Source organism: Marinovum sp. 2_MG-2023 (genome assembly GCF_030548265.1).
GTDB lineage: Bacteria > Pseudomonadota > Alphaproteobacteria > Rhodobacterales > Rhodobacteraceae > Marinovum.
In genome coordinates this window covers 111477-226345 of record NZ_JAUOSD010000001.1, presented here as the reverse complement: position 1 = coordinate 226345, position 114869 = coordinate 111477, and the positions used below count along the sequence as shown (strand labels likewise).

The 114869-nt window shown below is 60.2% G+C and carries 109 protein-coding genes and 1 tRNA gene (2 of these 110 cut by a window edge); 45 read left to right on the top strand and 65 right to left on the bottom strand.

The window, feature by feature from the left end; genetic code table 11:
* The 4 genes from Q4577_RS01135 to nhaA form a co-directional block, all read left to right on the top strand.
* Positions 1–335, top strand: partial view of a universal stress protein gene (locus Q4577_RS01135; RefSeq protein WP_244685931.1) — the 3' portion only. Its footprint begins 100 nt before the window's first position; 335 of the gene's 435 nt are visible here — the last part of the coding sequence; its start codon lies off the left edge, out of view; its stop codon occupies positions 333–335.
* A 24-nt stretch (positions 336–359) separates the two neighbouring features.
* The gene (locus Q4577_RS01130; protein WP_303467064.1) at positions 360–1904 is read left to right on the top strand and encodes a sodium:alanine symporter family protein; all 1545 of its coding nucleotides are present in this window, start codon (positions 360–362) and stop codon (positions 1902–1904) included.
* A 157-nt stretch (positions 1905–2061) separates the two neighbouring features.
* A complete protein-coding gene (locus tag Q4577_RS01125) occupies positions 2062–2304 on the top strand; it encodes a YdcH family protein (protein ID WP_303467067.1) in 243 nt (80 codons plus the stop codon).
* Positions 2305–2428: 124 nt separating this feature from the next.
* Positions 2429–3613, top strand: coding sequence for a Na+/H+ antiporter NhaA (gene nhaA / locus Q4577_RS01120; RefSeq protein WP_244685926.1), 1185 nt, complete (start codon positions 2429–2431; stop codon positions 3611–3613).
* Here nhaA and Q4577_RS01115 read toward each other — a convergent pair whose 3' ends face one another.
* On the bottom strand, positions 3614–5032 hold the full coding sequence (locus Q4577_RS01115; RefSeq protein ID WP_303467069.1) for a short-chain fatty acyl-CoA regulator family protein: 1419 nt from the start codon (positions 5030–5032) through the stop codon (positions 3614–3616).
* A gap of 94 nt (positions 5033–5126) precedes the next feature.
* Positions 5127–6344, bottom strand: coding sequence for a multidrug effflux MFS transporter (locus Q4577_RS01110; protein ID WP_303467071.1), 1218 nt, complete (start codon positions 6342–6344; stop codon positions 5127–5129).
* A gap of 245 nt (positions 6345–6589) precedes the next feature.
* On the opposite strand from Q4577_RS01110, the gene Q4577_RS01105 reads away from it, so the two are divergent.
* From Q4577_RS01105 to Q4577_RS01075, 7 genes are all read left to right on the top strand, one after another.
* Positions 6590–8122: an acyl-CoA carboxylase subunit beta gene (locus tag Q4577_RS01105; protein WP_303467073.1), complete on the top strand. Its 1533-nt coding sequence runs from the start codon at positions 6590–6592 to the stop codon at positions 8120–8122.
* Positions 8123–8168: 46 nt separating this feature from the next.
* Positions 8169–8525 carry a hypothetical protein gene (locus Q4577_RS01100; protein ID WP_303467075.1) on the top strand — a complete coding sequence of 119 codons (357 nt, stop codon included), beginning with the start codon at positions 8169–8171 and terminating at the stop codon, positions 8523–8525.
* Between the two features lie 95 nt (positions 8526–8620).
* Positions 8621–9010 carry a DUF6497 family protein gene (locus tag Q4577_RS01095; RefSeq protein WP_303467077.1) on the top strand — a complete coding sequence of 130 codons (390 nt, stop codon included), beginning with the start codon at positions 8621–8623 and terminating at the stop codon, positions 9008–9010.
* A 214-nt stretch (positions 9011–9224) separates the two neighbouring features.
* A complete protein-coding gene (locus Q4577_RS01090) occupies positions 9225–9368 on the top strand; it encodes a hypothetical protein (RefSeq protein ID WP_244685915.1) in 144 nt (47 codons plus the stop codon).
* A gap of 81 nt (positions 9369–9449) precedes the next feature.
* Positions 9450–9809 (top strand): hypothetical protein, encoded by a 360-nt coding sequence (locus Q4577_RS01085; protein WP_303467079.1) that lies wholly within the window; start codon positions 9450–9452, stop codon positions 9807–9809.
* Positions 9810–10422: 613 nt separating this feature from the next.
* Positions 10423–12468, top strand: a complete 2046-nt coding sequence (locus Q4577_RS01080) for an acetyl/propionyl/methylcrotonyl-CoA carboxylase subunit alpha (protein ID WP_303467081.1) — start codon at positions 10423–10425, stop codon at positions 12466–12468.
* A 7-nt stretch (positions 12469–12475) separates the two neighbouring features.
* Positions 12476–13324 (top strand): hypothetical protein, encoded by an 849-nt coding sequence (locus Q4577_RS01075; RefSeq protein ID WP_303467083.1) that lies wholly within the window; start codon positions 12476–12478, stop codon positions 13322–13324.
* A 187-nt stretch (positions 13325–13511) separates the two neighbouring features.
* Here the strand turns inward: Q4577_RS01075 and Q4577_RS01070 are convergent, their stop codons facing one another.
* Positions 13512–14039, bottom strand: coding sequence for a DUF4174 domain-containing protein (locus Q4577_RS01070; protein ID WP_303467086.1), 528 nt, complete (start codon positions 14037–14039; stop codon positions 13512–13514).
* Positions 14040–14183: 144 nt separating this feature from the next.
* Here Q4577_RS01070 and scpA point away from each other — a divergent pair, with 144 nt between their 5' ends.
* Positions 14184–16313: a methylmalonyl-CoA mutase gene (scpA, locus tag Q4577_RS01065; RefSeq protein WP_303467088.1), complete on the top strand. Its 2130-nt coding sequence runs from the start codon at positions 14184–14186 to the stop codon at positions 16311–16313.
* 129 nt (positions 16314–16442) lie between these two features.
* On the opposite strand, the gene Q4577_RS01060 is transcribed toward scpA, so the two are convergent.
* Both Q4577_RS01060 and Q4577_RS01055 read right to left on the bottom strand, forming a co-directional pair.
* Positions 16443–17018, bottom strand: a complete 576-nt coding sequence (locus tag Q4577_RS01060; RefSeq protein ID WP_336623638.1) for a thermonuclease family protein — start codon at positions 17016–17018, stop codon at positions 16443–16445.
* Positions 17019–17283: 265 nt separating this feature from the next.
* The gene (locus Q4577_RS01055; protein ID WP_244685898.1) at positions 17284–18327 is read right to left on the bottom strand and encodes an aldo/keto reductase; all 1044 of its coding nucleotides are present in this window, start codon (positions 18325–18327) and stop codon (positions 17284–17286) included.
* Between the two features lie 129 nt (positions 18328–18456).
* Here Q4577_RS01055 and Q4577_RS01050 point away from each other — a divergent pair, with 129 nt between their 5' ends.
* Positions 18457–19269 (top strand): ImuA family protein, encoded by an 813-nt coding sequence (locus Q4577_RS01050; protein WP_303467094.1) that lies wholly within the window; start codon positions 18457–18459, stop codon positions 19267–19269.
* Between the two features lie 242 nt (positions 19270–19511).
* Positions 19512–20771, top strand: a complete 1260-nt coding sequence (locus Q4577_RS01045) for a DUF1963 domain-containing protein (RefSeq protein WP_303467096.1) — start codon at positions 19512–19514, stop codon at positions 20769–20771.
* A gap of 38 nt (positions 20772–20809) precedes the next feature.
* On the opposite strand, the gene Q4577_RS01040 is transcribed toward Q4577_RS01045, so the two are convergent.
* The 8 genes from Q4577_RS01040 to Q4577_RS01005 all read right to left on the bottom strand — a co-directional run bounded on the left by Q4577_RS01040 (position 20810) and on the right by Q4577_RS01005 (position 28616).
* Positions 20810–22039 carry a mandelate racemase/muconate lactonizing enzyme family protein gene (locus Q4577_RS01040; RefSeq protein ID WP_303467098.1) on the bottom strand — a complete coding sequence of 410 codons (1230 nt, stop codon included), beginning with the start codon at positions 22037–22039 and terminating at the stop codon, positions 20810–20812.
* A 79-nt stretch (positions 22040–22118) separates the two neighbouring features.
* Positions 22119–23207 carry a zinc-binding dehydrogenase gene (locus Q4577_RS01035; RefSeq protein WP_303467100.1) on the bottom strand — a complete coding sequence of 363 codons (1089 nt, stop codon included), beginning with the start codon at positions 23205–23207 and terminating at the stop codon, positions 22119–22121.
* Between the two features lie 96 nt (positions 23208–23303).
* Entirely contained in the window at positions 23304–24011 is a 708-nt protein-coding gene (locus Q4577_RS01030) for an alpha/beta fold hydrolase (protein ID WP_303467101.1), read from the bottom strand.
* On the bottom strand, positions 24004–24792 hold the full coding sequence (pcaD, locus tag Q4577_RS01025; RefSeq protein ID WP_303467103.1) for a 3-oxoadipate enol-lactonase: 789 nt from the start codon (positions 24790–24792) through the stop codon (positions 24004–24006). Before pcaD ends, Q4577_RS01030 begins: the two co-directional genes overlap by 8 nt.
* A gap of 21 nt (positions 24793–24813) precedes the next feature.
* Positions 24814–26016, bottom strand: coding sequence for an endonuclease/exonuclease/phosphatase family protein (locus Q4577_RS01020; protein WP_303467106.1), 1203 nt, complete (start codon positions 26014–26016; stop codon positions 24814–24816).
* A 117-nt stretch (positions 26017–26133) separates the two neighbouring features.
* Positions 26134–27105 carry a threonine/serine dehydratase gene (locus Q4577_RS01015; RefSeq protein ID WP_303467109.1) on the bottom strand — a complete coding sequence of 324 codons (972 nt, stop codon included), beginning with the start codon at positions 27103–27105 and terminating at the stop codon, positions 26134–26136.
* Positions 27102–27929 (bottom strand): alpha/beta fold hydrolase, encoded by an 828-nt coding sequence (locus tag Q4577_RS01010; RefSeq protein ID WP_303467112.1) that lies wholly within the window; start codon positions 27927–27929, stop codon positions 27102–27104. Before Q4577_RS01010 ends, Q4577_RS01015 begins: the two co-directional genes overlap by 4 nt.
* Positions 27930–28616 carry a haloacid dehalogenase type II gene (locus Q4577_RS01005; protein ID WP_303467114.1) on the bottom strand — a complete coding sequence of 229 codons (687 nt, stop codon included), beginning with the start codon at positions 28614–28616 and terminating at the stop codon, positions 27930–27932.
* A 99-nt stretch (positions 28617–28715) separates the two neighbouring features.
* On the opposite strand from Q4577_RS01005, the gene Q4577_RS01000 reads away from it, so the two are divergent.
* Both Q4577_RS01000 and Q4577_RS00995 read left to right on the top strand, forming a co-directional pair.
* A complete protein-coding gene (locus Q4577_RS01000) occupies positions 28716–29162 on the top strand; it encodes a VOC family protein (RefSeq protein WP_303467117.1) in 447 nt (148 codons plus the stop codon).
* Between the two features lie 150 nt (positions 29163–29312).
* Positions 29313–29747, top strand: coding sequence for a peptidylprolyl isomerase (locus Q4577_RS00995; RefSeq protein ID WP_244685871.1), 435 nt, complete (start codon positions 29313–29315; stop codon positions 29745–29747).
* A 97-nt stretch (positions 29748–29844) separates the two neighbouring features.
* Here Q4577_RS00995 and metG read toward each other — a convergent pair whose 3' ends face one another.
* The 8 genes from metG to Q4577_RS00955 all read right to left on the bottom strand — a co-directional run bounded on the left by metG (position 29845) and on the right by Q4577_RS00955 (position 39112).
* Positions 29845–31563 (bottom strand): methionine--tRNA ligase, encoded by a 1719-nt coding sequence (gene metG, locus Q4577_RS00990; RefSeq protein ID WP_303467121.1) that lies wholly within the window; start codon positions 31561–31563, stop codon positions 29845–29847.
* Positions 31564–31695: 132 nt separating this feature from the next.
* Positions 31696–32928 (bottom strand): tryptophan synthase subunit beta, encoded by a 1233-nt coding sequence (trpB, locus tag Q4577_RS00985; protein ID WP_303467124.1) that lies wholly within the window; start codon positions 32926–32928, stop codon positions 31696–31698.
* 180 nt (positions 32929–33108) lie between these two features.
* Positions 33109–33546 carry a F0F1 ATP synthase subunit epsilon gene (locus tag Q4577_RS00980; protein WP_303467127.1) on the bottom strand — a complete coding sequence of 146 codons (438 nt, stop codon included), beginning with the start codon at positions 33544–33546 and terminating at the stop codon, positions 33109–33111.
* A gap of 72 nt (positions 33547–33618) precedes the next feature.
* Positions 33619–35043 (bottom strand): F0F1 ATP synthase subunit beta, encoded by a 1425-nt coding sequence (gene atpD, locus Q4577_RS00975; protein ID WP_303467129.1) that lies wholly within the window; start codon positions 35041–35043, stop codon positions 33619–33621.
* 17 nt (positions 35044–35060) lie between these two features.
* A complete protein-coding gene (locus Q4577_RS00970; RefSeq protein WP_244685867.1) occupies positions 35061–35942 on the bottom strand; it encodes a F0F1 ATP synthase subunit gamma in 882 nt (293 codons plus the stop codon).
* 12 nt (positions 35943–35954) lie between these two features.
* The gene (atpA, locus tag Q4577_RS00965; protein ID WP_303467131.1) at positions 35955–37493 is read right to left on the bottom strand and encodes a F0F1 ATP synthase subunit alpha; all 1539 of its coding nucleotides are present in this window, start codon (positions 37491–37493) and stop codon (positions 35955–35957) included.
* A complete protein-coding gene (locus Q4577_RS00960; protein ID WP_303467133.1) occupies positions 37494–38060 on the bottom strand; it encodes a F0F1 ATP synthase subunit delta in 567 nt (188 codons plus the stop codon). It abuts the gene before it with no gap.
* Between the two features lie 305 nt (positions 38061–38365).
* Positions 38366–39112, bottom strand: coding sequence for a methyltransferase domain-containing protein (locus Q4577_RS00955; RefSeq protein ID WP_303467136.1), 747 nt, complete (start codon positions 39110–39112; stop codon positions 38366–38368).
* A 63-nt stretch (positions 39113–39175) separates the two neighbouring features.
* Between Q4577_RS00955 and gloB the strand changes: the two genes are divergently transcribed.
* From gloB to Q4577_RS00940, 3 genes are all read left to right on the top strand, one after another.
* Positions 39176–39946 (top strand): hydroxyacylglutathione hydrolase, encoded by a 771-nt coding sequence (gene gloB / locus Q4577_RS00950; RefSeq protein ID WP_303467139.1) that lies wholly within the window; start codon positions 39176–39178, stop codon positions 39944–39946.
* Positions 39947–40121: 175 nt separating this feature from the next.
* Positions 40122–42452 (top strand): ATP-dependent Clp protease ATP-binding subunit ClpA, encoded by a 2331-nt coding sequence (gene clpA / locus Q4577_RS00945; RefSeq protein WP_303467142.1) that lies wholly within the window; start codon positions 40122–40124, stop codon positions 42450–42452.
* Positions 42449–43399, top strand: coding sequence for a M23 family metallopeptidase (locus Q4577_RS00940; RefSeq protein WP_303467146.1), 951 nt, complete (start codon positions 42449–42451; stop codon positions 43397–43399). Before clpA ends, Q4577_RS00940 begins: the two co-directional genes overlap by 4 nt.
* Before the next feature lie 64 nt (positions 43400–43463).
* On the opposite strand, the gene Q4577_RS00935 is transcribed toward Q4577_RS00940, so the two are convergent.
* The 5 genes from Q4577_RS00935 to Q4577_RS00915 form a co-directional block, all read right to left on the bottom strand.
* Complete coding sequence (locus Q4577_RS00935; protein ID WP_244685853.1) at positions 43464–44990, bottom strand: ATP-dependent RecD-like DNA helicase; 1527 nt, start codon at positions 44988–44990, stop codon at positions 43464–43466.
* Between the two features lie 61 nt (positions 44991–45051).
* The gene (locus tag Q4577_RS00930) at positions 45052–45684 is read right to left on the bottom strand and encodes an acyl-homoserine-lactone synthase (RefSeq protein WP_303467150.1); all 633 of its coding nucleotides are present in this window, start codon (positions 45682–45684) and stop codon (positions 45052–45054) included.
* A gap of 84 nt (positions 45685–45768) precedes the next feature.
* Positions 45769–46497: a LuxR family transcriptional regulator gene (locus Q4577_RS00925; RefSeq protein WP_303467152.1), complete on the bottom strand. Its 729-nt coding sequence runs from the start codon at positions 46495–46497 to the stop codon at positions 45769–45771.
* A gap of 410 nt (positions 46498–46907) precedes the next feature.
* Entirely contained in the window at positions 46908–48200 is a 1293-nt protein-coding gene (gene ccrA, locus Q4577_RS00920) for a crotonyl-CoA carboxylase/reductase (RefSeq protein ID WP_303467154.1), read from the bottom strand.
* A gap of 131 nt (positions 48201–48331) precedes the next feature.
* The gene (locus tag Q4577_RS00915; protein ID WP_244685847.1) at positions 48332–49705 is read right to left on the bottom strand and encodes a 1-acyl-sn-glycerol-3-phosphate acyltransferase; all 1374 of its coding nucleotides are present in this window, start codon (positions 49703–49705) and stop codon (positions 48332–48334) included.
* A gap of 136 nt (positions 49706–49841) precedes the next feature.
* On the opposite strand from Q4577_RS00915, the gene Q4577_RS00910 reads away from it, so the two are divergent.
* Positions 49842–51812 carry a protein meaA gene (locus Q4577_RS00910; protein ID WP_303467156.1) on the top strand — a complete coding sequence of 657 codons (1971 nt, stop codon included), beginning with the start codon at positions 49842–49844 and terminating at the stop codon, positions 51810–51812.
* Positions 51813–51826: 14 nt separating this feature from the next.
* On the opposite strand, the gene Q4577_RS00905 is transcribed toward Q4577_RS00910, so the two are convergent.
* On the bottom strand, positions 51827–53272 hold the full coding sequence (locus tag Q4577_RS00905) for a bifunctional diguanylate cyclase/phosphodiesterase (protein WP_303467158.1): 1446 nt from the start codon (positions 53270–53272) through the stop codon (positions 51827–51829).
* 160 nt (positions 53273–53432) lie between these two features.
* Between Q4577_RS00905 and deoD the strand changes: the two genes are divergently transcribed.
* Positions 53433–54140: a purine-nucleoside phosphorylase gene (gene deoD / locus Q4577_RS00900; protein WP_303467161.1), complete on the top strand. Its 708-nt coding sequence runs from the start codon at positions 53433–53435 to the stop codon at positions 54138–54140.
* Between the two features lie 69 nt (positions 54141–54209).
* On the opposite strand, the gene Q4577_RS00895 is transcribed toward deoD, so the two are convergent.
* The 14 genes from Q4577_RS00895 to Q4577_RS00830 all read right to left on the bottom strand — a co-directional run bounded on the left by Q4577_RS00895 (position 54210) and on the right by Q4577_RS00830 (position 63799).
* The gene (locus Q4577_RS00895) at positions 54210–55394 is read right to left on the bottom strand and encodes a type III PLP-dependent enzyme (RefSeq protein WP_303467164.1); all 1185 of its coding nucleotides are present in this window, start codon (positions 55392–55394) and stop codon (positions 54210–54212) included.
* Positions 55395–55542: 148 nt separating this feature from the next.
* Positions 55543–55815, bottom strand: a complete 273-nt coding sequence (locus Q4577_RS00890; protein WP_303467166.1) for a hypothetical protein — start codon at positions 55813–55815, stop codon at positions 55543–55545.
* The gene (locus tag Q4577_RS00885) at positions 55793–56119 is read right to left on the bottom strand and encodes a hypothetical protein (RefSeq protein ID WP_244685838.1); all 327 of its coding nucleotides are present in this window, start codon (positions 56117–56119) and stop codon (positions 55793–55795) included. The genes Q4577_RS00890 and Q4577_RS00885 overlap by 23 nt, the downstream gene beginning before the upstream one ends.
* A gap of 67 nt (positions 56120–56186) precedes the next feature.
* Positions 56187–56900: a ZIP family metal transporter gene (locus Q4577_RS00880; protein WP_303467169.1), complete on the bottom strand. Its 714-nt coding sequence runs from the start codon at positions 56898–56900 to the stop codon at positions 56187–56189.
* An 18-nt stretch (positions 56901–56918) separates the two neighbouring features.
* Entirely contained in the window at positions 56919–57698 is a 780-nt protein-coding gene (locus tag Q4577_RS00875) for a succinate dehydrogenase iron-sulfur subunit (protein ID WP_244685834.1), read from the bottom strand.
* Positions 57699–57708: 10 nt separating this feature from the next.
* Entirely contained in the window at positions 57709–58035 is a 327-nt protein-coding gene (locus Q4577_RS00870) for a hypothetical protein (RefSeq protein ID WP_303467173.1), read from the bottom strand.
* Positions 58036–58299 (bottom strand): hypothetical protein, encoded by a 264-nt coding sequence (locus tag Q4577_RS00865; RefSeq protein ID WP_303467175.1) that lies wholly within the window; start codon positions 58297–58299, stop codon positions 58036–58038. It lies immediately after the preceding gene.
* Positions 58299–60104, bottom strand: a complete 1806-nt coding sequence (gene sdhA, locus Q4577_RS00860; RefSeq protein ID WP_244685826.1) for a succinate dehydrogenase flavoprotein subunit — start codon at positions 60102–60104, stop codon at positions 58299–58301. Before sdhA ends, Q4577_RS00865 begins: the two co-directional genes overlap by 1 nt.
* A 16-nt stretch (positions 60105–60120) precedes the next feature.
* Positions 60121–60492: a succinate dehydrogenase, hydrophobic membrane anchor protein gene (sdhD, locus tag Q4577_RS00855; protein ID WP_244685824.1), complete on the bottom strand. Its 372-nt coding sequence runs from the start codon at positions 60490–60492 to the stop codon at positions 60121–60123.
* Positions 60493–60504: 12 nt separating this feature from the next.
* Positions 60505–60894 (bottom strand): succinate dehydrogenase, cytochrome b556 subunit, encoded by a 390-nt coding sequence (sdhC, locus tag Q4577_RS00850; RefSeq protein WP_244685822.1) that lies wholly within the window; start codon positions 60892–60894, stop codon positions 60505–60507.
* Between the two features lie 254 nt (positions 60895–61148).
* Entirely contained in the window at positions 61149–62180 is a 1032-nt protein-coding gene (locus Q4577_RS00845) for a MaoC family dehydratase (RefSeq protein WP_303467178.1), read from the bottom strand.
* Positions 62181–62384 (bottom strand): DUF1737 domain-containing protein, encoded by a 204-nt coding sequence (locus Q4577_RS00840; protein WP_244685817.1) that lies wholly within the window; start codon positions 62382–62384, stop codon positions 62181–62183.
* Positions 62385–62391: 7 nt separating this feature from the next.
* Positions 62392–62937: an NnrU family protein gene (locus Q4577_RS00835; RefSeq protein ID WP_303467181.1), complete on the bottom strand. Its 546-nt coding sequence runs from the start codon at positions 62935–62937 to the stop codon at positions 62392–62394.
* Between the two features lie 4 nt (positions 62938–62941).
* Positions 62942–63799, bottom strand: coding sequence for a CoA ester lyase (locus Q4577_RS00830; protein ID WP_303467184.1), 858 nt, complete (start codon positions 63797–63799; stop codon positions 62942–62944).
* Positions 63800–64200: 401 nt separating this feature from the next.
* Here Q4577_RS00830 and Q4577_RS00825 point away from each other — a divergent pair, with 401 nt between their 5' ends.
* Entirely contained in the window at positions 64201–64467 is a 267-nt protein-coding gene (locus Q4577_RS00825; protein ID WP_303467470.1) for a hypothetical protein, read from the top strand.
* A 78-nt stretch (positions 64468–64545) separates the two neighbouring features.
* Here Q4577_RS00825 and Q4577_RS00820 read toward each other — a convergent pair whose 3' ends face one another.
* The gene (locus Q4577_RS00820) at positions 64546–65301 is read right to left on the bottom strand and encodes a sulfite exporter TauE/SafE family protein (RefSeq protein WP_303467186.1); all 756 of its coding nucleotides are present in this window, start codon (positions 65299–65301) and stop codon (positions 64546–64548) included.
* Positions 65302–65461: 160 nt separating this feature from the next.
* On the opposite strand from Q4577_RS00820, the gene mdh reads away from it, so the two are divergent.
* The 7 genes from mdh (at position 65462) to lpdA (ending at position 75502) form a co-directional block, all read left to right on the top strand.
* Positions 65462–66424 (top strand): malate dehydrogenase, encoded by a 963-nt coding sequence (gene mdh, locus Q4577_RS00815; RefSeq protein ID WP_244685809.1) that lies wholly within the window; start codon positions 65462–65464, stop codon positions 66422–66424.
* Between the two features lie 349 nt (positions 66425–66773).
* Positions 66774–67967: an ADP-forming succinate--CoA ligase subunit beta gene (gene sucC, locus Q4577_RS00810; protein ID WP_303467192.1), complete on the top strand. Its 1194-nt coding sequence runs from the start codon at positions 66774–66776 to the stop codon at positions 67965–67967.
* A gap of 94 nt (positions 67968–68061) precedes the next feature.
* Positions 68062–68949, top strand: a complete 888-nt coding sequence (sucD, locus tag Q4577_RS00805; RefSeq protein ID WP_244685805.1) for a succinate--CoA ligase subunit alpha — start codon at positions 68062–68064, stop codon at positions 68947–68949.
* A gap of 99 nt (positions 68950–69048) precedes the next feature.
* Positions 69049–72018, top strand: coding sequence for a 2-oxoglutarate dehydrogenase E1 component (locus Q4577_RS00800; RefSeq protein ID WP_303467194.1), 2970 nt, complete (start codon positions 69049–69051; stop codon positions 72016–72018).
* Positions 72019–72021: 3 nt separating this feature from the next.
* Complete coding sequence (odhB, locus tag Q4577_RS00795; protein WP_303467197.1) at positions 72022–73530, top strand: 2-oxoglutarate dehydrogenase complex dihydrolipoyllysine-residue succinyltransferase; 1509 nt, start codon at positions 72022–72024, stop codon at positions 73528–73530.
* A 64-nt stretch (positions 73531–73594) separates the two neighbouring features.
* Complete coding sequence (locus tag Q4577_RS00790) at positions 73595–74005, top strand: MAPEG family protein (RefSeq protein WP_303467199.1); 411 nt, start codon at positions 73595–73597, stop codon at positions 74003–74005.
* 102 nt (positions 74006–74107) lie between these two features.
* Positions 74108–75502: a dihydrolipoyl dehydrogenase gene (gene lpdA / locus Q4577_RS00785; protein WP_303467201.1), complete on the top strand. Its 1395-nt coding sequence runs from the start codon at positions 74108–74110 to the stop codon at positions 75500–75502.
* 184 nt (positions 75503–75686) lie between these two features.
* Here the strand turns inward: lpdA and Q4577_RS00780 are convergent, their stop codons facing one another.
* From Q4577_RS00780 to Q4577_RS00770, 3 genes are read right to left on the bottom strand one after another with little or no spacing between them, the layout of a single operon-like run.
* On the bottom strand, positions 75687–76463 hold the full coding sequence (locus Q4577_RS00780) for a 1-acyl-sn-glycerol-3-phosphate acyltransferase (protein ID WP_303467202.1): 777 nt from the start codon (positions 76461–76463) through the stop codon (positions 75687–75689).
* A complete protein-coding gene (locus Q4577_RS00775; RefSeq protein ID WP_303467203.1) occupies positions 76463–77368 on the bottom strand; it encodes an ABC transporter permease in 906 nt (301 codons plus the stop codon). The genes Q4577_RS00780 and Q4577_RS00775 overlap by 1 nt, the downstream gene beginning before the upstream one ends.
* The gene (locus tag Q4577_RS00770) at positions 77365–78042 is read right to left on the bottom strand and encodes a cell division ATP-binding protein FtsE (RefSeq protein WP_244686348.1); all 678 of its coding nucleotides are present in this window, start codon (positions 78040–78042) and stop codon (positions 77365–77367) included. The genes Q4577_RS00775 and Q4577_RS00770 overlap by 4 nt, the downstream gene beginning before the upstream one ends.
* A 164-nt stretch (positions 78043–78206) precedes the next feature.
* Here Q4577_RS00770 and Q4577_RS00765 point away from each other — a divergent pair, with 164 nt between their 5' ends.
* Positions 78207–79208, top strand: a complete 1002-nt coding sequence (locus Q4577_RS00765; protein ID WP_303467204.1) for a zinc-ribbon domain-containing protein — start codon at positions 78207–78209, stop codon at positions 79206–79208.
* 197 nt (positions 79209–79405) lie between these two features.
* Here the strand turns inward: Q4577_RS00765 and Q4577_RS00760 are convergent, their stop codons facing one another.
* From Q4577_RS00760 to argH, 5 genes are all read right to left on the bottom strand, one after another.
* Positions 79406–82072 (bottom strand): TIGR02302 family protein, encoded by a 2667-nt coding sequence (locus Q4577_RS00760; RefSeq protein WP_303467473.1) that lies wholly within the window; start codon positions 82070–82072, stop codon positions 79406–79408.
* A gap of 40 nt (positions 82073–82112) precedes the next feature.
* A complete protein-coding gene (gene lysA, locus Q4577_RS00755; protein ID WP_244685786.1) occupies positions 82113–83378 on the bottom strand; it encodes a diaminopimelate decarboxylase in 1266 nt (421 codons plus the stop codon).
* 79 nt (positions 83379–83457) lie between these two features.
* Entirely contained in the window at positions 83458–83775 is a 318-nt protein-coding gene (locus Q4577_RS00750; RefSeq protein WP_244686346.1) for a DUF2834 domain-containing protein, read from the bottom strand.
* 12 nt (positions 83776–83787) lie between these two features.
* Entirely contained in the window at positions 83788–83940 is a 153-nt protein-coding gene (locus tag Q4577_RS00745) for an argininosuccinate lyase (protein ID WP_244685784.1), read from the bottom strand.
* The gene (gene argH / locus Q4577_RS00740; RefSeq protein WP_303467205.1) at positions 83937–85328 is read right to left on the bottom strand and encodes an argininosuccinate lyase; all 1392 of its coding nucleotides are present in this window, start codon (positions 85326–85328) and stop codon (positions 83937–83939) included. The genes Q4577_RS00745 and argH overlap by 4 nt, the downstream gene beginning before the upstream one ends.
* Here argH and Q4577_RS00735 point away from each other — a divergent pair.
* On the top strand, positions 85327–85899 hold the full coding sequence (locus tag Q4577_RS00735) for a TlpA disulfide reductase family protein (RefSeq protein ID WP_303467206.1): 573 nt from the start codon (positions 85327–85329) through the stop codon (positions 85897–85899). The genes argH and Q4577_RS00735 overlap by 2 nt on opposite strands.
* 251 nt (positions 85900–86150) lie before the next feature.
* Positions 86151–86492, top strand: coding sequence for an antifreeze protein (locus tag Q4577_RS00730; RefSeq protein ID WP_303467207.1), 342 nt, complete (start codon positions 86151–86153; stop codon positions 86490–86492).
* 101 nt (positions 86493–86593) lie between these two features.
* Here the strand turns inward: Q4577_RS00730 and Q4577_RS00725 are convergent, their stop codons facing one another.
* Positions 86594–87238: a hypothetical protein gene (locus tag Q4577_RS00725; RefSeq protein ID WP_303467208.1), complete on the bottom strand. Its 645-nt coding sequence runs from the start codon at positions 87236–87238 to the stop codon at positions 86594–86596.
* A gap of 362 nt (positions 87239–87600) precedes the next feature.
* On the opposite strand from Q4577_RS00725, the gene Q4577_RS00720 reads away from it, so the two are divergent.
* Positions 87601–91335 (top strand): caspase family protein, encoded by a 3735-nt coding sequence (locus Q4577_RS00720; protein ID WP_303467210.1) that lies wholly within the window; start codon positions 87601–87603, stop codon positions 91333–91335.
* A 233-nt stretch (positions 91336–91568) separates the two neighbouring features.
* Here Q4577_RS00720 and Q4577_RS00715 read toward each other — a convergent pair.
* The 4 genes from Q4577_RS00715 to Q4577_RS00700 form a co-directional block, all read right to left on the bottom strand.
* Positions 91569–91645, bottom strand: a tRNA-Arg gene (locus tag Q4577_RS00715).
* Positions 91646–91813: 168 nt separating this feature from the next.
* On the bottom strand, positions 91814–93193 hold the full coding sequence (locus Q4577_RS00710; protein WP_244685755.1) for a HAMP domain-containing sensor histidine kinase: 1380 nt from the start codon (positions 93191–93193) through the stop codon (positions 91814–91816).
* A gap of 28 nt (positions 93194–93221) precedes the next feature.
* The gene (locus Q4577_RS00705) at positions 93222–94640 is read right to left on the bottom strand and encodes an NAD(P)/FAD-dependent oxidoreductase (protein WP_303467212.1); all 1419 of its coding nucleotides are present in this window, start codon (positions 94638–94640) and stop codon (positions 93222–93224) included.
* 3 nt (positions 94641–94643) lie between these two features.
* Positions 94644–95384: a TVP38/TMEM64 family protein gene (locus tag Q4577_RS00700; protein WP_244685753.1), complete on the bottom strand. Its 741-nt coding sequence runs from the start codon at positions 95382–95384 to the stop codon at positions 94644–94646.
* A 320-nt stretch (positions 95385–95704) separates the two neighbouring features.
* On the opposite strand from Q4577_RS00700, the gene rpmH reads away from it, so the two are divergent.
* The 12 genes from rpmH (at position 95705) to Q4577_RS00640 (ending at position 105478) form a co-directional block, all read left to right on the top strand.
* Positions 95705–95839: a 50S ribosomal protein L34 gene (rpmH, locus tag Q4577_RS00695; protein ID WP_244685751.1), complete on the top strand. Its 135-nt coding sequence runs from the start codon at positions 95705–95707 to the stop codon at positions 95837–95839.
* A 20-nt stretch (positions 95840–95859) separates the two neighbouring features.
* A complete protein-coding gene (rnpA, locus tag Q4577_RS00690) occupies positions 95860–96276 on the top strand; it encodes a ribonuclease P protein component (RefSeq protein ID WP_303467476.1) in 417 nt (138 codons plus the stop codon).
* Positions 96273–96494, top strand: a complete 222-nt coding sequence (gene yidD / locus Q4577_RS00685; RefSeq protein WP_244685748.1) for a membrane protein insertion efficiency factor YidD — start codon at positions 96273–96275, stop codon at positions 96492–96494. Before rnpA ends, yidD begins: the two co-directional genes overlap by 4 nt.
* A gap of 76 nt (positions 96495–96570) precedes the next feature.
* The gene (gene ttcA / locus Q4577_RS00680; RefSeq protein ID WP_303467222.1) at positions 96571–97458 is read left to right on the top strand and encodes a tRNA 2-thiocytidine(32) synthetase TtcA; all 888 of its coding nucleotides are present in this window, start codon (positions 96571–96573) and stop codon (positions 97456–97458) included.
* Between the two features lie 64 nt (positions 97459–97522).
* Complete coding sequence (locus Q4577_RS00675; RefSeq protein ID WP_303467225.1) at positions 97523–99088, top strand: bifunctional diguanylate cyclase/phosphodiesterase; 1566 nt, start codon at positions 97523–97525, stop codon at positions 99086–99088.
* A gap of 96 nt (positions 99089–99184) precedes the next feature.
* Complete coding sequence (yidC, locus tag Q4577_RS00670; RefSeq protein WP_244685742.1) at positions 99185–101032, top strand: membrane protein insertase YidC; 1848 nt, start codon at positions 99185–99187, stop codon at positions 101030–101032.
* Positions 101029–101772, top strand: coding sequence for an MOSC domain-containing protein (locus Q4577_RS00665; protein WP_303467227.1), 744 nt, complete (start codon positions 101029–101031; stop codon positions 101770–101772). Before yidC ends, Q4577_RS00665 begins: the two co-directional genes overlap by 4 nt.
* On the top strand, positions 101772–102422 hold the full coding sequence (yihA, locus tag Q4577_RS00660) for a ribosome biogenesis GTP-binding protein YihA/YsxC (protein ID WP_303467228.1): 651 nt from the start codon (positions 101772–101774) through the stop codon (positions 102420–102422). Before Q4577_RS00665 ends, yihA begins: the two co-directional genes overlap by 1 nt.
* A gap of 226 nt (positions 102423–102648) precedes the next feature.
* Positions 102649–103521: an acetylglutamate kinase gene (gene argB, locus Q4577_RS00655; protein WP_244685736.1), complete on the top strand. Its 873-nt coding sequence runs from the start codon at positions 102649–102651 to the stop codon at positions 103519–103521.
* Between the two features lie 36 nt (positions 103522–103557).
* On the top strand, positions 103558–104352 hold the full coding sequence (locus Q4577_RS00650) for a sterol desaturase family protein (protein WP_303467479.1): 795 nt from the start codon (positions 103558–103560) through the stop codon (positions 104350–104352).
* 32 nt (positions 104353–104384) lie between these two features.
* Positions 104385–104990, top strand: coding sequence for a ferredoxin (locus Q4577_RS00645; RefSeq protein ID WP_303467482.1), 606 nt, complete (start codon positions 104385–104387; stop codon positions 104988–104990).
* Entirely contained in the window at positions 104987–105478 is a 492-nt protein-coding gene (locus Q4577_RS00640; protein ID WP_303467232.1) for a histidine phosphatase family protein, read from the top strand. The genes Q4577_RS00645 and Q4577_RS00640 overlap by 4 nt, the downstream gene beginning before the upstream one ends.
* 18 nt (positions 105479–105496) lie before the next feature.
* On the opposite strand, the gene Q4577_RS00635 is transcribed toward Q4577_RS00640, so the two are convergent.
* The 10 genes from Q4577_RS00635 to Q4577_RS00590 form a co-directional block, all read right to left on the bottom strand.
* Positions 105497–106270, bottom strand: coding sequence for an amino acid ABC transporter ATP-binding protein (locus tag Q4577_RS00635; RefSeq protein ID WP_280520447.1), 774 nt, complete (start codon positions 106268–106270; stop codon positions 105497–105499).
* A gap of 15 nt (positions 106271–106285) precedes the next feature.
* Positions 106286–107581, bottom strand: a complete 1296-nt coding sequence (locus Q4577_RS00630) for an amino acid ABC transporter permease (protein ID WP_303467237.1) — start codon at positions 107579–107581, stop codon at positions 106286–106288.
* A gap of 28 nt (positions 107582–107609) precedes the next feature.
* Entirely contained in the window at positions 107610–109187 is a 1578-nt protein-coding gene (locus Q4577_RS00625; protein WP_303467239.1) for an amino acid ABC transporter permease, read from the bottom strand.
* Positions 109188–109320: 133 nt separating this feature from the next.
* Positions 109321–110337, bottom strand: coding sequence for an amino acid ABC transporter substrate-binding protein (locus Q4577_RS00620; RefSeq protein WP_303467484.1), 1017 nt, complete (start codon positions 110335–110337; stop codon positions 109321–109323).
* Positions 110338–110529: 192 nt separating this feature from the next.
* Positions 110530–111243 carry an ATP12 family chaperone protein gene (locus Q4577_RS00615; RefSeq protein WP_303467240.1) on the bottom strand — a complete coding sequence of 238 codons (714 nt, stop codon included), beginning with the start codon at positions 111241–111243 and terminating at the stop codon, positions 110530–110532.
* Positions 111240–111911: an HAD-IA family hydrolase gene (locus Q4577_RS00610; protein ID WP_303467241.1), complete on the bottom strand. Its 672-nt coding sequence runs from the start codon at positions 111909–111911 to the stop codon at positions 111240–111242. The genes Q4577_RS00615 and Q4577_RS00610 overlap by 4 nt, the downstream gene beginning before the upstream one ends.
* The gene (locus Q4577_RS00605) at positions 111908–112954 is read right to left on the bottom strand and encodes an RluA family pseudouridine synthase (RefSeq protein ID WP_303467242.1); all 1047 of its coding nucleotides are present in this window, start codon (positions 112952–112954) and stop codon (positions 111908–111910) included. The genes Q4577_RS00610 and Q4577_RS00605 overlap by 4 nt, the downstream gene beginning before the upstream one ends.
* Positions 112951–113328, bottom strand: coding sequence for a fluoride efflux transporter CrcB (crcB, locus tag Q4577_RS00600; protein WP_303467244.1), 378 nt, complete (start codon positions 113326–113328; stop codon positions 112951–112953). The genes Q4577_RS00605 and crcB overlap by 4 nt, the downstream gene beginning before the upstream one ends.
* 51 nt (positions 113329–113379) lie before the next feature.
* On the bottom strand, positions 113380–114690 hold the full coding sequence (locus Q4577_RS00595; protein ID WP_303467247.1) for a replication-associated recombination protein A: 1311 nt from the start codon (positions 114688–114690) through the stop codon (positions 113380–113382).
* A 4-nt stretch (positions 114691–114694) separates the two neighbouring features.
* On the bottom strand, positions 114695–114869 hold the end of the coding sequence (locus tag Q4577_RS00590; RefSeq protein WP_303467249.1) for a trypsin-like peptidase domain-containing protein. 1211 nt of this gene lie beyond the right edge of the window; the window shows 175 of its 1386 coding nt (coding positions 1212–1386); its start codon lies beyond the right edge, outside the window — the gene reads right to left on this strand; its stop codon occupies positions 114695–114697.

Genomic DNA, 114869 nt, shown 5'->3' with positions numbered 1-114869 from the left:
TGATCGCCCATGTGCTGGAATGGTCGCCTTATTCCTTTCTGACTCCAACAGAGCTGGAAGAGCGTCACAAACGCCGGAACGAAGAATTGCAACGCGCCGATACCGCGCTGCTTACCCCCCTGGTCGCCACGCTGAAAGACAGCGGCGTCGAGGTCAAAACCATCCTGAAGTACGGCCATATTGCCGAAACATTGATCAAGATAGCCCAGGCCGAAGAAGCCTCGCATCTTGTGATCGGACGCACCGGCCATTCCGAGCTTGAGACACGTCTCTTTGGCTCTGTTGCCGGATCTCTGGCCCAGGCCGCACCGGCCCCGGTCACAATCGTTCCATAACAATAACCAACGACAGGGATCACCATGACATCCATTTCAAAAACCGCCGGTCTGGCGGTTGCGGGCACGCTGGTTTCAGCGGCCCCCGCGCTTGCGCAATCCATCGACGAGAAGGTCAACCAGATCTTCGCCAATTCGACCGGTTGGTTCGTCAGCTTCATTTTCAGCCCCTTTCCGGGCACTTCCTTCCCCTGGATCGTGATGTGGCTGGTCATCGCCGCGACGGTCTTTTCAATCTATTTCGGCTTTGTACAGTTCCGCACGTTCGGCCATGCAATCAAGCTGGTCAAAGGGGATTATTCCGATCCCGATGACGCGGGCGAGGTCAGCCACTTTCAGGCGCTGGCCACCGCGCTTTCGGGCACTGTTGGTTTGGGCAATATCGCCGGTGTGGCGGTTGCGGTCGGCATCGGCGGACCGGGCGCCACATTCTGGATGATCCTTGCGGGTCTTCTTGGCATGGCGTCGAAATTCACCGAATGTACCCTTGGCGTGAAATACCGCAATGAATACGCCGATGGCACCGTGTCCGGTGGCCCGATGTATTACATGACCAAAGGCTTCTCTGAACGCGGCCTTCCGGGGGGCAAGATCCTGGCGGTCATGTTCTCGATCTTCTGTATCCTTGGTGCATTTGGTGGCGGCAACATGTTCCAGGCAAACCAGGCACATGCGCAGATCACAAACGTCGTGGGGGACTTCCCCGGCTGGATCACCGGCGTTGTTTTTGCCGGTATCGTCTTTGCCGTGATCGTTGGTGGTTTGAAATCCATCGCTAGCGTGACGGAAAAGATCGTGCCGATCATGGGTGTGCTTTATGTCGCCACCGCTGTCGTCATCTTGCTGATGAACGCCAACATGATTGGCTGGGCCTTTGGCCAGATCTTCGCAGGTGCCTTTACCGGTCTCGGCGTGGCCGGCGGTATGGTTGGTGCGCTGATCCAGGGCTTCAAACGCGCGGCGTTTTCGAACGAAGCGGGTGTTGGCTCGGCGGCGATCGCCCACTCGGCGGTGCGGACCAAAGAACCAATCACCGAGGGTTTTGTGTCCTTGCTGGAACCCTTCATCGACACCGTGGTCATTTGCACCATGACCGCGCTGGTGATCATCATCACCCAGCAGCTTGTGATCGACGAGGCAACCGGCCTTTACATGCTGAACGAAGCTGGCACAGCCATTGCAACGGTTGACGGCAACTCTGGTGTGGCGCTGACCTCTGCGGCGTTCTCGTCGTCGTTTGGCTGGTTCAAATACATCCTGGCGATTGCCGTGATCCTGTTCGCCTTCTCGACCATGATCAGCTGGTCCTATTATGGCTTGAAAGCCTGGACCTACCTGTTTGGCGAAGGCAAAACCACCGAACTGGTGTTCAAGATCATCTTCTGCCTGTTCGTGGTGATTGGTGCCGCAGCCAGCCTTGGCCCGGTCATCGACTTCTCGGATGCGGCGATCTTTGCCATGGCTGTGGTCAACATCTTTGCGCTCTACTTCCTGATGCCAATCGTCAAGGGCGAGATGAACAGCTATATGAACCGACTGAAATCCGGTCAGATCAAGAAATACAATTGATCTGAACCGACCTTAAGAAATTGAGGGGGCCGGGCGTGTCATGCGCCCGGCCCTTTTGTTTTTGTCGGTGGTTTCTTCGCCAGTTTGATCCGGATCAAGGCAGGCCGCCATGCGCGCACCTAAGGCTGTTGTGCAAAGCAACCAAAGGAGTGTCCCAATGACACATACGCCGCATGAACTGGCCGAGGAATTCCCGGAACACGCCGACAAGCTGCACGCGCTGAAAACCGAAAACGCACATTTCGCCCGGTTGGCCGATGAATATCACAACATCAACCGCGCCGTGCACCGGGCCGAAACCAATATCGAACCGGTCGAGGAACTGGCCGAGGTCGCATTGCGCAAACAGCGCGCGGCCCTGAAAGACGAGATTTATGCCCTGATGACCAAGGCCGGATAGCCGCCACACTGCGGCAAACCGGCACAGGCAGACAGAAGCACGCCACCACGAGCCTGACAGCCATTGAAACCGCGTGCAGCAGCGACATATCCAACGGAAATCATAATCTTTTCCGGAGGTATCTATGCTGTTGCGCGCGCTTGACCGTTTTTTTGGCCATGAGGCATCGGGGGGCATCCTGTTGATGTTATCGGCGGTCGCCGCGTTGATCGTTGCGAATTCCGGGTTGGCCGGGGCCTATGATGCTTTCCTGAATGCAAAACTGTCGCTTACGGTGAACGGCGAAGGTCTGGAAAAACCTGCGATCCTTTGGATCAACGACGGGTTGATGGCCGTCTTCTTCTTTCTGATCGGCCTCGAGCTCAAGCGCGAGATGCTGGAAGGCAAGCTGAAGAACCCGCGCGACGTGATCCTGCCGGGTGCGGCGGCGATTGGCGGCATGGCATTGCCCGCGCTGGTGTTTGTGGCGCTGAACTGGAATTCGCCGCTTACTTTGGGGGGCTGGGCCATTCCGGCGGCCACCGACATCGCCTTTGCGCTTGGTATTCTGGCGCTGGTCGGCAGCCGCGCGCCTTCGTCGCTCAAGGTGTTCTTGCTGACATTGGCCATCCTTGATGACCTTGGGGCCATCATCATCATCGCCCTGTTTTATACTGCGGAATTGAAGGTTGATTACCTCTACCTTGCTTTGCTGCCGCTGGCGGGTCTGATCATGTTGAACCTGAAGGGCGCGCACCGCATTGCACCGGCGCTGCTTCTGGGCGCGATCATGTGGTATTTCGTGCTGAAATCCGGGGTTCACGCGACGCTGGCCGGGGTGATCACCGCCTTTTGTATCCCGCTCACGGACAAATGGGGCAAAAGCCCGCTGCATTCGCTGGAACATGGTCTGACGCCTTATGTGCTGTACATGATTGTGCCGATCTTTGCTTTCGCCAATGCCGGTGTCGTCCTGCAAGGGATGAGCTTTTCCGACCTGCTGGCGCCTCTGCCGCTTGGGGTTGCCCTGGGCTTGATCGTCGGCAAACAGGTGGGCGTCTTTGGCGTGACCTATGCGCTGGTGAAAACCGGTGTGGCGCGGATGCCACATGGCGCAAACTGGCTGCATATCTACGGTCTCAGCTGTCTGGCCGGGGTCGGCTTTACCATGTCGCTGTTCATCGGCTCGCTCAGTTTTGCGGATCCCGCCCTGATGAACGACGTGCGTCTCGGGGTTCTGTCCGGCTCGCTGGTATCTGGTGTGATTGGCTATGTGGCGCTGATTCTGGCCGCCGCCAACACCCCGGAAGAGGCGGCCGAAGCCGCCTGATCACTCGATCCCGTAGGGCAGCACATCGCGGCTGTCCTGCTGGATCTGCAACCTTTGTTCCAACGGCGGTATGGCGCGTTGATGGCAATTGGTGCGTTCACAGATCCGGCAGGAAATGCCGATCGGTTCAAACGCAATGTCCTGCGCCACATCAAGCCCGTCGGCATAGATCAATTGATCTGCGTGTTCGACCTCGCACCCCAATGCCATGGCATACCGGCGCAGCGGCGCGCCATAACGCCCGCCGCTTTTGGAAATGTCCCGCGCAATCGAGATATAGCGCACGCCATCCGGGGTTTCCGCCAACTGGCGCAAAAACCGCCCCGGCGTTTCAAAGGCACGATGCACATTCCACAGCGGACAGGCCCCACCGTAGCGGGCAAATTGCAGCCGCGTGGCGGAATGGCGTTTGGTGATCGTGCCGGCCTGATCCACCCGCACAAAAAAGAACGGCACCCCCTTGGCCCCCGGACGCTGAAGCGTTGAGAGCCGGTGCGCCACCTGTTCGATGGATGCGCCAAAGCGCGTCGCCAAACGTTCCAGGTCGTGGCGTGTCTCCTGTGCTGCGGCGAGAAACGGGCGATACGGCATCATCGCCGCGCCCGCGAAATAATTTGCCAGTCCCAGCAGGGCGATGTCACGCGCGGTTTCGGATTGGAACCGCGCCAGATCCAATGTGGCATTCAGCAGCTTGCCCTGTTGCAGCATCGCCAATTGAAACAGAAGCTGGAAATTCCGGGTCTCGGGCGTCGCCCGATCCGAAAGCGTGACGATCCCCGCCTCCCGGTCAAAATGGCGCAGCCGATCGGTATCGGCAATCCGAACCCTGATCCCCTGCCCCTTCAACCAGGCCTCTGCCGCGCCGGGCACATTTGCCTGACCATAGCTTTCTGCGGATGAGCTGGCGAAATGCTCTGCGGCCCGATCCACCGCATCAATGTAATTGTCGCAATAGTGGAAGAAATCCCGCACCTCCTCCCAAGGCGAGAGTTTCGGCCCGCCGCCCTCGTGCCCCAAAGCCGCATCAAGCGAGGCCAGCCGCTCGTGCGTTTGGCGATAGGCGCTGTGCAATTCCAGGAATGCGCGTGCCAAGGCCGGCGCGTTAGAGGCCGTCAGGCGCAGATCGGCCAGCGGTGGCGCGCCTGCATCGTCACGGTTGAACACCGGATCGGCCAGCGCCTCTCGCATGTCGGACACCAACCGCTCGGCGTCGCCGGAATTCAGCTCGGTGACATCGAAGCCGAATTCCTGTGCCAGCGCCAGAACCACCGTTGTGCTGACCGGACGGTTGTTGTTTTCCATCTGGTTCAGATAGGGCAGAGACACGCCCAATTTGGCCGCGAAATCCTTTTGCGTCAGCCCCAGACGTGTCCGGGTTTCGCGCAGCTTTGCGCCGGCGTAAAGTTTCTGGATCGCCATGGGGTGCCTTTGCGGGTTTGCTTTTACCCAAGACTAGATTTGCAAACCCGATTGAGCAAGCCACCGCGCGCCAAACACACCGCGCCCGTGCCGGTTACACCAGCCCCAGCCGCTTTTCGCGCCGGATGACATAGAGAATCGACGCCATGCCGCACAGACCGGTGATCAGCATGATCCAGAGCAGCGGCCAAGGTCCGGTGCCCGGCTTCAACAAGGCCCCGGCCAACGCCGAAAGCCCGGCCCCGCCGCCAATCATGATTGCCCCGCCCAGACCGCTTGCCGTGCCCGCCAGATGCGGACGCACCGAAAGCGTACCGGCGGTGGCATTGGGAATGGTCATCCCGTTGCCCAGCCCCACAAAGACCATGAACCCGAAAAAGCTGAGCGCGGAGCCAAGGCCAAGGGAGAATACAATAAGCGACATGACCACACCAATCGTGTTGATCATGCAGCCCCAAAGCACCATCCGGTTCACGCCGATCCGCGCCGAATACCGTCCCGACATGAAATTACCGGCAAAGTAACCCACCGCCGGCGCGCCAAACAACAGGCCCAGCATCGCCGGTTCGAGGTGGAACACCTCGGACCCGACAAACGGCGCCCCGCCGAGATAGGCAAAAAAGGCCCCTGACGACAGCGCCGACGCCAAAGCATACCCCCAGAACCGCGGCGAGCGGAACAATTCGGGGTAATCACCGAACTGCTGCCACAAGGTCTGGCCGGAGCGCATCTTGGTCTCTCCCAGATCGCGCCACGCCAGCCAGAGCGTCGCCAGACCGGTTGCAAACAACAGCCAGAACGACGCCTTCCATCCCCAGAATTCATCCAGAATCCCACCGATCATCGGCCCGATCATCGGCACAACCGCCATGCCCATGGTGACATACCCGATCATCGACGCCGCCTGATCCTGTGGCACCATATCGCGCACCACCGCACGGCTGAGCACCATCGCCACAACCACAACCGCCTGCGCCATCCGGCAAATCAAAAACACCGTCACATTTGGCGCAAAGATACAGCCCAGCGTCGCCACCACGAAAATCGACAGCCCGCCAAGGATGATCGGCCGCCGTCCGACCTTGTCCGACAGCGGACCAACGATCAGCTGCAAACCGGCATTCACCGCAAGATAAATCGCAACCGAAAGCTGCATCAAACGGTATTCGGTATCGAAATAGGCCGTCATCCCCGGCAGCGACGGCAGGAAAATGTTCATGGCAAGCGCCGCCATGCCCGCAAGCATGATCAGGGTCGCGATATGGGGCGGGGTCGTGCGATCGAGGAAACGCACATCTGGTTTTTCAATCATGGCAATTTCCTACGCGGCACAATTTACCCTGTCCATGCAGAGCGCCGGGAATTTGAGCAAATTTTGCCTGCTATGGCGCGCACATTAGATGTGCATGGGGTCATTGGACCATAGCACAGCGCCCACCCGATACACTTTGCAAATATTCTGGCTTTCACATGACCTGATTTGCAAATATTCCATGTTCTTCTTGTAACGTCGCTGCGCCGCAGTATTGTGACCCCGACAGCACAAGGGGCCATCGCATGAAAGATATTCTTCAGGAACTCGAAGATCGCCGCGCCAATGCCCGTCAGGGCGGCGGACAAAAACGCATCGACGCACAGCACGCCAAGGGCAAACTGACCGCGCGCGAGCGGATTGAGCTTTTGCTGGATGAAGACAGTTTCGAAGAATACGACACCTTTGTTGCCCACCGCTGCACCGACTTCGACATGCAGAACAACCAGCCCGCAGGCGACGGCGTTGTCACCGGCTGGGGCACGGTCAATGGCCGCATGATCTATGTCTTTTCCCAGGACTTCACGGTGCTTGGCGGGTCGGTCTCCGCGACCCATGCGCAAAAAATCTGCAAGATCATGGACATGGCGGTGCAAAACGGTGCGCCGGTCATTGGCCTGAACGATTCCGGCGGCGCCCGCATTCAAGAAGGCGTTGATGCGCTGGCCGGCTATGCCGAGATCTTTCAACGCAACGTGCTGGCCTCTGGCGTCGTGCCCCAGATCAGCGTCATCATGGGCCCCTGCGCCGGTGGCGCTGTCTATTCCCCGGCGATGACCGATTTCATCTTCATGGTGCGCGACAGCTCTTACATGTTTGTCACCGGCCCCGATGTGGTGAAAACCGTCACCAACGAACAGGTGACGGCAGAGGAACTGGGCGGGGCATCGACCCACACCAAGAAATCGTCGGTCGCCGATGGCGCATTTGAAAACGATGTCGAGGCCCTGGCCGAAGTTCGTCGGCTGATCGACTTTCTGCCGCTCAACAATCGTGAAAAACCCCCGGTGCGGCCATTCTTTGACGATGTGAACCGGCTGGATCACAGCCTGGATACGCTGGTGCCGGAAAACGCCAACACGCCGTATGACATGAAGGAATTGATCCTGAAGGTCGCGGACGAAGGCGATTTTTACGAGATCCAGGAAGATTACGCCAAGAACATCATCACCGGCTTTATCCGGCTTGAGGGCCAGACCGTGGGAGTCGTTGCCAACCAACCCATGGTTCTGGCCGGCTGTCTCGACATTGATTCGTCGCGCAAGGCCGCGCGATTCGTCCGATTCTGTGATGCCTTTGAAATTCCGATTCTGACGCTGGTGGATGTTCCGGGATTCCTGCCCGGCACGTCACAGGAATACGGCGGCGTCATCAAACACGGCGCGAAATTGCTGTTTGCCTATGGCGAGGCGACGGTGCCCAAGGTCACGCTGATCACCCGCAAGGCCTATGGCGGCGCCTATGACGTGATGTCGTCGAAACACCTGCGCGGTGATATGAACTATGCTTGGCCAACAGCGGAAATCGCGGTGATGGGCGCCAAGGGCGCGACAGAGATTCTGTATCGGTCGGAACTGGGCGACAAGGACAAGATCGCCAAGCGGACCGCAGACTACGAAGACCGTTTTGCCAATCCGTTTGTTGCCGCCGAACGCGGTTTCATCGACGAGGTCATCATGCCGCATTCGACCCGCAAGCGCATCAGTCGCGCCTTTGCCGGGCTGCGGAACAAGAAGCTGACCAACCCATGGAAAAAGCACGACAATATCCCGCTGTAATGCGGGGGTATTTTTCCGTCAAAAGCGCAAAGAAGGAAGCACACAGGTGAGCAAAGGTTGGCATATCACGCGGGACGCACAGGGTTTGACCCTGTCACGCCTGCCAACCGCACGGTTTGACCTGTCTGCCCAGGCCGCATTCCCGGCGTTGCGCATGTTGCCGCTGGCCCAGATGATCCGCCAGGATATGTGGCGCCTGCTGCAAAACCTGCGCGGTTTCGCCCCTGCGGTCCGGGTAGAGCGTAACGACAACGGGCTGTTGGTCACAGCGGGCGGTGCCGTCACCAGCCGCTTTCCCAAGGCCCGCACAGAGGCGCAATTGGACGGGTTGCTGCACGATTCCGCGCTGCGGGATCGCTGGCAGAGATCGGCCAGGTTGACGCAGCGGAAAGATGTGTTATGACCTTGACCCATGTCAAGAATTCTGCGGCGCGAGGGGGACCTGAACGCCGCGCAGCTCCACCGGGAGGAGACCGGAAACGGTGGTGGGGCTGCCACTTGACCCTTACGATACTGATGGCAACCACAGCGATGGCCCAGGGCGCAACCACCAGCCCCGTCGCGCTGAACGTGCCTTCGGGCCAGCCCGTCTATCTGCTGGAATTTCTGGATGAACCTGACGCCCCGAAACACATGTTCCGCGCCCGGTTTGTCGCCCCCGACCTCGATGCGGTGTCCAGTGATATAGAATCGGTTTTTGCCGATATGGAATTGCTGTGCAACACCGTCGCCCTGCCGGAAATCGGCGCCCGCGCCATCGCGCCCGACCGGATCATCGTCTCGATCAGCTCTGCGCCAATGGAATTGGGCACGATTGCCCCCGAGATAACCCAGTTTTTCGAGTCCTATTCGATTGCTGATGACACCTGCATCTGGGAGTTGTTTTGATGTCTCCACTATATCTTGGGCCTCGCGCCCAGGCCCGCACGGCGTTTGCGGCTTTCGCGCCACAGCGCTGTGAACAAGACGAAATACCGTATATTTCAATAGGCTTATCCGCTAAAGTTAAGGCGGGTTACACCCAAGTGGCCTTACCTTTGTATCGGGACGGGGCCGGGCATTGCGCCCGGAATCGTGCCGTTGTGACTGACAGGAGAAACCAATGTCCAAGAGCATCAAGCTCATCGCAGCATTTGGCCTTTTTGCCGCCGTCGCTGCATGCGCACAGCAACAGCAAGAAGAATATGTCGTTGTTGACCCTGAGCCGATTTCGATCGAGCCAGTGTACACCGGCAAATACAAATAAACCGACCCCGGGGCAGGCCTTTGGGCCTGCTCCGAATTCGCCCGTCCCCAACGGCCGCCCGATGTTGCGGGGGTGCGTGGCATGATCAAACATCGCGGATTTCCCGGTCGGCTTCCGGGCACAGATTTCCAATTCATCGTTCGCCGCCCCAACCCCAAGGGCGCAACACCCATTATCCGGCGCGAGCGGTTTCGCGACCGGCGTGCACCGGATCGGCGCGCCGACCAATGGTTCATGGCCGCGCTTTGGGAACATTTTGGCGACGAACCCTTTGAACGCGGCAACCTTGATGCCGGACGGCTGAGCTGGCTTTTTGGCCGCGAGGTCCTGGCCCATGATGATCCGTTTGATGCCCAAAGCTATGAGGCGCTGCTGATCATCGACGAAGCGGCGGCGCGGCGCGCCTTTCCCGAAGCGTTTGAAAACGGTGGGCCGCGGTGATGAGCGCGAACCTGCCTGTCCTGCCGCCAAACGCGCGGGCCATTGCCGATATAGCGCGCAATCGCCCGGCCCGCTTGGCAGGCGCGACGCGGCATCGCAATGTCACGGATATACGAGTGCGGCAGGTGGTTCAGTTCATGCCTGCAATTCACCGTTACCCTTTGACCTGCGGGCGGGTCTGCGTTTCCCCTTCGCGACCGCCCGCGTCTTTTTCCCGCGCCCCGCGTTCGACCGATGTTGCCGGCGTGTCGCCGCGTCACAGCGCCGGACACCTGCGCGAGTGTCGCCAATCGGCCTCACCCTGCAATTGTTCGAAACGGCATAGTGTTACCCAACGTCAATCCTGCGCTATGCTTCGATTTGTCAATCCTCGGTCAAAAGAGGCAAAGAGCGAGAGCAGCCAAACAGAATTGTTTGATCATGGTTTTGGTGGCCACACCGGTCGCCGTCCCGCAACATGGCAAGGCAGAGATGCCGTCGCGTTCGGGGCATTCGATGGTGGCACCGCTGACACGGTAGCTCCGTATTCTCTCACACACCTGAAACGGTTCCCGGTGCGCCCAGCGCGCTGGGGCCGCTTTGTCGTGCCTATCAAGACCCGGAAGGACAGCATATGTTCAACAAGATCCTGATCGCCAATCGGGGCGAAATCGCCTGTCGTGTCATCAAATCCGCCCGCAAGATGGGCATCAAGACAGTGGCGATCTATTCCGACGCCGACAAACATGCGCTGCACGTCAAAATGGCAGATGAGGCGATCCACATCGGCCCGCCGCCCGCCAATCAGTCGTATATCGTGATTGACAAGGTGATGGAGGCGATCAAGGCCTCGGGCGCCGAAGCGGTCCATCCCGGGTATGGTTTCCTGTCGGAAAACCCGAAGTTTGCCGAGGCGCTGGAGGCCGCCGGTGTCGCATTCATTGGCCCGCCGGTGGGCGCGATTGAATCGATGGGTGACAAGATCACCTCAAAGAAAATCGCCCAAGAGGCGAATGTCAGCACCGTTCCCGGTTACATGGGCCTGATCGAAGACGCCGAAGACGCGGTCAAGATTTCCAATCAGGTCGGCTATCCGGTGATGATCAAGGCATCGGCCGGCGGCGGTGGCAAGGGCATGCGCATCGCCTGGAACGACGACGAGGCGCGCGAAGGCTTTCAATCCTCCAAGAACGAAGCCGCCAACAGCTTTGGCGACGATCGGATCTTTATCGAAAAATTCGTGACGCAACCGCGCCACATTGAAATTCAGGTGCTGGCCGATGGCCATGGCAATGCGGTCTATCTAGGCGAACGGGAGTGTTCGATCCAGCGCCGCAACCAGAAAGTCATCGAAGAGGCGCCCTCGCCCTTCCTGGACGAAGCCACCCGCAAGGCGATGGGCGAGCAATCTGTCGCTCTGGCCAAGGCGGTGGGCTATGCCAGCGCGGGCACGGTGGAATTCATCGTCGATGGCGACAAGAATTTCTATTTCCTGGAAATGAACACCCGCTTGCAGGTGGAACATCCGGTGACCGAGCTGATCACCGGCGTTGATCTGGTGGAACAGATGATCCGGGTTGCGGCGGGCGAGCCGCTGTCGATCACGCAGGATGACGTGACGCTGACCGGCTGGGCGGTGGAAAGCCGCCTCTATGCCGAAGACCCCTATCGCAATTTCCTGCCGTCGATTGGCCGTTTGACCCGCTATCGCCCGCCGATCGAGGTCGCGGCCGGCCCGCTTCTGGCCAATGACAAATGGCAGGGGGATGCGCCCGAAGGTCCGGTTGCGGTGCGCAATGACACCGGCGTCTTTGAGGGCGGTGAAATCAGCATGTATTACGACCCGATGATCGCCAAGCTCTGTACCTGGGCACCGACACGGGCCGAAGCGATTGAAGCGATGCGCGTCGCGCTGGACAGTTTTGAGGTTGAGGGCATTGGCCACAACATCCCCTTCCTGTCTGCGGTGATGGATCATGAAAAATTCGCCTCGGGCAATATGACAACCGCTTTCATCGCCGAGGAATATCCCGATGGCTTTGCCGGGGTGGAACTGGACGACGCGGCCCTGCGCCGGATTGCGGCAACCTGTGCTGCGATGAACCGGGTGGCGGAAATCCGGCGCACGCGGGTGTCGGGCCGGTTGGACAATCACGAACGCCGCGTCGACAACAAGGCCTGTGTCACCTTGCAGGGCACCACGTACAACGTGGTGATCGACCCCGATCAGAACGGCGCTTCGGTGGCGTTTGAGGACGGCCCCAGCCTGCGGATCGAGGGCCATTGGACGCCCGGTGATACGCTGGCCGAAATGACGGTCGATGGCGCGCCGCTGGTGCTGAAGGTCGACAAGATCACCCATGGTTTCCGCATCCGCAGCCGCGGTGGCGATATGAAGGTGCATGTCCGTTCGCGCCGTCAGGCCGAATTGGCCGCGCTGATGCCGGAAAAGCTGCCGCCAGATACATCAAAGCTGCTGCTCTGCCCGATGCCGGGTCTGGTGGTGAAACTGGATGTCGAAGTCGGCCAAGAGGTGCAGGAAGGTCAGGCGCTCTGCACGATCGAGGCGATGAAGATGGAAAACATCCTGCGCGCCGAAAAAACCGCCGTGGTGTCCAAGATCAATGCCGGCGCCGGCGACAGCCTGGCGGTGGACGAAGTGATCATGGAGTTCGAATGATCCCGACATGGTGGCGCTGGGCTGGATAGCAACCTTTCTGGCGGTGTGGCTGGGCCTGAGCTTCGCCACCACCGGCGTTGTCCTGGCCGACCGCATGGCGGGGCTGGCGGCGGTCTTTCTGGCGCTGGTGGCGCTTTTGGCCGCCTATCGCCTGCGCAGGGAACGCGATCTTCTGCGGCTGTTGCGGCGCGGGTTGGTGGTGTTGCTGCCGGTGGTGCTGGCCATCCTGCTGCCGATGATCTGGGTGGTTTCGGAAACGGCGCTTGACGTGCGGCTGCGCCAGGCGATCCTGGCCGGCCTGATCATCGTGGCGGGGTGGATGACCACCTATGTGCTGCAAGAGGAACGCCGGGGCGGTGATCGGGCCGACCGGCGGCGCGATACGCTGACGGCGCTGCAAAGCGAGACCTATAATATCCTGAGCAAGATCGACAATCAGGCGATCCATGCCAATGCCAAGATCGTCCAACAGAAGATGGCCACCTCGGGCCTTGGGCCGAATGCCTATCTGCCGTTTTCGACCTCGGAAAGCCCGCCGATCGTGTTCAACGCGGTGTCGGACTCAATTTCGCTTTTGTCGCCGGCCACCATCCGCCCGGTCCTGCGATTTTACACGGAATACGAAGACCTGCGGTCCTTGATCGAGGATATGCGGGGCGAGGATTTTCGCAATCTGGCGCCAAGTCGGCGCATTGCGATTCATCAGGAGCTGACCCGGCGGCGCATTGTTACCCTGCGCTGGGGCATGGCAGCACAAATCGCCATAAACGTGGCGCTTGGGCTACCGGAAGAGAAGGCACGCGCCTTCAAGAGATCGGGATTCAATGAAAGCATTCAGCCGGAGGGCGACGAATGATTCGCCCAACGGAAAGGAAACGTTCAGAAATCGCCGCTGATCGGCGCTTCGGGGTCGCGTTTCGGCAGTTTGGGTTCATAAATCTTGCTCATGGCCCTTACTCCTTGTTGCATATGGATGCGGTCCACGGCTGTGGGCCTACCTTGTATATAGGGCAAAACCCTTGCCATTTCAATAAGCCCCGCCCCTACCGGCGATCGCGGATCTCTTGTTGGCGCAGGGGCATCTTGTCGATGGATCGGGTGACTTCGCGCACCGACCAAGGGAAGGGTTTGCGCAGATATACGCTGCCGTCCTTGCCGATCAACACCAGCATGAAACCACGCGGACGCAGTTTTTCGCGCAACGGGCTGAGCACAGTTGGATCAATATCGGTCAGCACAACGACATCGCGAATGGCCAGATCTTCCAGCCGTTCATTCAGCAGATCCATCTGTTGGGTGAACCGGGGATCGTTTGGCCCGTCGGCAAACACCACCAAGGGACGTTTGAGCCAGAGGTATTCATCCAACTCATGCAAACCGGCAGGTTGGATTACGCTGTCTTCCACCGCAACGCCCTCTTCGGTCCCTTGCGGGTCCTCTTCGGGGCCTTCGTCAACGGGGGCTGCGGTGACATCATCGGCCCGCTGGGCCACGGCCATTCCCTCCTGCGCAAAGGCAGGTGACAGGCCAAAGGCCAAAACAACGATCAGAACGCGGTACATCTGGGCCATGGGTCCTCCTTGTACCCAGCATATAGGTGCTGGTCAGGCAATTGCGACCGAGAATGGCGTGAACACCCGCCAAAGCAACCCAATTCGCAGGCGCGCGGCATGCGCCCCGCATCACACCCTGCCCCGAATATGAAAGGACACCCCATGACCCGTACCAAGGATGACTGGAAAGCGCTGGCCGAAAAGGAACTGCGCGGCCGCCCGCTGGAGGACCTGACCTGGAACACGCTTGAGGGCATTCCGGTCAGCCCGCTCTATACCGCCGAAGACACCGCAGACCTGCCGCATATGAACAGCCTGCCGGGGTTTGCGCCCTTCACGCGCGGACCAAAGGCCACGATGTATGCCGGTCGCCCCTGGACCATCCGGCAATATGCCGGCTTCTCGACAGCGGAAGAATCCAACGCTTTTTACCGCCGCAACCTGGCGGCCGGGCAACAGGGGGTTTCGGTGGCCTTCGATCTGGCCACCCACCGGGGATATGACAGCGACCACCCGCGTGTCGTGGGCGATGTCGGCAAGGCCGGCGTGGCCATCGATTCGGTTGAGGACATGAAGATCCTGTTCGACGGCATCCCGCTGGACAAGGTGTCGGTGTCGATGACAATGAACGGCGCGGTGATCCCGATCCTGGCCAGTTTCATTGTCGCGGGTGAGGAACAGGGCCACGACAAGGCACTGCTGGCGGGCACCATTCAGAACGACATTCTGAAGGAATTCATGGTCCGCAACACCTATATCTATCCGCCCGAACCGTCGATGCGCATCATCTCGGACATTATCGAATACACCTCTGAGGGCATGCCGAAATTCAACTCGATCTCGATCTCCGGCTATCACATGCAAGAGGCCGGGGCGAACCTGGTGCAAGAGTTGGCCTATACGCTGGCCGATGGCCGCGAATATGTGCGTGCCGCGATTGATGCGGGCATGGACGTCGACAAATTCGCAGGCCGGTTGTCGTTCTTCTTTGCCATCGGCATGAACTTCTTCATGGAGGCCGCGAAACTGCGCGCCGCGCGCCTGCTGTGGCACCGCATCATGACGGAGTTCGGCGCCAAGAATGACCGCTCGAAAATGCTGCGCACACACTGTCAGACCTCGGGTGTGTCACTGCAAGAGCAAGACCCCTACAACAACGTCATTCGCACCGCCTATGAGGCGATGTCAGCAGTGCTGGGCGGCACGCAATCGCTGCACACCAACGCGCTGGACGAAGCCATTGCCCTTCCCACCGATTTCTCGGCCCGGATCGCGCGCAATACACAGCTGATCTTACAGGAAGAGACAGGCGTGACCAACGTGGTCGATCCGCTGGCTGGATCGTATTACGTCGAAAGCCTGACAGCGGAACTGGCTGACAAGGCCTGGGCCTTGATTGAAGAGGTCGAGGAAATGGGCGGCATGACCAAAGCCGTAGCATCCGGTATGCCCAAGCTGCGGATCGAGGAAAGTGCCGCCACCCGTCAGGCGATGATCGACAAAGGCGACGAGGTGATCGTCGGCGTCAACAAATACCGCAAGGACAAAGAAGACCCGATCGACATTCTCGACGTCGACAACGTGGCGGTGCGCGAAAGTCAGATTGCGCGCCTGGAACGTATTCGCAGCGAACGGGATCAAGCGGGTTGTGATGCGGCGCTCGCAGAGCTTTCCCGACGCGCCAAAGAGGGCGGCAACCTGTTGGAAGCTGCGGTCGAGGCCGCGCGCGCACGTGCCAGCGTAGGAGAAATCAGCATGGCGATGGAAAAGGAATTCGGACGGCATCGCGCCGAGGTCAAAACGCTCGCGGGGGTCTATGGCGCGGCTTATGAAGGCGACGAAGGCTTTGCCGCGATCCAGAAATCGGTCGAGGATTTCGCCGAGGAAGAAGGCCGCCGCCCCCGCATGCTGGTGGTGAAAATGGGCCAGGACGGGCACGACCGCGGGGCCAAGGTGATTGCCACCGCATTTGCCGATATTGGCTTTGACGTCGACGTTGGCCCGCTGTTCCAGACCCCGGACGAAGCGGCCCAGGACGCCATCGACAACGATGTGCATGTGGTCGGAATTTCGTCGCAAGCGGCAGGTCACAAGACATTGGCGCCGCAATTGATCGCGGCGCTGAAGGCCAATGACGCGGGCGACATCATCGTGATCTGCGGCGGCGTGATCCCGCAGCAGGATTACGATTTCCTGAAATCGGCGGGGGTCAAGGCGATCTTTGGCCCCGGCACCAATATCCCCACCGCAGCCCAGGATATCCTGCGTCTGATCCGAGAGGCGCGCAGCTAAGGGAAAACCTCTGCCGGAGCGCTGACCGCAAGGTCAGGAGCCTCCGGCGGGCGTATTTTTGCAGAGAAGAAGATCAAGGCCGGATCAATATCCGCGAAGAAAGCCCGCAGCGGCTTGAAGAGCGGTGCCTCAGCGCCTTGCCCGCCGCCATCCGGCTTTGCGGGCGGCGGCCTCGGTACAGAACCAATGCTCCCCTTTTTTGGGGGAAATCCGTGTGTTGGCGTAAAATGCCTGCCCCGGCATATGATAGATCCGCGTGCCATCTGATGCGATATTGCCTTTGATCTGGCATCCTTTTGGGGCGATCTGGGGTTCTGGGCGGGCCGCGGCACGATGGGTATCGGGGCGGACCACAACCGAGGTCCAGAGCCCCCGCCCCGCCGCCAGGGCGCGACGTTCGTCAGAGGCGTAAAGCGTGGAATATTTCTTGTAGGCAAAGGCCAATCCGGCCCGGACCAGTGCACGCCCGACATCCTGGCCATCCAGGGTGCATATTGCGACCTGGCGACCATAGCGATCCACGGATTGGGGCACACAGTGCAGTGTCTTTCCATCCAACCAGACAGCCACCTGTCGGGTCACTTCGCGCCCGCAAGGCCAATCGCCATCAACCGGGTGGCGGCAGGTTTGATCCTTTTCCACCGCATCAATCCCGAACAGCCGAATACGACGGTCGGCGACATCCAAAGTGTCGCCATCAATCACCCGCGCGGTCCCGGAAACCTCAGCCGGGGCTGCCGCAACAGCGGTGGCCAGCCCGGCGCAAGCGCAGATCAGGGCAGCAGCGGCAGCTGGAACGAGTCGGGAACAAATTCTTAACATTTCGTTAATGTGTGACCGGCACCCCGGTCACACAAGCCGATTTGTTAAGAAAGGTTAATCAAACCCTGCTTGATTGTATCCGCGCCGCAACAGCACTCAGCTCCCCCCAGCAGCGCCCAGATGGCGCGATCGTCCGTTCGCGGCGGGATTAATAGGGCATCGGGTGGGCGCGATGCAGCGTATCAATCGCTGTCAGAAGCTCTTCGCTCAACTCAAGGTCAATTGCCCCCAACAGGTGGTCCAATTGCGCGAGGGTTGTGGCCCCAAAGATCGACGACGCCACAAAGGGGCGCTGTGCGCTCCAGGCCAGGGCCATATGCACCGGATCAAGGTCATAGTCCCGCGCCAGGGCAACATAGGCATCTGCCGCCGCCAACGACAATGGCCCCACCCGTCCGCCCATCTCGGCATTGATCGACATGCGCGATCCTTCGGGCACGGCGCCACCGCTGTATTTGCCGGTCAGATACCCACAGGCCAGCGGCGAATAGGGCAACAGGCCGACATTTTCATTCCAGCACATTTCCGCCAAATCGGTGTCCGCCAACCGGCACATCAAGGAATATTCGTTCTGCAGAGAGGCCACGCGCGGCCCGCCAACCCGTTTGGCGGCTTCGATCCATTGCGTGGTGCCCCAGGCCGTTTCGTTCGACAGACCAAAAGCGCGGATGCGGCCGCGTTCCATCTCTTTTTGCAGCGCCCCAAGACAGTCTTCCATGTCGTCCATGATCGCCGCGCGATCCTGTGATGTGGGATCGAATGTCCAGTTCTTGCGGAACATAAACGAACCGCGGTTGGGCCAGTGAAACTGATAAAGGTCAATGTAGTCGGTTTTCAGCCGCGCCAGCGCTTCGTCAATTTCACCAGAAATTGTCTTTGACGTAATTGGCGCCCCGTTGCGGACATGAGGCTGGCCTTCGCCGGAATGTTTGGTGGCCAAAATCATGTCACTGCGCCGCCCGGTGCGGGCAATCCAGTCCCCGATGATTTCCTCGGTCCGGCCCACGGTTTCGGCGCGGACCGGGTTGACCGGGTACATTTCGGCGGTGTCGACAAATGTGATCCCTGCGTCCAGCGCCCGATCAATCTGGGCATGGGCCACGTCGGGGGACGTCTGGGTGCCGAATGTCATTGTGCCGAGGCAATATTCCGACACGGTCATTCCCGTCTGGCCGAGTGGGTTCATCTTCATGGCATCCGCCTCCGTTTTTTCAATTTTGTGGACCCTAACGTGCGCTGGCAAAAGATAAACCCCGGAAATTTCCCCAGGCTTGCGCGCCGTCACGCTTGAGAACATTTAGCGAACATATATTATGTGGTCATGAGTCGCCATCACGCCCTTCTGACGCGCGCGCCGCACAAAAGCCGCCCGGCCCTTACGGTCATGGGGGACATATCGCTGGCGCAGATGCGGGTGCATGAAATCTGTGGGCTGGCCCGGCGCACCCTGGCGGTCTGGATCGCAGATGCGGTGCAACGCTCCGGTCCCGGCCCGGTGATCTGGGTTTCCCCCCCATGGGAACGTGATGATCTCTTTGCCACCGGTCTGGCACAGATCTGCGCACCGGAGCGGTTTTTGTTTGTCCGCCCGAAACGTGCCGAGGACATCCTGTGGACGCTGGAGGAAGTGCTGCGGTCGGGGGCGGTGCCGCTGGTGGTGGGTGATCTGCCGGGCTTTCCCAGCCTGACTCAGGTGCGGCGCATGCATCTGGCGGCCGAAGCCGGGGCAGAGGCATTGGGCGGCAAGCCGCTGGGGCTTCTGCTGACACCCGGACAATCGGGCGCAACATCCGAAAGCGCAGCGGGGGGCGTATCTGGCGGGGCACCGGGGGTGGAAACCCGCTGGTCGCTGACCCCGGCCCATACCCCCGAAACGCCCGGCTGGCGGTTGACCCGGCTGCGGGCCCGCACCGCACCGGTCCGCAGCTGGCGGGTACAACAAGGTGCAGACGGGCCAGAGCTGCTCTCTGTTTCCGCCCCCGACAGGCTCCCCCCTGACAAGATCCCCCCTGATACGCAGGCCCCTGACACGCAGGCCCCTGATACATGCGCGGGCTCTGCGCCGAGTTCTGTGTCGGCACCCCCGCCGGCCTTTGCGCCGACCGCGGCAAATGGCAGGTCAAACCGCCGCTGACCCACCGTTGGCAGGCGACCCTGCCCCGGTCACCCCACCGGGATCAACGTCTCAAGACGCACCCGACCGGTGATAGCGCTAAAAACACCGCCAAAGATGGCGGCACGCACCAGATCAAACACTTTGATCAAAACCCACGAAAATACATCCGACCTGCGCCGCAAACCGCCTGAATGCCGCGCTAATGCCGCATTTTCCACAAATTCGACTGATCAAACAAAAATCAACAAAAGGAGACGACGATGGCACAGCGCGCCCATGCCCCACAAGATGATGTAACCTGGCTGCACCCGGTCGCAACCGGCAGCACGCATCAACAAACGGCAACACCGGCGGGCTGGATCGGCGGACGTCCCACCCTGCCCGATGACCTCGACTGGCCGATGGCCGGCGGCATCCCGGCCGGTTTCCTCGCCCAGATCAACCTGTCCCGACTGCCCAAAGAAACATGGCGCGGATATGGCCCGCAAAGCGGCTGGTTGCGGGTATTTCTGACCCACGACGGCGCGCCGATCCTGATCCACAGCCCGGCGTTTGGCGACACCGCCACCCCGCCGCTGGACACCATATTGCGTTGGCAAAGCGCCGCGCAAGCTCCGCGCTGGGACTTGCAGATTGGCCCCATGCCACAGCCGCCGGTCACAATCGCCGCCCCGACGGGGTTCGACCTGGCCCATCCGGGCTGTCAGCCAATTGATCTGGCGACGGTGCGGTCGCTGATCGCGGCACTGCACCGGGTTCTGGACGAAAGCGACGCCTTTCTGACCAAGTTGCAGGACGACCAGAAAACCCCGGCGCCAGCGCCCGAACCCGAGCAACCCGGCGCAAATGGCATCTGGGGCAATATCCTGCGCGCCAAACCCAAGGTCGTGGCCACCGGCCAGCGCCGGATTGCCAACCCCGCCATCCTGCTCAGCGGTGCGGCCGATGTCGACACCGCCCGCGCGATCCTCGTCCGGCTGGAGCGCAAACTGGAACATGCGGGTGACCACCTCCCGCCTGAGGCGCTGGCCCTGATCTGTGCGGCGCTTGAACATGTGAAATTGCCGCTGTTCCAGACCGAAGCAGCCCCGGACCTCGCGCAGGAAGGTATGCCCGACACCCCGATCCGTATCTACCAGCGCAACGTGCCCGCCACCAAATCGGCATGGGCGCCACGCGGCACACCGCGCAGCCGCTGGGCCGAAGACTGGCAGCAGGAACTGGCGAACCTTGCCCGTGCTGCCGTCGCACAGGCCCCCGATATGATGCCACCGGCCGCCCGCGCGTTCTGGTCCGCGGATGTGGCGCAATTGGCCCATGGCGCAACCTGTTCAGCCGGGGCGCTTCATGCCACGACACAGGGCGAATTGGCGACATTGCTGCGCCTGCCGTCGAACCTGTTGACCGGTTGGGATTGGGGGGCAGAGGCATTGGATTTCTGCCTGCCGCTCGCCGCACTGGCCCAGGGTGATTTCACCAAGGGCCAGGTGCTGTGGCAGGATGACGTTGATCCGGCATAAGCTGCGCCGCGCATTGGCGACCACAGCAAGGCGCGCGGTCACCCCTTGACCGGCGCCCCGCCCGCGAAAGCATTGCCATTGACATAGTCACAGGGCGCCTCCTGCATCTCAAGATGCAGGCCATCCCCGTGATAGGGATGGGCCCGTGCAAGGGCTTCGTCCACCTCGATCCCCAGTCCCGGCGCGGTCGGCGGCGTGACAAATCCCGCCTCGACACCAAGACTGCCCCGGATCAGATCGCGGTGGAAATCGGTTTCGATGGTCTCGATCATCAACAGATTCGGGATGGTGGCCGCCAGATGGATATTGGCGGCCCATTCCACCGGCCCGGCATACAGATGCGGTGCGATCTGTGCATTGAAATGCTCGGCCATGGCCGCGATTTTGCGGGTTTCCCAAATCCCGCCCGACCGCCCCAATGCCGGTTGCAGAATGCTTGCGCCGCCCGATTGCAACACAGCCCCGAATTCCACCCGCGTTGTCAGCCGTTCCCCGGTGGCAATTGGAATGCGCAGCGCCTCGGCCAGCTTGCGAAACTCATGCAGATTGTCGGGCGGGATCGGCTCTTCGTACCACAGCGGTTGATAGGCTTCGATCGCCTGCCCCAACCGGATCGCGCCCGCGGTGGTGAATTGACCATGGGTACCGAACAACAAATCGGCCCGGTCCCCCACCGCATCGCGTACCATCTCGCAAAACGCCATCGACATGGAAATATCGCTGAGCGCCGGCATATGGCCGCCGCGCATGGTATAGGGTCCGGCGGGGTCGAATTTCACCGCCGTATAGCCGCGCGCCACCAGATCCGCCGCGCTTTCGGCGGCCATTTCCGGCGAGGTCCAGAAATCCGGCAGCGGATGATGCGGCAAGGGATAGAGATAGGAATAGGCCCGCAGCCGTTCATTCATCATCCCCCCCAAAAGCGCCCAGACAGGCCGGTCCCGCGCCTTGCCGACAATATCCCAACACGCGATCTCCAACCCGGAAAACGCCCCCATGACGGTCAGATCCGGGCGCTGGGTAAACCCGCTGGAAAAGGCGCGGCGAAACATCCGCTCGACGTTTTCCGGGCTGTCGCCGGCCATATGCCGGTCAAACACGTCATGGATCACCGCTGTCATCGCCACCGGCCCGACCGAGGTCGCATAACATTCGCCCCAACCGGTAATGCCGGTATCGGTGGTCAGCTTGACCAATATCCAATACCGCCCGCCCCAGCCCGGCGCCGGGGGGGCGGTGACGATGACTTCAAGATCGGCCAGTTTCATGCCAAACCCTCCTGATGGCGAAGAATGCCCGCAAGGGCATGAGGAGCCGCGTTCCGGCCCAGGTCAACAGGGCCGCGCGTCATGACCCAAACAGGATCACATTGCGCCGCGCCGCGCCAGTCCGGGTATCGGCAATCGCGTCGTTGATCTGGTCCAGACGATACCGCCCGGAAATCAGCTCATCCAGTTGCAACCGCCCCTGTGCATAAAGATCGGCCATCCAGGGAATATCGCGCGCAATCACCACATCCCCCATTTTCGACCCCACCATCGCGGTGCCCATATAGGCGCTGACCGAGGGTTCATATTGCGCCATGGCCCCGGTATGCGGCATGCCGATCATCACCATCCGCCCGCCCCAGCCAAGGTATCGCGGCGCGTCGTCATAGGCTGAAGTAAGCCCGACGGTCACGGCCACCACATCCGCACCGCGCCCGCCAAGGGCGGCTTTTGCGTCTTTCCAGGGATGCGCGCCGGTTGCCAGCACCCCATGTGTGGCACCAAAATCCCGCGCCATGTCCAGCTTTTGCGCGCTCATATCCACCGCCACGATCCGGCGTGCACCGGCAATCCGCGCGCCCTGAATGGCGTTCAGCCCGACGCCGCCGGTACCGATCACCACGACGTCCTCGCCTGCGCGCAACGCCCCGGCATTGACCACCGCACCAACGCCGGTGATCACGCCACAGGCCAAGAGCGCCGCGCTCTCGGCGGGCATTGTGGCGGGCAGCTTCACCACCTGAGCCTGATCCACCACAACCTGCTCGGCGAATGCACCGCAATTCATGGCGGCGGCAACCGGCGTGCCATCGACGTCAAACAGTTTCGGCTCTGCCTCTGCCTGGCTGTCACAGATCGTCTGCCGTCCCGCGCCGCAATTGGCGCAGGTGCCACAGGGTTTGATCAGCGTGACAACCACAAAATCCCCCAGATCCACGCTGGTCACACCCGCGCCCAGCGCCGTGACCCGGCCCGCCGCTTCATGCCCGTAGACAGCCGGAAGCGCCCCGCCCCAGCCGCCCTCGGCAAAGGTGATGTCGGAATGACAAATCGCCACCGCATCCAGCGTCACCGTGATTTCGCCCGCGCCGGGCGCGCGCAACATCAGATCCTCGATCTGCATCGCCGCGCCAAAGGTCCGCTGCACGGCTGCTTTGATCTTTTGCATGTCACCCTCCGGTTTTCAGCCAGACAAGCAAATGCGCCCCCATGTTACCAGCACCGAATTGCCACGCCGGTGCAAAGCGACGTTTGGTCAAGCAGATCAGGCGGAACAGAGCCGGTCAATCAAATCGGCCAATTGCCTTGGCGCTGAAATAAACGGCGAGTGCCCGGTATCAAGCGCATGCACATGCTGCGCGGGCCAGTCCGCCACCATCGCGGCCTGATGCTGCGGCGGAATCGTCTGGTCCTTGGTACAGCGGATATAATGGCGCGGCAAGTGATGTGAGCTTTCACTCAGCTTCAGCACCTCGGCCTGTGGCGCGATTGGTTGCGGACAGAGTTGCGCCGCCGCACGCCGGGCCAGATCCGGCGGGCAATCGCTGTAAAACAACGGCACCGCCGCAGGCAGAGCGACATAGCTCAGCCCGTCGTCCGATTTGGCAAAGGGACGCTGGGCCGGTTGCGACGGCACATCCCGCCGCAGGTCCAGCATCGACCGCCCTTGCTCTGGCACATACGCGCAAAGATAGATCAGCTTCGCGATCTTTTCCGGGGCGCGTTCCGCGGCGGCGGTGATCGGGTAACCTGCTGCGGAATGGCCGACCACCACGGTATGCGCGCCCAGCGCCGCCAGGATTGCATCGGTATACTGCGCCAAGGTGATCGCGGAATGTGGCGTCGGATCGGCCCCGGCCCCCGGCAGGTCAATCGCCCGCGCATCATGCCCCAGGGCCGCCAGTTCCGGCAGGACCGTATCCCAGGCCCAGGCCCCGTGGCAGGAGCCATGAATCAACAGGATGTCAGACATGGCCGATATCCCGCAGGAATGCGTTGACCAATCCGCCAAAGGCCTCTGGCTGTTCGATACAGGCCAAATGCCCCGCCCGGCGCAGCAATTCAAACCGCGCACCGGGGATCAACGCAATGGTTTCGCGCACCAGATCCGGCGGCGTGGCGCGATCTTCGCTGGCGGCGATGCCCAGACAGGGCAAGCGCAGGCTGGCGGTCGGAGTATAGAAATCAGTACCGGAAATCGCAGCACAACATGCGGCATAGCCCTCGGCCGGTTGCCGCGCGACCATATTGCGCCACTGGCCAATGTCGGGCGTGGCGCGAAATCCGGCGGTGAACCAACGCTCCATCGTAGCATCTAGAAGCGCGGCAATGCCGTCGCCCTGAACCGTCGCAATCCGATCCTGCCATTGTGCTGCGGTGCCGACCTTGGCCGCAGTACAGGCCAGAACCAGCCCGCGCACCAAATCCAGCCGCTTGACCGCCAATCCCTGCGCCACCATGCCGCCCAGCGACAAGCCGACGAAAACAGCATCGCGCAGACCGAGATGATCCATCAGCCCCTCGGCATCGCGCACCAATGTGCCCATGCCATAGGGCCCCGGCGGACACTCCGACAAGCCATGCCCGCGCATGTCATAGCGCAAGATCCGCAGCCCCGGCGGCAATTGCGCCACCACATCATCCCAGATCCGCAAATCACAACCCAGCGAGTTGCCAAAGACCAGCGCCGCGCCGTCGGGGTCCCCGTCTTCGCGGTAATGCAACCCGCATCCGTTTATCTCTGCAAAGGCCATACTGTGCCCCCTCTTTGCGCGTCAGTCGTTCAGACGCATATGCGCGATGATCTGGCCGTGATCCGAGGCCAGTTTGTTATATGGCGCCTCTGGGTGGCTGCCATCGGTCAGATGATCATTCAACACGCTGAAATATTCCATCTGGCCGACGCGCCCGGCAAAATCCGGGTGGAAATGCCGCGACAGATAGATCTGGTCGATGGATTCGAAATTGCCGCCAAAGGCGGCAGTATAGACCATGTCGCGCAGGGATTTGCGCACAAAGAGTTTCTCTGCCGAATGCAGCCGCAGGCGGTCTACCGCTTCGGTGATTTGCAGGTTTTCCTCGCGGGAATAGCGGTCGTTCGGGGTCTTGGCATCGTGGCGCAGCATCCAGGAATAATTCTTGAACGGCACTTCGCCTGCGATGATTTCCGAGCTGACCGCATGTTCACCGTCGTTGAAATCGCCCAGGACCATCACCGGATTGCCCTGCTCCAGCTCGCCCACGATCAAGCGTCGCAGCACCCAGGCCTCGGCCATGCGGCGCAGCGCCGCCCGCAGGCTGCCCAGCGCACGGCCCAGCGGGTCGTAATGTGACAGGTCCTGCTCGGGCGCAAATTCCGCCCCCGCCGGTGTCAGATATTCCCCAAGCTTGGATTTCAGGTGACAGTTGATGACCGTGATCACCTGATCCCCCACCGGCACCCGCGCCAGAAGGACGGGACGCGACAGGCGATGCAGGGTAAATTGACCACTGTCTTCGGCGTCCAGGCCCCGCAGGGGCTGAAACGGAATGGTCAGCGGTTCCTCCAGATCCTGTATCATCTCGGGATCCCCAACAAAGCCAAACCGCGACAGGATCGCCAGACCGGGACGCCGTTTTCCGGGCTGATGCTGGTCGGCAAAATTCGGCGCAAAGGCCAGCGCGGCATTGTCATACGACCGGTAGGCCAATTTGCGGAAAATCGCCTTTTTATGGTAGCGTTTGGAGCGGTCGGGAATGGCGGCTGCATTCAACGCCTCGCCACGCTGATCGGCCTCGTTGATCACATCGCTCAGCGCATCTTCTTCGAAGATTTCCTGAAATCCGATGATATCCGCATCCATGGTAAGGATCTGATCGGCCAGCCAATCCTTCTTCCAGGCGTATTCCTCGGGGGTGTAGGTCTGGAACTTGTAATATTCCTTGTCCGGTCCGATCAGGTTTTTGACATTGAAAGAGGCAATGGTGAAATCTGTCATGGCGACGCTCCTGCGGCTGTTGCAGTCAGGGAAACATTGCGGCCCGCCCCATGCAAGGACGATCCCGCATCGGCGGGGAATTCCCGGCGGCGCAGGACCGCATCGGGCGATGCGATTTCAGGCGATGCTGTTCAGGGCGCGCTGAAACACCGCGGGATCGACGTTGCCGCCGGAAATCGTGCAAACCACCGTATCGGCCTCGATCTCGGCCCCGTGGAACAGCGCAGCCGCCAGCGCCACCGCCCCGCCCGGTTCCGCCACCACCTTGAGCCGGACAAAGGCCTGCGCCATGGCCCGCAACGCGGCCTCGTCGCTGACCGCGATCCCCGGGCCGCAGAGGCGCTGCATGATCGGAAAGGTCAACGTGCCGGGTGTCGGGGTCAAGACCGCATCACACAGGCCGCCCGCCTCGACCGCATTGCGTTCCAGCTGGCCGGATATCAGCGACCGGGCGACATCGTCGAACCCCCTCGGTTCCACCGGGCGCACCCGAAGACCGGGCGCATGGGCCTCGGCCGCCAAGGCAATCCCGGACGTCAGCCCGCCGCCGCCACAACAGACCAGCACCTCTGCCCTGTCGATCCCCAGTTCCGCCGCCTGTTGCGCAATTTCCAGACCACAGGTGCCCTGCCCTGCGATGACCTCGGGCGCGTCATAGGGGCGGATCAGGGTCAGGCCACGCTCTTCGGCCAGCTGCTGGCCAATCGGTTCGCGATCTTCGACCCCACGTTCATACAGCACCACCTCGGCGCCCAGCCCACGGGTATTGGCGACTTTGACCTTGGGGGCGTCCGACGGCATGATAATGACCGCAGGCACCCCGAAATGCCGCGCCGCCAGCGCCACGCCCTGGGCATGATTGCCGGATGAAAAGGCGATAACGCCACGCGCCCGCACCGCCGGGTCCAGCGCCGACAAGGCGGACATGCCGCCGCGAAACTTGAAACTGCCGGTGTGTTGCAGACATTCCGGTTTGATCAGCACCCGCCGCCCGGCGATCTCGTCCAGAAAGGGCGAGGACAGCAAAGGTGTGCGGCGCACCACGCCAGAGATCCGCGCATAGGCGGCTTCAATCATTGCAATGTTCATCGCATGTCATCCAACCAATTGCCCAATGCATTCAGCGCCTCAGGCTCATCCAGAAATGGCACATGGCCACGATCGGGCACCACGGCGATATGGGCATCGGGGCGGCGCTTTTGCATCTCGGCAAGGGTTTCGGCGCTGAGAAGATCAGAGTTCGCCCCCCGGATCACCGCCAATGGTTTGCCGGCAAAGGCATCATAAAGCGGCCAGAGATCCGGCATCGGCTGGGCACCGGCGGCAATCACCGCGTCACGCAGGCCGGGATCATAGGTGATGCGCAGCCCATCGGCGGTCTGATCATAAAAGGTTTCGACCTCTTGCCGCCAGCGGCTGGCCGGGACATTGGCAAACCCGGTCATCACACCTTTTTCACGCGCGGCTGCGGCCTCTTCATAGGTTTTCCACGGCGGCTGCTTGCCCAGATAGCCCATGATCACGTCAAGCCCATCACTGGCCAGTTCTGGCCCGATATCGTTCAGCGCCACCCCGATCAAACGCTCTGGCACGGTCACGGCCAATGCCATCGCCACCAGTCCCCCCCGCGACGTGCCAAGGATCGCCACCCGGTCCAACCCGAGATGATCCAACAGCTCCACGACATCCAGCGCCTCGCGCGGGATATTATAGCTGAGCGGATCAGCGGCGAATTCCGATTTCCCCCGGCCGCGATAATCCAGCCGGATCACCCGACAGCCGGTCAGATGCGGCAGGACATAGGAAAAATCGCGGCTGTCGCGGGTCAATCCCGACAGGCACAACACCGGCAGGCCGGTGCCCTCATCCGCGAAATACAATTTCAGCCCATCCGAAGTGGTGAAATATGCCATTCAGATCCCCAAGATCCCGGCAATCCCGGTCAGATCCGACAGGACATGCTGGGGGCGCCCCGGCAGGTTGTCCACAGGCTCATTTGCGCGATTGACCCAAGCGGTATGAAAACCATAGCCCGCCGCCCCCGCCGCGTCCCAGCCATTGGACGATACAAAAAGCACCTGCTCCGGGCGACAGTCAAACCGGGTGCCAACCATGTCATAGACCTGTTTCGCCGGCTTGAAGATGCCGACGCTTTCCACCGAAAGCACATCGTCCAGCAATTCCTGAAGGCCCGCGCTTTCGACCGCGCCGGCCAACATATCCGGCGACCCATTGGACAGGATCGCGGTCGACATCCCGGCCGCTTTCAGCGTCGCCAGCATCGGTGGCACTTCGGCATAGGCCTGCAGCTCCCAATAGAGGGCCAGCAGCCGTTCCCGCAACGCCACATCGCTTTCCAGCCCATGACGCGCCATCGCCCAGTCCAGCCCGTCCTGCGTGACCTGCCAGAAATCGCAATGATCGTCGGTGATGGCCCGCAACCAGCTGTATTGCAGCTGTTTCGCCCGCCAATCCGCAGACAAGGCAGGCCATTTGCCCGCCCAATGATCCTGGCCGGGTTCCGCCGCCGCCAGCCGCGCCGCCGATGACACATCCAGCAAGGTGCCGTAAGCGTCAAAAATACAGGTCGTGATTGTCATCACAATGTCCCCCTTTTGGGCGAGACTGGCACGGGAAAGACCAAGGGAAAACCCCGATTCCATGTTACGTTGACGCAGCCAAACTCAAAGGAGCGCAAAATGCCGAAAGTACACGGCGAAATCCACTGGAACGAACTCATGACCCGCGACATCGCAAGCGCCAAAGCCTATTATTCCAGCACCTGCGGCTGGACCTGGGAAACCGTACCGATGGGCGATGCCGAATATCATGTCGCCAAACGCGGCGAGGACATGGTGGCCGGAATGATGGACATGGCGGACATTCCCAATATGGATGAGATCCCCGCCCATTGGTTCATGTATATCGCCGTTGATGACGTCGATGCCGCCGCCAAGCAGACAGCCGCGATGGGCGGCACTGTCATGCGTGATTTGTTCGAGGTCGAAGGCGTGGGCCGTTTCGCTATCATCAAGGATCCCACCGGCGCGGCGCTGGGGTTGATGACGCCAAGCAATCCGAAAACACCGCCGCAACATCTTGTTTTCAAGGGATGGTTCCGCATGGTGCCGGGCCTTGGGACATGACGCGACAGCACAAAATCGGCATTGGCATCCGCACCGGCGCACGCGGTTTGCCAATCCCGGTGCATGCCGCTATTATAGCGGTTCATCATCCGGAGAACCCGCCAGAGCGGCGGCCTCCCACTTTCATTCCCCCCACATCTCGGAGATTGCATGACCCAGGTCAAATCGGGCGACACCGTTGCCATTCATTATACCGGAACACTGGCCGACGGCGCCACCTTTGACAGCTCGCAGGGGCGTGACCCGCTGGAATTCACCGTCGGATCGGGCCAGATCATTCCCGGTCTCGACAAAGCCATTCCCGGCATGGAAGTGGGCGACAAGAAGGTCGTGAACATTCCCGCTGACGAGGCTTATGGCCAGCCTGACCCAAGCGCCCGTCAGGACGTGCCGCGCAGCGAAATCCCGGCGGATATTCCGCTTGATCCCGGCACGCAGCTTCAGGTTCAGACCCCAACCGGGCAGGTCATGCCGGTTGTTGTGGTCGAGGTCACCGAAGAGGTGGTCACGCTGGACGCCAATCACCCGCTGGCGGGCAAAGATCTGACGTTCGACATCGAATTGGTCAAGATCGACGCCGCCTGAGCGGACGTCAAACTGAACGGACGTCAAACTAAGCCGAAGCCAAATCATGACATGAAACGCCCGTCGCATTCCGCGGCGGGCGTTTTTTCATGGCCTATCAGCTGCGAACGCCGGCGAACTCGGTTTGCCACGTCTCGCGTTCTTCGTCCGTGATCTTGCGGAAGGTCACGTCAGGCACGGTAAACCCATGTCCGACCGGCAGCGTCGACAGCGCGGCATCCAGCTCAGCTGGCCAGCTGTCATCATCGGTCTGCATCGCAGCCATCAATTGGGCGCTGGCGTCGGGGATGAAGGGGCTGGAAATCACCGCGTAGAACCGGATCAGGTTCAGCGCCATACGGATCTGCGCCGCCGCCTGTTCGGGATCGGTCTTGAAGGTCGACCATGGCGCCGCGTCCTGCAGGTATTCGTTGCCCGCAACCCAGATCGCGCGCAGCTCTTGCGCCGCTTTGCGCACCTCGATGGCCTCCATATGGCCCTCATACGCGCGCAGACGGGTTGTCAGATCGGCGATCAGCGCCTCTTCGCGCGGACCATTTGCGCCCCCGGCGGGCACTTCTTCGCCGAATTTCGAGCGACAGAATTTGGTGACGCGGCTGACAAAGTTGCCAAGCACATCGGCCAGATCCTTGTTCACCGAGGCCTGGAAGTTTTCCCAGGTGAACTCGCTGTCCGAACTTTCGGGGGCATGCGACAACAGCCACCAGCGCCAGTAATCGGCCGGCAGGATGGCCAGCGCCTGATCCATGAACACGCCACGCCCCTGCGAGGTGCTGAACTGGCCGCCATCATAATTCAGATAATTGAACGACTTGATGTAATCGACCAATTTCCATGGCTCACCCGAACCGAGGATCGTCGCCGGAAAGCTGAGGGTGTGGAACGGCACGTTGTCCTTGCCCATGAACTGGGTATAGCGCACGTCGTCGGCGCCCTTGTCGGTGCGCCACCAGCGTTGCCAATCGGCGTCGCCCTTGCCGTTGGCCTCGGCCCATTCACCGGCACTGGCGATATATTCGATCGGGGCGTCAAACCAGACATAGAAAACCTTGCCCTCCATTCCCGGCCAGGGCGCATCGCCCTTCTGCACCGGAACACCCCAGTCGAGGTCACGGGTGATCCCCCGGTCCTGTAGACCGTCCCCATCGTTCAGCCACTTCTTGGCGATAGAGGTGGTCAAAACCGGCCAGTCGGTTTTGCCATCAATCCAAGCCTCCAGCTGGCCCCGCATATCGGATTGCCGCAGATAAAGGTGTTTGGTTTCCCGCACCTCAAGATCGGTCGAGCCCGAGACCGCGCTGCGCGGCTCGATCAGGTCGGTGGGATCAAGCTGTTTGGTGCAGTTTTCGCATTGGTCGCCGCGCGCCTTGTCGTAACCGCAGTTCGGGCAGGTGCCCTCGATATAACGGTCCGGCAGGAAGCGGCCATCGGCGTGGGAATAGACCTGTTTTTCGCTGACTTCGCGGATCAGACCTGCCTCGGCCAAACGGCCTGCGAAATGCTGGGTCAGCTTGCGGTTTTGCGGGCTGGAGGAGCGGCCAAAATGATCAAAGGACAGACGAAAGCCTTTGGCGATCTCGGCTTGCACCACATGCATTTCAGCACAGAATTCATCCACCGGCTTGCCGGCCTTTGCGGCGGCCAGTTCGGCGGGCGTGCCGTGTTCATCGGTGGCACACAGGAACATCACCTCGTTACCGCGGGCCCGTTGGAACCGCGCAAACAGATCCGCCGGCAATTGCGAGCCGATCAGGTTTCCGAGGTGCTTGATCCCGTTGATATAGGGAATGGCAGAAGTAATGAGGTGGCGTGTCATGGGCGTCCCCGAAATGTGGTTTCGCCCCGTTTAGCGCAGGGCGACACGCGGGGCCAGTGGTCGTGGGGGCGGGGCAAAAGATTTGCCAATTCCCGCAGTGGGATTAGGCCAGCCGCCCCCGCCCGGAGGATGTTACTCGGCATCATCCATGTCAAAACCCAGATGCTTGGCGACGGCAAAGATGTCTTTGTCGCCACGGCCACACATGTTCATGATGATCAGGTGATCTTTCGGCAGATCCGGTGCGATCTTCATCACATGCGCCAGGGCGTGAGAGGGTTCCAACGCCGGAATGATGCCTTCACATTCACAGCAAAGCTGGAATGCCTCCAGCGCTTCCTTGTCGGTGATGGCGACATATTCGGCGCGGCCGGTGTCATGCAGCCAAGAATGTTCCGGGCCAATGCCGGGATAGTCGAGACCGGCAGAGATCGAGAATCCTTCGAGGATCTGACCATCATCATCCTGCAACAGATAGGTCCGGTTGCCATGCAGCACCCCGGGACGTCCCCCCGTCAGCGAGGCGCAATGTTCCATCTTCTGGTTCACACCTTTGCCGCCGGCCTCGACCCCGATGATGCGCACATCCTTGTCATCTAGGAAGGGAAAGAACAGACCCATGGCATTCGATCCACCACCGATGGCAGCAATGATCGTGTCGGGCAAACGGCCCTCGGCCTCTTGCATCTGTTCTTTGGCTTCTTTGCCAATGATCGCCTGAAAATCGCGGACCATCGCCGGATAGGGATGCGGCCCGGCCACGGTGCCGATGCAGTAGAACGTATCGCGCACGTTGGTCACCCAGTCGCGCAGCGCATCGTTCATCGCGTCCTTGAGCGTGCCACGCCCAGACGTGACCGGCACCACCTCGGCCCCCAGAAGGCGCATGCGGAACACATTCGGCTTTTGCCGTTCAACATCATGCGCGCCCATATAGACCACGCATTTCAGCCCGAACTTGGCACAGACGGTGGCGGTGGCCACCCCATGCTGTCCAGCGCCGGTTTCGGCAATAATCCGGGTCTTGCCCATACGCTTGGCCAGCAGGATCTGGCCCAACACATTGTTGATCTTATGCGCGCCGGTGTGGTTCAGCTCGTCACGCTTGAGATAGATCTTGGCGCCGCCAAGGCGTTCGCTCAGCCCTTCGGCATGATAAAGCGGGCTGGGACGACCAACATAGTGTTTCCACAGAAACTCCATCTCGTCCCAGAAATCTTTGTCTGTCTTGGCCTTTTCATATTCCTCTTCAAGCGAGAGGATCAGCGGCATCAGGGTCTCGGACACAAAGCGCCCGCCGTAATTGCCGAAACGACCCTTTTCGTCAGGGCCGGTCATGAAAGAATTGAAAAGGTCGTTGGACATGAGGACACCTTTGTCGGTTTTGCCCATCTGAATACCGCCGCAGCCCAAGGAGTAAAAGCACTAATGCCCCCGGAACCAGAGCAATATGGTGCACTGCGAAGGTGCATCCGCCAAAAGAAACGGCGCGCCCCCAAAGGGAGACGCGCCGCATCATAAAGGTTTTGTCGGATCTTCGCCGGATCAGAGGTTGGGCTGGCTGGCCGAAAGGCCAATTTCGCTGCCCATTGCCACCATATCGGCGACCAGCTTTGCAGCATCATCCAACATGCCCTGGGCTGGTTCCTTGGCTTCTTTGGCGGCTTTGTGCACCGAAGCGGCCTCGGCGATCATCGCGTCCAGCAGTTCCTGGGTCATGTCGGTGCGGGCAATCGCCCGTTCCGCCAGAACAGTCACGCCGTCGGAATTGATCTGGGCAAACCCACCGGTCACAACATATTCGGCCGTTGCGCCGGCCCCATCAACCCGCAGAACGCCGGGACGCAGGGTGGTGATCGTTGGCGCGTGGTCGGCCATAGCCGTCATATCGCCGTCCGCACCCGGGATCTGAACCGAAGTCACCTTTTGCGAAGCAAGGCTGCGCTCTGGGCTGACCAGGTCGAATTGCATTTCATCTGCCATCTTCTTCTCCTTTGGAGAGGTTGTTCCCGCGCGGGCCCCGAAGGGCCCGTTTGGAAACAACCGGCCAGTTCATTAGGCCGCGTCGGCAGCCATCTTCTCGGCTTTGGCTTTCACCTCTTCGATGCCGCCAACCATATAGAAGGCGCCTTCGGGCAGGTGGTCATATTCGCCGGCCACAACCGCCTTGAACGAAGAGATCGTGTCTTCCAGCGGAACCTGCACACCGTCAGAGCCGGTGAACACTTTCGCCACGTCGAACGGCTGGGACAGGAAACGCTGGATTTTCCGGGCACGTGCCACGGTCAGCTTGTCCTCTTCCGACAGTTCGTCCATGCCGAGAATGGCGATGATGTCCTGCAGCGATTTGTAGCGCTGAAGGATCTGCTGAACGTCGGACGCCACTTTATAGTGCTCGTCACCCACAATCGCCGGATCCATCAAACGCGAGCTGGAATCGAGCGGGTCAACGGCCGGGTAGATACCCAGTTCGGAGATCGCACGCGACAGAACGGTTTGCGCATCAAGGTGGGCAAAGGTGGTTGCAGGTGCCGGGTCGGTAAGGTCATCCGCAGGCACATAGACCGCTTGGATCGATGTAATCGAACCGCGCTTTGTCGATGTAATCCGTTCCTGCATCGCACCCATGTCGGTGGCCAGTGTCGGCTGATAGCCCACAGCGGAAGGAATACGACCAAGCAGAGCCGAAACTTCCGAACCCGCCTGAGTAAAGCGGAAGATGTTGTCGACAAAGAACAGAACGTCAGAACCTGTCGAATCACGGAATTGTTCCGCCAGCGTCAGACCGGTCAGGGCAACCCGCATACGCGCACCGGGAGGCTCGTTCATCTGGCCGTAAACCAGCGCAATTTTCGACTCGGTCATGTTATCGGGGTTGATAACGCCGGATTCGATCATTTCGTAGTAAAGGTCGTTACCTTCACGGGTCCGCTCACCAACACCCGCGAACACCGAGAGACCCGAGTGCACTTTTGCGATGTTGTTGATCAGTTCCATGATCAGAACGGTTTTGCCCACGCCGGCACCACCGAACAGACCAATTTTACCACCCTTAGCGTAAGGCGCCAGCAGGTCGATAACCTTGATCCCGGTCACCAGAACCTCGGCTTCGGTCGCCTGATCGGAAAATTCCGGTGCAGGCTGGTGGATCGAACGGGTTTCTGTTGCCTCAACTGCACCTTTTTCGTCAACCGGCTCGCCGATGACGTTGATGATGCGGCCAAGGGTCGCCTCGCCGACGGGAACCGAAATCGGCCCGCCTGTGTCTTCGACCGCTTGACCGCGAACGAGGCCCTCGGTCGCTTCCATTGCGATGGCCCGGACAGTGTTTTCACCCAGGTGCTGGGCCACTTCCAGAACCAGATTGTTGCCGTTGTTGTCGGTGGTCAGCGCGTTCAGAATCGCCGGCAGCTCGTCGTCGAACTGTACGTCGACAACGGCGCCGATGACCTGGGTCACTTTGCCTTGTGCGTTTGCCATTTATAGGTCTCCGGTTCTTAGAGCGCTTCCGCGCCCGAGATAATTTCGATCAGTTCGTTGGTGATGACGGCCTGACGCGAGCGGTTGTATTCGATCGTCAGCTTGTCGATCATTTCGCCTGCGTTGCGGGTTGCGTTGTCCATTGCGGACATCCGCGCACCCTGTTCCGATGCACCATTTTCCAAAAGGCCTGCAAAGATCTGGGTTGCCACACCACGGGGCAGCAGATCGGCAAGAATTGCCTCTTCGCTGGGCTCGTAGTCATAGAGCGTGCTCGCCCCGGCTTCCTCGGCCTCGTCCACATCGAATGTGGCGGGGATGATCTGTTGCGCGGTCGGAATTTGGGTCACGACGTTGACGAACTTCGCATAGAAGATCGTCGCAACGTCGAAATCACCACCGTCAAACCGGCCAAGAACATCCTTTGCGATGTCCTGCGCATTGGCATAGCCGACACGCTTGACGTCGCTCAGGTCGATATGGGCCACAAAATGTGCACCCAAATCGCGTTTGATCGCATCACGGCCTTTTTTGCCGACGGTCAGGATTTTGACAGTCTTGCCCTGGGCAATAAGCTCTTGCGCCTTGGCGCGCGCCAGCTTGGCGATGTTGCCGTTAAAGCCGCCGCAAAGACCGCGCTCAGCGGTCATCACGACAAGCAGATGCACATCGTCACTGCCAGTGCCGGACAAAAGCCGGGGTGCGCTGTCGCTGTCACCCACAGATTTTGCCAGCCCTGCCATCACGGCATTGAACCGTTCCGTATAGGGACGCGACTGTTCCGCAGCTTCCTGTGCCCGCCGCAGTTTTGCGGCGGCCACCATTTGCATGGCCTTGGTGATCTTGCGGGTCGATTTGACCGACGCGATCCTGTTTTTTAGGTCCTTGAGATTTGGCATAGCCCTATCTCCTTATGCGAAGTCAGCGGCGAATTCGTCCAGTGCGGCGCGGATCTTGTCCTCGGCTTCACCTTTGATCTTGGGGTCTTCCTTGGTGATGAAGTCCAGCAGATCGCTGTGCTTGGAACGCAGATGTTGCAGCATGCCCTGTTCGAAACGGCCCACGTCGGACACCGCGATCTTGTCGAGGTAACCTTTGGTGCCGGCGAAGATGACGCAGACGATTTCCGCGTTGGTCAGCGGCGAATACTGCGGCTGTTTCATCAGCTCGGTCAGACGCGCACCACGGTTCAGCAGCTGCTGGGTCGCGGCATCAAGGTCGGAACCAAACTGGGCAAAGGCCGCCATTTCGCGATACTGCGCCAGTTCCAGTTTCACCGGACCCGCAACCGATTTCATCGAGTTCGTCTGAGCGGACGAACCAACCCGCGACACCGACAGACCGGTGTTCACAGCTGGGCGAATACCCTGATAGAACAATTCGGTTTCAAGGAAGATCTGGCCGTCGGTGATCGAAATCACGTTGGTCGGAATAAACGCCGAAACGTCGCCACCTTGGGTTTCAATGATCGGCAGAGCGGTCAGCGAGCCCGAGCCGTTGTCTTCGTTCAGCTTGGCCGAACGTTCCAGCAGGCGGGAGTGGAGATAGAAAACGTCGCCAGGATAGGCTTCACGTCCGGGCGGACGACGCAGCAGCAGCGACATCTGACGATAAGACACAGCCTGTTTGGACAGGTCATCATAGATGATCAGCGCGTGACGGCCGTTGTCGCGGAAGAATTCCGCCATTGCGGTCGCGGCATAGGGCGCAAGGAACTGCATCGGGGCCGGGTCGGACGCGGTCGCAGCCACAACGATCGAATAATCAATCGCGCCGGATTCTTCGAGACGCTTCACCAGCTGTGCAACGGTCGAACGCTTTTGGCCAACAGCGACATAGATGCAATACAGCTTCTTGTCTTCGTCGTCGCCGGCGGCTTCGTTGTAGGTTTTCTGGTTCAGGATCGCGTCAAGCGCCACGGCGGTTTTGCCGGTCTGACGGTCACCAATGATCAGCTCACGCTGGCCACGGCCAATCGGGATCATCGCGTCAACCGATTTCAGGCCGGTTGCCATCGGTTCATGAACCGATTTACGCGGGATGATGCCCGGTGCCTTGACGTCGGCGATGCGACGCTCGGAGAATTCAATCGGGCCCTTGCCGTCCAGCGGGTTGCCCAGACCGTCAACAACACGACCCAGAAGACCATTGCCCGCGGGCACGTCCACGATCGAGTTGGTGCGCTTGACGGTGTCACCTTCTTTGATGTCCCGGTCAGAGCCGAAGATCACGATACCGACGTTGTCGGCCTCGAGGTTCAGCGCCATGCCCATGATGCCGCCGGGGAATTCGACCATTTCGCCAGCTTGAACGCTGTCGAGGCCGTGAACACGTGCGATACCGTCACCGACAGAGAGCACGCGGCCCACTTCGGCGATTTCCGCCTCTTGTCCGAAGTTTTGGATCTGCTCCTTTAGGATCGCAGAAATTTCGGCTGCTTGGATACCCATTTATCCGACCTCTTTCATTGCATTCTGGAGGGAATTGAGCTTGGAGCGGATCGACGTGTCGATCATCTTCGAGCCCACCTTGACAACAAGACCACCGATGAGGGTTTCATCAACGGTCGCATTCACTTTTATGTCTTTGCCAATGGACGCTTTCAGCGTCGCTGCCAGCGCATCGGCCTGGGCCGGGGACAGCGGCTGGGCGCTGACCACATCTGCGGTCACTTCGCCTTTGTGGTCTGCAATCTTGGCGCGCAGCTGTTTGATGAGCTGAGGCAACACGAACAACCGGCGCTTGGAGGCCATCAGCCCCAGCGCCTTTGCCAACACCGGGCGCAGCTCCATCTTTTGGGCCAGCGCTGTGATCGCCGCACCCTGGGCCGCGCGCGTATAGAGCGGGTTGTTGATCAGATCCCGCAAATCGTCGCTCTCATTCAGCGCCGCAGCAAGATCGTCAAGGTTTCCTTCAAGCTCGGCCAATTTGCCGTTCTCGTTCGCGATCTCGAACACCGCTGTCGCATAGCGATCAGCAATGCCAGAGGAAATCGAAGCTGGTTCGGACACGTCCACCCTTCCGACTATCTGGCCCCGGTTCTTCGCAGGATGCGAATTCCGGGGGCGTTTCCCGGCCTTGATGTAGCTCAAAGCGCAAAATCAACGCGGATGTAGCAGAGCCTACCCTACCCCGCAACATGCTTGAAGGCTTTTCCGAACTGGTGTTTTTTGATAAAAACCAGTGACTTAGCTCATATGCGACCGAATGCGGCACCGGAAAGACAACAAAAAACGCGCGAATTTGTGAAGATCCACGATTCCCGTGCCGGTTTTCTGCGCAATTTTGGTGCGATGACCGACCCTGATTTACATGTTAGCGCCTATACTGGTTTGATGCCTTTTGCGGGCGTCGGGCTGAGCACTTCCAACGGGTTTCGCACCCGCACCCGGTTGCCCGGACCCAAAGGTGCCTGCACCCGTTTGGATGCCACAACCATCAACACCCCTGCCGGCAATGGCAAGCCAAATCGCTGGCCCATCCGTTCCCAGACCGGGCCGGCCTTGTGCCAAAAGCGGCGGCGCGACGGCGGTTGATAGAGCGCCGCGGCGTGGGCCTCTGGCATGAAGCCATGCACGCGCAATTGGGTCTCAAGCTGGCCCTGGCTGTAGGGGCGGCCAAAGCCGAAAGGCGTGGCATCGCTGCGCGACCACAGGCCCGCGCGGTTCGGCACGATGAACATCACCTTGCCCCCCGGCCCCAGCACCCGGTGGCATTCCTCCAGCAGCGCCGTGGGACGTTCTGAGGTTTCCAGCCCATGCAACAGCAAAAGTTTGTCGATACGACCGGTTTCAATCGGCCACAGCGTTTCCTCTGTCAGAACAGACACGTTTGGCGCGCCCGCAGGCCAGGGCATCACCCCCTGCGGGCCCGGCATCATTGCAATCACCCGGCGCGCGTCCCGCAGATAGGGCCGCAGCAATGGCACGGCAAAGCCATATCCGGCCACGGTTTGGCCCTTGGCCTCGGGCCAGATTTTCAGCATCCGTTCGCGCACGGCCTTTTGCGCCGCACGGCCCAGCGTGCTGCGGTAATAGAAATTCCTCAGATCCTGCACATCAAGGTGCATTGCGGTCCGCGCTCCTTTGGGTCAGACTTGGGGGCCACTCTAGCAACGGAGCCGCGAATTGCCATGCCCCTTGAGCTTGTGACCATCCCGTGCCTGTCGGATAATTACACTTATCTGATGCATGATGCCCAATCCGGCGAGACCGCCGTGTTTGATGTGCCGGAGGCCGGGCCGATCCTGAGCGCATTGGAAACCCGGGGCTGGACGCTCAGCCATATCTTTTTGACCCATCACCATTGGGATCATGTGGACGGCACCGCCGATCTGCTGCGCGCCGCCCCTGCCCGTGTCATTGGTGCCAAGGCGGACGCGCATCGTCTGCCGCCGCTGGACCAACAGGTGGTCGAAGGCGACAGCATTGCCTTTGGCGGCGAAGAGGTGACCGTTTTGGATGTGCCGGGCCATACCATCGGCCATGTCGCCTATCACCTGCCGAAGTCCGGGTTCCTCGTGACGATGGACAGTCTGATGGCGCTGGGTTGTGGCCGGTTGTTCGAAGGCACGCCCGATATGATGATGGCCTCGATGCAGAAAATGGCCGCCCTGCCGCCGGACACAGTGATTTGTTCCGGCCATGAATACGCGGAAACCAATTTTCGTTTTGCCATGACCATTGAACCGGGCAATAATGATCTTATCTCTCGCGGAGAAGAAATCGCGGCAGCACGCGCAGCGGGGCGTGCCACCGTTCCCACCACGTTAGCACAAGAGCTGGCCACCAACCCATTTTTGCGCGCCCATGTTGCGGCGGTGAAAACGGCGGTTGCACTGGCGGATGGCGATCCCGTGTCTGTCTTTGCCGAGGTCCGAAAACGGCGGGACAGCTTCAAATAACCTCTGCCACATTGCCGCAAATCACGGCGCTGTCTCTACAGTGTTTGGAAATGTGACCAGAAAAATGAAGAAAAAACTTGAAGCTGGTCCCGGATCGACCAAACTTTAACCTTATGAGGCCAAGGTTGTCCCTGCGTTCCGCGCAGGCCGACCCAAATCAGAAGGAGCACGCGCAGTGCCTTCATTCTCGAACACACTTGAACAGGCAATCCACGCGGCCCTGGCCCTTGCCAACAGCCGTTCACACGAATTTGCCACGCTGGAACATTTGCTTCTGGCCCTGATCGACGAACCCGATGCCACCCGTGTGATGAAGGCATGCAGCGTCGATACCGAAGAATTGCGACAGAAACTTGTCGAATACGTCGACAGTGACCTGTCCAATCTGGTGACCGACATCGAAGGGTCCGAAGCGGTGCCCACCGCGGCCTTCCAACGCGTGATCCAACGCGCGGCGATTCATGTGCAATCGTCGGGCCGGACCGAAGTGACCGGTGCCAATGTGTTGGTCGCGATCTTTGCCGAACGCGAATCCAACGCCGCCTACTTCCTGCAAGAGCAGGATATGACACGGTATGATGCGGTGAATTTCATCGCGCATGGTGTGGCCAAGGATCCCGCCTTTGGCGAGGCGCGGTCGGTATCCGGCGCGCAGGACATCGAAGATGAGACCCAGCAGCCCGAAAATACCGCCGAAGCCGGCCAAAAAGAGAGCGCGCTTGGCAAATATTGTGTCGACCTGAACGAAAAGTCCCGGCTTGGCGATGTGGATCCGCTGATCGGTCGCGACTCCGAGGTCGAGCGCTGCATTCAGGTGCTGTGCCGCCGCCGCAAGAACAACCCGCTTCTGGTGGGCGATCCGGGCGTCGGCAAAACCGCCATTGCAGAGGGTCTCGCACGTAAGATCGTGTCCGGCGAAACCCCCGAAGTTCTGTCGGAAACCACCATCTATTCGCTGGATATGGGCGCGCTTCTGGCGGGCACGCGGTATCGTGGTGATTTCGAAGAGCGTCTGAAAGCAGTCATGAATGAGCTGGAGGACCATCCCAACGCGGTCTTGTTCATCGACGAAATTCACACCGTAATCGGCGCTGGTGCCACATCCGGCGGGGCGATGGATGCGTCGAACCTGCTGAAACCTGCTTTGCAGGGCGGCAAACTGCGCACCATGGGCAGCACGACCTACAAGGAATTCCGCCAGCATTTCGAAAAGGATCGCGCCCTTGCCCGCCGGTTCCAGAAAATCGACGTGGCGGAACCCTCGGTCGAAGATTCGGTAAAGATCCTGAAAGGTCTGAAACCCTATTTCGAGGATCACCACCACATCAAATACACGGCGGATGCGATCAAGACCGCTGTCGAACTGTCGGCGCGCTATATCACGGACCGCAAATTGCCGGACAAGGCGATTGATGTGATCGACGAAGCCGGTGCCGCGCAGCATCTGCTGGTGGAATCGCGTCGCCGCAAGACCATCGGCACCAAGGAAATCGAAGATGTGGTCGCCAAGATTGCCCGCATCCCGCCGAAAAACGTGTCGAAAAGCGATGCCGAGGTTCTGAAAGATCTGGAGGCCAGCCTGAAACGCGTGGTCTTTGGCCAGGATGACGCCATTGTCGCCCTGTCCAGCGCGATCAAACTGGCCCGTGCCGGGCTGCGCGAACCGGAAAAACCCATCGGCAACTACCTGTTTGCCGGGCCAACCGGTGTCGGCAAAACCGAGGTGGCAAAACAACTGGCGGATACGCTGGGTGTTGAGCTGCTGCGGTTTGACATGTCGGAATACATGGAGAAACACGCCGTTTCGCGTCTGATCGGTGCGCCTCCGGGCTATGTTGGTTTCGATCAGGGTGGCCAGCTGACCGACGGCGTCGACCAGCACCCGCATTGCGTCCTGCTTCTGGACGAGATGGAAAAGGCCCACCCGGATGTCTATAACATCCTGTTGCAGGTGATGGATCACGGCACGCTGACCGATCACAACGGGCGCACTGTGGATTTCCGCAATGTGATCCTGATCATGACGTCCAACGCCGGCGCGACGGAACAGGCCAAAGCGGCTATCGGCTTTGGCCGGGATCGCCGCGAGGGCGAGGATACCGCCGCGATCGAACGCACCTTCACACCGGAGTTCCGCAACCGTCTGGATGCGGTCATCAGCTTCAAACCGCTGCCAAAAGCAGTGATTTCGCTGGTGGTGGAAAAGTTCGTTCTGCAACTGGAAGCGCAGTTGATGGATCGCAACGTCACAATCGAGCTGACGAAACCCGCCGCCGAATGGTTGGGTGACAAAGGTTACGACGACAAAATGGGCGCGCGACCGCTGGGTCGGGTGATCCAGGAACACATCAAGAAGCCACTGGCCGAAGAATTGCTGTTTGGCAAACTGGCCAAGGGCGGTGTTGTTCGTGTCTCGGTCAAGGACGGCAAGATCGATCTGCAAATCAGCGGGCCGGACAAACCGCGCCTGACTGGCAAGAAGCCACCGCTTCTGACCGCCGAATGATCAAACGGATCATCGCGATCCTGATGATTGGCTCAGCCGCCCCTGTGGTGGCTGAGCCTTTTTTGTTGGCGCAGCCCGTTGACTGTATCCTTGGGCAATCCTGTTACATCCAGCAATTTGTCGACCACGACCCCGGTCCCGGCGCACGGGATTTCCTCTGCCAGGGTCTGAGCTATGATGGCCACAAGGGCACGGATTTCGCCCTCCCCACACAAGAGGACATGCAGCGCGGGGTGATCGTGCGCGCCGCAGCCCCCGGCGTGGTGCGCGGCACCCGCGACGGGATGGCGGACGAAGTGTATGCTGGGCGCGATCTTGCCAACCGCGACTGCGGCAATGGTGTTGTGATCCAACATGCCGATGGCTGGGAAACCCAATATTGCCATTTGCGGCGCGGCTCGGTTCTGGTCCGCTCGGGTCAGGAGGTCGCCACCGGCACCGCGCTTGGGCTTGTCGGCCTTAGCGGCCGCACAGAGTTCCCGCATTTGCATCTTTCGGTCCGCAAGGATGGCGCAGTGGTCGATCCTTTTGCGCCAAATGGCGCGGCCTCCTGTGACGCCGATCAAACACTCTGGGCGGATCGGCTGCCCTACGTGCCAGGCGGAGTGATCGACGTCGGGTTTTCCGCCGGTGTGCCGGATTATTCCCAGGTGCAAATTGGAACCGCCGACGACATTGCCCCACGCCGCGATACCGCCTTGGTGGGATATGGATATGCGTTTGGCGGTCGGGCTGGCGATGTCCTGCGCATTGTGATCGATGGCCCCGCTGGGCAGATCACCACCAGCGACACCCAACTCGAAAAACCGCAGGCCACATTTTTCCGCGCTGCCGGCCGCAGGGCCCAACCGTCCGGCTGGCCAAGCGGCACCTATGAACTCATCGTTCAACTCTTGCGCGGTGACGAAATCATCAGCGAGAAAACCGAAACAACAACCCTGCGCTGACGCCGCCCCGGACCTGCTCCGGGGCCTCCTGCCCCCCCAGATCACAAGCGTTTCGTGAAACGCGTCAGTCTTCCAGAGCCTCCAGTGTCAGGGCCGTTTGTGGCACCGGAAGATCATCCACCCGCAACTCGTATGTCGGGCGCGCCAGCCGGTTGCGCACCACCCAGATCAGACGGTCCTGCGCCCGGGTGATCGCCACATAGGCCAGTCGTTTCCACAGCGGTTGCCCGGCCTCGACCCGGCCCATGCGGGCCGCAACAAACAAATCCGGGGCAAAAACCTGGACGCTGTCCCATTGTGACCCTTGGGCCTTGTGGATCGTCACAGCGGCGCCATGCAAAAATGTCGCCCCCATCCGGGCGGCAAAAGGAATGAACGGCTCCTCCTCGTCCGGCATTTCGATTTTCACGATCGACGCCGCGGACACCCGTGGATCTTCCGCGCCCATCACATGCAGACGGGAAAACCCCGGCTTCTTGCCCGCGCCAAGATAGACCACCTGCGCGCCCTTGATCAGGCCCCGCGCCTCCAGATCCAGACGTTTCTTGCGATGTTTCAGCGGCAATTCGATGCCATCACAGATCAGCGGCTCACCTTCAAGCAGGCGGTCGTCCGGCGCGTCGTGCACCTTGCGAAAGGCATTGATCAGCCGGATGCGCGTGGCATTTCGCCAGACCAGAACCGGCGAGCGCGCCATCAGATCAACCTCGACCCGCTGGCCCCAGACCACACGGTCATCGGATTTGGACTTTTCTTCCACCATCTGTTCGAAATCGTGGAATTCCAACGTCGGATCCGCCAGCGCATGGGCCAGATCAAGGATCGGATTGTCCGCTTCTTGCCGGTGAATGCGGCGCAGGGCCAAAACCCGGTCCTCGTCCAGCTTTTCAAACACCATCGCGCCGGATTGATTGACCGGGGCCAGCTGGGCGGGATCGCCAAACATCACCAAGGTCGGGAAAATTTCCCGCAGATCACCATATTGCCGATCATCCAACATCGAGGCTTCGTCGACAAACCCGATATCCAGCTCTTCTTCGCGCCGTTTCCATCCGGTGATGAAATCCGATCCGCGCAGCCCAGCCGCCGCCAGCGCCCCGGGGATGGAATTGTTGGTCTGATAAAATGCATGTGCCCGGTCGAGTGCCGCGTCGGTCAAACCTTCGATGTCGGGGCGTTCGCCATTGCCCGCCAGCCATTCGGCAATGCGTTCATATTCCGGGTCATACACCGGTGTATAAAGAATGCGGTGAATGGTGGTGGCAGGCACGCCGCGCATGCGCAATACGCTGGCGGCCTTGTTCGTCGGCGCCAGAATTGCCAGCGTGCGCCGGTCCTTGCGCTTGCGCCCTTCCCAATCGCCGGACACAATGTCGACCCCGGCGTCTTTTAACGCTTTGTACAGCTCGGCCAACAACAATGTCTTGCCCGAACCGGCCTTGCCGGTGATGGCCAGCACGTTGCTGCGGCCATCACGCGGGGGGGACAAAATAGCGTCGTCCAGATTGATGCCGGCAGCGCGCAAAACCGTGCTCACACGGTCAAAGGCTTCGGCCTGATCTTCGGAAAAAGTGAGCGTGGGCACTGTCATGGGCGGACACTATAGGCCCACCCGAACAAGTGCCAGAGCGTTCAAACGCGATTGCGCCGGATCAGGCTATTTCGGCCAGCTGGTCCGCCGGCGCAAAGGCACGGGTGAACCAATGGCGCGACTGGCTGGCCGGGATTCCGGCGCTGGCAGACACCCGTTGCTGGGCCTCGGGCGAGAACCCCCAAAGTCCGACACTGATCCGGGACCGGCCTTCGCCTTCGCTGCCCAGAACCTCGGGCGAGGCACCGATCCGGCGATAGATCCGCACCATGCGGGCGTCAAACACGCCCACAAAATGTTCGACATCAAAATTCTGCATGATCTCGCCGCCCGCCAACATCAGGGCCGCCGCCACATTGCCACCGGCATTTCGCGCCATGCAAAACCGGGTGCATTCCCAGATCAGCGGGCTTTGAATGCGGACACCGTCGGTCAGATGGATGAAGTGGTCATTGACCATGGTGCGCCCAACCGTGGGCAAAAACCGCATTGAGCCGCCATGGCCACCGTCCGGGGTTTGCCAAATGACATAAAGCGGGTTTTCACGGTCATATTCGTCGCGTTCTTCGCCGCGTTCGTCGACCTGAACCTCCCAGCCCAGCCGTGTATGGAACTGATCGGCACGGTCGCGAAACATGGCACCCGCCAGCGTGGGTTCCTGGGCCAGTTGGTCGGCATAAAGATAACGGATCATGGTGGGGCACTCCTCTCGTGTCGAGAGAGAAGCTGGCCCACAAAGGGTTAAGGCCCGCAGAGCTGAGCGCGCGGGTCTTAACCTTTAGACAACGATCAGCCCGCGACTCAGTGCACGGGCCACTGCGTGAGTGGTGTTCATAGCGCCCAATTTGAAGCGGGCCGATTCAATATAGACCCGCAATGTATGTTCCGAGATCGACAGCTGTTCCGCCGCCTGTGCCCGGCTCAACCCAACCGCCAACAGCGTCATCGCCTCAACCTCGCGCGGAGAGAGGGATTGACCCTGCTCAGGCAAGCGGTCTGGTTCGAATTCCAGCGCCTTTTGGTTGAAATAATGTGCCACTAGGATCAAATCCCGGCGATTGCCGTCACAAAAGCTCTGCCAGGCCGGATCGTCGCATCGGTGGTTGACAGTAAAGAGGGCAAATTGGCCTTTGGGGCCCCGGATCGGGATCGAAAACCCCTGATTGCCTATGCCGTATTCCATTGCCTCCTTCTGAAAGGCCCGCGCCGCACGGGATGACCAATCCAACATTTTCCAATCAACCGGGTGAAACCGCTGAAAGCAGCCCAAGACCACCGGATCAATTCGCAAATACCCCTGGTCGAGATAGCGTTCGACCCATTCCGGGGCATAGGTGCCGCATCCGTATTGATCGCCATTGCTGTTGACCCAATGGTAGACCAAATGGTCGACCCCAAAGACATCTCGTAATCCGACAATGATGTCTTGCAGTTCTTCAAGCGCGGCGGATTGCTCCAACCGTGCCAGTATCACATCCAATCGTGGCGTGTTCACCGCGAAGCCCAATCTGCGCCCCTTCCGCGCACGAGGCGACCTCTGCCATTGCGACAACCCGCGCATCATCCAGCTGCTCAGCCAAGGAAGGCAGCCCGTTCGATACAGCGAATTTTTTGAGATCGGCCAGTACGTCGAGTATCCATTCGTGTTTCATAACGACTCTCTCTGCCATTGGTTAACGATAAGTTAATACAACCATAGCATGAGAAGGGTTTCTGGAAAATTCACCTATTTTCCCTCCCCAAAAATAGCGAGGTGGGAAAATGCAAAGGATTGAAATGAAAAAGTTTCGCATTTTGACGTCAAACGGCCCGCCGCACCGTGTCGGGTGCCGCGGGCCGTTGCGAGGTGATTCACACCCTCATCCTTAAGGGCATCTGCCTGTCGAGCGGCGGACCTTGATCGGCCCGCCGACGATCTTAAGACTTTGGACCGGCTTCAAGCGCGTCTTCGAATGTGCGCAGACCGGTGCGCGGTGCCTGAACCAAAACCGACATATTGCCCGGCTTGTGTTCGTTGCGCAGCATTTTCATATGCGCGGCCGGCAGATCCGCCCAGTCGAACACCTCGGACATGCAGGGATCAAGCCGCCGTTCCAGCATCAACTTGTTGGCCGCAGCCGCCTGTTTCAGGTGGGCAAAGTGCGAGCCCTGAAGACGCTTTTGGTGCATCCACATGTAGCGCACGTCAAACGTCAGGTTGAAACCGGTGGTGCCCGCGCAGATCACAACCATCCCGCCCTTTTTCACCACAAAGGTCGACACCGGGAATGTGGCTTCGCCGGGGTGTTCGAACACCATATCGACGTTCACGCCCTTGCCGGTGATGTCCCAGATCGCCTTGCCGAACTTGCGGGCCTCTTTGAACCACTCGGCATATTCCGGGGTGTTCACCGTGGGCAATTGGCCCCAGCAATTGAAATCCTTGCGGTTCAAGACACCCTTGGCGCCCAGCCCCATGACAAAGTCACGCTTGTCCTCGTCCGAGATCACACCAATGGCATTTGCACCGGCTGTATTGATCAGCTGGATCGCATAAGATCCCAGACCACCCGACGCCCCCCAGACCAGAACGTTCTGGCCGGGTTTCAAATCATGCGGCTCGTGGCCGAACAGCATCCGGTAGGCAGTGGCCAACGTCAGCGTGTAGCAGGCGCTCTCTTCCCATGTCAGATGCTTGGGGCGCGGCATGAGCTGCTGGGCCTGGACATTGGTGAACTGGGCAAAAGAGCCGTCCGGTGTCTCATATCCCCAGATCCGCTGGCTGGCGGAATACATCGGGTCGCCGCCGTTGCATTCCTCGTCGTCGCCATCATCCTGGTTGCAGTGGATCACCACCTCGTCGCCGACTTTCCAGCGCTTCACCTTGTCACCCACGGCCCAGACGATGCCCGAAGCATCGGAACCCGCAATATGGAACGGCTTGCCGTGGCCATCAAACGGGCTGATCGGCTGGCCGAGGGATGCCCAGACACCATTGTAGTTCACACCGGCGGCCATCACCAGAACCAGCACCTCGTTGCTGTCCAGCACGGGCACATCCACGACCTCCAATTGCATGGCCGTGTCGGGGTTGCCGTGACGTTCACGGCGAATGGCCCAAGCATACATCTGCTTGGGAACAAATCCCATCGGGGGCATTTCGCCCAATTCATACAGGTCCTTTTCAGGCGCCTCATAAGCGGCGATGCCGCCGTGCGTGTCCAGTGCCATGTGGGCCTCCTTGGCTAAATCATGCCGCAATGCAGAATCGCGGTGCGTTTGTCTGCAATATCGCCCCAAGCGCAACATTGCAACACACATGATGCCATTTTTGTAATTTTATAACCGAGCCGATGCAGAAATCACCGTGCTTGCGCAGCATCTGAGCGGGCGAGATGCGCAATCGAATTGGCATAGAACGCCACCACCTCTGCTTGATGCGGCAAAATCGCATACCGTCCCGCGGTTTCCGCAATCAGTTCGCGCCGCAACAACCCTTCGATTCCCGCGGCAACCTCCGCCGGTCCGGCGCTTGCACCTGCATCTGCATCCTTTTCAGGGCAAACGCCGGGGAACGCTTCGGCCAGGGCTTCGATCTCGGCCCGGGTTCGTGCCGTTCCGTCCCGCAGGCAATAGGCCACCAATGGCACCGGAAGGATCGGCACCGCCGCGCCGATCCGGGTCATCAACTCCTGCGCCAACGCCTCGGGGCGGCGACCCTGAATTTCGACAAAGCCGCGCAGATCCAACGGCATGCCAAAGCTGACCGCCGCACAGCCAAAACGGTGAAATTTCCCCATCACCCGCAAGCGGATGTGGCGCAGCAAGAAGATCAAAGCCTCGCCCAGACGACCACGAAACCGCCGCTCACCGGATTTGCCCGCCGCGATCAGCACCCGATCCTCCAGCACGCGGTCATAGTTCAGGGCCACCGGCACAAAGACCACATCACGCCCGGCCGGATCCCAGCCATCCACGATGTATTTCAGCAAACCGACGCGCGGCACCGCCGGTGCGCCCGTCAGGCTGAGACCGCCCTCCGGAAACATGCCCTGGGCCAGCCCCCCGGCCGTGGCCAGCGCCACATACCGCGCCAGGACCCGCCGATAGAGGTCATCGCGGCTTTTGCGGCGAATGAAATAGGCCCCCATCGACCGGATCAAGAAAGACAGCGGCCAGACCCGCGCCCATTCCCCCACCGCATAGGCCAGCGCAGAGCGTTCCGCCGCCAGATAGGTGACAAGCACATAGTCCATATTTGACCGGTGATTGATCACATAGACCACCGTGGCCTCGGGATTGATCGCCCGGATGGCCGCGTCGTCCTGATTTGTCAGCCGCACATGATAAAGCGAACGTGACAACCACCGCGCCAGCCGGATCGCCACACCGAAATAGGCGGTGGCGGAAAAGGATGGCACAATCTCGCGCGCGTACCGGCGGGCTTTTTCAAACGCCACATCCTCGCGCACGCCATTGGCCTGGGCATAGGCGACCACGGCCTCGCTCACCTGGGGGTCATAAATCAGCCGCTGGATCATATCGACCCGCCGCGCCAGTTTGAACGGTTCGATCGGCCGCTCGAGCCGTTGATTGATCCGCGCCACCACGCGTTCCATCCGGCGGCGTAAAAACCAACGCACAGACGGGAACAGGAAATGCGATGCGAATGTGACCACCGCAAAGGCAAGGATCAACAAAAACAGCCAAACGGGGATTTCAATGGTGCCAATCATGGCGCCACGTTTGCATTTTGCTGCAATTGCGTAAACATGGGAACACGCCGCGATGCAGCGAATTGACAACGCCACTTTATTTCGCATATGACGTCATTAACGAAACAAAATTACGTCCAAGAATCACGAGGCTGACATGACCGAGACCCGCAAGGCCGACAAGCCCTGGCTCATCCGCACCTATGCCGGCCATTCCACGGCCGCTGCATCCAACGCGCTCTATCGCAACAATCTGGCCAAGGGCCAGACCGGCCTGTCGGTGGCTTTCGATCTGCCAACCCAAACAGGGTATGACAGCGACCATGTGCTGGCGCGGGGCGAGGTCGGCAAGGTTGGCGTGCCGGTCTGTCATCTGGGGGACATGCGCGCGCTGTTCGACCAGATCCCGCTGGATCAGATGAACACCTCGATGACGATCAATGCCACTGCGCCCTGGTTGCTGTCGCTTTATGTTGCCGTGGCTGAGGAACAGGGCGCGGATATTTCCAAGCTTCAAGGCACCGTGCAAAACGACCTGATCAAGGAATATCTGTCGCGCGGCACCTATATCTGCCCGCCGAAACCCAGCCTGAAAATGATCGCGGATGTGGCGGAATATTGTTATTCGCATATCCCGAAATGGAACCCGATGAACGTCTGTTCCTATCATTTGCAAGAGGCCGGCGCGACACCGGAGCAGGAACTGGCCTTTGCGCTGGCCACCGCCACCGCTGTTCTGGATGAACTGCGCCCGCGTGTGCCAGAGGCGGATTTCCCCGCCGTGGTGCAGCGGATTTCGTTCTTCGTGAATGCCGGCATCCGCTTCGTGACCGAGATGTGCAAGATGCGCGCCTTTGTCGATCTCTGGGACGAAATCTGTGAAACGCGCTATGGCGTGACCGATCCGAAACAGCGGCGGTTCCGCTATGGCGTCCAGGTCAACTCGCTTGGCCTGACCGAGCAACAGCCGGAAAACAACGTTTATCGCATCCTGATCGAAATGCTGGCGGTGACGCTGTCGAAAAACGCCCGCGCCCGTGCGGTGCAATTGCCCGCCTGGAACGAAGCACTCGGCCTGCCCCGCCCCTGGGATCAGCAATGGTCGATGCGGATGCAACAGATCCTGGCTTATGAGACCGACCTTCTGGAATTTGACGACCTGTTCGATGGCAACCCGGCGGTGGACCGCAAGGTCGAGGCGCTGAAGGAAGGCGCACGCGCCGAGCTGGCGAACCTCGACTCGATGGGCGGCGCGGTGGCCTCGATCGAATATATGAAATCACGTCTGGTGGAATCCAACGCCGACCGTCTGAACCGGATTGAACGCAACGACACCACGGTTGTTGGCGTCAACCGCTGGACCGAGACCGAGCCGTCGCCCTTGATGACCGAGGATGGCGGCATCATGACCGTCGACCCGGCAGTGGAAAAGGACCAGATCAACCAACTGGACAAATGGCGCAGCGAACGTGATGCCGCCGCCGTTGCGGCAGCTTTGGCCGATCTGCGCGCCGCCGCACGTGACGGTGCCAATATCATGCCGCCGTCCATTGCCGCCGCAAAGGCCGGGGTCACCACCGGCGAATGGGCCGCCGAGATGCGCAAGGCCTTTGGCGAATATCGCGGGCCGACGGGTGTGTCGACTTCGGTGTCGAACCGGACCGAAAACCTCGACGAGTTGCGCCAATCGGTGGATGCGGTCAGCGACCGTCTGGGCCGGCGGTTGAAATTCCTGGTCGGCAAACCGGGGCTGGACGGCCATTCCAATGGTGCAGAGCAGATCGCCTTTCGTGCCCGTGATTGCGGCATGGATATTTCATATGACGGTATCCGCCTGACCCCCGAAGAGATTGTCACCGCCGCTGTCGAAGACAAGGCACATGTGGTTGGTCTTTCGATTTTGTCGGGCTCACATATCCCGCTGGTCGAGGATATGATGGAACGTATGCGCGCGGCGGGGCTGGGCAATGTGCCGGTGATTGTCGGCGGGATCATCCCGGACGACGACGCGCGGCGGCTTCTGTCGATGGGCGTGACACGGGTCTATACGCCCAAGGATTTCGAATTGAACACCATCATGGCCGACATCGTGACCCTTGCAGATCCGAAATCGGTGGCGGCGGAATAACCCGCCGCCCACGGTCAGGCCGACTTCTTCACGCAGAGCGCTGGTGGAAGCGGCTTGGCAATTCGGTTCTGCCAATAGCTGACCCGTTCCGGCCGCCCAAGAAGATAGCCTTGGGCGTTGTAGATCCCGATGTCTTGCAGCGCGGCAAGTTCCTGTTCGGTTTCCACACCTTCGGCAATCACCATGAACCCCATGCTACAGGACAGGTCGTATAGCGCGCGCAGAATCCCGGAATCCACCCGCGCGCTGCCCAACCCCTGAACAAAGCGGCGGTCGATTTTGACAATATCCACCTGATATTGCTGCAAACGCTCCAGGTTGGAAAACCCGGTGCCAAAATCATCCAGCGCAATGCGAATCCCCTGCGCGCGCAGCTGCTCCAACAGATCGCGGGTCCGTTCGGGGTTGCGAATGACCGAGCTTTCGACAATTTCGAACACAAATTTCGATGGGTCGAACCCTTTGGTCAACTTGTTGGCAAACCGGAGGTTGGCTTCTATCGACCGCTCCAGAAATCGCGAGGAAATGTTGAACGCGCAATAGACCCCGGTATTGGCGGCACTAAAGGCGTTGACCACCTGTGTTGCGGCCCCCGGCGGTGCGGCCAGATTGCTGTGATAGTTTCCGGCCATGACGTCGATGAATTTTTCCGGCAACAAGACATCACCATCGGCGCGCACCCAACGGATCAGCGCCTCGACCCCGATGGCATGCCCGGCCAATGTGTCAAACACCGGCTGAACGAAATAGGTGATTTCCTCTTTGCGGATCGCTTCGGCCACATCTTCGGCCCGCGGACCGGTGCGCCGCGCAATCATGGATTTCAGGGTTTCGCCTTCGGTAACCTTGACCAAATTGCCGCCCGCCTGCTTGGCCGCATAAAGCGCCTCATCCGCATAATAGAGAGCGCCCATCATATCCTGACCGGCGTCGATCCGGGCCACCCCGGCGCTGGCGGTCCGACGGACCTTGACCCCGTCGATGGCTACAATTGTATCGGACACGGTTTTGACGAAATCCCGCGCACGTGCCACCGCCACATCCATTTCAACCTGTTCCAGATAGATGCAGAATTCATCGCCGCCGTGACGAAAAAGCGTCTCGCGCTCGCGGCAAGCCCCGGTCAACGCCTGGGCGACCTGACGCAGGAACACATCCCCTGCCCGATGGCCAAAGCCATCGTTCACGCTTTTGAATTCATCAAGATCGACAAAAATCATCGCATTGGTGCCATCCTGGCGGCTGCGCGAAAACAAAACGCGCAGATACCGCCGCGACCGGGCGGCGGTCAGGTCGTCGAATTCAACCATATGCAGCAAACGTGCGTTTTCGGCCGCCATCACGGTCACCCGCTCGTTCAACGCGGCGAGCTGTTTGTTTTGGCGTCTGACGTGCCGTACGGCCAGGGTCACCCCACAGAGCAGGCACACCCCCAACGCCAAACACAATCCTATTATCAAGGTCGACACCCGGTCATGCCTTCCGAAAAATCCACTAAAATCAACCATAGGGGTATTAGCCCCGATTTCAAAGGCCCGGAATGCACAGCGGAGGCGGGTTGTGATCCATTGGACCCAATGCCAAAGTCAAACCCACATCATTGCCCCATCGGAGATTGCCATGACCGTCCATATCGGTGCCAAACCCGGCGAAATAGCTGAAACCGTTTTGATGCCCGGCGATCCCTATCGCGCGCGTTGGGCTGCCGAGACATTCCTGAACGATGTGCGTCTGGTGAACGAAGTGCGCGGCATGTTGGGATACACCGGCACATGGAAGGGCCACCCGGTTTCGATCCAAGGCTCGGGCATGGGCATGCCATCGCTGTCGATCTATGCCAACGAATTGCTGCGCGATTATGGTGCGAAAACCCTGATCCGCATTGGATCCTGTGGCGCGATGCAGGACCATGTGAAGGTGCGCGATGTCATTATCGCCATGACCGCCACCACCCTGTCCACCCCGTCGCGCGGCATTCTGCGCGAGTTGAATTTTGCCCCCTGCGCCGATTATCCACTGTTGAGCAAAGCCGTCCAGGCGGCCGAGGCCCGCGGCACCACCTGTCACGTTGGCGGCATCTATTCATCGGATGTGTTTTACGATGAACGCCCGGACCTCAATGAACAGATGACCCGTCACGGTATCCTCGGGGTCGAAATGGAGGCCGCCGAACTCTATATCCTGGCTGCGCGGCACAAGGCGCGTGCATTGGCGGTTTTGACCGTGTCGGACCATCTTCTGACGGGCGAAGCGCTACCCAGTGAGCAACGCGAAACCAGCTTTGGCGACATGGTGGAAATCGCGCTTGAGGCCGCATTCGCCAAGTAAACCGGGGCATAGACGGCAAAGGGGCGCGCCAATGGCACGCCCCGTTTTTTACCGTTCGACAGGTCGATTTCAGATCGCGATCACATCCAGCGGCGGAAAGCCGTTGAAACCAACGCTGGCATAGGTCGAGGTATAGGCCCCGCAGGCCCGGATCATCACACGGTCACCGGCGCGCAGGCCAACCGGCAATTGCACCGGCTGTTTTTCATACAACACATCGGCGCTGTCACAGGACGGGCCGGCCAGAATGCAGGCGCCGGTTGTTTCATGATCGCGGTCGGTGACGAATTGATAGCGGATTGCTTCGCCTTCGGTTTCGGCCAGACCAGAGTAACGGCCAATGTCGAGATAGACCCAACGATGCAGATCGTTTTCGGATTTACGCGACACCAACAGGACCTCGGCCGCAATCATACCGGCCTCGGCCACCAGACCCCGGCCCGGTTCCGCCATGATTTCCGGCACGTCGCCAAACCGCTCTTGCACCAACCGCATGACTTCGGCGGCATAGAGCGCCGGTGCGTCGATTTCCTTGCCATAAAAGGCCGGGAAACCACCGCCGATGTTCAGCAGGGTCAGCTCGTGACCTTCGGTCTTTGCCGCGTGCCAGACCGCCGCAACCTGATCAAGGATCGGTGCCCACATCGCGGCGCGACGGGTTTGCGACCCGACATGGAACGACAGACCAACCGGGTTCAACCCATGTGCCTTGGCATCCGAAATCAGCGCCAGCGCCTTGTCACGCGCAGAGCCGAACTTGCGGGTCAGCGGCCATTCCGCTTCGGTCGCCTCGACAATGATCCGCAGATAGACACGCGCGCCGGGCGCATTTTCGGCAATCTTTTCAATCTCTTCTTCGGCATCCACCGCGAACAGGTCAATACCGACGCTATGCGCCCAAGCAATGTCAGATGCGCGTTTGATGGTGTTGCCAAACGACAGCTGATCCGGGCGTGCACCGGCATCCAGGCACATTTGCAGCTCGACCCGCGACGCCGCGTCAAAGTTCGACCCCAGCTCGCGCAGGGTGCGCAGGATTTCCGGGGCCGGGTTGGCCTTGACCGCATAATGGATGCGCGCACGGCCCAGACCTTGTGACAGGGCGGCGTATTGGCGGGCCACGGCCTGGGTGTCGATCACCAGGGTCGGACGGGCAAAGATATTGTCACGGATGAAGGCTTCGGTGCGGGAAAAATCGCTGCCGGATACAACAGCGGCATCGCAGGCCGAAAGCCCGGTTACATATGCGTTCATGGTCATCTCCAAAAGACTCGGCCATTCCGGTTTTCCGGCTCAGACCGCTCAGTTCCAAGGGAGACGTTACCGTCGCTACGTAACCGCGTGGGTGCTTGCCCACCTCGACAGAGGCGCGTGCGTTGGCGTCTTGAAGCCGCATATGAGGTTATTCGCGGATTCGATCAAGCCCAAAAATCATGCCAACAAAAGAAATTTTGCGGCTTTCACCTAAGGCTTTGTTCGCATGCAATTTTTTGGGGATTCCCGATCGCTGCCCGGGGTTTTTGCGCCACAATACGCACAGGTCCAAACCACCTGCCCGTTTTCCCTGCCCCGTCGCCAGCGGCAATTGCGCGTCGCCGGGCGGGAAAAGATCATCACCAGCACAAAGGCGATCAGCAGGCCGACGAACACAATCAAGGGTCAGGCCGACCGTCATGTTGCGGCACCGGGGTATTGGGATCCTCTAGGATCAATTTAGATAGAAAGGCGATCTTTTCCGCATCGCTCATTGTGCCCTGGGTCCAACCATCGCCGAATGCGCGTGAAACCTCCGGGTCTTTGGCGCGCAACTCAAATGCCTTGCAGAGGTTGCGCATTGCTTCGGCCACTTGCGAGGCAAAAACACTTTCCCCCATCGCCACACGATTGAGATAATGCATGCGGGCCGACAATGCGCGCCCCGCGGCAGCAAACGCCTCAGGCGAGTCGAAATTGATCAGATCATCGGAATCTTTGGTCATTACAGCCTTTTCACTTTCATGGCTTGGGGGCATTCCCGCCGATCAGAGCCATGCGATGCAAGCAATGTCAAAGCGTGGCAAGATGCCCGGCCAGCCCCAAAGCGAATCCCGCAACAGCCCCCAAAGGCGGGCCGCCAGAGCCGCCAAGTTTTGCCTGTGGTGCGACGTCCTGAAACAGCAGATAGAGGATGCCGCCCGACGCAAAGGCCATCACCCCGCCCAAAACAGCGGGCACATCCGCCAATACGAAAAACCCCATCGCCGCCGCCGCCGGTCCGACCGGCACCATCAGAGCAAACAGTAACAACAGCTTTTTGCGGCTGGCATGGCCGGCGGCGATCATCTCGCGGTAGGCCGAGAAGCCTTCGGGCACGTTTTGCAGGGCGATCAATCCGGCGGTCAGCATCGCCACATCGGCCCGCCCAACGACCAAAGCGCCCAGCGCCATGGCCTCGGGCACGTAATCCAGCATCATCGCCAGAAACTGCGCCCCGCCGCCGCCCATGCGCGACAGCATGGCATCGACGCCGTAAAACACCAGCCCACCCGCCAGAAACAGCCCCATCAACGGAACCGCGGACAGCCGGTCAATGGCCTCCGGCAACAGCACAAAAGCAATGGCAGAAAACAGCGCGCCGCCACCAAAGGCGGCGACCGTATGGGTCGCCCGATCCTGCCACTGTGGCCTCAGCCGATCTTCGAGCGCGGCCAAAACCGCCCCGAACGGGATGCTTGCCCCGGCCAGCGCTGCAAGGATCAGACCGGCGACGATACCCTCCACCGGGCCGCCCCCGAACGATTAAACCGTGCGATCCACGATCATTTTCTTGATTTCGGCAATCGCCAGCGCCGGGTTCAACCCCTTGGGACAGGTCTTGGCGCAGTTCATGATGGTGTGGCACCGGTAGAGCTTGAACGGATCTTCGAGCTCATCCAAACGCTCGCCCGTGGCTTCGTCGCGGCTGTCGATGATCCAGCGATAGGCATGCAACAGCGCTGCGGGTCCGAGATAGCGATCGCCATTCCACCAGTAAGACGGACAGGACGTCGAACAGGACGCGCACATCACGCATTCATAGAGACCATCAAGCTTCTTGCGGTCTTCGATCGACTGTTTCCATTCCTTGGCCGGGCGGTTGGTCTTGGTTTCCAGCCACGGCATGATGGACGCGTGTTGCGCATAGAAATGCGTCAGGTCGGGGATCAGATCCTTGACCACCGGCATATGCGGCAGCGGATAGATCTTCACGTCGCCCTTCACCTCGTCCAGACCATAGATACAGGCCAGCGTGTTGATGCCGTCGATGTTCATCGCGCAGGACCCGCAAATGCCTTCGCGGCAGGAGCGGCGGAAGGTCAAGGTCGGATCAATCTCGTTCTTGATCTTGATCAGCGCGTCCAGGATCATCGGCCCGCATTTGTCCATATCCAGGAAATAGGTGTCGACCGATGGCTGTTTGCCGTCATCCGGGTTCCAGCGGTAGATCTGGAACTGGCGCACGTTGGTCGCGCCCTCGGGCTTGGGCCATGTCTTGCCCTTGGTGATGCGGGAATTCTTGGGAAGGGTCAGTTGTACCATGTCGTTGCTCCTATTGCAGCAAGGCGCTGACACCATTGGTCAGCAGGCATTGGAGGGTCTCGGGTTTGCGCGCAATCCCGGTGATGATTTCCCAGGTCGAGGCGGTCGGCCCGGTCACGGCATCCGCCGCAAGCGTCAGGATCTGCTGGGAACTGGCATTGTCGATGATGCAGTTGGTATAGGGTTCGACCGGCACACCAGGAAGGCGTTCTGTCGCGGAACGCGCGACCACCGATTTCGCCGCGTTACGCGCCAGCAAATCCTGCGAGGCAGGCGTGCAGGCCGCCAGCGACAGGGCAGCCACCGCAACGCATATGATGGATCGCGTGCCGAACATTCAGTGCCCCGGACAGATCAAAGTGCCGCGCTGCATGACGCCAAGGCCCATGACACAGCCATAAGGGACATAAGGCGCAGCATGCTGCACCTCTGCCTGGACATAGACCTCGGGTGCGGGCGCGATATATTGCGCTTCATCCGCCACGTAGGATTTTGAACCCTCGTCCCCGGTCCAGCCCTTTTCGCCATAATATTCCTGCGCCATGGCCGGTGCCGCACAGAAGGCCAGCGCCACCAGAGAGGCACGTTTGATCAGCGGCATCAGAACGTCCTTTCTTTCGGGGCGATCCGTTTGAGCGAAATGCCGCCTTCGGCTTCGGTCGACAATGGATCGGTGACCACCGGGCGGAAACTCAGATCGACCTTGTTGCCGTCAATGCGGCTGATGGTGTGCACACGCCATTTGTCGTCGTCACGCTTGGGGAAATCCTCATGCGCATGTGCGCCGCGACTTTCCTCACGCGCTTCGGCGCCAACGATGGTGGCCAGTGCGTTGGGCATCAGGTTGGTCAGCTCCAGCGTTTCCATCAGATCCGAGTTCCAGACCAGCGACGTATCCGTCACTTTCAGATCGTCCAGCTTGGCGGCGATGGCGGTCATCTTCTCGACGCCTTCGGCCATTGTCTTGGCGGTGCGGAAAACAGCGGCATCGGCCTGCATGGTTTTCTGCATTTCCAGACGCAGCTCTGCGGTGGGAATGCCGCCTTTGGCATTGCGCAGCCCGTCAAAGCGGTCGAACGCCTTGTCGATCTGGCTCTTGGGGGCGGTTGGCACGGCGCTTTCGGCGTCGACAACCTTACCCGCACGGATCGCAGCGGCGCGGCCAAAGACCACAAGGTCGATCAGAGAGTTCGACCCGAGGCGGTTGGCCCCGTGCACCGAGGCGCAACCGGCTTCGCCCACGGCCATCAGGCCCGGTACGATGCGGTTCGGATCATCGGCAGTGGGGTTCAGAACCTCACCCCAATAGTTGGTTGGAATGCCGCCCATGTTATAGTGCACGGTCGGCAGAACCGGGATCGGTTCCTTGGTGACATCCACACCGGCGAAAATGCGCGCGCTTTCCGAAATACCGGGCAGACGTTCGGCCAATGCCTCGGGTGGCAGATGCGACAGGTTCAGGTGGATGTGATCACCTTCGTCACCGACACCGCGACCTTCGCGGATCTCCATCGTCATCGAGCGCGAAACATAATCGCGCGGGGCAAGATCCTTGTACTGGGGCGCATAACGCTCCATGAACCGCTCGCCTTCGGAGTTGGTCAGGAACCCACCCTCGCCGCGTGCGCCCTCGGTGATCAAACAACCAGAGCCATAGATGCCGGTCGGGTGGAATTGCACGAACTCCATATCCTGCATCGGCAACCCTGCCCGTGCGACCATGCCGCCACCGTCGCCGGTGCAGGTATGGGCAGACGTAGCCGAGAAATAGGCGCGGCCATAGCCGCCGGTGGCCAGCACCACGGTCTTGGCGTTGAAGACATGCATGGTGCCGTCGTCGAGCTTCCAGCAGAGCACGCCCTGACAGGAGCCATCATCGGCCATCAACAGGTCGATGGCAAAATATTCGACGTAGAATTCCGCCTGTTGCTTCAGCGACTGGCCATAAAGCGTGTGCAGGATGGCGTGGCCGGTGCGGTCAGCAGCGGCGCAGGTCCGTTGCACGGCGGGGCCTTCGCCGAATTCGGTGGTATGGCCGCCAAAGGGGCGCTGATAGATCTTGCCCTCTTCGGTGCGGGAAAACGGCACGCCATAGTGTTCCAGCTCGTAAACCGCCTTGGGCGCTTCGCGGGCGAGGTATTCCATCGCGTCGGTATCGCCAAGCCAGTCGGAACCTTTGACCGTGTCATACATATGCCACTGCCAGTGGTCCGGCCCCATGTTCGACAGCGAGGCCGCGATGCCGCCCTGTGCTGCCACGGTATGCGACCGCGTCGGGAAAACCTTGGTCACGCAAGCGGTGCGCAGACCCTGTTCCGCCATGCCCAGCGTCGCGCGCAGACCGGCACCGCCAGCCCCCACAACCACGACGTCATAATCATGCGTCTCGTAGGAATATTCAGCCATTGTCAGCTCCGGTCTCTTAAAGCGCGATCTTGACGACGGCGTAAACGCCGGTCGCAGCCGCAGCATAACTCAAACAGATCACCCCGATAATCAGGGCCTGGCCCAATGTGCCGTGCACATAGTCCTCGATCATTACCCGTGCGCCATCCTTGAAGTGCATGAAGCCGACGACGATGGTCAGGATCGCGACGATGGCGGGGAATGGCCGGGAATAGGCGGCGATGACCTCTTCATAGGTGCCGCCAAGGATAGAGCCGAAGGAAAAAACGAAAAGCGGAACCAGGATCATCAATGCGATCGAGGACACCTTCATCGACCAGAAATGATCAACGCCGGTCTTGGCGCTGCCACGGCCTACGGCGCGTTTGCGGTCAGTCAGAAATGCCATGTGTCAGCCCCCTCAGACGATGATGATTGTAAGGATGGTCAGGATCGCCGACCCATAGATGATGCCCCAGCCAAGCTTGTCGGCGACGGCAACATCAAGGCATTTGCCCTGATCCCAGATCAGATGGCGCACACCGGCCAGCGAATGGAACCACAAGGCCCAGACCGATCCGAACATGATCAGATCGCCGACATAGCTGGTCACGATCCAATCAACGGTGGCGAAATAGTCCGGTCCACTTGCCGCAGCCAGAAGCCACCACACCACCAGAAGCGCGCCCAGAAGCAGCGCATTGCCGGTGATCCGGGTGAGGATCGAGGTCACGGAGTTCAGCTGAAACCTGTAATACTTGCCCAGCATAAAGGGCGAGAGCGGTCGGTTGCCGCGATTTACATCGGCCATGGCATATCCTTTCGGTTCACTTGCCTCCTTTGATAGTGATTTTTACGCGTCTGTCACGCGCCGCACCGCCGCATAGAGGCGGTTTTTTGACTCAATCGGCGGTTTTTCCACATTTGTGATCACAGCTGCAAAGCCAGTGATCACAAAATCCCGACACTGAGTCGGCATTGCCGACTCAGCTTGTTTCTGCGGGCCAAAATCCCGCCTAAAACAGTCGGGAATTTGTTAGCGATCACGAAACCCCGCCAATGTGATCACATTGGCATCAGCGCCCAATAATCCAGATCCAGCAGCACATGCGGCAGATATTTGCCGTCCTCACCCCGGAGCGTGAATGCCTCGCCGCCGGATGTCGCAACCAGACGCAGACGGATTGCGCCAACGCCCGGCGCAGATGTTTCGGCCTTGTCCAGAACCTCGGACCAGGCTTTGACCGTCAGGCCGGAGAAACACGGATTGGCATGGGCGCCGCCATTCAGACCCACAATCATCTGCGCATTGGCCAGCCCGTTAAAGGACAACGCCCGCGCCATGGAAATGATATGGCCGCCATAGATCAGCCGCTGGCCGTCTGGTCGGAAAGTGGCGTCGAAATGCACCTTGGCGGTGTTCTGCCACAGCCGGGTGGCGAGCATATGTTCTGCCTCTTCGATGGTTACGCCATCCACGTGGTCAATGACCTCGCCAATGTCATAATCGCCCCAGCGATGCGGCTCTCCGGCCAGTGCAAAATCGTAAGCGCTGAAATCCAGCCCCGCCGGGATCATCAGATCAGAAGCAGGAATGACCTTTTGCAGATCCGGGATCACCGTGTCCGGCGCAGGCGCATCAAGATCGCCTTTGCGTACCATGACCCAACGGACATAATCCATCACCACTTCGTCACGCTGGTTCAGACCACGGGTGCGCACATAGACCACACCGCTTTTGCCGTTGGAGTTCTGCTTGAGGCCAATCACCTCGGATTCAGAACGCAGGGTATCGCCGGGATAGACCGGCAGCCGCCAGTTGCCCTCGGCATAGCCGAGGTTGGCCACCGCATTCAGCGAAATATCAGGCACCGATTTGCCAAACACCACATGAAACGCCGCCAGATCATCAATCGGCGCCGCCGCCAGACCAGAAGCGCGAGCAAATTCATCAGAAGAATACAGCGCATGCCGGGCGGGATAGAGCGCATGATAAAGCGCGCGTTCGCCGCCGGAAATCGTGCGCGGCACCGCATGGGGGATCACCTCTCCCAGCGTGTAATCCTCGAAGAACCGGCCCGGATTGGTCTTGGCCATTCACTGCGCTCCCAATTTCATGTCGGGGGTATAGGTGCCGTCGGCCTCTTTGGTGACGGCCTGACCACAGCGCATCACGCCATTGGCATGGTCATAGGCATAGGTCGGCGACCCATGCAGAACCCAACCCTTGTTCAGGGCCTCGGTGACTTTGTGGCAAAAGGCGGATGTGTCATCCGCAGACAGAAAACGATAAAGTTTCATGATCTCATCATCCAAAGGGTGATGGGCCAACCAGCCCGTGAATAAAACCGATCACCCCGAACAGGATGACGGAAATGGCGGCAAACATCCCGTCCTTGGCATAACTTCCGCCGGCGGGGGCGGTCCAATTGGGTTCTGCCCGGTTGATCACCGCCATCTGCACCACGGCCCACACCAGCAATCCGCCAAACAGAATGACCGAGGCCAGATCGCCATTGACCAACAAATGCGCGATTGCCCAAAGACTGAACCCGATCAACATCGGATGGCGCATACCAGAGAGAAGACGCCCCTTCTTGGGCGCCGGTGACGTCATGAACAGCGCGGCAAGCACCAACAGATAGTTCACATGGCGCGCCCAATCCGGCGGGAACCACACGTCAATGAACGGCGCGGCGCGGTAGCCCAGAACCATCAAAACGACAGAGACAACAATCGCCAGCGCAACAAAGCCCTTGCCCTTGTCGCCCAGTGCGGCGCGGCGCTCTGGCGATATGCGTTTAAAGAAATGCGCCAGCACCCAGAGGGCGAGGCCGAGAATCAGGACAAACATTGGCTTACTCCGATGAAAGGGCGGCTATCATCTCGGCTTTTGCCAGAGTTTCCCGTGCGGTGGCAACGTGAAGGTTTTCAACAATGCGCCCGTCGACCACGGCAACCCCCTGCCCTTTGGCCTCGGCCTCTTCAAAAGCGGCGATCTGACGCCCGGCCAGGTCGACCTCGGCCTCGGACGGGGCAAAGGCCGCATTGGCGATGTCGACCTGCGCCGGATGGATCAGCGTCTTGCCATCCATGCCCATGTCACGCCCCTGTTCGCATTCCGCGCGCAGGCCTGCGTCATCCTTGAACGCATTATATACACCATCCACAATCACCACCCCATGCGCCTTGGCCGCCAACAGGCACAGCCCAAGCGACGTCATCATCGGCAGGCGATCCGCCCGGAACCGGCATTGCAGATCCTTGGCCAGATCATTGGTGCCCATGACAAACCCGGCCAGCTTTGGATGTGCGGCGATTTCAGCGGCATTCAGCATCCCCAGTGGCGATTCCATCATCGCCCAGATCGGCAGGTCGCCGGTGATGTCCGCCAGAGCATCAAGATCAGCGGCGGAATTCACCTTGGGCAGCAACACCGCATCAGGGGCCATATCCGCAACCGCGCGGGCATCGTCAGCCCCCCATTCGGTGTCCAGCCCGTTGATCCGCACGATTTTCATGCGCTGGCCATAGCCGCCCTGACCCAGCGCCGCCGCCAGTGTGGCACGCGCATTGACCTTTTCCTCTACCGCAACCGCATCTTCGAGATCAAAAATGATCGCATCGACAGCCAAAGTGCGGGCCTTGGCCAACGCCCGGTCCTTGGAACCGGGAATATAGAGAACAGAACGATAGGGGCGCGCGCGCATATCCATGGGTCGGATCCTTCTGAAAACGTGCCATTTGCTGGCCCGCTTAATTCGCCGTGTAACATTGTTGCGCGAATAAGGGGCATTAATTTGCAAAAAGTTCAAGACCGAAATCGCCGCGGCGCAGCAAAAACCGGGCGCAACACCCATCGTACGCCCGGTTTACCCAGGAATTAATCCTTTTGCGGCACGGTATCCTCAGGGCTGACCAACAGGGTTCGCCCAATTTCCAGGCACTGGCCGATGCGGCCACATCCAATGGAGGGTTAGTTATGAGGAATTTTCGGGACATGGTTCTGGCACTTGGGGCCGGCACGCTGGTGTTGGCGGCCACACAGGTACAGGCGCAAACTCAGGTACAATCTCAGGCACAAATTCAGGTGCAAAACTCACAGAGCCAAAACCAGCTGGAGGTCCAAGGCCAACGCCCCGTCGGCCAGAATTGCGCACCACGGCCAAAAGTCATCGCACGGCTGGCGGAAAAATACGGTGAGACCCGGCAATCCATCGGCCTGGGCAGTCAAAACGCCGTGGTCGAGGTGTTTGCCTCTCAGGAAACCGGCAGCTGGACGATCATCGTCACCATGGCCAACGGCGTCACCTGTTTGCTGGCTTCTGGGCAAGCCTTTGAAACCCTGGCGGAAACACTTCCGGTGGCGGGCAAGGACGCCTGACCCGTGAATGGCGGTCACGTGATCCGACCGTGACCCGTTGTCTTCGTTTTCGTTCAGGCCGATTTCAATCCGGCCCCATCAGTACAGCGCATCCCAGATCAGTTTGACCCCGGTGCACGACAGCAAGATGTAGGTCAGAGTGAAAAACACCTGCTGCGGGATCATGTGATGCGCCTTGACGCCGAGCCATGCGCCAAACAACGCCGCCGGTGCGAGATAGAGATCGGCGGTAAAGGTCTGTAGCGTAAAGATTCCAAGGAAGCTGTACGGCACGAATTTCAGCAGATTGATGGCCCAGAATACAAGCACCGTCGTCGCCTGATACGGGGTCTTGTCGAGATTTCGACCCAGCAGATACACCGCCGCAGGCGGGCCGCCCGCGTGGCTGACAAAACTGGTGAACCCCGCGACCAAACCGGCCCAATATCCCCCACGCGCCGGCATCCCGTTCTGGCCCAGCCTGATCCAGCCCAGTTTCACGCTGACCTGCCAAATCACAAAGACAATTGAAATCAGGCCGATCAGGAACCGGATCATGTCGTCATTGGTGACCTGATAAAGCGCGGCGCCCAACGCCACCCCCGGCAGCGCCCCAAGCATCAACCGGCGCGCTTCTGGCCAGGACCAGCGTTTCCAATAGGGCCGCAGACTGGCGACATCGACCAGCATCAAAAGCGGCAGCATGATGCCCAATGCCAGCCCCGGCGGCAGCACAATTGCCAGAATCGAAGAGCTTGCAAAAGCGGCACCAGAGCCGAATCCGGACTTTGACATGCCTGCAAAAGCGACAGCGGGCAATGCAATCGCGAAAAATCCCGGTGTAAATTCCAACATCCAAATGCTGCCTAACTGCCCTAGTTCTTGGGTCTTTAGCGTTAACTTGGCACGCCTGCCAGTCCCGCCACCGTGACACGCCGCAGCGCGGCGCACTTGCGTCGGGACCAAAAGAGCACTACCCAAATTGCCAATTCCAACCCTGACCGGAGAAAATTCCATGGCCAGACCCAAGATTGCCCTTATCGGCGCGGGACAAATCGGTGGCACCCTTGCTCATCTCGTCGCGCTCAAGGAATTGGGCGATGTCGTCCTGTTTGACATTGCAGAAGGCACACCCGAAGGCAAAGCGCTCGACATTGCGGAATCCGGGCCTTCAGAAGGCTTTGACGCCACACTGAAAGGCACCCAGGATTACGCCGACATCGCTGGCGCAGATGTTTGCATCGTGACCGCCGGCGTGCCGCGCAAGCCGGGCATGTCGCGTGATGACCTGCTGGGTATCAACCTGAAGGTCATGAAATCCGTCGGCGAAGGCATCCGCGACAACTGCCCCGACGCATTCGTGATCTGCATCACCAACCCGCTGGATGCGATGGTCTGGGCGCTGCGCGAATTTTCCGGCCTGCCCCATGCCAAGGTTTGCGGCATGGCCGGCGTGCTGGACAGCGCGCGGTTCCGTCACTTCCTCGCGTCGGAATTCGACGTGTCGATGAAAGACGTCACAGCCTTTGTTCTGGGCGGCCACGGCGACACCATGGTGCCGTCGGTGCGGTATTCCACCGTTGCGGGTATCCCGCTGCCCGATCTGGTTGCGATGGGCTGGACCACGCAGGAAAAACTGGACGCCATCGTTCAGCGGACCCGTGATGGCGGTGCGGAAATCGTTGGCCTGTTGAAAACCGGCTCGGCGTTCTATGCCCCGGCGACCAGCGCGATCGAAATGGCCGAAGCCTATCTGAAAGATCAGAAACGCGTTCTGCCCTGCGCGGCATATTGCGACGGCGAATTCGGCCTGAACGGCATGTATGTCGGCGTGCCCACCGTGATTGGCGCGGGTGGCATCGAAAAGATCGTCAACATCAAGCTCAACAAAGAAGAGCAAGAGATGTTTGATACCTCGATCAAGGCCGTCAAAGGTCTGGTCGAAGCCTGCAAGGGTATCGACAGCTCGCTGGCATAAGCGACTGCACCGACAAGTATTGGAAGGGGCGTCCGGTTTCGGGCGCCTTTTCTTTTGGGGTCAGGGGGCTTGCCAAGCGGCACGACAGATCCCGCAACAGAAACCGGGTTTGGCGGCCTTTGCCGGGATCGCAAAACCCCGCTTTTTCCCGCGATTTCGTGTCAAGTGATTCGCTTTGCCGATAGCATCTGACCACCTGCCACAAATTTTGTGATCACAGCAGAAAATCGTGTGATCACAAATGTCGGAATTTCGGCGCTAACACCGTTCTGTGGCAAATTACCGTTTAGCTACGTCACCCCATTATGCCAAAGGTGGTGCAATTGCAGCAAGACGGGACAGATGATCCATGAACATTCATGAGTATCAGGCGAAGGCACTGCTTCGCTCTTACGGCGCACCGGTTTCTGACGGGCGGGTCGTACTGAAAGCGGAAGAAGCCAAGACCAAGGCTAGCGAAATGGACGGCCCATTGTGGGTGGTCAAGGCCCAGATCCACGCAGGTGGACGCGGCAAAGGCTCTTTCAAAGAAGAGAGCGCCGGCGAAAAGGGCGGTGTGCGTCTGACCAAATCGGCGCAGGAAGCTTCGGAAGAAGCGAAAAAGATGCTGGGCCGCACATTGGTCACGCATCAGACCGGCCCGGCGGGCAAACAGGTCAACCGCATCTACATCGAAGACGGTTCGGGCATTGAAACCGAATTGTACCTCGCCCTGCTGGTGGATCGCCAGACCGGCCGCGTGTCGTTTGTCTGCTCGACCGAGGGCGGCATGGACATCGAAGAGGTCGCCGCATCGACCCCGGAAAAAATCCTCAGCTTCTCGGTTGATCCGGCCACCGGTTACCAGGCGTTCCACGGCCGCCGCATCGCTTTTTCGCTGGGTCTGACCGGCAAGCAGGTCAAGCAATGCGTTGTGCTGATGGGTCAGCTGTACCAGGCCTTCATCGAAAAAGACATGGAGATGCTGGAAATCAACCCGCTGATCGTGACCGATGGCGGTGATCTGAAAGTGCTCGATGCCAAGATCAGCTTTGACGGCAACGCGATCTATCGCCACCCCGACATCGCCGAACTGCGCGACACCACCGAAGAAGATTCCAAAGAGCTTGAGGCGTCCAAGTACGACCTGAACTACATCGCTCTGGACGGTGAAATCGGCTGTATGGTGAACGGCGCGGGCCTGGCCATGGCAACCATGGACATCATCAAACTCTACGGTGCAGAGCCTGCCAACTTCCTTGACGTGGGCGGCGGCGCAACCAAAGAGAAAGTGACCGAAGCGTTCAAGATCATCACGAGCGATCCGCAGGTCAAAGGCATTCTGGTGAACATCTTCGGCGGCATCATGCGCTGTGACGTCATCGCCGAGGGCGTGATCGCCGCAGTGAAAGAGGTCGGTCTGAAAGTGCCACTGGTTGTGCGTCTGGAAGGTACCAACGTTGAACAGGGCAAGGCGATCATCAACAATTCCGATGTGGATGTGATTGCCGCTGACGACCTGAAAGACGGTGCCGAGAAGATCGTGAAAGCGGTCAAAGGCTGACGCCGAAGGGTGCGCACTCATTGCGCGCCTATCCCCGGAATTCTGGTGCGCAATGAATGCGCACCCAACGTGATAAATTCAGGAGACTCCGAAAATGGCAGTCCTCGTAGACGAAAACACCAAAGTGATCTGTCAGGGCCTTACCGGCTCGCAGGGCACATTCCACACCGAACAGGCCATCGCCTATGGCACCAAGATGGTTGGCGGCGTGACCCCCGGCAAAGGTGGGCAAACCCATCTTGACCTGCCGGTCTTCAACTCGGTGCATGAAGCAATGCATGTGACCGAGGCCAATGCGAGCGTGATCTATGTTCCGCCGCCCTTTGCCGCGGACTCGATCCTCGAAGCGATTGACGCGGAAATGCCGCTGATCGTCTGCATCACCGAAGGCATCCCGGTGCTTGACATGATGAAGGTGCAGCGCGCTCTGGAAGGCAGCAAATCCCGCCTGATCGGCCCGAACTGCCCCGGTGTCATCACGCCGGATGCCTGCAAAATCGGCATCATGCCCGGCCATATCCACAAACGTGGCACCTGTGGCGTTGTCAGCCGCTCCGGCACCTTGACATACGAAGCCGTGAAGCAAACCTCGGACCTGGGTCTTGGCCAGTCTTCGGCGGTCGGCATCGGTGGCGACCCGATCAAGGGCACCGAGCATATCGACGTGCTGGAAATGTTCCTGGCCGATGACGAAACCCAGTCGATCATCATGATCGGTGAAATCGGTGGCTCTGCCGAAGAAGAAGCGGCACAGTTCCTGGCCGATGAAAAGAAAAAAGGCCGCTGGAAACCGACCGCGGGCTTTATTGCCGGGCGCACCGCCCCTCCGGGCCGTCGCATGGGCCATGCCGGCGCGATTGTGGCCGGCGGCAAAGGCGGCGCAGAAGACAAGATCGAAGCCATGCGCGCCGCAGGCATCGTCGTCGCCGACAGCCCGGCAACGCTGGGTGAAGCGGTCAAGGAAGCCATCGACAAGGGCTAGGCCCCTGTTCAAACGGCCAAAATATCCTAAGGTAAGGCGGGGTTATCCCCGCCCTACCCATTGAATGACAACCGGTTCACGTCCGCCAAAGGTGCCAAGATGACCGACCAAAGCCCCAACGACCTTTTCCACGCCTCCAGCTTCATGCAGGGGCACAATGCGGAATATCTGGAACAGATATACGCCCGCTATGCCAATGATCCCACTTCGGTTGATCAGGCCTGGCAGGAGTTTTTCCATCAGTTGGGCGATGCGGACCTCGACGTCAAGAAAGAGGCACAGGGCCCCAGCTGGGCACGTGCCGATTGGCCGCCGGTGCCCGGCGATGACCTGACAAGCGCGCTGACCGGCGAATGGCCAGCCCCGCCGCCGGAAGAAACAAAATCGGCGGGCAAGAAGATTGCCGCCAAGGCCAGCGAAAAAGGCATCGAGCTGACCGATAACCAGATCCAGCGCGCGGTGTTGGATTCGATCCGGGCGCTGATGCTGATCCGGGCCTATCGGATCCGGGGCCATCTGGCCGCCGATCTTGATCCTCTGGGCCTGCGCGAAGAGACATCCCATCCCGAGCTTGACCCCAAAACCTATGGTTTTACCGGCGCGGACATGGACCGGCCGATTTTCATCGACAACGTTCTGGGGCTGCAAATCGCCTCGATGCGTCAGATCGTGGAAATCGTCAAACGCACCTATTGCGGCACTTTCGCGCTGCAATACATGCATATTTCCGATCCCGAACAATCAGCATGGCTGAAAGAACGGATCGAAGGCTACGGCAAGGAAGTGAAGTTCAGCCGTGAAGGCCGCAAAGCCATTCTGAACAAGATGGTCGAAGCCGAGGGTTTTGAAAAATTCCTGCATGTCAAATACATGGGCACCAAGCGCTTCGGCCTTGATGGCGGCGAGAGCCTTATTCCCGCGATGGAACAGATCATCAAACGCGGCGGCGCGCTTGGGGTGCAGGAAATCGTGATCGGCATGCCGCACCGTGGACGTCTGTCGGTGCTGGCCAATGTGATGAACAAACCCTATCGGGCGATTTTCAACGAATTTCAGGGCGGCAGCTTCAAACCTGAAAGCGTCGATGGCTCTGGCGATGTGAAATACCACCTCGGGGCCTCCAGTGACCGGGAATTCGACGGCAATACCGTGCACCTGTCGCTGACCGCCAACCCCAGCCACCTCGAGGCGGTGAACCCGGTGGTTCTGGGCAAGGCCCGCGCCAAACAGGACCAGAAAAAAGATTTCGAGCACAAGACCGTCATCCCTGTGCTTCTGCATGGCGATGCGGCCTTTGCCGGTCAGGGTGTGGTCGCGGAATGTTTCGCCCTGTCGGGCCTGCGAGGTCACAAGACCGGCGGCACGATCCATGTGGTGGTCAACAACCAGATCGGCTTTACCACGGCGCCGCATTTCTCGCGCTCGTCGCCCTATCCGACCGACAATGCATTGGTGGTGGAAGCGCCGATTTTCCACGTCAACGGGGACGATCCCGAGGCCGTGGTCCACGCCGCCAAGGTCGCAACAGAGTTCCGTCAGAAGTTCGCCAAGGACGTGGTGATCGACATTTTCTGCTACCGCCGGTTTGGTCACAACGAGGGCGATGAACCGATGTTCACCAACCCCGTGATGTACAAAAAGATCAAAGGCCACAAAACCACGCTGTCGCTTTATACCGAACGTCTGGTCAAGGATGGCCTGATCCCCGAAGGCGAAATCGAGGATATGAAAGCCGCGTTTCAGGCCCACCTGAACGAGGAATTCGAGGTCGGCAAGGATTACAAACCCAACAAGGCCGACTGGCTGGATGGGCGTTGGTCCCATCTTGATCGCCAAAGCGACGACGACTACCAGCGCGGCGAAACCGCGATCAAGCCCGAGACATTTGACGAGGTCACCACCGCATTGACACGGGTGCCGGATGGATTTCCGCTGCACAAAACGGTGGGCCGTATCCTGGAAGCCAAGAAGAAGATGGCAGAAACCGGCAAAGGCTTTGACTGGGCCACAGCCGAGGCGCTGGCCTTTGGCTCGCTTGTCACCGAAGGTATCCCGGTACGACTGTCGGGCCAGGATTCCGCGCGCGGCACGTTTTCGCAGCGTCACTCGGCGATCATCAATCAAAACACCGAAGAGCGTTACTATCCGCTCAACAACATCCGCGAAGGTCAGGCTCGTTTCGATGTCATCGACAGCGCCCTGTCGGAATATGCGGTCAGCGGGTTCGAATATGGCTACACATTGGCCGAACCCAACGCGCTGGTGATGTGGGAGGCCCAGTTCGGCGATTTCGCCAACGGTGCCCAGATCATGTTCGACCAGTTCATCTCTTCCGGCGAAAGCAAATGGCTGCGCATGTCCGGTCTTGTCTGCCTTCTGCCGCATGGCTTTGAAGGTCAGGGACCGGAACACTCCTCCGCACGGCTGGAACGCTTCCTGCAAATGTGTGGTCAAGACAACTGGATCGTGGCGAATTGCACCACCCCGGCCAATTACTTCCACATCCTGCGTCGCCAGATTCACCGCACCTTCCGCAAACCTCTGATCCTGATGACGCCGAAATCGCTTTTGCGTCACAAACTGGCGATCTCGGAAACCGAAGATTTCACCACCGGGTCAAGCTTCCACCGGGTGCTGTGGGATGATGCCGAAAAGGGCAATTCCGACACCACCCTGCAATCGGATGACAAGATCAAGCGCGTGGTGATGTGCTCTGGCAAGGTCTACTATGACCTGCTTGAGGAACGCGACGCCCGTGGCATCGACGATATCTATCTCTTGCGGTTCGAACAATTCTATCCCTTCCCGGCGATCTCTGCCGTCAAGGAACTGGAACGCTTCAAAGACGCCGAAATGATCTGGTGTCAGGAAGAGCCCAAGAACCAAGGCGCCTGGACCTTTATGGAACCAAACCTTGAATGGGTTCTCAACCGGATCAAAGCCACCCACAATCGCCCGATTTATGTCGGGCGCGCCGCCAGCGCCTCCCCGGCCACCGGCCTCGCCTCGCAACACAAAGCCCAACAAGCCGCCCTGATTGATCAGGCGCTGACGATCGAAGGAAAGTAAGTTATGGCAACCGAAGTACGCGTCCCCACACTCGGCGAATCCGTGACCGAGGCCACTGTCGCCACATGGTTCAAGAAACCCGGCGACACCGTCGCGGTTGACGAAATGCTGTGCGAATTGGAAACAGACAAGGTGACGGTCGAAGTGCCGTCGCCTGCGGCTGGCACCTTGGCGGATATTGTCGCGAACGAAGGCGAGACCGTGGGCGTTGACGCCCTGCTCGCCAATATCTCGGAAAGTGGCGAGGCCGCCGCACCCGCGCCTGCAAAAGCACCAGAGGCCGCAGCGGAAACCCCGGCCGATGCCGGCGGAAAATCCGTTGATGTCATGGTCCCGACCCTGGGCGAAAGCGTCACCGAGGCCACTGTGTCGACCTGGTTCAAAAAGGTTGGCGATACCGTGGCCCAGGACGAAATGCTCTGTGAGCTGGAAACCGACAAGGTCAGCGTCGAGGTTCCGGCCCCCGCCGGCGGCGTCCTCGCCGAAATCACGGCGCCCGAAGGCACCACCGTCGATGCCACCGCCAAACTCGCGGTGATCTCCTCCGAAGGTGGCATTGTCACACCCAGCGAAGCAGACATGCACCCCGCCGCCGCCCCGGCCGCAACCGGCAAAGACGTCGAAGACGCCCCTGCCGCGAAAAAAGCCATGGCCGAAGCGGGCCTGTCGCGCGATCAGGTCCAGGGATCGGGCCGGGATGGCCGCGTGATGAAGGAAGACGTGGCCCGTGCCGTGGCCGCCGCCACCTCTGCGCCCACAGCCGCTGCGGCCCCTGCCGCCGCACCACGCGCGCCGGTCGCAGCCGAGGATTCGGCCCGCGAAGAACGGGTCAAGATGACCCGCCTGCGCCAGACCATCGCCCGCCGTCTGAAAGACGCGCAAAACGCCGCCGCGATCCTGACCACCTATAACGAGGTCGACATGACCGAGGTCATGGCGCTGCGGAATGAGTACAAGGATCTGTTCCTGAAGAAACACGGCGTGAAGCTCGGCTTTATGTCCTTCTTCACCAAGGCCTGCTGCCATGCATTGAACGAAGTGCCTGAGGTCAACGCCGAAATCGACGGCACCGACATCGTGTACAAAAACTTTGTCCACATGGGTATCGCGGCTGGCACGCCGCAGGGCCTCGTCGTTCCGGTCATCCGCGACGCCGACCAAATGTCCTTTGCCGACATCGAAAAGGCGATCGCCGAAAAAGGCAAACGCGCCCGCGATGGCAAGCTGTCGATGGCGGAAATGCAGGGCGGCACCTTCACGATTTCGAACGGCGGCGTCTATGGCTCGCTGATGTCCTCGCCGATCCTCAACCCGCCGCAATCCGGCATCCTCGGCATGCACAAGATCCAGGACCGCCCAATGGCGATCAACGGCAAGGTCGAAATCCGCCCGATGATGTACCTCGCCCTGTCCTACGATCACCGCATCGTCGACGGCAAAGGCGCGGTGACCTTCCTTGTCCGCGTCAAGGAAGCGCTGGAAGACCCGCGCCGGTTGCTGATGGATCTGTAACAGCAAATTACGCCACCCAATGGGGTGCGCAGTCGCTGCGCACCCTACCCCAAAGGCGGACACAATGACCCCCGAACTCACCGCCCTCACCCTCGCCGCATTGCTCCAGATCGGCCAGATCGTCCTTATGGCGGTCCCGGCCAACCTCGAGCTTGGCAGCGGCAAAACCCTGTCGCCCCGCGACCGGGACCGGCTGGGCGGGTCGTTGGAAGATCAGATGAGCCTGCGCACCGCCCGCCTCTGGCGCGCGATGAACAACCACTTCGAAAGCCTGCTGCTCTTCGCCATCGCCACCCTCATCGTCACCTTCGCCGACAAGGGCAGCGCCGTGACCGCCGCCGCCTGCGGCCTCTACCTGCTGGCCCGCATCCTCTACATCCCGGCCTACGCCTTCGGCTGGGTGCCCTGGCGCAGCATCTTCTGGGCGCTCGGCCTGCTCTCCATTCTCATCCTGCTCGGCGCGGCCCTCCTATGACCGCAGCCCACTCTTTCATCTGGCCAAAAATATCCCGGGGGACGTCGCCAAAGGCGACGGGGGGCTGGCCCCCCTCCCCGTTCTCAAGAAAGGACCATCCCAATGGCAAGCTATGACGTCATCATCATCGGTGCAGGCCCCGGCGGATACGTCGCGGCCATCCGCTGCGCACAACTGGGGCTGAAAACCGCCTGTGTCGAAGGCCGCGAAACGCTCGGCGGCACCTGCCTAAACATCGGCTGCATCCCGTCCAAGGCGCTGCTGCATGCCAGCCACCAGCTGCATGAGGCAGAGCACAACTTTGCCAAGATGGGCCTCAAAGGCAAATCGCCCTCCGTCGACTGGCCCCAGATGCTGTCCTACAAGGACGATGTGATCGGCCAGAACACCAAAGGCGTCGAATTCCTGTTCAAGAAGAACAAGGTCGACTGGCTCAAGGGCTGGGGCTCGATCCCCGAGGCCGGCAAGGTCAAGGTCGGCGACGAGATCCACGAAGCCAAGAACATCATCATCGCCTCCGGCTCTGAGCCGTCGCCGGTGCCGGGCGCAGATGTGACCGTGGATGAAAAGGTTGTTGTCACCTCCACCGGCGCGCTGGAACTGGGCAAGGTGCCAAAGAAACTGGTCGTGATCGGCGCAGGCGTGATCGGGCTGGAAATGGGCTCTGTCTATGCCCGCCTCGGCTCTGAGGTGCAGGTGATCGAATTCCTCGATCACATCACCCCCGGCATGGACAGTGACGTACAGAAGCAGTTCAAGAAAATGCTTGAAAAGCAGGGGCTGAAATTCACCCTCGGCGCAGCTGTGCAAAAGGTCGAGGCAACGAAAACCAAGGCCAAGGTCACCTACAAGCTCCGCAAGGACGACAGCGAAGAGACCATTGATGCCGATGTGGTGCTCTGCGCCACCGGTCGCCGACCCTTCACCGATGGTCTGGGGCTTGAGGCCCTGGGTATTGAGACCTCCAAGGGCGGTCAGGTCAAGGTCGACGGCCAATGGCAGACCAACGTCAAAGGCATCTATGCCATTGGCGACGCCATCGAAGGCCCGATGCTGGCGCATAAGGCCGAAGACGAAGGCATGGCCTGTGCCGAGGTGCTGGCCGGTAAACATGGCCATGTGAACTATGGCGTGATCCCCGGCGTGATCTACACCCACCCCGAGGTGGCCACGGTCGGCAAGACCGAGGACCAGCTCAAGGAAGAAGGCCGCGCCTACAAGGTTGGCAAGTTTTCCTTTATGGGCAACGGGCGCGCCAAGGCGATCTTTGCCGGTGACGGTTTTGTCAAACTGCTGGCCGACAAGGACACCGACCGCATTCTGGGCTGCCACATCATCGGCCCGGCAGCGGGTGATCTGATCCACGAGATCTGTGTGGCGATGGAATTCGGCGCCTCTGCCGAAGACGTGGCGCTGACCTGCCACGCGCATCCGACCTTCTCCGAAGCCGTGCGCGAAGCCGCGCTGGCCTGTGGCGACGGCGCGATCCACATGTAATCGACATATCGTCAATCTGGCCGGTGGCATCGCAATGATGCCATCGGCCGCCCAAAAGCTATGGATAGCTTTTGCAATTTCCATCCATGGAAATGCGCCCGCCGGAACCTCTCAGATCCGAAACTCTCAGGCCGGAAACTCTCAGGCCGGAAATTCTCAGACCAGACCCTCTCTGCCCCCAAGCTCAGGACGGAGGTACGTCACCCGTCTTGGCGCGTTTTCTGTCGCGGCGTTTCTCGGTCGGGAAATCGCTGAACCCCGCTTCCAGCATCAGCGCCTGCGACGCCGCTTCAACCCGGTCTTCCAGCTCGATCATGAAATCCGCCCGATCAATGCCCGGTGCAATTGGGTCAAGAAATTCCACCACCGCCAACCCCGGCTTGCGCAGAATGCCCGTGCGAGGCCAGAACACACCGACATTGGTCGCCACAGGCACCGCAGCCTGGCCCAATTCGGCATAAAGCACATGGCTGCCCACCTTGTACGGCAGATAAGCGCCGGGGCCGACCCGCGTGCCCTGGGGGTAAATGACCAATTGGCCGGGATTGGCCAGCCCCGCCGCCACATCGGAAACCATCTTCTGGATCGCGGCGCCGCGTTTGCCACGCGCCACCGGCACACAGCCGATGCGTTTGGCGTATTGGCCGATCACCGGGGTATAGAGCAGTTCTTGTTTCATGATGAACTTGGCACGCGGCAACGCGTGATAGATCATGATGATATCGAGAAAGGATTGATGTTTGGCCGCGACCAGGACTTCGCCAGAGGGCACTGTGCCACGCACCTCGCAACGCAAGCCAAGCATGATCCGCGCGGTCCACATCACCCACCGGCAATAGGTTTTACAGGCCAGCACCGCGCCGTTCCGGCTTAGCAGCGCATAAGGCAGGAACACGATCCCCATCAGGGCCATCATCAGGTACATTTGCACCACAAAGACCAGCGACATCACGAATTGCATTATCTCAGCCCCTCCAGCACCCGCAACGCCGCCCAGCGCGTGGCGGCAAAAGCAACGATGGCGGCCAAAACAGGCACCAGCAGCGGCCACAGCCAATGCAAGCCCTGAAACCGCAACCCGGTCAGGATATTCGCCTCGGCATTGGCCGAGGGCAGCAACAGCACCGCGACCAGGCCAACCAGCATGCCAATCGTCGCGCCCGAAGCCGCGCGCAGGGTGAACCGGCGCACAAAGGCCCGTGCGATATAGGCATCCGTCGCCCCCACCAAACGCAAGACCTGGATCACCTGCGAATTGGCCGCCAGGGCCGCATTGGCCGCCAGCGTGATCATCGCACCCATCGCGCCAAAGATCAGCAGGATCGCCATCCATCCCAGAAATTTCAGCCGCCCCGCTGCCTGAACCAGCGGTTTGCGCCAACGGGTGTGGTCATCCAGCACCGCGCCCGGCAGTTCCGCCTGAAGCCGCAGTCGCAGACCGTCGCGATCATAGCCGGCACCTGTCTCGCGCACTTCGATCAACTGCGGCACTGGCAGGCTCTCGACCGGTAGGTCAGGGCCGAACCAGGGTTCCAGCAGCGCGCGTTGTTCATCCGGGTCAAGCGCACGCGCCTCGGACACGCCGGGGGTTTCCGACAGGATTTTCAATGCCCGCTCGGTCTGGGCCGCCATCTGGGCCGCGGGGGCAGAGATCCGCAATGTGGCTGATCCGGCAAGCGCGTCCCGCCAATTGCCGGCCAGACGCCCCGAAGCCAGCGACAAGGCCAGCGCAAAAACCGCAAGAAAGGCCATCGCCCCCGCCGTGAACAGGGTCAGGCGCGCGGTAAACCCGGTCGGCGGCACCACCCTGTCCGCACCGGCGTCGACCGACAGAAGCGACGTGATAATCGACAGGTCCACCTTCACAGATCTGCCCCCGCCAGCTGAAGCTTGCGTCCCGAAATGCGCAACACACGCGCCTGCACATGGCTTTTCGCGGCACGAATCAGGCTGAGGTCATGGGTGGCGATCATGATCGTCTTGCCCATCTTGTTCAATTCGACCAGTAATTGCAGCAGACGCTGCGACATTTCCCAGTCGACATTGCCGGTGGGTTCATCCGCCAGGATGACATCCGGCGACAGGATCAGCGCCCGCGCCAGCGCGGCACGTTGGCGTTCCCCGCCCGACAATTCCGGCGGCAACGCCCCGGCCCGTGCGGACAACCCGACCCAGGTCATCAATTCCTTCAGGTTGGATTGCGCCGCCAATTTGTCCTGTCCGGTGACGGCCAGCGGCAGGGAAATGTTCTCTGCCAGCGACAGATGATCCAGAAACTGGCAATCCTGATGCACAACGCCAATCCGCCGCCGGGCATAGGCCACCTCGTCCCGGCTCAGACTGCGCACATCACGATTGAACAACCGGGCCTGACCGCCGGTCGGCACAAGCGCGCCGTAGCACAATTTCAAAAAGGTGGTTTTGCCCGCGCCCGACGGTCCGGTCAGAAAGTGAAAGGACCCCGGCGCCAAACGCAGCGAAATATCAGTCAGCAATTCGCCGCCACCGTAGCTATAGGCCACTTCATCAAGCTCGATCACGCTGCGCACTGCCCCCGAAAACATGCTGTTGCACTTTGGATGACCTGTATTGCATCAGCAATGGTCTGGTTGCAATCCGCGCGTCCGGCTCGGTTGCGCTTTTCCTTGCCGATCCGTTCACTTATGGTGCAAAGCTGAGGTGAGGTGAGAAATTGGTGAGTAAAATGCGGCTGATTTGCCCGAATTGCGATGCCCATTACGAAGTCCCCGACGATGTCATCCCGCCGGAAGGCCGGGATGTGCAATGTTCGAGCTGTGGCAATACCTGGTTTCAACCGCCCGCCGGTGTCGAGGACCCAGAGGAAATCGCGCCTGCGCACGATCGCGGGCCAGATGATGACCCCGTTGGCGCGCCCGCCGATGGCCCGGAAGACATGCCGGAGCGTCAGCCCGACATTAACCATGATGCGGCAGCGGAACCGCAGCAGGACCCTGCCGCCGATGTGGCAGGAGACGACATGCGCGCCACCCCTGCGCCCTCCACCCCCGAAATGGCCGATCCCGCTCTGGACGATGAACTGGACGACGAAGACGGCCCCGCCTCACCGCCGCCCAACCCCGCGCTTCAGCCCAATCTTGAACCGCGACAATTGGACCCTGACATTGCAAGCGTTCTGCGCGAAGAGGCCGCACGTGAAACCCGTGTGCGCGCCGCAGAAATGGGTGCCGTAGAGAGCCAGCCGGACCTTGGCCTTGACGATATGGGCGGATCCGTGCGCCGCGGCGATATCCGCGCCAAAGGCGTGCCCGGCCCCGCCGCACGCCCACGCGGCCCGAATCTGGCGGCCCCGGCGATGGCTGCCGCGGCTGCCACCAGCTCGCGTCGGGAATTGCTTCCAGATATCGAAGAAATCAATTCCACCCTGCGGTCGACCGATCAACCGCGACACAGTGAAATCAGCGAAAAAATCGCCGCAGAGCCAACCCGCCACGCCCGCAGCAGTTTCCGGCGCGGATTGATGTTGGTGCTTCTCAGCATGACGTTGGCCGTTCTTGCCTATGTCTATGCCGATGTCATTGCCACCAAAGTGCCCGGTATGGCACCGACGCTGGTGTCTTATGTTGACTGGGTTGATGGGCTGCGCGGCTGGCTGGATCAAAAGGTTCTGGCCGGGTTGCAATGGCTTGACGGGATGAGCGCAGAAAGCGCCACCCCGACGGAATAATCCCCGACCATACATTGCGCCCCGATCAGCCTGCGCGCCAATGTCGCCGGTTTCAGACAACGGCAGGGGATGCCAGATCGACAGGCTTCAGGCGCGATACGCTGTGCGGCATCGGCCAAATGCTCTGGCCCCGCACCAGTTCCAATGCCTCTCCCCCGGACCTGCCGGGGTGCATTTGCGCCGATCATTTGTGATTGTCAGAACCGGTCGAGCAACCGTTCCAGATAGTTGCGTTCGATTTCCGGGCGGTCGCCATCACCGGAGCGGCGCCGAATTTCGTCGAGCAGCTCACGGGCCCGGCGATAGACATCTTCGCCCTGCAACAGATCTTCGTTGCTGTTGATGGTGCCTGAATTGCCGGGATTGCGGCCCAATGGATCCCGCTGCTCCCCCTCGCGCGCACCGGCGGTATCGCCCTGCCCGCCCTGTTGGCGCTGTTCCTCGGCCATAGCCTCTCCCAGATTGCGCATGCCTTCGCGCAGGGCCTCCATCGCTTCGGCCTGTTTGTCGAGCGCCTCTGCCAGATCATTGCCGCGCAGCGCCTGTTCGGCACCGTCCATGGCCCGTTCCGCGTCGCGCAGCGCCTGATCGGCCCGTTGGCCCGCTTCACTGCCTTGCCCCGGCAGGCTGCCACGCTGGCGCTCCAACTCACGGCGCAGGGCCTCTTGCCGGTCGGCAAGCCCACCTTGACCGGGGTTTTGACCAGATTGTTGACCGGACTGCCCCTGCTGTTCACCGGATTGACCGCCGTCTTGCTGGCCTTGGCTCTGACCGGGATTCTGGCCAGAGTTCTGTCCCTGCCCCTGACCTTGGCCCTGTTGTTGATGCTGCTGGCCCTGGCCCATACCGCCATCGCGGCCTTCATTGCCTTGGCTCTGACCCTGATTGGCACCGGGGTTGAACTGTTCTTGCAGGTCACGGAAGGCCTGATCCGACAACCCCTGTTGTTCGCGCAGGGTTTCGGCCAGATCATCCATCGCCTGTTGCCCCGGCGATTGCTGGCCCTGACCCGGCTGGCCCTGGGTAACTTGCATGTTTTCCAGCAATTCCTGCAACTCGCGCATCGCCTGTTCGGCCTCGGCCATGCGGCCCTGCTCCATAAGCTCCTGGATCCGGTCCATCATCGCTTGCAGGTCGTCCTGCGTCATCTGCATCATGTCGTCGGGGTTTTGCGCGGTGTCTTGCCCATCTTCGCCGTTTTGGCGCTGTTCCTGGGCCAACTGCCGCAGATAATCCTGGGTGGCGTCGCGCAGCTCCTGCATCAATTCTGCGATTTCCTGATCCGAAGCGCCGTTTTTCATCGCCTCAGACAGGCGTTCCTGTGCCCGCCGCAATCGTTCCAGCGCATCCGACAGGTCGCCATCTTCCAACAAAACCGCAAGATCCCACATCGCCGCCGCCAATTCGTCGCGCTGGGCCTCTGTCAGGCCCGCCTCGGCATAGGTCTCAAGCTGCCGCTGGATCGTGCGCATCCGCAGATATGGCACCGCAGAGCGGAAAAGTTCGTCAGGCCGATGTGTCACCGCCCGCAGAATCGTCGCGACATCCCCGGCATTTTCGCGTGACCACAACAGGGCGCGGCGCTGATCAATGATGGCCGCTGCAAACGGGTCAAAGAAGCGACGACCGGGCAATGGCAGGGTCAGCATTTCGGGCGCGCTGACCTGATCGAGGTCATCCATGACCCGCAATTCGATGGTCACCGGCAGATTGGCCCAGGCATGTTGCGAGAAATCTTCGATCAGGGTTTCGCGGAACTCTGCCCGTGATCCGGCGATCGGCAGCGGCAGTGGCACAACCACGGAATCCCGCGGCTCCGGGTCGCGGGCCAGACCATAGCGGCGATCCACCGCCGGCAAGTTCAGGGAAATCACTGCCTCGCCCGAGCGCACGCCAAAATCGTCGCTGGCCGCAAAGGGCAAAGACATCTCGCCGCGCGCGGCGCTGGTCATCTCTTCGGTCACCTGAACGCTGGGCGCGGCATCTTCGATCAGGGTCACGTCCCAGCTGCGCCCGCCGGGGCCCTCAATGGTCAATGTCCCGCCTTGGACCACCTGAAAACTTTGCGATACATCAGCGGCGTCAGGTGTTGTCGCGTCTGTACCGTCCTGTGACGAGGCAATGGTGCGCCCCGACAGGGTCTCTGTTACGGTCAAAGCCCCTGTTTCACCATAAAGCCGCAGTGTAATGCGGCTGCCCTCGGCGACATCCAGCTTCTGCGCCTGCTGATCCGCCAAATACAGCGAGGGCAATCCGGTATAGGCCGGTGGTTCAATCCACCCTTCCCATGTCGGCCCGCCTGCCAGCGCCGCAGCGCCCGGCGCAATTGCCGCCACAGACGACACTTTCCAAAACGATCCGAACAACAGCGCCACCGCCAACCCCAGCACCGCCACATACCGCAGGGCAAAGGGGTCGCGTTGCGACACCCGCAGGTCCGGCGGTACCGCCCGCGCTTGGGCCGCACGCCGCGCCATCCGCGCCTGATGCGCCTGCCAGACGGCAACCGATGCGGCATCCCCGCCGCCAATGACCTGAGCATCACGCAGACTTTGCAGGGGTCGCCCCGGCAGCTTGTCATCCAGCCGGAGGACCGCCTCTTCCCGGCTGGGCCAACGAAAGCGCCGCAGTCCAAAACCAAGACAGATCACCCCGGCCAGGGCAAACCCTACGATCAGAACCCAGACCATGGCAGTGGACACCAGGTCCTGTATGCCCAGCATCAACAGCGCCAATGCCACCAAAGCCACAGACCAGAAGGGCCAGAACGCCCGCGTCACCCGCTCCGCCAAAAGGCCGAGATGGGTGAGCGTCAGAGCACCGCGAATATGACGTAGGGACTGAAGATAGCGCGACTGAGGGATGGCATCACTCCGATTTTACCAGCCCCGGCGCACCATAACGCTAGAGCCACTCGGGAATGCTATCCCGATTTATCATTTCGTCAAAGGTCGGACGCGCCCGGATGACAGCAAATTTATCATCCCGGACCAGAACCTCGGGGATCAGGGGGCGTGTGTTGTATTCACTGGCCATCACCGCGCCATAGGCCCCGGCAGAGCGAAATGCCACCAGATCACCGGCCACAAGCGGCGGCATCATCCGGCCCTTGGCAAATGTATCACCGGACTCACAGACAGGACCGACAATGTCGAACGCTGTTTGCTCGACACCCGGCTCCGGCTCGATCACCGGAACGATATCGTGCCAGGCTTCATACATCGCCGGGCGAATCAAATCGTTCATCGCCCCGTCCAGGATCAGAAACTGGCGATCTTCACCCTGTTTCACATAGATCACCTTGGACACCAGAATACCGGCGTTGCCGGCAATCAACCGCCCCGGCTCGATCTCGACCTCACAGCCCAGATGCCCCAATGTATCCTTGATCATCGCGCCATATTCCACCGGCAGCGGCGGGGCCTCGTTCGAGCGGGTATACGGAATGCCAAGCCCCCCGCCGAGATCCAGCCGCTGGATGTCATGGCCATCGGCGCGCAGCGTCTCGGTCAGCTCAGCCACCTTTTGATAGGCCAGCCGGAACGGCGCCAGATCGGTCAGCTGGCTGCCGATATGCACGTCGATGCCAATCACCTTGATCCCCGGCAGGGATGCAGCATGGGCATAGACCTCGCGGGCGCGGCTGATCGGAATGCCGAACTTGTTCTCTGACTTGCCGGTCGCAATCTTGGCATGGGTCTTGGCGTCGACATCCGGGTTGACCCGCACGGTGATCGGCGCCTCAACGCCCAAAGATGTGGCAACCTCGGAAATCACCGCCATTTCAGGCTCGCTCTCGACGTTGAACTGGCGAATCCCGCCGGTCAGAGCGGTCCGGATCTCCTCATGGGTCTTGCCGACACCGGAAAATACGATGCGCTCGCCCGGCACACCCGCTGCCCGCGCCCGGGCATATTCGCCGCCCGACACCACATCCATGCCCGCCCCGGCTGCGGCCAGGGTCTTCAGGATCGCCTGATTGGACGCCGCCTTCATCGCGTAACACACCAGATGTGGCAGACCGTCCAAAGCCTCATCAAACAGCCGAAAATGGCGCAGCAACGTCGCCGTTGAATAGAGATAGAACGGCGTGCCAACCTCGGCCGCGATATCCGCCACCGGCACATCTTCGGCAAACAATGCGCCGTCACGATAGAGAAAATGATCCAATCTCAGCCTCCGAACGCCACTTGGGCTTCTTCTGTTCAAAAATATCCCGGGGTCCGGGGCAGAGCCCCGAATCCGAACCCTATTTCACGGGCGCCGTTCTCAGAAACAGATAGAGCGGCAATCCGCAAGAAACCCCAATCAAAAAGGTGGCAGGAATCGCCAGAAGCGCGATCCAATTGCGCCGCACCGCGACTTCGGCCAGACACCAGACCGTCAGGGCAACCGCCGCAATCAGCAGATCCCAGGCCAGACCGGTTGTGGCGGCATTGACGGTCCAGGCCGCCGTCAACCCGCCCAGATCGAACCCATGCGCAACACCCCACTGACCAAGGTACAGCATCGGATGCACCGCGCCCCAGACCGCCAGCGCCAGATAGATCCAGCGCAAAGGAGAGATCCCGCGCATCTGCTAGCCCGCGGAACCGCCGGTCACACCGACCGAGGCCGTGCCTGTCACCGATATGGACACGGGGCCGTCATCCTTTGGACGTTCTGGCGCGCCATCGACACCACAAGCGCCCAGCGCGGCCAGCGCTCCAATCAAAACCAGAACCCGCATCATGCCAAAGCTTCCTTCCAGCGGGCCACCTGTTCGCGCACCCGCACAGGGGCAGTCCCGCCATAAGAGGTCCGCGACGCCACAGAATTATGCACGCCCAGAACGGCAAACACATCATCGGTGATGGCCTTATGCACCGATTGCATATCCTCCAGTGACAGATCCGGCAGGTCACAGCCCTTGACCTCGGCCATGCCAACCAAGGCGCCCGTCACATGATGCGCATCCCGGAACGGCATGCCCAACACCCGCACCAGCCAATCAGCCAGGTCCGTGGCGGTGGAAAACCCGGTGGCTGCAGCAGCCTCAAGACTTTCGCGATTGGCGGTCATATCCTTGACCATGCCCTCCATCGCGGCCAAGGCCAGCATCAGGTTGTCAGCGGCGTCGAAGACCTGTTCCTTGTCTTCCTGCATGTCCTTGGAATAGGCCAGCGGCAGGCCCTTCATCACGGTCATCAGCGCCACATTTGCCCCGAAAATCCGCCCGATCTTGGCGCGGATCAGTTCCGCCGCATCGGGGTTCTTTTTCTGCGGCATGATCGACGAACCGGTGGAAAACCGATCCGACAGCGCCACAAAGCGGAATTGAGCAGAGGACCAGATCACCAGCTCTTCGGCCATCCGGCTAAGATGCATGGCACAAATCGAGGCCGCACCCAGGAATTCCAGCGCGAAATCCCGGTCGCTGACCGCATCCAGCGAATTGGCCGCAGGCCGGTCAAAGCCCAGCGCCTTTGCCGTCGCATCGCGGTCAATCGGAAAAGAGGTGCCAGCCAGCGCCGCGGCGCCAAGCGGGCTTTCATTCATCCGGTTCCGCGCGTCGCGAATGCGCGAACGGTCGCGGGCAAACATTTCGACATAGGCCATCATGTGATGCCCCCATGTCACCGGCTGCGCCACCTGCAAGTGGGTAAAGCCCGGCATCACCCAATCTGCCCCGGCCTCGGCCTGCGCGAGAAGCGCTTGCAAGAGCGCGCCGAGCGCCTGGTCCACGGCGTCGAGCTGATCGCGCACCCAAAGTTTGAAATCGGTGGCGACCTGGTCGTTGCGCGACCGCCCGGTGTGCAGCCGTCCAGCAGGTTCGCCAATCACTTCTTTCAGTCGCGCCTCGACATTCATGTGAATGTCCTCCAGCGCGGTCGAAAACGCGAATTCTCCGGCCTCGATCTCTGACAAGATCGTGAGAAGGCCTTCCCGAATTGTCTCTGCATCTTTACCGTCAATGATACCCTGTGCGGCCAGCATCGCTGCATGGGCGCGCGACCCTTCGATATCTTGGGCTGCCATCCGCTGGTCATATCCGATCGAGGCATTGATCGCCTCCATGATCGCATCGGGTCCAGCGGCAAAGCGGCCGCCCCACATCTGGTTTGAGGATTTGTCTGACATGAAGTTCACCCGCCGCGGATTAAATGCACTGATTGTTGGGGGTGCTCTGTATATGGGCTTGGGGGCAAGCGCAAATGCTGCTGACGTCGCCGCGCTGGAAAATCTGCGCACCGGCGACATGAAAAAACTGGTTCTGCACCCCACTCCGGTGGATGTTGCGGTCACCGATTTCACCGATTTCGACGGCGCGCCGCTCAGCCTGACCGATTACCACGGCAAGATCGTCCTGCTGAATTTCTGGGCGACCTGGTGCGGACCCTGCCGCAAGGAAATGCCGATGCTGTCGGCCTTGCAGAGCGAACTGGGCGGCGATGATTTCGAAGTGGTCACATTGGCGACCGGGCATAATCCTGCACCGGCGATGACGCGTTTCTTTGACAAGATCGGCATCGACAATCTGCCGCTGCACCGCGACCCGAAACAGGCCATTGCCAGAAACATGGCGGTTCTTGGCCTGCCCACCACGGTGATCCTGAACCGCGAAGGCCAGGAAATCGCCCGTCTGACCGGCGATGCCGAATGGGACAGCGAGAGCGCCAAGGCCATTTTGACCGCGATCATTGCCGGGTGAACCACCCGCAAGGGCCACTTTTTTCAGCATTGCGATTTCCTCTGACCGTGCCAATCGGCAACAATTCACCCATTTTTGCCGCAGCGCAGCATTGCCGCGCTGCATCTGCAGAAAAATCTGCTATAAATGATGCCAGACCGGTGGACCCGGCCTGATCCAGTCACGCCAACCGTTTGGCGGATTTAGGCAAAACCGGGGAATCGCCCAGGGCACTTGGTATCGGTGTCATGGGCAGCAAAAGGAAAATCGCCATGCGTGTCTCTCTGCAACACGCGCTGGAGACTTGGAAAACTTGTCTCGACGTCGGATCTTTGTCCGCACAGGCGCAAAACGTCATCACCTACCGCAGCCTCGGAATGTTCGGGGGTTGGTCGGTGGCGGATGACGAAGACCAGCGCATGATCACGGAAAAGCCGATGGCATTTTTCAAAGCGAATATCGCGGCCATCCGCGCGCTTCAGGATGGTCAACGCGCCGATCAGGTGACCCAGGCCTGGATCGCCCCCCTGGCCGATGTTGTCGGATCAAATCACACGCGCCTGCAAAACAGCGGCCCCTCGGGCCCCGGCGCGATGTTTACTATTTCTCGTTAGAACAGGAAAATAACGATGAATCTGCTTGTCAAACAATTCGAAATCTCTGCCGCCTGCATGAAGCTGGCCAATCAGTCGCTGAACAACAACATGCGCCTCGCTCAGGTTCTGATGACCTCGGCGATCGAACAGGCGGCCATGTTTTCGCCGACCCGATTTGCCGTGACAGCACCGGCGAACGTCACCGCCAAAGCGCCTGCCAGCGCCCCGGTCAAAACCGCGACCAAAGCCCCAGCCAAGGCGCCGGCGGCGAAACCGGTCGCGAAAACAGCGACCCCCGCGGCCAAACCTGTCGCCAAACCCGCAGCCAAGAAACCGGCGCCTGTGGCGAAAACCGCCGCCGCCCCGGCAGCGAAAGCCGCGGAAAAACCCGCAACGGCGCCCGTCGCCAAGACGGCCACTCCGGCGGCGACACCTGCACCGGTTGCAAAGCCTGTCGAAAAAGCCGCGCCCACGCCGGCGGCGTCCCCTGCCGCTGTCGCCGCGCCAAAACCGGCCGCAGCGCCAACCGCCGCGCCAGTTGCGAAAACCACCGCAAACACCACCGCAAACACCACAACAAAGGCTGCCACGGACACGGCCCCCAAAGCCGCACCCAAGCCCGCAGCCAAACCGGCCGCAACAGCGTCGGCAGCCACGACCTCGACGTCCAAAACGGCAACGCCCCCCGCAGCGGGTGCAAAACCGGCGACCCCCAGCCGCAGAACGCGGACACGTCGACCCGCCGCCACATCGACAACGGCCAAGAAAACCACTCCGCCGACAGGTAAATAACCTTTCGGATTTTGGCTTCGGTCAGATAGAACGGCAGCTTCACAGAGGCTGCCGTTTTTTGTGGCCTGCTCGGATTTGCCCGGCCCGACGCCGCCGGGTCCAGCCCGCAGACAATGCACCATGGGCAAATACCTCTCGCGCGGCTCACAAAAGCTTGCACGCCCCCTTCACCGGGGCACACTTGCCCAGATGCCCCTACGTCACTAAGCTATCTCATTACATGGGATAGGTTTGGTGCGTGATGCCATTACCCCTTCACATAGCTGCCCCCGACAGCGCCACACGTGCTATCGGCCAAGCAGCCCCGCTGCGCCCCGTTGACCGCATATGCAACGTGGTACCCATCGCCCTGCCGGGGCTATTCCGCTGGCGGCCGGCGGTGGCGCTGGTATTGGCGGCCTTCCTGCATCTGTGCCTGAGCTTACCCGCGTCTGCACGCGAGCCGCTGCGCGGGATCGCGCTGGTGATTGGCAATGGCGATTATGAACACCTTGACCCGCTGGCCAACCCGGAAAACGATGCCGAGGCGGTCGAGGATCTGCTCGATCAACTGGGGTTTGAAACCTATCTGTCGATTGATCGCGACGCCCGTCGGCTGCGCCGGGATTTGGAAAACTTCATCGACGACGCGCAAGAGGCCGATGTCGCCCTGCTCTATTATGCCGGTCACGGCATAGAGGCCGGCGGCGAGAATTTTCTGGTGCCCGTCGATGCCGCAACCGAAGCGATCGCCAGCGACATTGGCGGATTGGTGGCGATGAATGCCTTTATCAGCCAGTTGCGGGAAAATGTGCCGGTTGCGGTGATCCTGTTGGATGCCTGTCGCACCAATCCTTTTCCAGAAGATTTGCGATTGCCCCTTCCGGGTCAACCCCAGCCGGTCGCGGTGTCCGCTGTGGGTTTGTCGCCGCCTGCCCGCCCCGGCCCGGATGCCCGTGGCGCGCGGGCATTGAACGCCAGCGGGCCAGCCGGGGTGGAAAATCTGGTGGCCATGGTCGGCTTTGCCGCGGAACCGGGACAGGCGGCGCTGGATGGTATGCCGGGGGCCAACAGCCCCTATGCCGAGGCGCTCTTGCGTCACCTGGGGGCAGCAAATGGCGCGAATTTCTCGACCGTGATGAGCATCGTCAGCGAAGAAGTCTATTTGAAAACCAAGGGGCACCAACGCCCATGGATCAACCAAAGCCTGCGACGGCAGTTGTTTTTTGGCGGGACCAGCGAAATCCGGGATGCCGATACCGCCGCCGTCACCGAAGAACGCCGCGGGCTTCTGGTTCATATCGCCGGGCTGTCCGATGGCCAAAGGGCCACGGTGGAACGGCTTGCCGTGGATCAGGGCGCGCCCATGGATGTGGTCTATGCGGTGATGCGCGCCGCCGGCATTCCCGCCACGGCCCCGCCTTCGGTGGTCGAGGCGAAATTGCGGGCACGGCTGGATGACTTTGCCAATCAACAGGACCGCGCCGCGTCGCTTGACAACCCGGACCCGGAAATCCAGCGGCTGACCAAACTGGCGGATGCCGCCGAACTGGAAGGCGCGTTGAACGCTGCCAACCGATTCCGCGATCAGGCAAAGGCGCGGGTGTCGGACCTGCGCCAGACCCGCGACACACAAATCGCGGCGTTGAAAGACCGCATTCTGGAAGATGCCGATGTCTTTGCCAAAAGCGCCCGGACAAAGCGGCTGCTCAGCAGCTATGCCGCAGCGGCGCAGGATTACGAAACCGCGTTCCGATTGGTCAAAGACTGGGACAGCGATGTGGCGTTTGATTATCGTCGTCGCCAACTCTCAGAGCTTTTTGATGCCCACGACAAAATTGGCCTCGACGGGGCCCTGTCACACATGCAGACGGCGGCGCGTCAGGAAATCGAAACGCCGTCGGTGCTGTGGAGCGATCCCCAAAAGGCGCGGTTTCTCAAATACCTCGGCCATGCGGCGGCGATCAATTTTCGCAAAACCTCCGATGAAGCCGACTTTGAACAAGCGAAAACCAATTACCAACGGTCGATAGATTTAAACGGTCTCACGGACCCTCGTGAAGCCGGGATGACCCGCCATGATCTTGCCGGGCTGATATTCTATCACGCGGTTGAAACCAAAGCGGTCAGCGACTTTCAAGAGGCCGAAGCGCAATTGAAGGCCGCCAAATCCTTTGTCGACCCCGACAGCGAACTGGAGGTGCTGATCAAGGACTTCGACCGGACAATCACCACCTTTGGCCGGGACACGCCAGAGACCGACGCCGCGCTGAACAAGCTGAAGACCCTGCTGACGGCCAGCGGCGGCACACAACGGTTCGAAGATCTCGCCCAGATCCTCGGGCTTGAGGCGGTGATTTCCGCCAATCTCGCGACAACAACAGAGACCGAGAACAACGAACAACGGGCGATCGACCTTTATGGGGTTGCCGCAAAAATGCACAAGGCAAACAGCGATTTTTCGTCCTTTGCCCTGACCGTGACCAACCGGGGCAATCTGCATATGCGCCGCGCCGGACGGGGGATTTCCGACGCCGCCGCGCTGGCCTTTGCCGACTATTCCGAGGCGCTGACCGCCATATCGCCTGAAACCGATCCGGTTCGGTTTTCCACCGCCTATGATGCGCTTCTGGACGTGGTGTTTCAGAACGCCGACCAATTCAACACCGACGACCTGATGCAGGTAGTCAGCTTTGGTCAGGCCTGGCGGTCGCAATCGTCCAACCTGGCCTTGGAAAGCCAAATTCAGTCGTTCGAGAACAGCCTCGCACGGCTGCACCATCGCCGGGGGCTGGATAGCAGCGACCCACAAGCCTATGAAACCGCGCTGGAATGGTATCATAAATTCCAGAAATCGGTGGCTGTCCGCTCTGCCGATGATGCGGTGGCGCAGTTCAATATCGGTCTGGCGCAGTTCGAGCTTGGCCTTCTGACCGATGATCTTGCCGTGCTGCATCAAGCGGTGGACCGGTTCACGGCCGCAGAAGCGATTTATGGCACCCATGGGCGCGCGTCCGATGCGCTGCAATCGCTGATGGAGCGCGGTCGGCTGCGGCATGAAATTGCCCTGCGCAGCAATGACATCGCCGATTACGAGGCCGCATTGGCCGATTACCTGCGCGCCCGCGACATGGCCCCGGACGACACAAGCGCCGCCCATCTTGCCGATCTGCATTACAACGCCGCCGTGATGCGCAACACAATTGCGCTCCACCACGAAGACGTCACAGGATTGAATCTGGCGGCGCAGGATTTTCAAAAATCTGCCGCGTTCTACACCATCGCAAAGCTGCCAGATGACGCGTTGACCGCGCAATTCGACGCGGCAAGAATGCTGCATGACACCGGGTATTTGACCAATGAAATTGCGACCTACAAAGCCGCGTCGCAGACCTATCAGATGGTCTTGAATGATCCCGGCGCCCTGTCGGATGAGCGGCAATTCTTTGTTCAGCTCAATCTCGGCTATGCCCTTCAGGATATTCACCGGCTTGATCCAACTGTCGATGTTCTGGACGCGGCGGTCGCGCATTTCGAAAGCGCGATGGCGCTTGTGCTGGCCAATGGCGCGGTTGCCGCCCCCGCACAATGGGACAACAGACCCGCGCTGGAGGCTGATGCACGGTCCGCGCTGGCCGCCGCGACCTTCACCCTTGGCGAAACCCTTGGCGACAGCCCGGTTTTGCGCGCCGCTGCTGACCTTTACCGCGAGATTGCAGCAGGCACCGCACAGGATAGCGCAGCACAGGCCAGCGCGCTGAACTCTGCGGCCTACGCGCTTGTTCTGGCGCATCGCATATCAGCGGACAGCGCCGCCCTGACCGTGGCCATTGACCACGCCGAACGCGCACTGGCACTGGCCCACACATTGTCTGACGACCATATCGTGCCGTTTGTTCAGGGCACGTTATGCGACGCGTTGATCGAACAATCGTTGCTTGCCAAGGATCCCGCGCTGGCGGAACGCGCATTACCCTATTGTCAAAGAAGCCTCGACACCTTTCGCGCCCTGGAATTTGACGTGCCTTTGCGTCTTGCCGAAACCTCTTTGCAAAAAGCAGAAGCGGCGCGGTTCCAGACCCGGGACTGAGACTTGGTGCATTTGATGATCCGCTGGGAATTCTGGCAATCGCGGGCACTGGCCAAGGCCAGAATGCCGACCCACAAAGGCAGCGGAGTTGCCTGCGCCCCGCATCGCCCCGGAACAACAGCGGCGTGAATTGCCGGGGGCATTTCACGCGAAATCAAAACATTAGGTTTGAACGCCGATCACGCAAGAGGCCAGACAACATCGGGGTCATCATGCGGCTAATCTTGGGTGAGTGGCGGACCGAGGAGGATTCGAACCCCCGACCCCCTGATTCGTAGTCAGGTACTCTATCCAGCTGAGCTATCGGTCCGTGGAGGCGGGGTTTAAGTCAGGTTCGGAACCTTTGCAAGAGCGAAAGTGGCAGTTTTTACAATTCTTTGCACGACAGTTCAAAATAGCGCCGCGCGGCGGTTCCAGAATGGCTGCACAGCCGTTTCGGAACGCGCTGCACGGCGGTTTAGATATCGCCGCGGCAGGTCTAGATATCGCTGCGCGGCAGGCAGATTTCAAAAACCGTACCGGTGTCGTCGCTGCGTTTCAGCTCCATCGTGCCGCCATGGCCGCGGATCAGCTCTGCGGCGATCGCCAACCCCAGCCCGCTGCCACCCTTGCGCACACCACCCTGAAACGCCTTGAACAGATGCTCTTTGGCGCGGGGTGGCAGGCCGGGGCCGGTGTCGGTGACCCGAATCAACCAGACGTCTTCATATTCCTCGCCACAGATGTTGATTTCGCCGCCCTTGCCGGTCGCCATGATCGCCTGGCGTGCATTGCGCACCAGATTGGACAGCACGCGGAACAATTGTTCACTGTCAGACCGCAGTTGCAGCGTGGCGGGGACATCCTCGGAAAAGCTGAGGTCATATTCGCCAATGGCCAGACGCTCGCTTTCCACCACGTCGCTGACCAATTCCGCCAGCGGGATTGGTGACAGCTCCGGTGTTGGTTCCTCTGCGCGGCCAAAAGCCAGGGTATTTTCGCAGAGCGTCACCGCGCGGGTGATGGATTTCACTAGTTTCGGCGCCAGCCGTTTGACGCCAGGATCTTCGGACATTTCAATCCGGTCCGCGAACAATTGCGCCGAGGTCAGGATGTTGCGCAAATCATGGCTGATACGGGCCACCGCCCCGCCCAATTGCGCCAAACGTTCTTTTTGTTTCAGCGACTGGGTCAGCTCGGTTTCCAGCGATTTCAGCGCCTCCTCGGCTTCGCGCAACTCGCGCACCCCGGCAGAGGGCTGGATGATCCGGCGGCCATCCTCTGGCGCGGCGGCATAGGCCGCCATCTGGCCGACAACCCGCTTGATCGGTTTGACCAGAAACACCCGCACCGCCAGGAACAACAGAAACGCCGTCGCAATCGAGATCACCGCCGACAGGAACAGGATCCGCAGGCCATAGTCGATCATCGCCATGCGCAGCGGCGCGGTGTCCATCGACACCTCGATCAGCAACCCGGCATCCCGCAACGGGTTACCGATCACCCGAATGATCCGCGGTGTTGGGTCCAACAGTCGGCGCTGTGCGTCCAGAATCAGCGTCAACGCCGAAGCATCGCGCAGATCAAAGGTTGCATCAATTGGTCCCGGCATCGGGGACGACAGGATCAGCTGGCGCGCCTCGTTACGGCGCAGCACGACGTTATAGACCCCGGCATTGCGCAGCAGTTCCTCTTCCAGGTCCATATCAATCACGTCGTTGGCCAAAAGCGACAAGGATGCGATCTGGGCCCTTTCCAGATGACCCAGCAAATAATCCTCGCGATAGCGCGCCACCGACGGAACAAAAACCAGCACCTCCGCCAACATGACGAAGACCGTTGTAAGGATCAGGAAACGCCCCGACAGCGAATTGAGCATATGTGGCCCCTACCGATACATGCCCCGATCAGGGCAGCCAGCGCTGAACAAACCTGACGACGCGCTTGACCATCGGGTTATCAAACAATCTGGGAGAGAAATAGGCCCCCGCTGCGCGTTTGTTGATTTCACCAATGGTGGGATAAGGCGAAACCATCGCGGCAACATGTTTCATTTTCAGCTTGTTTGCGATGACCAGCGACCAAAGATTGATCAGCTCTCCCGCCTGATGGCCGGCAATCGACACGCCAACGGGACGGCCCTTTAACACCATGACCTTTATCAGACCCGCAGTTTTGCGTTCCGCAATCAGCCGGTCATTGTGTTCAAAGTGGAATCGCACCACCTCCAGCGTGTCACCATGCGCCTCGCGCGCCTGTGCCTCTGTAAGCCCGACCTGCGCCAGTTCCGGCGCGGTATAGGTTGCCCAGGGGATATGCGCGGTGCTGGTCTTGGCCGGCAGACCAAACAGCGCCGAGCGGATGATGATCCCCGCGTGATAGCCCGCGACATGGGTGAATTGCAGCCCCCCCGCCACGTCGCCAATGGCATAGACCTTTGGATTTGTGGTTTTCAGGCTGGCGTCGACCTTGATCCCGGTCCGGATGGTTTCGATCCCGGCCTTGTCCAGATCCAGGCTGTCGGTGTTGGATTTGCGCCCGACCGCCACAAGCAGATGCGAGCCTTTGAAAACGCGGCCATCCTTGGTCTCGACCTCGATCGCGCCGACCTGTCCACGGATTTCAGCCGCAAGCGCGTCTTCGGCAATCTCGATTCCCTCGGCACGCAATTGGTCCAGCACAATGGCGGCCATTTCCGGGTCATCCTTGCCCAGGGCCTTCTGGCCTTCTATCACCGTCACGGCACAGCCCAATCGGCGATGCGCCTGCGCCATCTCCATGCCAATCGGCCCGCCGCCAATGATCATAAGGTGATCCGGCCGCTCCCGCAGATTGAACAGGGTTTCATTGGTCTCATACGGCACCTTGTCCAACCCCGGAATCGGCGGCACCAAAGGCGAAGACCCGGTGGCAATCACGATCCGGCGCGCGGTGATCAGATGATCGCCGGCCTGCACCTCGGTCGCGGAGATGAATTTGCCAAACTCGCGGATCACCCGCACGCCCAGATCTTCGAACCGGTCTTGCGAATCGACCGGCTCGATCTGGGCAATCACATCGGCCACATGATCCTTGGCCGCGGCGTAATCGACCTGTGGCACGGCATCGGCAACGCCATATTGGCTGGCATGGGCCTGGCCATAGGCGGCCTTGCCGCTGGCAATAAGCGCCTTGGACGGCACGCACCCAAAGTTCAGGCAATCACCGCCCATCTTGTGACCTTCCAGAAGGGTGACATCTGCCCCCATCTGAACCGCGCCCGCCGCAACCGACAGCCCGCCAGCCCCCGCGCCAATGACCAGAATATCTGTTTTGATCTTTTGCATGGGTCAGATCTCTTTCTTGCCGCGCACGGCTTTGATAATAATGGGCAGGGCGGCCAGCACAGACAGGCCAAGCAAGGGCCCCAGAATTTGCGGTTCCCACAACAGGCTGAGATCGGGGCTCTCGCCGCGGTCAAACACCGCGCCCAGACCCACACCGATCGAGGTAAAGACAATCGCGCCGGGAATGATGCCCACGGCGGTGGTCCAGACAAAGTTGCGGAATTTCACCCCAACCAGCGCCGGCACCAGATTGGCGACAAAGAACGGCACCGCCGGCACCAGACGCAGCAACAGCAGGACGCTGATTTCATTGTCGCGCAAGCCATCCTTGATCCGGGCCACTGCCCCTTCGGAGGTTTCAAGCTTTGCCGTCAAAGACGCGCCCACCCCCCATCGCGCCGCGAGAAAGATCAAAGTGGCGCCAATGGTGGCCGCCAGCACATTGAACGCCGATCCCGCCGCCAGGCCAAACAAGAACCCGCCCGTGACAGAGGCCACCGCCGCACCGGGCAAGGAAAACGCCACAATCGCCACATAGATGCCGACAAAGGCCAGCGCGACCAGGGCAAAGTGACTGTCACGCCAGCCCAACAAAAGCTCGCGATTGTCGCGCAACGTGTCAAACGTCAGATAGTCCCGCAGGGTGAAAAACCCGATGACCGCCACCAAAAGAATCGCGATGAGCGGCAAATGTCGGGCCATGCCCGGCTTGGGCGAGGAATGCGAGGAGGTCATATCTGTCATTTTCTTTGTTTCCGGGGGCTGATGTTCTTGTGTCTGGCCAAAACATGGGCTCTGCACCAGTGTCGAAACAGCAAGATCACACCCGCTTGATCCTTGGTGATGGGAAACCTTGGTTTTCCGCCCGGATATGACGATTCTGAAACATTCCGCGCCATGCCACGGCAAAAAATATTGCAGTCTCGGGCAAATGGGTGCTGACAGTGTTTGACTTGGGTGCAAAGCCCCCCTATAGCACGGGCTTCAAATTACCGGCCTGCGCGATTCCGCGTGCAAATGCACTCTGCCTATTCGTATGTGGCCCAGAATTCGGAGACGGAGCGATGAAACGCACCTACCAACCCTCGAACCTCGTGCGCAAACGGCGCCACGGTTTCCGTTCGCGTATGGCCACCAAAGCCGGTCGCAAGATCATTAATGCCCGTCGCGCACGTGGCCGCAAGTCGCTGAGCGCATAAGCTCTCACGATTTTATCATGATGACACCGCCGGAGGCCCCCGAAACTGGCAGCGATGCCACGCCGGGTTGTCCTGATCCGGCGGTTTTGTCGTCTGCGGACCTGCGGGTTCTGGCAAAACGCGCGCAGTTTCTGGCTGCGGCCCGCGCGCGGCGTCAGGGCACCGGTGGCTTTCTGATTCAGGCCCGCGATCGCCGGGACGACGATCCTGTGATCGGCGTCGGCTATACCTGTTCCAAGAAGGTCGGCAATGCCGTCGCCCGCAACCGCGCCAAACGCCGGTTGCGCGAAATCGCGCGCCTGATGCTTCCGCAATTGGGCAAACCGGGCTGGGATTATGTCCTGATCGGCAAGGCCGGTGCCACCGGAAGCCGGGATTTCCAGGACCTGCAAAGCGATCTACGCTATGCCCTGCGCAAGGTGCATGGCGGCAAATGAGCCCGCTGGCCTGGGTTCTGGCGCTTCCGGTGCGGCTCTATCGCCTGCTGTTTTCGCCCTGGGTCGGGCACAATTGCCGGTATCACCCCACCTGTTCGGCCTATGCGATGGAAGCCTTGGAAAAACACGGTGGATTGCGCGGAGGCTGGCTTGCGCTGCGGCGCATTCTGCGCTGTCACCCCTGGGGGCGTGGCGGCATTGACAATGTCCCGGATTAACCACGATTGAGACCCGGCAATGCCAGAGCCCCTTGTTATGCTTGCCAGCCCAGCTGAAGCCGCCTAAACCCGCCCCATGCTGGACCATTCCGACGAAATTCACCCGCTGTTTGCAAATGCTCCGTCCACAACGGAGTTCAAAAAGCTGCGCAAGCGTATTGTGCGCCAAACGCGCGAGGCCGTGGAACATTTTGCCATGGTCGAACCCAGTGACAAAGATGGCAAACGGCCAAAGTGGCTGGTGTGCCTGTCCGGTGGCAAAGACAGCTATACGCTCTTGGCGGTCCTGTACGAATTGCAGTGGCGCGGTCTCTTGCCGGTCGACATTCTGGCCTGCAATCTGGATCAGGGCCAACCGGGGTTCCCGGCCACCGTCCTGCCGGAATTCTTGCAGAAGATGTCGGTGCCGCATCGGATCGAGTATCAGGATACCTATTCGATTGTCGTCGACAAGGTGCCGCAGGGGCGAACATTCTGCGCATTATGTTCCCGCTTGCGACGCGGCAACCTTTATCGTGTTGCCCGCGAAGAAGGCTGCTCTGCGGTTGTGCTTGGCCATCACCGCGACGATATTCTTGAAACCTTTTTCATGAACCTGTTTCACGGTGGCCGATTGGCGACAATGCCGCCGAAACTGGTCAATGAAGAGGGCGATCTTTTTGTCTATCGTCCGCTGGCATTCGTGGCCGAGGCCGATTGCGAGAAATTTGCCCGTGCGATGGCATACCCGATCATTCCCTGCGATCTGTGCGGCAGCCAGGACGGGTTGCAACGCCAACAGGTCAAACAGATTCTGGATGGCTGGGAAAAGAACAGCCCCGGCCGCCGGCAGGTGATGTTCCGCGCATTGATGAATGCCCGGCCCTCGCATCTTCTGGACCCGAATCTGTTTGATTTCGCCGGCTTGATGCGAAAATCCGAACAATTCGACACAAAGACTGATGAGGTCCCGCAGCTGCGTTAACGTCTGAGTGATCTACAAGCGTCTAGGTTGCGTTTGTGATCCTTTTTCTCAGACGGAAACTCTCATGCCGGTATCCATATCGTCCATGTCTCGTACCCCGCGGCGGATCCTGCGTGATCTTACGGCAAGTCCCTTTGTTCCCGCATTATTTCCTGTTTTGGCTCTTGGCGGGTTCTGGCTTGGCGGCGAATTGGTGCTGGCGGTGACGGCAATCGGTGTGCCGCTGGTTTGGCTGCTGATTCTCGTGTCCGGCGCGGGACGCCCTTCCCCGGCAATGCGCGATGAAATCACCGGATTGGAGCTGAAAGAAGGTTTTGAAGCGCGCGCAAACGCTGTGCTCGCGGACTGCAAGGCCTCTGGGCGCACCACAGCATTCTTCATGATAGAAGTGGACGATTCCGCGGATCTGGTTGAGCGATTCGGCGGTGCCGCCTGTGATCGGGTGATGGATACATTGGCCAACCGGCTTCGCACGTCGATGCGTGGCCCGGACAACTTTGTACGCCTTGGCGACTGGCGGATTGGCGTGTTGCTGGCACCGGTGCGGCGCATTGATCTGGAAACCACGGTGCAGATGGCCGCACGTTTGCAGGCCGAGTTTGAAGACCCGATCCGAATCGACAACGCCCCGGTTTATGCCTCTGCTTGCATCGGCTTCTGTCTTGCCGCCCGCGCGCCCGCTGGTGGATCGGAAGAGCTGATTGGCGCGACCGCCGCCGCCCTGGATGAGGCCCGCCGCCATGGACCGGGCGCAATCCGCGCCTTTTCCCCCGATCTTCAACGCAACCGCAATCAGCGGGTTGCTTTGATTGATGAAGCAGCCAAAGCCCTGGATGACGGCCAGATTCACGCCTGGTTCCAACCGCAGATTTCTACGGAAACCGGCAAAATCACCGGGGTCGAGGCGCTGGCGCGGTGGCTGCACCCGGTCCGGGGCTTGATCCCGCCTGCGGATTTCCTGCCGACCCTGGACAGTGCCGGGTTGTTGGAAAGGCTGGGCGAGGTCATGTTGTACAACGCACTGACAATGCTCAGAGATCTGGATAGGGACGGCATCGTGATCCCAAGCGTTGGTGTCAATTTCACCGAAGATGAGCTGCGCAATCCCCGGCTGGTGGAACGGATACGGTGGGAGCTGGATCGTTTTGACCTCGCGCCGGAACGCCTCTGCGTGGAAATCCTGGAACATGTGGTGGCGGGCGCGCCGGACGACATCATTACCCGTAACATCGCCGATCTGGCGGCTTTGGGCTGCGATATTGATCTCGATGACTTTGGCACCGGCCATGCCTCGATCACCTCGTTGCGCCGATTCGCCATTGATCGGTTGAAAATAGATCGATCTTTTGTCGTCAAATGCGACTCGGACCCGGATCAGCAACGCATGATCACGACCATCCTGACCATGGCGGACAAACTGGGCCTCGATACCCTGGCCGAGGGGGTCGAAACCGTGGGCGAAAACGCGCTTTTGTCGCAATTGGGCTGCCGTCATGTGCAGGGCTACGGCATTGCCATGCCAATGCCGGTCGAAAAACTGCGCGACTGGATTGCTGATCACAACAGCCGAATTGCCCGCCCACCGCGGATCTCTCCGGTGCCGGACAAGGCCCAGCGTCGCCACGAATAGTCGCATTCCGTGTGAAAACGACACTCTGCCCTTGACCTTTGCCCCCCGCAACTGTTGAACCCGGCCTGATACACAAAGGACAGGTGGCGGTCCCTCATGGACGATCAGAACAAGAATCTCATTCTCGCAACCGGGCTCAGCTTTATCGTGATCCTGATCTGGTTCGTGTTGTTTCCTCCACCCGAAGCCGAGGTGACGGAACCGGCAACGGTCCAAACCGAGATCGATGGCGGCGCAGGCGCCCCATCTGTTGACGGCGTGGCAGAAACCCCGAGCGCAGCCCCAGGCACAACCCCGGTGACCGAAGACACCACCGCGGATACGGCGACAGATGCACCGCGCATCATGATCGAAACCGCGCGCCTGTCAGGCAGCATTTCGGCCCTCGGCGGACGTATCGACACGCTGGCGCTCAAGGATTACCGCGAAACGCTGGACGAAGGTGCACCCATCGTCAGCCTGCTCAAACCCGTGGGGCAACCCGGTGCCTATTATGCGCTGTACGGCTGGGCCCCCGGTCAGGGCCTGAACAGCGGCGACGTGCCCGGTCCGAACACGGAATGGCAGGTTGATACCGGCAGAACCCTGAGCGAAGACACCCCCGTGACCCTGACATGGGACAACGGCAAGGGTCTCATGTTCACGCGCGAAATCGCTGTGGATCAGGATTATATGTTCACCATCACCCAGAAGGTGGCAAATTCCGGCTCCGGCACGGTCTCGATGGCGCCCTATGGTATCCTCGCGCGTCACGGCGAGCCTGCGGATCTGAAAAACTTCTTCGTGTTGCACGAAGGGGTTGTGGGCATGGCCGATGGCGAGCTTAGCGAAATCAGCTATGACGACATGACCGATTTTGACGTGCTGCCGTCCGAAGGTGCCCAGGCCGAAGTCATGCAGGTCAGCGAAAATGGCTGGATCGGCTTTGCCGACCACTATTGGATGACCACGCTGGCCCCCGCGCCGGGCAGCGCATTCAAAGCGGCCGCAAAATACGACGCACGCCGCGACATCTATCAAACCGAAACTGTGCTGCCGACCCAGACCCTCGCATCCGGGGCCGAAATTTCGGCTACGACCCAGCTTTTCGCCGGTGCCAAGGAATGGGAAACCATCCGCGAATATCAGGCCGATGGCGTCCAAGGCTTTATCGATTCGATTGACTGGGGCTGGTTCTTCTTCCTGACCAAACCAATCTTTGCCGTCCTGCATTGGCTAAACGGTGTGATTGGCAACATGGGCTGGGCGATTATTGGCCTGACCTTCCTGATCAAGGCGCTGTTGTTCCCGCTCGCATATAAATCTTATGCGTCGATGGCCAAGATGCGCGAGCTTCAGCCGGAAATGCAGAAGATCAAGGAACGCGCAGGCGACGATCGCCAGAAGCTTCAGCAAGAAACCATGGCGCTCTACAAGAAGGAAAAGGTCAATCCGGCCGCCGGCTGTCTGCCGATCCTGTTGCAGATCCCGATTTTCTTTTCGCTCTACAAGGTGATTTTCGTCACGCTGGAATTGCGCCACGCGCCATTCATCGGCTGGATCAAGGATCTGTCCGCCCCCGACCCATCGTCGCTTTACAACCTTTGGGGCCTCCTGCCTTGGGGCAACCCGGAACCCGGATCCATCCTTGCCCTGGTCTTTATCGGCATTCTGCCGCTGCTGCTTGGGATTTCCATGTGGCTGCAACAAAAGCTGAACCCGGCCCCCACCGATCCGACGCAACAGATGATCTTTGCCTGGATGCCATGGGTGTTCATGTTCATGTTGGGCAGCTTTGCATCGGGTCTTGTGGTGTATTGGATTGCCAACAACACCATCACCTTCAGCCAGCAATATCTGATCATGCGCAGCCACGGCTACAAACCGGACTTGTTTGAAAATATCAAAAGCACGTTCCGGCGCTCCAAGTCTGGCAAAAAGGCCGAGGAAAAAACCGGAAAATGACAGGATATGTGACACAGATCCTGCGTCACCCGATCAAGAGCCATGGCCGAGAGGCCGTGGCTCAAGTCACTTTGACGGCAGGGCAAACCATGCCTTGGGACCGGGTCTGGGCCGTGGCGCATGACGCCAGCGACGCAGATGGAACGCAATGGGCCGCCTGCCGCAACTTTTCGCGTGGGGCCAAGGCGCCGGGGCTTCAGGCAATTACCGCGGAACTTGACGAAACCCAAAGAAAAGTCACGCTGCGCCACCCTGACCTGGGCCAACTGGCATTTTCACCAGATAGCGAAGGTGCGGAACTGATTGCTTGGTCCAAACCTTTGATCCCAGAGGGGCGCGCCGCCTCGGCTCGTGTCGTGCAGGCACACTCGCGCGGCATGACCGACAGCGACTATCCCTCGGTGTCGTTATGCAACATGGCCTCGCACCGGGCGGTCTGTGATCGTGTCGGCAGCGATCTGTCGATCCATCGGTGGCGCGGCAACCTTTGGTTTGACGGTTTGGCGGAATGGCAGGAATTTGACTGGATTGACCGCGAGGTGCGCATTGGCACCGCCGTCGTGATCCCGCGCGAACGTACAACCCGATGTCTGGCCACCCATGCCAATCCCGACACCGGCGCACGTGACATAGACATGCTGGCCACGCTGGATACCTGGGGTCACCGGGATTTCAGCGTGCTGGCAGAGGTGGTGCACAGCGGTGACATTGCCTTGAATGACAAGATCGGACTCGCTTGATGAAACTGCCCTTTCCCATTGTCGCCGAACCAGACGATTTCGCCCGCGAAACCGGGCGCAAATTGTTCGCCGGCGAAAAAGACTTTGTCAAAGGCGTGGTCGCCATGTCCGGCCTGCCGCCCGATGACCTGATCGAGATCTGTTTTGCCGGGCGTTCCAACGTCGGAAAGTCTTCGTTGATCAACGCCTTGACCGGTCGCAAGGGGCTGGCGCGCGCATCAAACACGCCGGGGCGCACCCAGGAAATCAACTTTTTTACGCTTGGCAACAGCCACTATCTCGTCGACCTGCCCGGCTATGGCTATGCCAATGCGCCGCTGCCGGTGGTGGAAAAATGGCAACGTCTGTTGAAACAATATCTCTCCGGCCGCCAATCCCTGCGCCGCGCCTTCGTGCTGATTGATGCCCGCCACGGCATCAAAAAGGTGGACGAAGAAATCTTGACCCTACTCGACAAAAGCGCCGTCACCTTCCAGGCCGTGCTGACCAAAACCGACAAGGTCAAAGCCGCAGAACGCGACAAAGTGCTGGATCAGGTGCGAAGCAAACTGGCCAACCATCCCGCCGCCTTTCCCGAAATCATCGTGACCTCATCGGAAAAGGGGGACGGCATCGAAACCCTGCGATCGGTGATCGCGGGTCTGATCTGAACGCCCGCTTTCATCTGACTTAAAATATCCCGGGGGGTCAGGGGGGCTGGCCCCCCTTCTTCCAAATCCGGCATCTATGCTGCCTGCCGCGGGTGACAGCCCCCAAATTGTCCGCCGTCGATCCGCGCGCGACGGGCAAGACGCACAATCACCCCTGTTGGGCAAACCAATCCCCTTGCACCAATGCCCACAGCTTGGGATAACAGCGCTCCATAAGGGACGAAGGATGAAAAAACAGGACATGAACCGCGATTGGATCGCCACCGCCCGCACGTTGAGCCAGGCCCTGCCCTATATGCAGCGCTACTCTGATGCGATTGTTGTCATCAAGCTGGGCGGTCACGCCATGGGCAGCGACGAAGCGATGGAGGAATTCGCCCGCGACGTCGTCCTGATGCAGCAGGTCGGGGTCAACCCGGTGGTGGTGCATGGCGGCGGGCCGATGATCAACGCGATGCTGGACAAACTGGGCATCGAATCCAGTTTCGTGAACGGCAAACGCGTCACCGACAAGGCCACTGTGGACGTGGTCGAAATGGTGCTGTCCGGTCTGGTCAACAAACGTCTGGTCCAGGCAATCAATTCCCAGGGCGGCAAGGCAGTGGGCCTTTCGGGCAAGGACGCCAATTTGATTGTCTGCGAACAGACCAATCCAGATCTCGGTTTCGTGGGCACGCCGGTTCAAATGAACACCGCGGTCCTGCATGACATGTTCCGCTCGAACACCATTCCGGTGATTGCGCCGCTCGGCACGGGCCGCGCGGGCGAGACATTCAATATCAACGGCGACACCGCAGCGGGTGCAATTGCCGGCGCGCTCAAGGCGGATCGCCTGCTGCTGCTCACTGACGTGGCCGGTGTCAAAAATGACGCGGGCGAGGTCGTCACCGAACTGACCGCCGCCCAGATCCGTCAGATGACCCAGGATGGGGTCATTGCCGGAGGCATGATTCCAAAGACCGAAACAGCGCTGGACGCCATTGATCGCGGCGTGCGCGCGGTGGTGATTCTGGACGGACGTGCCCCCAATGCCTGTTTGCTGGAGTTGTTTACCGAACATGGTGCCGGCTCGCTGATCCGCGAAGTGCCCAAGACGTGATTTGCCGCCCGTGGCGTATCGGGTATGTCGACCGCTATGGAACATGAAACGACCCTGCGGCTCGGCATCTTTGCCGGGCTCTTTCTGCTGTTTGCCGCGCTGGAGGTTCTGGCCCCGCGCCGCGCACGACGAAACCCGCGTGCCCGGCGCTGGCTGACCAATTGGGGCATGACATTGGCCAACAGCGTTTTGCTGCGGGCGATGGCAATTGGTTTGCCACTGTTGGCGGTGGGGGCCGCCGTGGATGCCTCGGCCCAGGGATGGGGCCTGCTCAACAGGCTCGGCTGGCCGATCTGGATTGAGTTTCTGCTGGCCATTCTGGCGCTGGATTTCGCCATTTGGCTGCAACATCTGATCACGCACAAGGTGCCAGTGCTGTGGCGTCTGCACCGTGTGCACCATGCTGACACTGACCTCGACGTTACCACCGCGATCCGGTTCCATCCGGTGGAAATCGCGCTCTCCATGGGGTTGAAGATCGGTTTGGTCTACCTGTTGGGGCCTTCGGCCATTGCCGTAATTGTGTTCGAGATCCTGTTGAACGGCACGGCAATGTTCAATCATGCCAACATTCGCTTGCCGCTACCGTTGGATGCGGTGTTGCGCCGGGTCTTGGTCACGCCAGACATGCACCGCGTCCACCACTCGATCCATCGGCATGAACATGACAGCAATTACGGCTTTGCCCTGTCGATCTGGGATCATCTGTTTCGCACCTATCGCGCGCAACCCGAGGCCGGGCATGATGCCATGACCATCGGCCTGCAATGGCAGGACGCGCGCCCAACCAAACTGGGGTGGAGCCTTTGGTTGCCCTTTATGAAACGCTAGCCGCCGAGGCAGAGGCCCGGCATCTGCGCATCATGGGTGGGTTTCACCCTACCCCCGGCGATAGCGCGCCAGAGGGGTGCCGCACTTTGTTGATGATTGGCCCCGCCGAACCGGCGTTCTGGCCGGTCTTTGCGGCCAGTCCGGAAATGCGGGACGGCGCGCCAGATCCGCTCGACAGATGGTCCAAAAGGGTGCTGGGTGCATGGGCCGCGGAGCTGGGCGCAAAGGCCTTGTTTCCGTCGGATGGGCCGCCCTATGCCCCCTTCATCGCTTGGGCCAAGGCCACCGGCCGGGTCTGGAATTCACCAACCGGGATTTTGGTACATGACTGGGCGGGCTTGATGGTCTCGTTTCGCGGTGCGCTGGCACTGAACACCCATCTGGTCCCGCCCAAATCACCCCCCTGCCCCTGTGACACCTGCGTGGAAAAGCCCTGTTTGACCGCCTGTCCGGTCGCCGCGCTGAATGAGGCCAGCCAATACGACGTGCCGCGCTGTAAATCCTATCTCGACACCGATGCGGGACAGTCCTGTATGACACGCGGCTGCGCCGTGCGGCGCGCCTGCCCGGTGTCTGAGGCCTATAACCGGGCGGAGCCGCAATCCGCCTTTCACATGCGGAGCTTTCATCCAAAATGACCCTGCGATTGATCCTGATGCGCCATGCCAAATCCAGCTGGGACATTCCGGCGCTGGATGATCATGCCCGGCCCTTGAATGCGCGCGGCGACAAATCGGCCAGGGCGCTTGGCAATTGGCTGCGCCAGAAATCCTATCTGCCGGATACGGCCCTATCCTCCGATTCAGCCCGCACCCGGGCCACCATGGCCGGGCTGGCGCTGGATTGCCCGGTCCGATTTACCCCCCGGCTATACCACGCCGACCCCATGACGATGCTGATGGAATTGCGCCAGACCGCCGGGCAATCTGTGCTGATGATTGGCCATAATCCGGGAATTGGGGTGTTTGCCGATCGCATTCTGGTCACCCGCCCGACGCACCCCAGGTTCGCGGATTATCCGACCTGTGCCACCCTGGTGGCGGAGTTCCCACAAGAAAAATGGGCGGAGGTGGAATTCACCACCGCCGCCCATATTGATTTCGTGATCCCAAGGGAGCTGACTTAATCAGCCCCCAAACCGGGATTAATGCCCCAGAATCTGGCTCAGGAACAGTTTGGTCCGCTCGTTCTGCGGATTGTTAAAGAACTCTTCCGGCTCGTTCTGTTCAACGATCTGGCCGGCATCCATGAAAATCACCCGGTTTGCCACCTGACGGGCAAAGCCCATTTCGTGGGTCACACAGAGCATGGTCATGCCCTCTTCGGCCAGTTCAACCATGGTATCGAGCACCTCTTTGATCATTTCCGGATCAAGCGCCGAGGTCGGTTCATCGAACAACATGATGCGCGGACGCATACACAGCGACCGGGCAATGGCCACCCGCTGTTGCTGACCGCCCGAAAGCTGGCCGGGGTATTTGTTGGCCTGATCCGGGATCTTCACCTTTTCCAGAAAATGCATGGCATTTTCTTCGGCTTCTTTCTTGGGCGTCTTGCGCACCCAGATCGGCGCCAGGGTACAGTTTTCCAGGATCGTCAGATGCGGGAACAGATTGAAGTGCTGGAAGCACATGCCCACTTCTGACCGGATCTTGTCAATGTTTTTCAGATCCGAAGACAGATGGGTGCCATCCACGGTGATCGAGCCTTTTTGATGCTCTTCCAACGCGTTGATACAGCGGATCAGGGTCGATTTGCCCGAACCGGACGGCCCGGCGATCACGATCCGTTCCCCGCGATAGACCGTCAGGTCAATGTCACGCAGAACATGGAACGTCCCGTACCATTTGTTCATCTTTTCAATCTGAATCGCGACTTCATCAGAGACTTGCATTTGAGGTTGTGCAGCTTCAGCCATATCCAAACCCTCCTGTTAATGATGGTCGGTCTGAAGCTGACGCTCCAACCATTGGGAATATTGCGAAATTGAATAGCAGACGATGAAGAACAGGAAGACCGCAAAGCCCCACAGTTCCCAATAGACGCCGTTCCATTCAGTTGAGGCAAGGATCGGACCCCGGATCATGCCGACCAGGTCGAACATCGAAATGACCGACACCAGGGTGGTATCCTTGAACAGGCCCACCGCCACGTTGACGATACCGGGGATCGAGATTTTCAATGCCTGCGGCATGATGATCAATCGGGTCGCCTGGGCATAATCCAGCCCCAGAGAATCCGCCGCCTCGTACTGGCCACGCGGCAAGGCCGCCAATCCGCCACGGATCACCTCGGCGATATAAGCCGAAGAAAACGCGGTGATCATGATGATGACGCGGATGATCAGGTCAAAAGAGGTGCCCGGCGGCAGGAAATACGCCAACACCACGTTTGCGACGAACAACAAGGTGATCAGCGGCACACCGCGAATGAACTCGATGAACAGCACGCAGATCCATTTGATGATTGGCATGTCCGACTGTCGCCCCAGCGCCAGCACGATCCCGATCGGCAGGGACAAGGACACGCAGACCACGCCAAGGATCATGTTGAGCATGAAGCCCCCCATGTCGCGTGACGCCACCGGTTCCAGCGCCAAAAAGCCCCCGGCCGCATTGGCGATAAAACCGCCGATGAACCAGGCCACCGCTGCCGCCACCACAAAGGCCAGCGCCCCCATGGCAAAGCTTTGGTATTCAACCTTCTTGAAGGCCATGTAGCCCGCAACAAATCCCGCCAGCGCCATCAACGGTGCGATGATGGTGCCGCCCCAGATCAGCCAAAAGGCGACAAAGGGGTAAAGCATGGTGATGTACAGCATCTTGCGCGGCAAGTGGTTGAACAACACCGGCGCAGCCGCCCCGCCCAGCAGGACAAAGGCCAGGATCAGCCGCCAATATTGGTCAGGCGGATATTTGAAACCAAACAGAAGCTGGTTCCAACGCTCTGTCAGGACCGAAAAACAGCCCCCCGTCGCGCCTTGCAGGATGTCGCGGCATTCCGCTAGCGAATCCGTGGTCCAGATCCCGCCCAGGAACCAGGGCAACGCCCCGGACAACAAACGGTAAATCACCAACATCGCGAGGAGGGTCAGAATGGTGTTGAACCAACCCTTGAACAGGTTTTCGCGCATCCAGTGAACAACGCCGGTTTGCGACGCCGGAGGTGTCTGTTGCGGTAGCATGGTGTCGCGGACATAGGCGACAGTCTGTGCATGTGTATCACTCATGATGTGCACTCCTTTGAACCGGCCATGATCAGCGCTCCTTCAGTTTGACGGCGTTGTTATAGACGTTCATCAGCGCCGAGATGGCGAGCGAGATCGTCAGATAAAACAACATCAACAAAAGCACGCATTCGATCGCGCGGCCCGTCTGGTTCAAGGTAATCCCACCCAATGTCCCAGTCAGATCCATGTAGCCGACAGCGATGGCCAGCGAAGAGTTCTTGGTCAGGTTGAGGTATTGCGAAATCAGCGGCGGAATGATCACCCGCAGCGCCTGGGGCAGAACCACAAGGTTCATGATCCGTCCCGGCCGAAGTCCCAGCGACGCCGCCGCTTCGGTTTGGCCCTTGCTGACCGCGAGGATACCCGCGCGGACGTTTTCGGCAATAAAGGCAGCGGTATAGATCGACAGCGCAAACCAAAGCGCGATCAACGACCCCCGTACCGTGATCCCATCCGTGAAGCGGAAATTGCCAAGGTAGGTCTGGTCCAGCGCCAACGGCGCGCCATTGCGGATCTGATCCGACAGGGCCACCGCCGGTGTGTCCGATGCCGCCGCAGCCGCAGTTGCATCGCCAGCGGGCAAGGAGATCATATTGCATTCGCCCGCGTCGAAACCGGCCTTGGCGGCGTCCTGGCTGGCGAAATATTCGGTCTTCATCTTCAGACCGCCGGGGTTGCGCATGTCCATCGCGCTGGTGTTCAACCAGGCGGCTTTGGCCGTCGCAGACTCGGTCGCGCCTTCGACAAGACAATAGACCGGGCGGAACTTGCCCTCGATCGCCGCATCGGAAAACGCGCTGAGGCTGACACCCGGTTGCACCAGATCCGTGGCCACCACTAGGTTATGCTTGCTGGCGCCGACAGTTACCGAGATCGCCGCATACACCAAAAGCGCAGGCGCAAACAGAATGACAAAACGCGGCCAACCCGGCAGCACCTTGCCCTCGTCAAACAGTTTTTTCTTGACGTGACGGCCATAGGCCACAACGCCAATGATCGACGCAATCACCACCAAAAGCAGCAATCCCGCCCCGAAACCACCCACAACACCGGGGGTGAACACCCCCTGGCTGGTGAAAGCGATGCTGTCCAGCACCATCGAGGCACTGGCATCTTCACCGCGAAAACTGCGCGGGCCGGGCATGCTGGCGGTCATCACGAAAAAGATGATCAGGATCCAGATCAGCACCGGCACATTGCGGAAGATTTCGACATAGATCGACATCAGCTTGCGCACGAGCCAGTTGTTCGACAACCGCAAAACCCCGACAAACACACCGATAATCGTGGCCATGATACAGCCCAGAACCGCCACCAAAAGCGTGTTCAGCACCCCGACGACCGCTGCGCGCCAATGTGTCGACTGGCTGGTATATTCCACCAACGTCTGGTTGATGTCATAGCCCGAAGGTTCGCCCAGGAATCCATAGGAAATATTGAGCCCGGCCGCTGTCAGGTTCTGAACCAGGTTCAGACCCAGATAGGCCATGGCCACGATCAGCAAGATCAGCGCTATGAATTGAAAGGTGATGGACCGGTAACGCGTGTCGTTTATCAGCTGAGAAAGCCGGAACGACTCCGCCGGAGGGTCGGAGAGAGACGACATATAATTGATCCCTGAAGGTTTCGCGCCTGGATACGGCTGGCGGTTTGCCCGCTCTGGTGCCGGTGGCGAGGTTTATTGTTGTGCCGTGATGCGACAAGGGCGCGGAAATCTTCGCGCCCTTGTCAAAGTCGTCTTAGCGGAACGGGGGCGAATACAGCAGGCCGCCGTCAGTCCACTGCGCGTTCAGGCCACGCGACAGACCGATCGGGGTGTTTTCGCCGATGTTCTTCTCGAACAGCTCGCCATAGTTGCCGCCAACCTTGATGGCATTGGCCGCCCAGTCTGCTTCCAGACCCAGCATTTCACCCAGGTTGCCCTCGGTGCCCAGCAGGCGGTTGATTTCCGGGTTGTCGGTGCCGGCCATCAGCTCGTCGATATTGGCCGATGTCACACCCAGCTCTTCTGCCGCGATCAATGCGTTCAGAACCCAGCGGCTCACGTCTGCCCAGTCGTTGTCGCCATGGCGCACAAGCGGGCCAAGCGGCTCTTTGGAAATGATTTCCGGCAGAACAACGTGGTCACCAGGATTTTCGAATGCAGCGCGCGTCGCGGCCAGACCCGAAGCATCGGTGGTGTAAACGTCGCAGGCCCCTTCCAGGTACAGCGGCTGTGCTTCGGCATTGGTTTCAATCGGAACCGGCTCGTAGCTGATGTTGTTTTTGCGGAAGAAGTCCGCAAGGTTCAGCTCGGTTGTGGTGCCGGTCTGAATACAAACGGTTGCGCCGTCCAGTTCCTTGGCCGAGCTGACGCCCAGATCCTTGGGAACCATGAAGCCCTGACCATCATAGTAGTTGATGCCGACGAATTCGAACTTCAGGTCAACATCGCGCGAGAAGGTCCAGGTTGTGTTACGCGCCAGCAGGTCGATTTCGCCGGACGCAAGCGCGGTAAAGCGGGTTTTACCGGTGGTCGGAACGAATTCGACAGCAGTCGGGTCGCCCAGAACGGCAGCAGCCACGGCACGGCACACACCAACGTCAAAGCCATCCCAATTCCCGTTTGCATCCGGCGCAGCAAAGCCGACAAGACCTGTGGTCACACCACAGTTCAACTTGCCGCGTGCCTTTACGTCGTCAATCGTACCTGCAGCAGCTGCACCAGCAGCCAAGCCGGCCACGGTCAACGCGCCAAGAAATACGGATTTGTTCATCATTACCTCTTCCTGTTTTTTTTGCCGTTTCATGCAAAAACGGTCTGATCGACCCCAAAGGTCGAATTGGTGTTGCAAGGAGGCCACAGCCCCCCAACAATTGCAAGTTTGGGCGATTTTCCGCAGAAACGTCAAGCCCGCCTGGGATCTATTTGCCCGATATTCAGGCGAATTCACCCAATTGACCCGAGGTCAAAGTGCAGTACTTAGGCACCAGACACGGGCTGCGTGCAAAAAGGCGGCACGTTTGAGCGCAGCCAAGGCAGTTGCCTCTTCGTCTTCGCCCCATTGCTCTTCCTGCCAGCTCTCGTCGACGCGGGAAATGTCCCAAAGCGACTCAGCAGGTTGGTAATTTTCACTTGCCGCCAGACCGATCACCAAAGACCCCGAAAGCGACACAAGGTCATGCAGCGCGGCCAGCTGGTAGGGGGTCGTGCGGTGCACCGCCGCCCGCAGCGGCGCCAGCGCAGCCTCGGGCTGGGCCATGTGCATCACGCCGCTGGTCACAGACAGCTTGGCGCCATAATGCGTTTCTGCCCAGGCCAGCAGAGGATCCCAGGCCGCGTTCTGACGCGCGCGCAGCTCTTCGGGCGAATCGGCGCGATAGCACAGAAGGTCGGTGCCGCCATATTCTGAAATCATTTCAGCGACTTCCGCATGCTGCATGCGCACCTTGTCGATGGCGGCATTCGCGGTGCGGGTAAAGGGCATGACGCGCGGGTTGATCACCTCTTCCACGGCGTCCCACTCTGCCTGCACGGCTTCTGCGAAACCTTGCGTTGGCAAAAGCAATGCCGCCTTGGCCGGGGTTTTGACCGGGCGACCATCCAGCGAAACGCCGAATCCGCCGGCGGCCTCGGTCACCTCAGTGGTTTTCCAGAAACGCTTGGCCTTCCAGTCGCTCATCCATTTGCCCCCCATTTCTGCGCAAGGACTGCGGGCAGTTCGGCCATGTCATCCAAGATCAGGTCCGCTGATTTCAGCGCGCTGCGCGGATGATAGCCCCAGCTGACGCCGATGCCGGTGATCCCGGCCGCCTTGGCCATGTCCATGTCATAACTTGTATCGCCCACCATCACCGCATCCGCCGCCGCGACGCCGGTTTCGTCCAGCGCCGCCTGCAACATGGCGGGATGTGGTTTTGACGGATGAAAATCCGACACTTGTTCGGTCACAAAGACATTGCCCAGGCCATGCGTGGTCAAAACTGCGGTCAGTCCGCGACGGGATTTGCCGGTCGCCACCCCCAAAAGCCAGTTTTCCTGCTGGCCGATCTTGTCGAGCACCTGTTGCACGCCAGGATACAGCGGTGCCGCCGCATCAGAGGCCTGTTGCGCCACATAAGCGGTCTTGTAGGCCGCAACCATCGCCGCCACATCGGCATCGCTTGCGTCCGGCGCCAGCCGCGCGATTGCGACATCCAGCGACAGGCCGACAATCGAAAGCACCATGTCGCGTGGCGGCACCCGGCGGCCAACAGCGGAAAACCCCGCCTGCATCGCCGCCAGAATATCAGCCTGGCTGTCGACCAACGTGCCGTCGACATCGAAAATCACCAGTCGCAGATCGCTCATTGCAGGGCCTCGAACGGGTCATCGGCCGCCAGATCTTCGGTCCAGCCGAAGGTGTCGAAGGTATGTTTGATATGTTCCGGCAGCGGCGCGGAGATATCGACCATCTTGCGGGTGACAGGGTGTTCGAACCGCATGGTGCGGGCATGCAGGTGCAGCTTGTTCGAGATGATTCCGCCCAGCTTCGCCCCCCAGCCGTCGCCCTGATTTTCCTGACCAGAGCCGCCATATTTACCGTCGCCGATAATCGGGTGACCGATCTCGGCCATATGGGCACGCAGCTGGTGCGTGCGGCCGGTGATCGGTTCCATCGCCACCCAGGACGCCCGCCCCGCCACGCGATAGAGCGTGGCATATTGGGTGATGGCGCGTTTCGCGCCGGGGGTGCTGTCGACCTCACGCGGGTGGACGGCAACCATCTTTTCGCCTTCGCCGTTGCGGCCATGACCGCCCGCCTTGACCAAACCATATTTGATCTCACCCAGATAGGGCGTCGGCACACCGGCCACCACAGCCCAGTAGATCTTGCGGGTTTCGCGGTGGCGGATTGCTGCGGTCAGGGCGCTGGCCATCTCACGCGTGCGGGCCAGAAGCAGCACGCCAGAGGTGTCCTTGTCGAGCCGGTGCACCAGACGTGGTTTTTCTTCATACCCAAAGGTCAGCGCCTCGGACATGCCGTCGACATGGCGGGTCTGTTTGCTGCCACCCTGCGTTGGCAGGCCTGCGGGTTTGTTCAACACGATGATGTGGTCATCTTTCCAGATCACACAATCGCGGATCATCCGGGCATCTGCCTGGGAAATATCGGTGGCGCGTGGCGCCGGGCGGTTCAGCTCTTCGTCCGGGATCGGCGGAATGCGCACCTCCTGGCCCGCTTCGACCCGGGCCGAGGATTTGACCCGCGCCCCGTCAAGACGCAGCTCACCCTTGCGGCACATCTTTTCGATCCGGCCCTGTGACAGATGCGGAAACATCCGCCGCAGCCATCGGTCAATCCGTTGGCCACCATCCCCGTCACCGACTATCTGACGTTGAACACCACTCATGCGAAATACCCCTTTGCGGCCATCATCCCGGCAAACAATGCCGCAATCGCCAATCCAACAGACGCCAGAACATAAAACGCCGCTGCGGTCATCTGACCGCGTTCAAACAATGCCACCGTATCCAGCGAGAACGCCGAAAACGTCGTGAACCCACCAAGAAACCCGGTGATCACCAGCGGCGCAAACCGGGTGGCATGATACTGCGACAGCACCACCACCAACACCCCCATCAAAAACGACCCAAGCACATTGACCGCAAAGGTGCCCCAGGGAAATCCATGTCCCATCAGACGCACCACGGCCAAACCGGTCAGATACCGGGCGCTGGCACCGAAAGCGCCGCCAAGGGCCACCTGCATAAGCGTTGTTGTCATGGCGCGTCTGTCGCGCGGGGGGGCGGTATTGTCAAGGTGAAGGGCTGTGCCCTAGCTTTCGCGTTTGCGGCGCAGCTTGGCGAAATAATCGACCCGCTTCTTCAACTCGCGCTCGAACCCGCGTTCCACCGGCACATAAAGCTCGGGTCGTTTCATCGTATCGGGGAAATAGTTCTGGCCGGAAAACCCGTCTTCGGCATCATGGTCATAGGCATAGCCGTCGCCATACCCCTGATCCTTCATCAACCGGGTCGGCGCATTCAGGATATGTTTCGGTGGCGGTTCAGAACCGGTGCGCTTGGCCTCGCGTCTTGCGGCCTTGTAGGCCACATAGACCCCGTTGGATTTCGGCGCCAGCGCCAGATAGACCAGCGCCTGGGCAATCGCCAATTCGCCTTCGGGGCTGCCCAGCCGTTCAAAGGTTTCCCAAGCTTGCACGCAATAGGCCTGAGCCTGGGGATCGGCCAGCCCGATGTCTTCGACCGCCATGCGGGTGATCCGCCGAGCGAGGTATCGCGGATCTTCGCCGCCCTCCAGCATCCGGGCAAACCAGTAAAGCGCCGCATCCGGGTCCGAGCCCCGCACCGATTTGTGCAGCGCGGAAATCAGATTGTAATGCGCGTCGCCGGATTTGTCGTATTGCGCCGCGCGCCGCATCAACCGTCCTGACAATGCGGTTGTGTCCAGCTTGTCCGGCACATCCCAGGCCATGATCTGTTCGACAAGGTTCAGCAGCGCCCGGCCATCGCCGTCGGCCATTTCCAACAGCGCCTCACGCGCGGGACCATCCAGCGGCAGGGCGCGATCCAGCTCTCTTTCGGCCCGCTGTGCCAGCCGTTCCAGATCCGCCAGCTCCAGCCGGGTCAGCACCAGCACCTGTGCGCGGCTCAGAAGCGCGGCGTTCAACTCGAAACTGGGGTTTTCCGTGGTCGCCCCCACCAGAAGGATGGTGCCATCCTCCATATGCGGCAGGAACCCGTCCTGCTGCGCCTTGTTGAAACGATGGATCTCGTCGACAAACAACAACGTGCCCTGACCATTGGCCCGGCGGTGGCGGGCGGCCTCGAACACTTTGCGCAGGTCGGAAACCCCGGTGAAAATGGCACTGATCTGAACGAAATTAAGATCGGTCGCATCCGCCAACAACCGCGCGATCGTGGTTTTGCCCACCCCCGGCGGCCCCCAGAACACCAAGGACGACAGCGCGCCGGCCCCCAGCATCACCCCAAGCGGCGCTTCGGGCCCAAGCACCTGTTCCTGTCCAATCACCTCGTCCAGCGCCGCCGGGCGCAGCCGGTCGGCCAGGGGACGCGGTGCGGTGTCGGGGGTTGCCCCCGCGCCTGTGTCAAATAAGTCCGCCACGCCGCTAAAGCCGGAACCGCAGCGAAATTCGACGGCTGCCACGTTGGATCTGGATGGCCACACGGCCCGACAGATTGCGCAACAGAGGCGCCACATCCCCCGGTTCGACGACAACATTGCGGCCAATCGCCAACAGAATATCACCTTCTCGCAGGCCCAGCCGGGCACCGATTTCTCCG

Excerpts from the sequence above, each read along its gene's own strand:
- crcB (WP_303467244.1), bottom strand. The coding sequence starts at position 113,328 with ATGACAACAACGCTTATGCAGGTGGCCCTTGGCGGCGCTTTCGGTGCC.
- Q4577_RS01045 (WP_303467096.1), top strand. The coding sequence starts at position 19,512 with ATGGCACAGCGCGCCCATGCCCCACAAGATGATGTAACCTGGCTGCAC.
- Q4577_RS01070 (WP_303467086.1), bottom strand. The coding sequence starts at position 14,039 with ATGGCCCAGATGTACCGCGTTCTGATCGTTGTTTTGGCCTTTGGCCTG.
- Q4577_RS01090 (WP_244685915.1), top strand. The coding sequence starts at position 9,225 with ATGTCCAAGAGCATCAAGCTCATCGCAGCATTTGGCCTTTTTGCCGCC.
- sucD (WP_244685805.1), top strand. The coding sequence starts at position 68,062 with ATGGCAGTCCTCGTAGACGAAAACACCAAAGTGATCTGTCAGGGCCTT.
- Q4577_RS01055 (WP_244685898.1), bottom strand. The coding sequence starts at position 18,327 with ATGAAGATGAACCCACTCGGCCAGACGGGAATGACCGTGTCGGAATAT.
- Q4577_RS00890 (WP_303467166.1), bottom strand. The coding sequence starts at position 55,815 with ATGACGGTCGGCCTGACCCTTGATTGTGTTCGTCGGCCTGCTGATCGC.
- atpA (WP_303467131.1), bottom strand. The coding sequence starts at position 37,493 with ATGGGTATCCAAGCAGCCGAAATTTCTGCGATCCTAAAGGAGCAGATC.
- Q4577_RS00845 (WP_303467178.1), bottom strand. The coding sequence starts at position 62,180 with ATGGCCAAGACCAATCCGGGCCGGTTCTTCGAGGATTACACGCTGGGA.
- lpdA (WP_303467201.1), top strand. The coding sequence starts at position 74,108 with ATGGCAAGCTATGACGTCATCATCATCGGTGCAGGCCCCGGCGGATAC.
- Q4577_RS00970 (WP_244685867.1), bottom strand. The coding sequence starts at position 35,942 with ATGCCAAATCTCAAGGACCTAAAAAACAGGATCGCGTCGGTCAAATCG.
- Q4577_RS00910 (WP_303467156.1), top strand. The coding sequence starts at position 49,842 with ATGACCGAGACCCGCAAGGCCGACAAGCCCTGGCTCATCCGCACCTAT.
- sdhC (WP_244685822.1), bottom strand. The coding sequence starts at position 60,894 with ATGGCCGATGTAAATCGCGGCAACCGACCGCTCTCGCCCTTTATGCTG.
- sucC (WP_303467192.1), top strand. The coding sequence starts at position 66,774 with ATGAACATTCATGAGTATCAGGCGAAGGCACTGCTTCGCTCTTACGGC.
- Q4577_RS00895 (WP_303467164.1), bottom strand. The coding sequence starts at position 55,394 with ATGAACGCATATGTAACCGGGCTTTCGGCCTGCGATGCCGCTGTTGTA.
- odhB (WP_303467197.1), top strand. The coding sequence starts at position 72,022 with ATGGCAACCGAAGTACGCGTCCCCACACTCGGCGAATCCGTGACCGAG.
- Q4577_RS01130 (WP_303467064.1), top strand. The coding sequence starts at position 360 with ATGACATCCATTTCAAAAACCGCCGGTCTGGCGGTTGCGGGCACGCTG.
- nhaA (WP_244685926.1), top strand. The coding sequence starts at position 2,429 with ATGCTGTTGCGCGCGCTTGACCGTTTTTTTGGCCATGAGGCATCGGGG.
- mdh (WP_244685809.1), top strand. The coding sequence starts at position 65,462 with ATGGCCAGACCCAAGATTGCCCTTATCGGCGCGGGACAAATCGGTGGC.
- Q4577_RS00790 (WP_303467199.1), top strand. The coding sequence starts at position 73,595 with ATGACCCCCGAACTCACCGCCCTCACCCTCGCCGCATTGCTCCAGATC.
- Q4577_RS01015 (WP_303467109.1), bottom strand. The coding sequence starts at position 27,105 with ATGAACATTGCAATGATTGAAGCCGCCTATGCGCGGATCTCTGGCGTG.
- Q4577_RS00640 (WP_303467232.1), top strand. The coding sequence starts at position 104,987 with ATGACCCTGCGATTGATCCTGATGCGCCATGCCAAATCCAGCTGGGAC.
- atpD (WP_303467129.1), bottom strand. The coding sequence starts at position 35,043 with ATGGCAAACGCACAAGGCAAAGTGACCCAGGTCATCGGCGCCGTTGTC.
- Q4577_RS00620 (WP_303467484.1), bottom strand. The coding sequence starts at position 110,337 with ATGAACAAATCCGTATTTCTTGGCGCGTTGACCGTGGCCGGCTTGGCT.
- metG (WP_303467121.1), bottom strand. The coding sequence starts at position 31,563 with ATGACACGCCACCTCATTACTTCTGCCATTCCCTATATCAACGGGATC.
- Q4577_RS00710 (WP_244685755.1), bottom strand. The coding sequence starts at position 93,193 with ATGCTCAATTCGCTGTCGGGGCGTTTCCTGATCCTTACAACGGTCTTC.
- Q4577_RS00840 (WP_244685817.1), bottom strand. The coding sequence starts at position 62,384 with ATGAAACTTTATCGTTTTCTGTCTGCGGATGACACATCCGCCTTTTGC.
- Q4577_RS00935 (WP_244685853.1), bottom strand. The coding sequence starts at position 44,990 with ATGACAGTGCCCACGCTCACTTTTTCCGAAGATCAGGCCGAAGCCTTT.
- scpA (WP_303467088.1), top strand. The coding sequence starts at position 14,184 with ATGACCCGTACCAAGGATGACTGGAAAGCGCTGGCCGAAAAGGAACTG.
- Q4577_RS00665 (WP_303467227.1), top strand. The coding sequence starts at position 101,029 with ATGACAGGATATGTGACACAGATCCTGCGTCACCCGATCAAGAGCCAT.
- Q4577_RS01030 (WP_303467101.1), bottom strand. The coding sequence starts at position 24,011 with ATGTCTGACATCCTGTTGATTCATGGCTCCTGCCACGGGGCCTGGGCC.
- sdhD (WP_244685824.1), bottom strand. The coding sequence starts at position 60,492 with ATGGCATTTCTGACTGACCGCAAACGCGCCGTAGGCCGTGGCAGCGCC.
- Q4577_RS00780 (WP_303467202.1), bottom strand. The coding sequence starts at position 76,463 with ATGCAATTCGTGATGTCGCTGGTCTTTGTGGTGCAAATGTACCTGATG.
- Q4577_RS01020 (WP_303467106.1), bottom strand. The coding sequence starts at position 26,016 with ATGACAGATTTCACCATTGCCTCTTTCAATGTCAAAAACCTGATCGGA.
- sdhA (WP_244685826.1), bottom strand. The coding sequence starts at position 60,104 with ATGGCTGAATATTCCTACGAGACGCATGATTATGACGTCGTGGTTGTG.
- Q4577_RS00955 (WP_303467136.1), bottom strand. The coding sequence starts at position 39,112 with ATGCACCTTGATGTGCAGGATCTGAGGAATTTCTATTACCGCAGCACG.
- yidC (WP_244685742.1), top strand. The coding sequence starts at position 99,185 with ATGGACGATCAGAACAAGAATCTCATTCTCGCAACCGGGCTCAGCTTT.
- Q4577_RS01085 (WP_303467079.1), top strand. The coding sequence starts at position 9,450 with ATGATCAAACATCGCGGATTTCCCGGTCGGCTTCCGGGCACAGATTTC.
- Q4577_RS00705 (WP_303467212.1), bottom strand. The coding sequence starts at position 94,640 with ATGCAAAAGATCAAAACAGATATTCTGGTCATTGGCGCGGGGGCTGGC.
- Q4577_RS00885 (WP_244685838.1), bottom strand. The coding sequence starts at position 56,119 with ATGACCAAAGATTCCGATGATCTGATCAATTTCGACTCGCCTGAGGCG.
- rpmH (WP_244685751.1), top strand. The coding sequence starts at position 95,705 with ATGAAACGCACCTACCAACCCTCGAACCTCGTGCGCAAACGGCGCCAC.
- Q4577_RS00645 (WP_303467482.1), top strand. The coding sequence starts at position 104,385 with ATGGGTGGGTTTCACCCTACCCCCGGCGATAGCGCGCCAGAGGGGTGC.
- ttcA (WP_303467222.1), top strand. The coding sequence starts at position 96,571 with ATGCTGGACCATTCCGACGAAATTCACCCGCTGTTTGCAAATGCTCCG.
- Q4577_RS00700 (WP_244685753.1), bottom strand. The coding sequence starts at position 95,384 with ATGACAGATATGACCTCCTCGCATTCCTCGCCCAAGCCGGGCATGGCC.
- gloB (WP_303467139.1), top strand. The coding sequence starts at position 39,176 with ATGCCCCTTGAGCTTGTGACCATCCCGTGCCTGTCGGATAATTACACT.
- pcaD (WP_303467103.1), bottom strand. The coding sequence starts at position 24,792 with ATGGCCTTTGCAGAGATAAACGGATGCGGGTTGCATTACCGCGAAGAC.
- rnpA (WP_303467476.1), top strand. The coding sequence starts at position 95,860 with ATGACACCGCCGGAGGCCCCCGAAACTGGCAGCGATGCCACGCCGGGT.
- Q4577_RS01115 (WP_303467069.1), bottom strand. The coding sequence starts at position 5,032 with ATGGCGATCCAGAAACTTTACGCCGGCGCAAAGCTGCGCGAAACCCGG.
- Q4577_RS00635 (WP_280520447.1), bottom strand. The coding sequence starts at position 106,270 with ATGGCTGAAGCTGCACAACCTCAAATGCAAGTCTCTGATGAAGTCGCG.
- Q4577_RS00980 (WP_303467127.1), bottom strand. The coding sequence starts at position 33,546 with ATGGCAGATGAAATGCAATTCGACCTGGTCAGCCCAGAGCGCAGCCTT.
- Q4577_RS00625 (WP_303467239.1), bottom strand. The coding sequence starts at position 109,187 with ATGTCGTCTCTCTCCGACCCTCCGGCGGAGTCGTTCCGGCTTTCTCAG.
- Q4577_RS00675 (WP_303467225.1), top strand. The coding sequence starts at position 97,523 with ATGCCGGTATCCATATCGTCCATGTCTCGTACCCCGCGGCGGATCCTG.
- Q4577_RS00940 (WP_303467146.1), top strand. The coding sequence starts at position 42,449 with ATGATCAAACGGATCATCGCGATCCTGATGATTGGCTCAGCCGCCCCT.
- Q4577_RS01050 (WP_303467094.1), top strand. The coding sequence starts at position 18,457 with ATGAGTCGCCATCACGCCCTTCTGACGCGCGCGCCGCACAAAAGCCGC.
- Q4577_RS00800 (WP_303467194.1), top strand. The coding sequence starts at position 69,049 with ATGACCGACCAAAGCCCCAACGACCTTTTCCACGCCTCCAGCTTCATG.
- Q4577_RS01105 (WP_303467073.1), top strand. The coding sequence starts at position 6,590 with ATGAAAGATATTCTTCAGGAACTCGAAGATCGCCGCGCCAATGCCCGT.
- Q4577_RS00630 (WP_303467237.1), bottom strand. The coding sequence starts at position 107,581 with ATGAGTGATACACATGCACAGACTGTCGCCTATGTCCGCGACACCATG.
- Q4577_RS00765 (WP_303467204.1), top strand. The coding sequence starts at position 78,207 with ATGCGGCTGATTTGCCCGAATTGCGATGCCCATTACGAAGTCCCCGAC.
- argH (WP_303467205.1), bottom strand. The coding sequence starts at position 85,328 with ATGTCAGACAAATCCTCAAACCAGATGTGGGGCGGCCGCTTTGCCGCT.
- ccrA (WP_303467154.1), bottom strand. The coding sequence starts at position 48,200 with ATGGCACTGGACACGCACGGCGGCATCGCCGCTTATGAGGCGCCTGAA.
- Q4577_RS00730 (WP_303467207.1), top strand. The coding sequence starts at position 86,151 with ATGCGTGTCTCTCTGCAACACGCGCTGGAGACTTGGAAAACTTGTCTC.
- Q4577_RS00610 (WP_303467241.1), bottom strand. The coding sequence starts at position 111,911 with ATGAGCGATCTGCGACTGGTGATTTTCGATGTCGACGGCACGTTGGTC.
- Q4577_RS01035 (WP_303467100.1), bottom strand. The coding sequence starts at position 23,207 with ATGCAAAAGATCAAAGCAGCCGTGCAGCGGACCTTTGGCGCGGCGATG.
- deoD (WP_303467161.1), top strand. The coding sequence starts at position 53,433 with ATGACCGTCCATATCGGTGCCAAACCCGGCGAAATAGCTGAAACCGTT.
- Q4577_RS01110 (WP_303467071.1), bottom strand. The coding sequence starts at position 6,344 with ATGATTGAAAAACCAGATGTGCGTTTCCTCGATCGCACGACCCCGCCC.
- Q4577_RS01080 (WP_303467081.1), top strand. The coding sequence starts at position 10,423 with ATGTTCAACAAGATCCTGATCGCCAATCGGGGCGAAATCGCCTGTCGT.
- argB (WP_244685736.1), top strand. The coding sequence starts at position 102,649 with ATGAAAAAACAGGACATGAACCGCGATTGGATCGCCACCGCCCGCACG.
- Q4577_RS00870 (WP_303467173.1), bottom strand. The coding sequence starts at position 58,035 with ATGTTCGGCACGCGATCCATCATATGCGTTGCGGTGGCTGCCCTGTCG.
- Q4577_RS00735 (WP_303467206.1), top strand. The coding sequence starts at position 85,327 with ATGAAGTTCACCCGCCGCGGATTAAATGCACTGATTGTTGGGGGTGCT.
- Q4577_RS00650 (WP_303467479.1), top strand. The coding sequence starts at position 103,558 with ATGGAACATGAAACGACCCTGCGGCTCGGCATCTTTGCCGGGCTCTTT.
- Q4577_RS00930 (WP_303467150.1), bottom strand. The coding sequence starts at position 45,684 with ATGATCCGTTATCTTTATGCCGACCAACTGGCCCAGGAACCCACGCTG.
- Q4577_RS01010 (WP_303467112.1), bottom strand. The coding sequence starts at position 27,929 with ATGGCATATTTCACCACTTCGGATGGGCTGAAATTGTATTTCGCGGAT.
- Q4577_RS00865 (WP_303467175.1), bottom strand. The coding sequence starts at position 58,299 with ATGCCGCTGATCAAACGTGCCTCTCTGGTGGCGCTGGCCTTCTGTGCG.
- Q4577_RS01040 (WP_303467098.1), bottom strand. The coding sequence starts at position 22,039 with ATGAAACTGGCCGATCTTGAAGTCATCGTCACCGCCCCCCCGGCGCCG.
- Q4577_RS01125 (WP_303467067.1), top strand. The coding sequence starts at position 2,062 with ATGACACATACGCCGCATGAACTGGCCGAGGAATTCCCGGAACACGCC.
- yidD (WP_244685748.1), top strand. The coding sequence starts at position 96,273 with ATGAGCCCGCTGGCCTGGGTTCTGGCGCTTCCGGTGCGGCTCTATCGC.
- yihA (WP_303467228.1), top strand. The coding sequence starts at position 101,772 with ATGAAACTGCCCTTTCCCATTGTCGCCGAACCAGACGATTTCGCCCGC.
- Q4577_RS00875 (WP_244685834.1), bottom strand. The coding sequence starts at position 57,698 with ATGGTACAACTGACCCTTCCCAAGAATTCCCGCATCACCAAGGGCAAG.
- Q4577_RS00830 (WP_303467184.1), bottom strand. The coding sequence starts at position 63,799 with ATGGATATGCGCGCGCGCCCCTATCGTTCTGTTCTCTATATTCCCGGT.
- Q4577_RS01075 (WP_303467083.1), top strand. The coding sequence starts at position 12,476 with ATGGTGGCGCTGGGCTGGATAGCAACCTTTCTGGCGGTGTGGCTGGGC.
- Q4577_RS00615 (WP_303467240.1), bottom strand. The coding sequence starts at position 111,243 with ATGAGCGACTGGAAGGCCAAGCGTTTCTGGAAAACCACTGAGGTGACC.
- Q4577_RS00605 (WP_303467242.1), bottom strand. The coding sequence starts at position 112,954 with ATGAGTGGTGTTCAACGTCAGATAGTCGGTGACGGGGATGGTGGCCAA.
- Q4577_RS00820 (WP_303467186.1), bottom strand. The coding sequence starts at position 65,301 with ATGTTGGAATTTACACCGGGATTTTTCGCGATTGCATTGCCCGCTGTC.
- Q4577_RS00995 (WP_244685871.1), top strand. The coding sequence starts at position 29,313 with ATGACCCAGGTCAAATCGGGCGACACCGTTGCCATTCATTATACCGGA.
- Q4577_RS00745 (WP_244685784.1), bottom strand. The coding sequence starts at position 83,940 with ATGATGCGGGTTCTGGTTTTGATTGGAGCGCTGGCCGCGCTGGGCGCT.
- Q4577_RS01000 (WP_303467117.1), top strand. The coding sequence starts at position 28,716 with ATGCCGAAAGTACACGGCGAAATCCACTGGAACGAACTCATGACCCGC.
- Q4577_RS00835 (WP_303467181.1), bottom strand. The coding sequence starts at position 62,937 with ATGTTTGTCCTGATTCTCGGCCTCGCCCTCTGGGTGCTGGCGCATTTC.
- Q4577_RS01005 (WP_303467114.1), bottom strand. The coding sequence starts at position 28,616 with ATGACAATCACGACCTGTATTTTTGACGCTTACGGCACCTTGCTGGAT.
- trpB (WP_303467124.1), bottom strand. The coding sequence starts at position 32,928 with ATGTCCAACGACCTTTTCAATTCTTTCATGACCGGCCCTGACGAAAAG.
- Q4577_RS00915 (WP_244685847.1), bottom strand. The coding sequence starts at position 49,705 with ATGATTGGCACCATTGAAATCCCCGTTTGGCTGTTTTTGTTGATCCTT.